The organism is Caldimonas caldifontis (assembly GCF_002930615.1).
In the GTDB taxonomy this organism is placed as follows: Bacteria; Pseudomonadota; Gammaproteobacteria; order Burkholderiales; family Burkholderiaceae_C; genus Caldimonas; species Caldimonas caldifontis.
In genome coordinates this window covers 54,996-168,662 of record NZ_PSNX01000007.1, presented here as the reverse complement: position 1 = coordinate 168,662, position 113,667 = coordinate 54,996, and the positions used below count along the sequence as shown (strand labels likewise).

The following is a 113,667-nucleotide window of genomic DNA, read 5'->3' as shown; positions in this document are numbered from 1 at the left end:
CCGCCATGCGCACCGGCGCCTGCACCACGGACAAGGCGGCTTCGGCCATGGCGCTGCGCACCAGGGCCCAGCCCCCGCCAAACTCCGCCTGTTCGCGGCGCAGGAAGACCACGGCCACGGCCAGCGCGCGCGGCAGCATCAGCAACGTCAAGGTGAGCCCCCACAAGGCGAGCAGGTGGCTGGGCGGCGCCAGGCCCGTGCCGTCCGATTGAGCCGCATGCTGCACCCAGCTGGCCACGCCCAGCCCCAGGAAGGCCAGCCACAGCGGCGCCGACACATAGGCCATGGCGCCGGTGGCCAGCATGGCCCGGTGCACGGGATGCAGTCCCGGCTCGGCGATGAGCTGGAAGTTCTGCAGGTTGCCCTGGCACCAGCGGCGGTCACGCTGCAACTCCTCGATGAGATTGGGAGGGTTCTGCTCGTAGCTCCCACCCAGGTCGGAGACCAGCCAGACGTGGTATCCGGCGCGGCGCATCAAGGCGGCTTCGACGAAGTCGTGGGAGAGGATTTCACCGCTGAGGGCACCGCGCCCGGGGACATCGGCCAGTCCGCAGTGGGCCATGAACGGGGCCACGCGGATGATGGCGTTGTGCCCCCAATAGTGAGATTCGCCGAGTTGCCAGTACTGCATGCCCAGCGTGAACAGGCGACCGGTGACGCGCGAGGCAAACTGCTGGGCACGCGCGTGCAGCGTGGTCTGACCCACGGCCTGCGGCAAGGTCTGGATGATGCCCGCCTGAGGGTGGGCCTCCATCAGGCGCACGAGGTCCGTCAGGCACTGCCCGCTCATCACGCTGTCGGCGTCCAGGACCACCATGTAGCGGTAGTTGCGCCCCCAACGGCGACAGAAATCGGCGACATTGCCGGCCTTGCGATGGCGGCGCAGCTTGCGGCGGCGGTAGTACACCTGCACGGCGATCCCGTCCTCGTCGAGCGAGGCGCGCAGTTGTTCCCAGGCGGCCCGCTCGGCGGCCCAGAGTTCGGGCTTCGAGCTGTCAGACAGGATGTAGAGATCGAAATGGCGCTGCCCGCCAGTGCTGGCCAGCGATTCGCAGGTGGCGCGCAGGCCGGCGAACACGGTCGGGACGTGCTCGTTGCAGATTGGCATGATCAGCGCAGTGCGCGCGTCGTCAGGCAGCGGGCGATGTCGCACGGCATCGGCGGACAGGGCGTAACGGTCGCCTCTCAGATGGACCACGAATCCCATCAGGGCCGTGGCAAAGCCGGCGGACACCCAGGCGAACAGCAGCGCGAAAAGACCGATCTGAGCAGTCCGCAGGGCCTGAAGGCCGACGCTGTCTGCGGCGGGCAGCATGTGCGCCAGCCACACCGTGGCCACAACCGTGAGGGCCGCGATGGTGGCCAGGAAGGCACGGCGTCGCCGGGTGGCCGCCTGCTCCCAGGGGGCCGGGTTGTCGTGCAGCGACGACGGCGTGCCTGACGTCGGCTCGCCACGCAAGGCGTGCGCCAGTCCCGCGCGCAGCCCCACCCAAGGGCGGGCCGGCATGGCGCTGCGGTGCAACGGCGGCGCCATCGCTGCATCGGCCGAACGAGGCGGGCAGGGCGCACCGCGCGAGGCAGATGAAAAGGACGTGTCCAGGGTCGACATGAAAACTCCGTTGGGAGCCCGTCCTGCACGGGCACTGAAAGCAACTACGCAATCGATGTGCCAGATTAATTTTTATGTTTAAAATCAAATAGATAGGTAGATTTTCTGAAGTAAAATGTGAGGAAGCGACCCTGCGCAAGCCGCAAAGGCAGGGGGATTTGTCGCTGAATGGCGACGTGAATTCCTTACGCCTCGGTAAGTGCTTGTCAGGACGCCGGTTTTTCCTGTCGCTCGTCGGCGACAGACCCTTCCTGGCGGAAAAGTTCCGGCGTGAGGCCGTGTTTCTGCAGCAGACGGTAGAACTCGGTGCGATTGCGCTCGGCCAGCCGGGCCGCGTCCGCCACATGGCCATCGGTGAGCTTGAGGAGCCCCACCAGATAGTCCCGCTCGAAGCGCCGGCGCGCTTCGGCATAGCCAAGCACTTCCACGCTGGGCACGCGCAAGGCACGCTGCACCAGGCTCAGGGGAATGAGCGGCGTGGTGGACAGGGCGCAGACCTGTTCCACCACATTCACAAGCTGGCGGACATTGCCCGGCCAGGGGGCGGTGGCCAGGGCCTTGAGGGCATCGGGCGCAAAGCCGTTGATCTGCTTGCCATACTTGCGCGCCAGCCGCTCGACGAAGTGCTGGGCCAGCAGGGGAATGTCCTCCCGGCGCTCGGCCAGCGAGGGCAGGGTGAGCGTCACCACGTTCAGCCGGTAGTACAGATCCTCGCGGAACTGACCCTCCAGCAACGCTGCATCCAGGTCGCGGTGGGTGGCCGAGACGATGCGCACGTCCACCGGCACGCTCTGGCTGGCGCCCACCGGGCGCACGCTGCGCTCCTGCAGCACGCGCAGCAGCTTGACCTGCAAGGCCAGCGGCATGTCGCCAATCTCGTCGAGGAAGAGGGTGCCTCCGTCGGCCGCCTGGAAAAGCCCCCGATGGTGGTTCACCGCTCCGGTGAACGCGCCCTTGACGTGGCCGAAGAGTTCCGACTCCAGCAGGGCCTCCGGGATGGCGCCACAGTTCACCGCCACGAAGGGGCGGCTGGCGCGCGGGCTGGCCTTGTGGAGGGCCTGGGCCAGCAGCTCCTTGCCGGAGCCGCTGGGGCCGCGGATCAACACCGAGGCGTCGGAGGTGGCCACCAGCTTGGCCTCGGCCAGCAGATCGGCCATCGCCGGGGAGCGGCTCACGATGGCGTCCCGCCACGGTTCGCGCGCCGTATGGTCACGCGACGACGGCGCCACGAGAGCCAGGGCCTGGGCGATGCGATCGAGCAGGACCTTGCCATCGAAGGGCTTGGTGAGGTAGGTGAACACCCCCCGCGAGGTGGCGTCCACCGCATCGGGGATGGTGCCGTGGGCGGTGAGCAGGATCACGGGCAGCGCCGGATGTCGCGTGCGGATGGCGTCGAACAGCGCCAGCCCATCCATGCCGGGCAGCTGCACGTCGCTGAGGACGAGATCGGGCCGCTCCACGCTGAGCTGGGCGAGGGCGGCCTCGGCTGTTTCAACGGTCTGCACCTGGTAGCCGGCCGCGATCAGCCGCATGGACAGCAGGCGCAGCAGGTCAGGGTCGTCGTCGACCAGGAGGATGCGGCTCATGGCGTCGGTCGAGGGTCGGAGGCGGCGGGTGCGGCAGGGCTGCCCGGGCGTTGGGTGAGGCTGCGCTCGATGGCCTTGAGGGCCTCGAGCTGCTGCTGGGCTTGTTCGAGGCGTCGCTGGGTGTCGCGCAGCTGCTGTGCCTGGCGCTCCGCGTTTTCCTCGGCGCGGCGCTGTTCGGCATAGCGCGATCTGAGCAGCCTTGCCCAGGGTAACCACTCGGTTGCCTCGGGCGTCGGTGCGCGCAGCAGCGCCTCCAGCAGCCCCAGGGCACGCGCCATGTCGCCGTTGCTGCGCGTGTAGCCCAGCACGGTGGCCAGTTCCATCGTGGCGGCCACGGATGCGCCCGGGTCGCCGATGCGGGCGATTTCCTGCTGCAGCTCTGCGGGGCTCAGCGTGCGCACGCGATCGTGATAGGCGGCAAAGCGCCGGGCCACGGCATCGGTGGACTCGACCACAGGCACGGCCACCGGCACTTCCACGCGCACTGGCATCGGCACCGGACGCACCTCGGTCACCTGTGGCATGGGTGCACAGGCCGCCAGGCCGATGGCGGCCCCGAAGGCCAGCGAGCGATAGAGCCAGTCAGACAGCATGGATGAACTCGATACGGAAATGGGCGCCGGGCGCGTTCGGAAGCACCTCGATGCGACCGCCATGGGCCGCCACATACTCCTGCACGATGGACAGCCCGATGCCTGTCCCCCGAGCGGCGCCAACGGGCTGACGTTCCCCGCGGTAAAAGGGTTCGAAGACACGGGCCTTGTCAGCATCACTGATGCCTGGCCCCTCGTCGAGGATGTCCAGCCAGACGCGGTCACCCTGTGCCTGCAGCGTCACCCGGATGCTAGCGCCCACAGGGCTGTAGCGTATGGCATTGGACAAAAGGTTACGAAATGCGGTGCCGATCTTGTCGCGGTCCACGGCCAAGGCAGGCGCCTGGCCCGACAGGTGGACCGTCACCTGCTTGGCCTGCCACTGTAGGCGCTGCTCGTCGATGCGCTCGCGCAGCAAGGCCAGCAGATCGGTGGGTTCGCGCTGAAGCCGCCGGGCCTCGAAGGCGGCGGCGTTGAAGCGCAGCAGGTCTTCGATCTGCTGCTGCAGCATCAGGGTGTTCTGGCGAAGGATGGCCACGATCTCGCGCTGGTTGTCGGTGAGGGTGCCCGCGACACCGTCTTCGAAGAGGGACACTCCCTCCCGCATGGCCGCCAGTGGCGTCTTCAGCTCGTGCGAGACATGCCGCAGGAAGCGCGCCTTGTCGGCATCGATGTCGGCCAGGCGCAGGCGCAGCCAGTCCAGGCGGCGGCCCACCTCGCGCACGTCGGCCGGGCCCCGGATCTCGATGGGCTCGTCGAGACGGTTCTCCCCCAGCGCCACGATGGCGCGCTCCAGCCGCTTGAGCGGCCGGGCCAGCCACAGGCCGAACACCAGCGCCAGCACCAGCGCGACGACGATGGCAGCCAGCACCTGCCGGCCCAGCTGCGCCCGGCTGGCATCGAGCGCCGCCTGCAGCGCTCGGTTGTGATCCTCGTTCGCAGCGCGGACCTGAGCCGTCAGCGTCGCATGAAGGTCCACCAACCGGCCGAAGGACTCGCTCACCCCGCGCTCGCGCAACCCCACGGTCTCGCGTGGCCCCTGCAAGAGCAGGTGGATCTGATCGACCGACTCCTGCCAGGCCGACTGTTGTGCGGGGGTGGCATGCTCCTGGAGCTGCCCGAGCAGGGTCCGGGCATCGGCCGCGGCCTGCTCGAAACGCTCCCGCAGGGCCGGGTCGTCGAGCACCAGGTACTGGCGGGCGGAGCGCTCCATCGTGGCGAGCAATTCGCCCAGGCCCTGGGCCTGGGCGCTGAGCACCACGGCGCGTTGCGCTCCTTCGCGCGAACGGTTGACCAGATCCTCCAGCGTGTAGAGCCCGCGCAGCAACACGGCCGCCAGCAAGGCAGCAATCAGCAGGAAGGCCACCAGCAGCAACTGGCGGAAGGAGATGCGGGTGAGACTCAGCATGGACAGCCGGCCACTATAGCGGCCGCCTTGACGCCTTGCCGAAAACGCACCTACACTGCCGCTCGCTCCGGGGTGCACTGCGTGCTGAGATGGCGGTTGACGCCAAACCCGATGAACTTGATCCGGTTAATACCGGCGGAAGAAGAGCTGAATCTGTCCCTTGCAGCCGGCCCCTTGGGGTCAGCCCGCGCCCAGGGGCACTTTCCGGAGCATCCATGAACCGGAAAGGAGCCCGCATGAACGCCCCCGACAAGTTTTCCCAGCAGCTGGCTCAGGCCCGCGAGCCGTTTCCTGCATCCACCAAGGTCTGGGAAGCCGGTAGGCTGCACCCGAGCGTGCGTGTGCCGATGCGGGAGGTGAGCCTGACCAATGGCGAGACCGTCACGCTTTACGACACCTCCGGCCCCTACACCGATCCGCAGGCCACGATCGACGTGCGCCGCGGCCTTCACCCCCTGCGGGCGCCCTGGATCGACATGCGCGCCGACACGGCCATGTACAGCGGCCGCGCACCCCAGGCGCAAGACGACGGCCTGAGCCATGAGGCCCAAGATCGCCTTGAGGCCCTGCGCGCCCAGGCGGCGGGCTTGCAGCGCCGTCCGCGCCGTGCGTTGGCGGGCGGCAATGTCACGCAGATGCACTACGCCCGCCGCGGCATCGTCACGCCCGAGATGGAGTTTGTCGCGATCCGCGAGAACGGGCGGCGCGCATGGATGCGTGAACACCTGGCCGATGCCGGGCGAGAGGCCCGCCTGCGCGGCCAGCCGCTGGGCGCTCAGCTGCCCGAGGTCATCACCCCCGAGTTCGTGCGCGACGAAGTGGCCCGTGGTCGCGCCATCATCCCGGCCAACATCAACCATCCCGAGCTCGAGCCCATGGCCATCGGGCGCAACTTCCTCGTCAAGGTCAACGCCAACATCGGCAACTCGGCCGTGACCTCCAGCATCGAGGAAGAGGTGGAGAAGCTGGTGTGGGCCATCCGCTGGGGTGCCGACACCGTGATGGATCTGTCCACCGGTCGCAACATCCACACCACACGTGACTGGATCCTGCGCAATTCGCCCGTGCCCATCGGCACCGTGCCCATCTACCAGGCGCTGGAGAAGGTGGGCGGCGTGGCCGAGGACCTCACCTGGGCCATCTTCCGCGACACCCTCATCGAGCAGGCCGAGCAAGGGGTGGACTACTTCACCATCCACGGCGGGGTGCGGCTGGCCTACATCCCGCTCACAGCGCAGCGGCGCACCGGCATCGTGTCGCGCGGCGGCTCCATCCTGGCCAAGTGGTGCATGGCCCATCACCGCGAGAACTTCCTCTACACGCACTTCGAAGAGATCTGCGAGATCATGAAGGCCTACGACGTGAGCTTCTCGCTGGGCGACGGCTTGCGGCCGGGCTCGCTGGCCGATGCCAACGACGAGGCCCAGTTCGCCGAGCTGCGCACGCTCGGTGAGCTGACGCAGATCGCCTGGCGCCACGACGTCCAGACCATGATCGAAGGGCCAGGCCATGTGCCGATGCACATGATCCAGGCCAACATGGAAGAGCAGCTCAAACACTGCCACGAGGCACCGTTCTACACCCTCGGGCCGCTCACCATCGACGTGGCTCCTGGCTACGATCACATCGCCTCGGCCATTGGCGCGGCCATGATCGGCTGGTTCGGCACGGCCATGCTGTGCTACGTCACGCCCAAGGAGCACCTGGGCCTGCCCGACCGCGACGATGTGAAGCAGGGCCTGGTCGCCTACAAGATCGCAGCCCATGCCGCCGACATCGCGAAGGGACACCCCGGCGCGAGGGCGCGCGACGACGCGCTGTCGAAGGCGCGCTTCGAGTTCCGCTGGACCGACCAGTTCAACCTGGGCCTGGACCCGGACACCGCGCGCGAGTTCCACGACGAGACCCTGCCCAAGGACAGTGCCAAGGTGGCGCACTTCTGCTCGATGTGCGGCCCCAAGTTCTGCTCGATGAAGATCACCCAGGAGGTGCGGGAGTTCGCCGCGAAGCAGGGCCTGGGGGAAGACCAGGCCCTGGCCGAAGGGTTGGCGGCGAAGTCCGCGGAGTTCCGCCAGGGCGGTGGCGAGTTCTACGTTCCGCTGCATCCGAAGGCCTGATCCATGGCTGCGATGTCCATCGGCATTGCCGGTGCCGGCCTGCTGGGGCGGTTGCTGGCGTGGCAGTTGTCGGGCGCCGGGCATAGGGTCACCGTCTTCGACCCTGCTGCAGGGCCGCTGGAGCGTGGCGCAGCCGCCTGGACGGCGGCCGGGATGCTGAGCCCGCTGGCAGAGCTCGAATGCGCCAGCACCGACCTCGCCCGGCTGGGCCTGCGCTCGCTGGTGCTGTGGCCCCGCCTCCTGACCGGCTTGCCCCAGCCGGTGGACCTGCGCTGCGAAGGCAGCCTCTTGCTGGCCCACGGTGCAGACCTCGGTTCGGCGAAGCGCCTGATCGATCTGCTGACGGCCAAGGCGCCCGAGGGTCACCGGCCGGAGCCCCTGACCATGCTGCAACTGCAGTCGCTGGAGCCTGGCGTGCAGGGGCCGGCTCATGCCTGGCTGTTGCGTGGCGAAGGGCAGATCCACACCGTGCAGGCTTTGCAGGCACTGGCCGCCGGTGCCACCGCCCGCGGCACCCGGTGGCGCTGGGGACAGGCCGTGGAAGAGATCCTGCCCGGTCGCATTGACGGCGAGCGCTTCGACTGGGTCTTCGACGTGCGCGGCCTCGGTGCGCGCCCGACGCTGCCCCTGCGCGGGGTGCGCGGTGAGATCTTCTGGCTGCACGCCCCCGGTGTGACGCTGCACCGACCGCTGCGCCTGCTGCACCCGCGCTGGCGGGTCTATCTGGTGCCGCGCCCCGGTGATCTGATCGTGGTGGGCGCCAGCGAGATCGAGTCCGAGGATCGCTCGCCGGTGTCCGTGCGCAGCACCCTGGCCCTGTTGTCGAGCGCCCACAGCGTGATGCCCGGGCTGGCCGAAGCACGCATCGTGCACAGCGAGGCCAACCTGCGTCCCGCACTGCCGGACAACCTGCCGCAGTTGCACACGCAACCCGGTCTCACGCGCATCAACGGACTGTTCCGCCATGGCTGGCTGCTGGCGCCTGCGCTGGCGGAGCAGGCCCTCGCGGCGCTCGATCTGTCGCGCATCGCACTGAGCCCCCCATGAACCCACAAGCCACTGCCTGCCGCGTCCTCGTGAACGGCGAGGCCTACGACGTCGAACCCGGCACCACGCTCGAGGGGCTGCTGGATCGCCTCGGCTTTGCGCCGCCATCCGTGGCCACGGCCATCGACGGTCAGTTCGTACCCCGGCAGCAACGGGCGAGCCGTGTGCTGCAGGAGGGGGACCGCATCACCTGTTTCCAACCCATCGTCGGAGGCTAGATGCACGCAGACGACTTCCTCCTCGGCGGCGTGCCCCTGCGCAGCCGCTTCCTGCTCGGCACGGCCGGCTATCCCTCGCCCCAGGTGCTGCGCGAGGCCATCGCGGCCTCGGGCGCCGAGGTGGTGACGCTGGGCCTGAAGCGTCAGCTCGCCACTGGCGCCGGCGACAACGGCTTCATCGACATCGTGCGCGAAAGCGGCGCACGCCTGCTGCCCAACACCGCCGGCTGCCGCAGTGCCCGTGAGGCCATCACCCTCGCGCACATGGCGCGCGAGCTGCTGGAGACGCACTGGATCAAGCTGGAGGTGGTGGGCGACGAGCACACGCTCCAGCCTGACCCCTTCGAACTGGTGAGCGCTGCGGCACAACTCGTGAAGGACGGCTTCGAGGTCTTTCCCTATTGCACTGATGACCTCGTGAGCTGCCAGCGGCTGCTCGACGTGGGGTGCCGCATCCTGATGCCCTGGGGGGCCCCCATCGGGTCGGGGCAGGGCTTGCTCAACCCCTGGGCCCTGCGCACCCTGAGAGCCCGGCTGCCCGACGCCACGCTCATCGTCGATGCCGGCATCGGCGCACCGTCGCATGCCGCCCTGGCCATGGAGCTGGGCTTCGACGCGGTGCTGCTGAACTCGGCCGTTGCACACGCCACCGACCCCGTGGGCATGGCCACCGCTTTCCGCCATGCCATCGAAGCAGGGCGCTGGGGCTGGCGCAGCGGCCTGATCGCGCCACAGGACATGGCCGTGGCGTCCACCCCCGTGGCCGGCCGGCCCTTCGATCTGTGAAGCCGCCCATCGTCTGGAGCATCGCCGGCTCCGATTCGGGCGGCGGCGCCGGCCTGCAGGCCGACCTGAAAGCCTTCGACGCCTTCGATGTGCATGGCTGCACGGCCGTGGCGGCCGTCACCGCCCAGCATTCGCGGGCCGTTCAGCGCATCGACGTGATGGAGCCCGAGGTGCTGGAGGCCCAGCTGGCGGCACTGGCCGATGACCTGCCGCCGCAGGTCCTCAAGCTCGGCGTGCTGGGCAGTGTCGAGAACGTGCATTGTGTCGCGCGCTGGATCGACCGCCTGCGCGCGCGCGGCCCCGTCGCCGTGGTCCTCGACCCGGTGCGCGGCGCCACCACGGGGGCCCGCTTTGCCAACGAGGCCGTGCGGGCGGCGTTTCTGGCAGAGCTGCTCCCGCGCGCGACGCTGGCCACGCCCAACCGTGTCGAAGCGGCCTGGCTGCTGGGGCAAGACGCCCTCACCGAAGACGAGATGCCGTCGGCCGCCCGGGCCTTGCGGGCCTTGGGCGTCCAGGCCATTGCCATCACGGGCGGCGATGCCGGCGGTGCGTTCGCGCGCGACTGGATCGCCACGCCACAGGCCGAAGGCTGGCTCGACGCTCCACGCCTGACAGTGCCACATCACCATGGCAGCGGCTGCGTCTTCGCCAGCTCGGCCGCTGCAGCCCTGGCTTGGGGCCACTGCGAAGCCGATGCCCTGGTGCTGGCCAAGATGGCCACCACGCAGGCGCTGCGCTGCGGCTATCCGGCAGGGCAGGGGGCTGGGCCCGTGCGGCCCACCCGCGGCTTCGCTTCCCGCTTCGAGAACCTCCCTCGCCTGCGTGAGCCTGGCTGGCCCCTTGACGGTGCAGGGCAGGGGGGGTTCCCCCCGCTTGCCCAGCCGTTCCTCGGACTCTATGCCATCGTCGACACGGCCGACGCCGTTGTGCGCGTCCTCGAGGGCGGCGCCCGGGCGGTGCAGCTGCGCATCAAGCAGGCGGCGTCCCACACCCTGGAGCACGAGGTGCAGCGCAGCGTGCGTGCGGCTGCGTCGGTGGGCGCCCAGCTTTTCATCAACGACCACTGGGCCCTGGCGCTCGCCCACGGCGCCTACGGCGTGCATCTGGGCCAGGAAGACCTCCTTCGGCTCACGCCGGACGACTGGGCCGCCATGCGCCGCGCCGGCCTGCACCTGGGGCTGAGCACCCACAGCCACTGGGAGGTCTGCCGCGCCCTGGCTCTGGAGCCCAGCTACATCGCCTGCGGTCCCATCCATGCCACGGCCACGAAGGACATGCCCTGGATCCCGCAGGGCGAGGACAACCTCGCGTACTGGTGCCAGTTGCTGGACCGGCCCGTGGTGGCGATCGCAGGCATGGATGCCCCCCGGGCGCGTGAAGCGGCCCGCTGCGGTGCGTCCGGGGTGGCTGTGCTGCGCGGGATCACCCAGTCTGCCGATCTGCCGGCGGCCGTCCGGGGCCTGCAAGCAGCCATCCACGAGGGCGCCTGGGCAGCTCGCCGACCCGCGCCTGCCCGGGCCCGACCCACCCTGCCCGGACCCGTACCCCTCAGCCTCGGCGATACACTGCCGGGCCACGCTGCACCTGACGCCCTCGCGCCATGACCAACACCACCGCCTCGCCCCAGCCCGTCCATCTCGTGCGCCCCAGCCGGCCTGCTGAACCACGCGCCGTGCGCTGGCCCCGTGAGGCCGTGCAGTCCCTGTTCGAGCAACCCTTCAACGATCTGCTCTTTCAGGCCCAGCAGGTGCACCGTCAGCACTTCGATGCCAACGAGGTGCAGCGCTCGACCCTGCTGTCGATCAAGACCGGCGGCTGCCCCGAAGACTGCAGCTACTGTCCGCAGTCGGTGCACTATGACACCGGCGTCGAGGCCGGCAAGCTCCTCGATGCTGACGAGGTGCGCCGTGCCGCGCAGGCCGCGAAAGAGCAGGGCGCCAGCCGCTTCTGCATGGGGGCTGCGTGGCGTGCGCCGAAGGACCGCGACATCGAGAAGGTCGCCGAGCTGGTGCGCACGGTGAAGGACCTGGGCCTGGAGGCCTGCTGCACCCTGGGCATGCTCACCGACACCCAGGCCCGCACACTCAAGGACGCCGGCCTGGACTACTACAACCACAACCTCGACACCGCCCCGGAAGCCTACGGCCGCATCATCAGCACGCGCGACTACCAGGACCGCCTCGACACCCTGGAGCATGTGCGCTCGGCCGGCCTGCACGTGTGCAGTGGTGGCATCGTGGGCATGGGCGAAACGCGCGAAGAGCGCGCCGGGCTGATCGCCCAGCTCGCCAACATGGAGCCCTATCCCGAATCGGTGCCGATCAACCACCTGGTGCAGGTGGAGGGCACGCCGCTGCACGGACTGGACCCGCTCGACCCGCTCGAGTTCGTGCGCACCATCGCCGTGGCACGCATCACCATGCCCACCGCCCGGGTGCGCCTGTCGGCCGGCCGCCAGCAGATGAGCGAGGCCGTGCAGGCCCTGTGCTTCCTGGCCGGGGCCAATTCCATCTTCTATGGCGACAAGCTGCTCACCACCGGCAACCCGGACTGGGAGCGTGATCAGCGCCTCTTTGCCAAGCTGGGACTGCGCAGCACCTGACGCCAACTGGACAGCGCCTCCTGCGCGCTCATGCCATCATCTCGGCATGAAACCCGTTGTCCAGGAACTTGTCGAGCTGCTGCAGGTGGAGCAGCTCGAGCACAACCTCTTTCGTGGCGTGAGCGGCGACATCGGCAGCCCACGCGTCTTCGGCGGCCAGGTGCTGGGGCAGGCCCTGATGGCGGCCGCCCGCACGGTCGATCCGGCCCGCCGCGTGCATTCCCTGCATGCCTACTTCCTACGCCCCGGCGACAAGAACGCCCGCATCGTCTATGACGTCGATCGCATTCGCGACGGTGGCAGCTTCACCACGCGGCGCGTGGTCGCCATCCAGCACGGCCAGCCCATCTTCAATTTCGCCGCCTCCTTCCATGTGAAGGAGGAGGGCGCCTCCCACGCCAGCGCCATGCCTGCGGTGCCCGGCCCGGACGGCCTGGCCAGCGAGTGGGAGCTGCGCCAGGCCTGGCTGCACAAGGTCCCGGAAGCGCTGCGCGGCGTGCTGCATGCCGAGACAGCCATCGAGATCCGCCCAGTACAGCCGCTGGACGCCTTCAACCCACCACCTGCGGCCCCGAGCAACGATGCCTGGTTTCGCTCGGCCGACCAACTGCCCGACGACCCGCTGCTGCACCAGGCCATGCTTGCGTATTCGTCGGATTTCGGGCTGCTGCGCCCGGCGCTGATGCCGCACGGCCTGAGTTTCTACAAAGGTAACGTGCAGGTGGTCAGCCTGGACCACGCGATGTGGTTCCACGACGACTTCCGCATGGACGACTGGCTGCTCTACGCCACCGAGTCTCCCTGGGCGGGCGGGGCGCGGGGCTTCAGCCGCGGGCAGATCTACACCCAGCGTGGCCGTCTGATCGCCTCCGTGGCCCAGGAAGGACTCATGCGGCCTGTAAGGTCATCGGGCAGGAAGCAGTAAGGCCTTTTCCTGCGCGGCCATACTGGCGCCGACACTTCGGAGAGTTCGAGATGACGACATCCCTCACCCGCCGTGCCGTCCGTCGTGCTGTTGTGGCATTCCCGCTGGTGTTTCTGCTGTCCGCGGCTCAAGCCATGCTGCGTCCTGGCGACAAAGCCCCCCTGTTCACAACCGAGGCCGCCCTGGGGGGCCAGACTTTCCAGTTCCATCTCGCCCAGGCCCTCCAGCAGGGTCCCGTGGTGCTGTACTTCTACCCCAAGGCCTTTACCTCGGGGTGTACCTACGAGGCCAATCTGTTTGCGGAGGCCAGCGAGCGCTTTGCGGCGGTGGGTGCGACCGTGATCGGGGTCTCGAATGACGACATCGACACCCTCAAGCGCTTTTCCGTGGAGGCCTGCCGCAACAAGTTCGCCGTGGGCGCTGACAAGGACGCGCGCATCATCCGCGCCTACAAGGCACAGATCGCCTCGCGCCCCGACATGGCCGATCGCATTTCCTATGTGATCGGCACCGACGGCAGCATCGTCCATGTCCACCGGGGCGCCAACCCGGAAGGGCACGTGACCAGTACTCTGAAGGTGGTAGAAGGTCTGAGAGGCGTGAGTGTCCGGTGAGGGATCAGTGAAGTGTTCGCTGCCTGATCAATTATTTGACATAATATACATTATCGCCACTTAAGACGAGGTGGCCGAATGCTCTCCATCGATCACCCGCGGACTCAAGCCCCTTGGGGCAACTTCAGCCCGGCACGCGTGCCGTGCGCATCTGGCGCGCTGGAAGCCGGGCTCGCCTGAGCCGAGGTCGCCATGGGCGTGGCCTGGAAATCGATCCAGATCGCAAAGCCGCGACCGTCCAGGCCCTCATCCATGCCAATCATGGCGCCGTGAAGTTGCGCGATGCGCGCCACCAGTGAGAGGCCGATGCCGCTGCCTCGCCCGCCTGTGCCTGGCACACGGTAGAAGCGATCAAAGATGCGGTGACGCTCGTGTTCGGGGACACCTGGTCCGTTGTCTGCCACGCGCAGACGCACGCGACGGTCTCCAGGGCTCAACTCGATGGACTTGCATGAGACTTCGCAGCGGCCGCCTTCGGGCGTGTAGCGCAGGGCGTTGTCGATCAGGTTGCGCACCAGCACCCCCAGCGCATCCACCTGGCCGTGCACGCTGCACGGTTCCAGATCGAGGCCGATGCGCTGGCGCCGGCTGCAGGCCACCGCTTCGAAGTCGTGCGTGACCAGCGCCACGGTCTCGAACAGCTCCACGGTATCGTCGGGCTTGAGATGGGAGGCATCGAGCCGCGCCAGGTCGAGCAGTTGCTCAGACAGACGCGCACTACGCTTCACGCCGGCAGTCAGGCGCTGGAGCGCCGCTTGTCGGTCTTCGGGCTGCTGCGCCGTGGCGGCCAGTTCGGCATGGGCCAGCAGACCGGCCAAGGGGGTACGCAGTTCATGGGCTGCGTCGGCAATGAAGCGTTTTTCCGCCTGCACTGTGGTGTCGAGCTGGCCCAGCAAGCCGTTGAAGGACTCCACCAAGGGGCGCACTTCCGACGGCAGGCTGCCCACCGGCAGGGGCTGGAGGTCCAACGGCTGGCGTCGGCGCAAAGCCTCGCGCAGGGCACCGACCGGCCGGAACGACCAGTGCACCACGCCCCAGATGGCGCCCTTGAGCAGGATGAGCACCAGCACGGCCGAGATCAGGCTGATCTGCGTCCAGGCATGTACGTCGGCCAGCAGCACCCGCTTGGGTTTGCCCACTTGCACCTGCAGCTGGCCGGTGGCATCGGATATGGCATAGACCCGCCAGCGTTCACCGTTGATCACGGTTTCGGCAAAACCATCGCTGAAGTCGGGCTTGAGGGCCTCGGTCGGGGCGTCCGGTGACGCCATCACCACCCTCTCCCGCCGATCCCAGGCCTGAAAGCTGATCTTGTCTCCGCCATAGTCGGCGCCTGCGGGCAAGCTGAAACGAGGGCTGTCGGCCAGCTCACCCAGTTGCGCTGGCATCGACAGCAGCACCTGGGTGCCGATGTTGCTCAGCATCTTGTCGAGCACGCCGGTCTGCTGGCGGCCGAACTGATAGACAAAGCAGCCCACCCACGTCAGCCAGAAGAGTCCCAACAGCGAGAACAGCACCACCAGCAGGCGGACCTTCAGTGAGCGCGCCCGCGGACATTCCTGGGCCTGCAGGGGCTCGCATGGGCGGGCAAGGCTCATGCCATGGTCTCCTGGGCAATGCGGTAGCCGAAGCCATGCACGGTGGTGATCAGCTGGTCTCCGAGCTTGCGGCGCAGCTGGTGCACATAGACGGCAATGGTGTTGCTCTCGATGCTGCTGGAGCCACCGTAGACGGCATCCTGCAACTGGTCGCGGGTGACGGTGCGCCCACGCCGCTCCATCAGGGCCAGCAAGGTCCTGTACTCGTGCACACTGAGCGCCACGCGCTTTCCGCCGCGCTCCACGCACTGTCGCGAAGGGTCGATCACGATGTCGCCGTGCGTCAGCACTGGGGCCACCCTGCCCTGCGCGCGCCTCAGCACGGCACGCAGACGGGCTTCGAGCTCATCGAGCTGGAAAGGCTTGACCAGATAGTCGTCGGCCCCGGCGTCCAGGCCCTGAATGCGGTCGCTGAGCTGGTCACGGGCGGTAGCGATGATGACCGGCGTGGGGTCGTAGCGCGTGCGCAGGAAGTGCAGCACCGACAAGCCCGAGCCCTGAGGCAGCCCCAGGTCGAGCAACACGGCCTGGTAGCCGTGGTCGGTCAACGCCAGGCGCGCGCCGGCGGCATCCCGCACGCAATCCACCTGCCAGCCGCCGCGCTGCAGGTGCTGCTGCAGGGCCGCCGCCAGCATCTCGTCATCTTCCACCACCAGCAGTTGCATGCTTGTCCCTCGATGGCGCCACCCACGGGCGCCCGATCGCCACTGTGCGCCCAAGCGATTAAAGAGTTCTTAAAGCAGCCGCCCCACCATGACCGCGGTGGACTTGATGGAGACCCGCATGCTTGCACGCACTGCCTTGATCCCCCTGCCCCACCCTGCGGCGCCGCAGACCACCGCGGCACATGCCAACATTGTGCCGCCGGGCTGGCCTGACGAGGCCACCGCGGCCATGCCCGGTCTCTTCCTTCGCCACTGTCTGTCCTTGCGGGAGGACCGCGTCCGGCAGGTGGAGGCGCGGGGGGATGCCGAAAGCCTGCTGTGGGAAGCTCCCCGCAGACAGGTGGTGCAACGCCACTATCGGCACCCCCTGCCTGGCGGCGGGCCGGAGTCGTCGGGCGCGACCGACCTGCATGCCCTGCTGGATGCCGATGGCTGGCCCGTGGCGTGGTGGCAGCGCTTCGTGCTGGGTCCGGCCTCCTGGCCGGCCTGGGCCTTGCCTTATGCGATCGAGCATCAGTCGATGTATGCCATCGAGGCCGACCCTGGGACTTCCGCCCCGAAAACGGCCTTTTCCCGTCCGCAGGCGCCGCATCTGAAGCAGCACGCCTTCTACATCGAGAGCTTCATGGATGAACTCGCCCACGCCACAGGCCGCGATCCCCTGGCCTACCGCCTGGGCCTGCTGGAGGCTATGCCGGTGCATACCCGGCTTCTGCAACATGCTGCGCAGCGCATCGGGTGGGGGCGGTCCTGTGTGCCTGGCCGAGGCCTCGGTCTCGCACTTGCCGGTGCCGGCGGGGTGGCGGTCCAGGTGATGGATGTGTCTGCCGGTGGGGCGCATGGCCTGTGCATCCATCGCGTGGTGGTGGCCGTGACGTGTGCGCCCAGCGAAGACCGCGTGACGGCGCAGGCGATGGTGGCTGCGTCGGTCCGGGCCAGCCTGAAGGTGGCGCTGGAAGGGCTGCGGCCCGGTCCTTCCGCCTGGCATCCGGATCGGGATCCGCCGGAGATCGTCGTGGACTGTTTCGAGCAAGAGGATGTCGTCACGCCAGCGCCCGAGCGGGCTGCCGCGGCCACCCTGCCTGCCTTGTGCAACGCGCTGTTCCTTTGCACGGGCCAGCGCGTGCGCGAGTGGCCGGTGTCTGCCGGCCGTTGAGCCCGCGCGGCTCAGCGCTGCGGGGCCAGGGGCAGGAAGAGCAAGGCAGACACGCGAGAGCGCGGCCGCGGCGCCGTCGTTGGCGCGACAGTCTTTGCCGCGGGCGCTGAAGAGGATGGTGCAGCGCTCCGGCTGTGTCTTGGGGTGGGCGCGGGGCTCGCCTGACGGGTTGGCCGTTCAGCGTCGGCTTGCGATGGGGTGCCGGGCAGTGCACGCCAATGTTGTGTAGACCACATGGAACACCTCGCTTCGGTTGGAACGATGCGAGGCATTCTGGAAAGACGCGTTTAAGAACTTCTTAGCCGCAACCCCACAGGGGCTGCGGCTTTCGACCAGTGGTCGAGTTCAGGGAGCGAAAACGAAGTCGGCGGTCTGGTCGGCCGACGACAGATCCACCTCGGCCTGCTGGCTGTCCTGGCCCGGAACGCGAGCCTGGATGGTGTAGCGTGCCGCCGTCCCGGCATCCGGCGTGAAGGTGTAGGACGTGGCTGCTGGATCGTAGGCTGTGAAGGCCGCGGCCGCCACGGGCAGGCTGAACAGGTAGACCCCCGTGTCAGCATCCACCGGTCGCGCCGTCCACTCGATGGTCTGCCCATTGACCGTCTGGAGGGCGCGCACCATCGCATCGGGCACGTCGGACGAACCGCCGGTGCTCACCACGCCGGAGACCGAGCGCGTGTCGCTGTCGGTCAGCGCGATGGGAGTGGACGACGTGTTGATCGTGGTGCGGCCCACGTCCGACACCGGCACGCCCGTCATCACCAGCGTCACGCGCCCTTGGGCGGTGATGACGAGGTCGTAGTTGCCGGCCGGCACGGGCGACAGCAGGAAGCGCCCCTGCGCGTCAGTCACCGTCGCGCGGGCCACCAGGCCATCCTGCTGGAGCGACACGGCAGCACCGGAGGGAGGCAAGGCCGTCAGGTGGCCCAGCACCGACAGCGCCCCGTTGTCCACGCGCGGGATGGCGGTGAGCACCGGCTTGAGCAAGTAACGACCGGAGTTCCCGGCTCGCACCACCGACTTGCAGGCGTCGAAGTCGAGCACCACATCCGCCATTTCCCCTTCTTCGACGACCAGGTTGACGGGGATTTTCAGGCCGGTCTGCTGCGCGCTCGGTGTCTGCAGGGGCACTTCGTTCTGGCCCGTGGGGACGAGCGAATTGGCCATCGGCTCTTGCGGCGAATTGGCGGCAAGCACCAGACGCAACTGGGTGTAGGTGCCGACCGGCAGGGTCGTGGTGCCGAGTTCTTCCAGCACCCCGTTGGTCAGTGTGAGCAGGTCCACACGACGCGGCGGGTCGAGCACGAGGCTCTGCCAGCCGCTGTCGGTGTCCGTGGCCTCGCTGCTGCGGTGCACGTCCACACGCACCACCGTCACGTTGACCTCGTCATAGCCGCAAGCGGGCGCATCGGTCAGCGCCACGCGCAGGCTGCCTTGGCCCGATACTGACGGGCTACCTCCCCCACCGCCACATGCGGCCACCAGGGTGGTGAGGGCCAGCATGGCACTCGCCATGCGCAAACGCGTCCAGAACCTGTTCATGACGTCATCCACTCCGACAAGGCTTCAATGAATGGGAGGTTATCCCATCCAAAGGGATGGGAGCGACCCGGCGACGTCACAATCGTTTCCGGCCGTAACGAGCCCCCCCTCCTTCGCGTCCCCGCTGAAAGCCTCCCATGCAACTCAAATGGCTCGAAGACCTGCTGGCACTGGCAGAGGCCGGTACCCTGGCCAAAGCGGCCCAGCAACGGCACGTCACCCACCCAGCCTTTGGACGGCGCATCCGTGCCCTCGAGGCCTGGGCAGGCACGCCCTTGATCGACCGCGCTGCCACCACCTTGCGCTTCACACCCGAGGGCCAGGCCATGCTGGAAGCTGCCCGGGAGGCGCTCGCCGCCCTGGCGACCGCACGCCGGCGGCCTGTCGGTGACACAGAAGACCTCCCGCTTCGCATTGCCACGGGACGCACCCTTGCCCGCACCCTGTTCGCCACGTGGTACGCACGCATGGCGCCCTTGATCGGATCGCGCCCGGTGCAGGTCTCGACCCGGGTGGTGCAGGAAACGACCAGCCTCCTTGAGAACGGCGCCGCCGACTTCATGCTCACCTACTTCCATCCCGTGCTCGCTTTGCGGCTGGACCCGCGCCGCTTCACCCACCTGCGCCTCGCCGACGAAGCTTTGTGGCCCGTGAGCGCACCCGACGACCAAGGGCGTGCGCTGCACGCGCTGTCGCGCCGCCGCCCGTCTCCCTGGCTGCCGTACACCACCAGCCTGGCGCTGGGGCGGCTCCTGGAAGACCACCTGCACAGCCAGCTCAAGCCGCCTCGGCTTCGCATCGCCATCGAGTGCGACTCGGCCGACGCCGCCCACGAGTTTGCGCTGCGCGGTTTCGGCATCGCCTGGCTGCCCCGCTCGATGGTGGCGGCCGACTGCCGTGCCGGCCGGCTACACAAGCTGGGGGACCGCAGTGACGAGATCCGTCTGGAAGTGCGCCTGTACCGCCCACGCCGAAGGCTGCCTGCCTGGGTGGAGGCACTCTGGGAAGCCAGTGCCGACATGACTTCCGAGTGAAGGTGCAGTGTGCTGAATCGGCACCACAATGTGCCGGATCGGCACATCCGAGAAGTGGCCGGAACCGATCATTGACGTCATCCACCCACCAGAAGGAGACGCCCCATGCAACTCACCCGCCGCGCCTTCCAGGCCCTGGCTGCCACGGCTGTGCTGCTTTCCGCCCCCGCCTGGGCCCAGTCGGGCCCCTACCCCAGCCGCCCGATCACGATGCTGATCGGCTATCCACCGGGCGGCAGCACCGACCTGACCGGACGCACCGTGGCCGACGAGCTGGCCCGCATCCTCAAGACCACGGTCGTGGTCGAGAACCTTGGGGGTGCCGGTGGGGCTCTGGCGGCGCAGAAGCTCATCGCCGCGCCGGCAGATGGCTACACGCTGATGGTGGGAGCCAACAATGAACTGATCATCAACCAGCACATCAACCGGCAGATCAAGTACGACGGGCTGAAGGACTTCACGCCCATCGGCCTGGTGGCCTCCCAGCCCCTGGTGCTGGTGGCCTCGCCGAAGGCCGGGGTGAAGACCACCGCCGAGTTCGTCGAGAAGGTCAGGCGTCAGCCTGGCCAGTTCAGCTACGGCAGCTCGGGCGTGGGCACCTCCCTGCATCTCGCTGGTGAACTGGTGAAGGAACGCGCCGGACTGGACCTGGTCCACGTGCCCTACCGTGGCGTGGCCCCGCTCACGACCGACCTGCTGGGCAACACCATTGAGTATGGCGTTTATGTGCTCTCGTCGGGGCTGCCGCATATCCGCGCCGGCAAGGTGACGGCCCTCGGCACCACGGAGGCGAAGCGCTCGGCCCTCACCCCCGACATCCCCGCGCTGTCCGAACACCCGGCCATGAAGGACATCGACGTGAGCACCTGGTTCATGCTCGTCGGCCCGCCGGGTCTGCCCCAGCCAGTCGTTCAGACCCTGCGGGCAGCCCTGGACGAGGCTCTGAAAGCGCCAGCGCTGCGCCAGAAGCTCGAGGCATCCGGATCCACCGTGGTGAACGCCCAGCCGGACCTGCGCGCCTTCATGACCGCAGAATCCGCGAAGTTCAAGCGCATGGCCGAAGTGGCCAAGATCGAGCCCTGATGCCCATGACCGAGTTCCTGCTGCCCGCTCCCGACCTGTCCCGCTGGCGCGCCGGCAACACCGGCACCGAAGGCGTCTGGCGCTTCGAGGGGGCGCAACCGGGCCCCAAGGTGGCCGTCGCGGCCCTCATCCACGGCAACGAGCTGTGCGGTGCCTGGGCGGTGGCCGGCCTGCTGGAGCAGTTGGCCCACGGTCTGCGCGTGCGCCGTGGCCAGCTGACACTGCTGCTTTGCAACCTGGCCGCCTTCGACCGCTTCGACCCGGGCGCGCCCGATGCCTCGCGCTTCGTCGAGGAAGACCTCAATCGGCAGTGGAGCCTTGATCGCATGGCCTCGGCCAGCAGCCTGGAGCGGCGCCGCGCCGCCCAGTTGCGGCCCTGGCTGGAAGACGCCGACCTTCTGCTCGACCTGCATTCCATGCACGAGCCGGGCAGCCCGCTGCTGCTCACCGGCACCCTGCCGCGGCACGTCGCCTTTGCGCGCCGGCTCGGCCTGGGCGGCCATGTGGTGATCGACGCCGGACATGCGGAGGGCACCCGCCTGCGAGACTTCGGTGCCTTCGGTGAGCCGCAGGGCTCGGCCCAGTCGCTGCTGATCGAATGCGGCTACCACGGTGACCCGTACAGCCGCCATGTGGCCGAAGATGCGGTCTACCGCCTGATGCAGTGCGCGGGCTGTGTCGATGAAACGGCCCTGCCGCCGCAGTGGCGCCTGGACACCGAACCTGCACGCTGGTCCCTGACGGTGACCGACGCCGTGGTGGCGCGCAGCCTCGATTTCCAGTTCGCGCAGCCCTGGCGCAACCTCGAGGTGCTGCCTCACCAGGGCACGCTCATCGGCACCAATGCCGGCGAGCCGGTCCTCAGTCCCTATGACGATTGCGCGCTGGTGATGCCCTCGCTGCGCCAGTTGCGCCCGGGCGTGACGGTGGTGCGTCTGGCGAGGCGTACAGCGCTGCAGGACTGAGCTCAGGCCGGCAGCCGCCAGTCCATCTGGTCAAGGGCTGCCAGGAAATCACTCACCCGGTTCGTTTCCAGGTGATCGATGCCTCCGGCGCCTGCCCGGCCGCCACCGCCAAAACGTCGGCACAGTGCATCGGCACTGCCGGCGCAGTCCCGAGGTGCACGCAGGCTGACCAGAAACCCGCCTTGCGGGCGCGCCTTGAGGACGGCTTGCGCTCGCGCCGGATCGCGCAGCACCAATTCGTTGGCCAGCACCCCCACCACGCGTCGGCTCCAGGGCGTGTCGGGCAGTTCCCGCACCACGGCCTGTGCACTCTCCCATCGCAGCGGGGCCCGCAGGCCTTGTTCGAGGTCCGCGCAGCGACGCTCGTCGAGCTGCGCAAACACCGGGTCGCGTGCCCAGGCCTGCAACGGGTCGGCATGTCTGAGCATGTGCTCGAAGAGTTCGCCTGGTGGCAGGTGCACATCTTCCACGGTATCGCCGTAAGCGTTGTAGTTGATGGCTTCGCCCAGACGCTGCAGCACGGCCCGCTGGGGGGCGTCCCAACCTCCGGCCGCGGCCAGCCCCTCGGCCACGGCGCCAAGGTTGTCGCCGTAAGTGCCCACCAGAGCCCAGGCGCGATGCCGACCTTGCAGGAAGCGATCCATCAGCAGGCTGGTGCACAGATGGGGGTCGCCGTCGAGGTGGGCTTGCAGACTCGGATGCACAGGCACCTCGCCTGGATGATGGTGGTCGAAATAGCGCACGCGCGCGCCTTGCGCCAGCAGACGCCGCAGCGCCGGACCGTTGCGTTGCATGGAAAGGTCGCACACGAGCACGTCGTCTCCCGGGCCGGCCTCCACCCGATCCAGCAGTTCGATGTCACGTTTCAGCCCGGTGACCAGTTCGGCAGCCGCCGGGTGGGCCAGTCGCCACTGCACCACGGCACACAAGCCGTCGGCGTCACCATTGCAGACGTCAATCTGGCGACTCATGGGGGTTTCCTTCAACGCTTTTCAGGGCTTCCAGCACTTCCGAGTCGGGCACCTGGTGGAAGTCATGGTAGTGGGCTCCCACCCCGCGGAACCATGCCGGCTGCATCAGGCAGACGATGCGGTCGGCCTCGTCCGCCAGCAAGGCCAGGCTCTCGGGCGGAGCCACCGGCACGGCCAGCACCACCGCCTGAGGCTGTGCCTGCCTCAGGGCTCGCAACGCTGCGCGCATCGTGGTGCCAGTGGCAATGCCGTCGTCCACCACGATCACGGTGCGGCCCGTCAAATGCGGCAGCGGCTTGCCTTGGCGGTAGTGAGCGCGCCGCCTTTCGATCTCCCGGACCGCTTCTCGCTGCTGCGCATCAAGGTAGGCAGCGTCCGCGCCCGTTTGCCGGCAACCTGCCTCATCCACCACCGTCTGGGGCGGATTCCCCTCCACCACCGCCGCAACGGCCAGTTCGGCTTGGTGAGGCGCCCCGATCTTGCGCACCAGCAGGAGATCCAGCGGCGCCTTGAGGCGCCGCGCAATCGGCGCCGCCACAGGCACTCCACCGCGCGGCAACGCCAGGACCACGGGCTGCCTCAGGTGCCAGCCTTCCAGCACCTCGGCGAGTTGCTCCCCCGCTTGATGCCGATCCAGGAAGATGTCATGCATGGCAGGTTTGGGGTTCGACACGGCCTTCACCTTTGATAGGTGGAGGATAGTCACCTTCCACCGCTTTGGTGCAGGACGTCGATCGTCACGTCGGGATGGTGCGAGCGTCGAGCGATCTCAAATGCCTCATCCCCCATCGGGCGCAAGGTTTGATGTCGCTCAATGCCACTTGCGCCCCGAAGCGCAGACTTTTCATTGCCCGGGGGGCCTGCCGCCGCGGGTGTGCGTTTCCAGTTCAGCGATGGAGATCAGTCATGAATCCTGCAAGAGTTCCCGACATTTTCAGCGCCGTTGACCCAGGAGAGGACTTCTTCCGCAGCTTCCTCAAGCCCTGGCGCCAGGAAAACTGGCCAGCCACCCCGCAGATCAGGATCGATGTCCATGAAGACGACCAGGGATACACGGTCAAGGCGGAGATCCCTGGCGTGCGCAAGGAAGACATCGATGTGCGCATCGAGGGCAACCAGGTCCAGATCGGAGCGGAAGTGAAACAGAACCAGGAAAACCGCGAAAAGGCTCGCGTTCTACGGACCGAGCGCTACTATGGATACGTCAGCCGAGCCTTTTCGCTGGCCCATGACATCGACCGCAATGCCGCCTCCGCGCGCTACCAGGACGGTGTCCTGGAGCTGAATCTGCCGAAGGCTGCCCAAAGCACCACCAGTCGCAAGCTGGCTGTCGAGTAAGGGGGCGAGTCCTGCAAAGCCTCATGACAACGCGGCGATGACCTCCGGCGGAGCCTGGACGAGCTCGATCAGTACGCCCTCCCCGCCCAGCGGGAACTCGTCGTTGCCCTTGGGGTGGACGAAGCAGATGTCGTGACCGGCGGCACCCTTGCGGATGCCGCCGGGGGCGAAGCGCAGCCCCTTGGCGCTGAGCCAGGCCACAGCCTGGGGCAGGTCATCCACCCACAGGCCCACATGGTTCAGCGGCGTGGCATGTACCGCGGGCTTCTTGTCGGGGTCCAGCGGCTGCATGAGATCCACCTCGACTGCGGTGGCACCGCGCCCGAGTTCGCAGATGTCTTCGTCGACGTTCTCCCGTTCGGAGACGAAGCTGCTCTTGACCTGCAGCCCCAGCAGATCGACCCAGAGCGCTCGCAGGCGCTGCTTGTCGGGCCCGCCGATGGCGATCTGCTGGATACCCAGCACCTTGAAGGGTTTGCTGTTCATGCTCATTCGAACCTCAGGATGGGCTGATCCACCGCCAGGCTGTCACCGGGGGCGGCCAGCACCTCGGCCACCACGCAGTCCTGCGCGGCGGTGAGGATGTTCTCCATCTTCATCGCCTCGATGACCGCCAGGCGCTCGCCGGCCTGCACGGTCTGTCCCACCTGGGCCAGCACCTGCGTGAGCAGGCCCGGCATGGGCGAAAGCAGGAACTTGCTGGTGTCGGGCGGCGCCTTGTAGGGCATCAGCTTGAAGAGCTCGGCTCCACGTGGCGACAGCACCTGCGCGTCGATGCGCACGCCGTTGTGCATCACCTGCAGCCACACGCCGTGGCGTTCGATCTGAGCGGTGAAAGGCTGCCCGTTGCAGCGACCGCTGGCCCTCACCCCGCCGAAACGCCAATCTTTGTCGATCTCGTAGGCGTGGTCGCCGACGTTCACCACCAGGGCGCCCCCCTCCTGGCCGGCCACCCGGACCGGGTGGTGGACATGCCGGCCTTGCTCGCCCTTGACGACCACCACGTGGTCGATGGCCACGCGCACCTCCCGCCCCGACATCTGGCCGCTGATGCCCAGCGCCCGGTCGCGGTACTTGCGGTGGGCGGCGGCCGCCAGCGCGACCGGAAAGAGCGGATCGTCGTGGGCCACATCCGAGGCGGAGAAGCCCTTGGGGTAGTGCTGGGCGATGAACCCGGTGTTGAAGCGACCTGCCTGGAAGTCCGGATGGGCCAGCAGCGCCGCCTGGAAAGGGATGTTGCTGGAGATGCCGCGGATCACGAAGGCGTTGAGGGCCTCGCGCATCCTGGCGATGGCATCTGCCCGGTCAATCCCGTGCACGATGAGCTTGGCGATCATCGAGTCGTAGTACATCGGGATCTCGCCGCCCTCGTAGACCCCGGTGTCGACCCGCACGCCGCCGCCCTCCGGCACGGGTTGCGCCGCCTGCATCGTGGTGTCGGGCGGCAGATAGCGCACCAAGCGTCCGGTCGAGGGCAGGAAGTTGCGGAACGGGTCCTCGGCGTTGATGCGGCACTCCATGGCCCAGCCGTGGCGGCGGATGTCGCCCTGGCCAAAGGGCAGCTGTTCACCCGCGGCCACGCGGATCATCAGCTCCACCAGGTCGAGTCCGGTGATGCACTCGGTGACCGGGTGCTCCACCTGCAGGCGGGTGTTCATCTCCAGGAAGTAGAAGCTCTGGTCCTTGCCGACCACGAACTCCACCGTGCCCGCGCTCTGGTACTTCACGGCCTTGGCCAAGGCCACGGCCTGCTCACCCATGGCCTTGCGGGTGGCCTCGCTGATGAAGGGGCTGGGGGCCTCCTCGATCACCTTCTGGTGGCGGCGCTGGATGGAGCACTCGCGCTCCCACAGGTAGACGACGTTGCCATGACCGTCGCCCAGCACCTGGATCTCGATGTGGCGCGGCTCCTCGACGAACTTCTCGATGAAGACCCGGTCGTCGCCGAAGCTGTTGCGCGCCTCGTTGCGACACGAGGCGAAGCCCTCATGGGCCTCCTTGTCGTTGAAGGCCACACGCAGACCCTTGCCGCCACCGCCGGCGCTGGCCTTGATCATCACGGGATAGCCAATCTCGCGCGCGATCTCCACCGCCCGCTCGGGCGACTCGATCGCGTCGTTCCAGCCCGGGATGGTGTTGACGCCAGCCTCCTGCGCCAGCTTCTTCGAGGCGATCTTGTCACCCATGGCTGCGATGGAATAGTGCTTCGGGCCGATGAAGACCAGGCCCTCCTCTTCCACGCGGCGGGCGAAGTCCTCGTTCTCGGACAGGAAACCGTAGCCCGGATGGATGGCCTGGGCCCCGGTACTCTTGGCCGCCGCAATGATCTTGTCGGCCACCAGGTAGGACTCACGGCTGGGCGCCGGCCCCAGCAGCACGGCCTCGTCGGCCAGTTCCACATGCAAGGCGTCCTTGTCGGCCTCGGAGTACACGGCCACCGTCTGGATGCCGAGCTTCCTGGCGGTCTTGATGACGCGGCAGGCGATCTCACCGCGGTTGGCAATCAGAATCTTCTTGAACATCTTGAGGCTCCCGGGCGGTCAGAGGGGGATGTTCCCGTGCTTGCGCCAGGGGTTGTCGAGCTTCTTGTCCTTGAGCATGGCCAGGCTGCGGCAGATGCGCTTGCGGGTTTCGTGGGGCTGGATCACGTCGTCGATGTAGCCCCGAGCCCCGGCCACGAAGGGGTTGGCGAAGCGCGCCTTGTACTCGGCTTCGCGCGCGGCGAGCTTGGCCGGGTCGGACTTGTCTTCGCGGAAGATGATCTCCACCGCCCCCTTGGCGCCCATCACCGCGATCTCGGCGTTCGGCCAGGCGAGGTTCACGTCACCGCGCAGGTGCTTGGAGGCCATCACGTCGTAGGCGCCACCATAGGCCTTGCGGGTGATGATGGTGATCTTGGGCACCGTGGCCTCGGCATAGGCGTAGAGCAGCTTGGCACCGTGCTTGATGATGCCGCCGTACTCCTGGCTGGTACCGGGCATGAAGCCGGGCACGTCGACGAACGTGACCACCGGGATGTTGAAGGCATCGCAGAAGCGCACGAAACGCGCGGCCTTGATGGAGCTCTTGATGTCCAGGCAGCCCGCCAGCACCAGGGGTTGGTTGGCGACAAAGCCCACACTCTGCCCATCCATGCGGCCGAAGCCGATCACGATGTTCTGCGCATAGTCGGGCTGCAACTCGAAGAAGTCGCCATCGTCCACCACCTTCAGGATGGCTTCCTTGATGTCATAGGGTTTGTTGGGGTTCTCGGGCACCAGGGTGTCGAGCGAGTGGTCCAGCCGATGGGCCGGGTCGCCGCTGGGGCGCACGGGCGCCTTCTCGCGGTTGTTCAGCGGGATGTAGTTGAAGAAGCGCCGCAGCATCTGCAGCGCCTCGACATCGTTCTCGAAGGCCAGGTCGGCGACACCACTGCGCGTGGTGTGCGTGGTGGCACCGCCCAGCTGCTCGGCGGTCACTTCCTCGTGCGTGACGGTCTTCACCACCTCGGGGCCCGTCACGAACATGTAGGAGGAGTCCTTGACCATGAAGATGAAGTCGGTCATGGCCGGGCTGTAGACCGCCCCACCCGCGCACGGCCCCATGATCAGGCTGATCTGCGGGACCACGCCCGAGGCCAGCACGTTCTTCTGGAACACGTCGGCGTAGCCGCCCAGCGAGGCCACGCCCTCCTGGATGCGCGCGCCGCCCGAGTCATTCAGGCCGATCACCGGCGCCCCCACCTTCATCGCCTGGTCCATCACCTTGCAGATCTTCTCGGCATGCGCCTCCGACAGCGCGCCGCCAAAGACGGTGAAGTCCTGGCTGAACACGAACACCAGGCGGCCGTTGATGGTGCCGTAGCCGGTGACCACGCCGTCGCCAGGAATCTTGGTGTCGGCCATGCCGAAGTCGGCGCAGCGGTGCTCGACGAACATGTCCCATTCCTCGAAGCTGCCGTCATCCAGCAGCAGCTCCAGGCGCTCGCGGGCCGTCAGCTTGCCCTTGGCATGCTGGGCGTCGATGCGCTTTTGTCCACCACCCAGGCGGGCGGCGGCGCGCTTCTTTTCCAGTTCTTCGAGGATGTGTTGCATGAGGACTCCATCTATGGGGGTCAATGGGATACGGGGGGCTCGGGAGAAAAAAGCGTCAGCAGCTGGCGGGCTGCCGTCGAGGCCGGCAAGGTGCCCGCCTCGACCTCGCGCGTGATACGGCCGAGTTGGGCGGCCACAGCGGGGTGCTGCGTGAAACGGTGGCGCAGCCCCGCGTGCAGGCTGTCCCACATCCAGGCCAGGGCCTGGCGGCGGCGGCGGGCCTGGAGGCGGCCGTTGGCTGTCTGCAGCTCGCGGAAGCTTGAGACGGCCTGCCAGAAGCGGTCGAGCCCCTCGGCCTTCAGCGCGCTGAACTGCAGCACCTGGGGGTGCCACACCTTGTCGTCGTGGTGGGCGTGGTCCGGACTGCCGTGCTGGCTCAGCAGGCGCAGCGATGAGGTGATCTGCGCCTGGGCCCGCGTGGCCGCAGCGGGGTCGATGTCGGCCTTGTTGATCACCACCAGATCGGCCAGCTCCATCACACCTTTCTTGATGGCCTGCAGGTCGTCACCGGCGTTGGGCAGTTGCAGCAGCACGTAGAGGTCGGTCATGCCGGCCACGGCGGTTTCGCTCTGGCCCACGCCCACGGTTTCGACGATCACGATGTCGTAGCCCGCTGCCTCGCACACCAGCATGGCTTCGCGCGTCTTTTCGGCCACGCCGCCCAGGGTGCCGCTGGACGGGCTGGGCCGGATGTAGGCCTGCGGGTGCACCGACAGCTGCTCCATGCGCGTCTTGTCGCCCAGGATGGAGCCGCCGGACACGCTGGACGAAGGGTCCACTGCCAGCACCGCCACGCGGTGCCCTTGAGCGATCAGGAACAGGCCCAGGGCCTCGATGAAGGTGCTCTTGCCCACGCCCGGCACCCCGGAGACGCCGAGCCGGAAGCTGCGCCCGCTGTGCGGCAGCAGATGCGTGAGCAGGGCATCGGCGCGCTGGCGGTGGTCGCTGCGGGTGGATTCGAGCAGCGTGATGGTCTTGGCGATCGCCCGACGCTGTGCGGCGCCGGGCTCCCCCAGCACCTGCTGCAGCAAGGCTTCATCGGCCGCGGGCAAAGCGGGCTGAAGCGGCTCGGACGGGCCACGCTGGTTCACAGCGCTCAGGCCCGCTTCAGTTGGGCGCGGATGTGCTCGAGCACGTCCTTGGCCGAGGCTGGAATCGGCGTTCCCGGGCCATAGATGCCCTTCACGCCCGCCTCGTAGAGGAACTCGTAATCCTGGCGCGGCACCACACCGCCCACGAAGACGATGATGTCGTCCGCGCCCTGCGCGCGCAGCGCCTCGATGATGGCCGGCACCAGCGTTTTGTGCCCGGCGGCCAGCGTGGAGATGCCCACCGCGTGCACGTCATTCTCGATGGCCTGTCGGGCGCATTCCTCCGGGGTCTGGAAGAGCGGTCCCATGTCCACGTCGAAGCCCAGGTCGGCGTAGGCCGTGGCCACCACCTTGGCGCCGCGGTCGTGGCCGTCCTGGCCCAGCTTGGCGATCATCACACGCGGGCGGCGGCCGGCCTCTTGGGCAAAAGCGGCAATCTCGGTCTTCAGTTGTTCCCAGCCTTCGGCCGAGTCGTAGGCAGCGGCATACACCCCAGTCACCTTCTGTGTGTCGGCGCGGTGGCGCCCCCAGACCTTCTCCAGCGCATCGCTGACCTCGCCCACCGTGGCCCGCACGCGCATCGCCTGAATGGACAGATCCAGCAGGTTGCCCTGGCCCGTTTCAGCGCAGCGCGTCAATGCCTCCAGCGCCGCCTGCACCGCCTGCGCATCGCGCGTGGCGCGGATGCGCTGCAGCCGTTCGATCTGCTGCTGGCGCACCTTGACGTTGTCCACTTCGAGGATGTCGACCGGGTCCTCCTTGGCCAGCTTGTACTTGTTGACACCAACGATCACGTCCTTGCCCGAATCGATGCGCGCCTGTTTCTCGGCCGCGCTGGCCTCGATCTTGAGCTTGGCCCAGCCGGAATCCACAGCCTTGGTCATTCCACCCATGGCTTCGACCTCCTCGATGATGGACCAGGCCTTGTCGGCCATCTCCTGCGTGAGCTTTTCCATCATGTAGGAGCCCGCCCAGGGGTCGATCACATTGCAGATGTGGGTCTCTTCCTGAATGATGAGCTGGGTGTTGCGCGCGATGCGGGCTGAGAACTCGGTGGGCAGCGCAATGGCTTCGTCGAAACTGTTCGTGTGCAGGCTCTGTGTGCCGCCGAACACCGCAGCCAGGGCCTCGATGGTGGTGCGCACGATGTTGTTGTAGGGGTCCTGCTCGGTGAGCGACCAGCCCGAGGTCTGGCAATGGGTGCGCAGCATCAGGCTCTTGGGGTTCTTGGCACCGAAGCCCGTCATGATGCGATGCCACAGCAAACGGGCGGCCCGCATCTTGGCGATCTCGAGATAGAAGTTCATCCCGATCGCCCAGAAGAAGCTCAGCCGCCCGGCGAACTCGTCCACATCCAGGCCTTTGGCCAGCGCGGTCTTCACGTACTCCTTGCCGTCGGCCAGCGTGAAGGCCAGTTCCAGCGCCTGGTTGGCACCGGCCTCCTGCATGTGGTAGCCCGAGATGCTGATCGAGTTGAACTTCGGCATCTTCCTAGCCGTGTACTCGATGATGTCGCCAATCACCCGCATGCTCGGCTCGGGCGGGTAAATGTAGGTGTTGCGGACCATGAACTCCTTGAGGATGTCGTTCTGGATGGTCCCGCTGAGATGGTCCTGCGCCACGCCCTGCTCTTCGGCCGCGATCACGTAGCCCGCCAGCACCGGCAGCACGGCCCCGTTCATGGTCATGGACACGCTCACCTTGTCCAGCGGAATCCCGTCGAACAGGATCTTCATGTCCTCGACCGAGTCGATGGCCACCCCCGCCTTGCCCACGTCGCCGGTCACACGCGGATGGTCGCTGTCGTAGCCGCGATGCGTGGCCAGGTCAAAAGCGACCGACACCCCCTGCCCGCCCGCGGCGAGGGCCTTCCGGTAAAAGGCGTTGGACTCCTCGGCCGTGGAGAAGCCGGCGTACTGGCGGATCGTCCAGGGGCGCGAGGCGTACATCGTGGCCTGGGGCCCGCGCACAAAGGGGGGAAACCCCGGCAGCGTGTTGGTGTGCGGCAGGCCAGCCAGGTCTTCGGCGGTGTAGAGCGGCTTGACCGTGAGCCCCTCGGGCGTCACCCAGTTCAGCGCATCGAGCTGACCACCCGGTGCGGCCTTGGCAGCAGCCTTCTTCCAGGCGTCGATGTCGGCGGGCGGGTAAGCGTTTGGTTCAGCCATGGGGGACTCTCATGTCGAGGTGTCAGCGGGGCGGCACGGCCCGCACGGTGCAGCATAAGCCGGCGCCGCGCGGCGATCCATGTCTGGAATGGATCGCCGCTTGCGTTTGCATCATAATTCAAAATTGAATTATAGACACAAAGCCATCGTTTAGGCGACACTACGCATCATGAACGCGCCCCCTTCCCTGCAGGATCGCCCGCTCTACGAACAAGTGGCTGAGCTCCTGCGCGAGCGCATCCTGGCCCACACCCTGCCTCCCGGGAGTTGGATCGACGAACAGGCACTGGTGCGGGATTACGGCATCAGCCGGACCCCGTTGCGCGAAGCCTTGAAGGTGCTTGCCTCTGAGGGTCTGGTGACGATACGGCCACGGCGCGGCGCCTATGTGACCGAGGTCTCCGAGCGGGACACGCGCGAGGTCTATCACCTGCTGATGCTGCTGGAAAGCGATGCCGCCGCGGAGGTGGCGGTCAAGGCTTCACCTCAGGAAATGGCCGAACTGGAAGCCTTGCATGCGCGCCTGGAGGCAGCCGCCCAGGACCGAGAAGCCTTTTTCGCCCTGAACGAAGCCTTCCACATGCGCCTGCTGGAACTGGCGGACAACCGCTGGCGCGTGCAGATCGTGGCCGATCTGCGCAAGGTGATGAAACTCAATCGGCACAACTCGCTGCTCAGCGAAGGCCGACTGGCGCAGTCGCTGCAGGAGCACCGCGAGGTGCTGGCCGCCTTGCGCCGGCGTGATGCAGACGCAGCCCGGGCGCTGACCCAGGCGCATTTCCGCCAGGGGCTGCAAGCGGCCCGGGCGGTGGGCACCCGCGCAGCGGGCACTGCGGCGGCTCAGACGGCGCCGGAGTCGTCCTCGACTGCCGGTTCGCCGTCGATCGCATCGTCGTAGGCAGCCAGGTCCTGGCTCACGCGGCCCAGCAGCGGCTTGTCCAGCGGGCGGCAGACGCGGCTGTGCAGGCGCTTGAGGCGATCCGACCGTTCCATGGCGTCGATGACGGACTGCGGATCCATCATCAGGGCGAAGGGATGGGCGGCGGTGTGCAGGCTGGCCATGGTGCGGCTCCTTGTGCGTTGAACCATGGGTGCACTGTAGGCAGGCCACGGTCATGTCGACAGTGGACGCCTGGCCAAAGCGTTTGTCAGCGTGATTCCGACACGCTGTCGGGCCTTGCTGCTCGCATGGACGCCAGACGCTCGATTTCCGTGGCCAAGTTCACACGCTCCACCGACCGGGCGAAGTCGGCGGCCGTCAGACCGTCGCGATTGCGCAACCCCGGGTGGGCGCCGGCCTTCAGCAGGATCCAGGCCCCCGCCTCGCTGCCGTGGCGCGCCGCCATCATCAGGGGGGTGTTGCCGTTGGGCGCAAGGGCGTCCAGCGGTGCTCCGTGTCCGATCAGCATGTCCACCAGCCGGGGCTCGCTGCCCGAGGCGGCGTAGTGCAAGGGTGTCCAGCCCGGGCGGTTCAGCTGCGCGCCGCGCACCAGCAACTCGCGGCTGAGCGCCACCTGTCCGCGCAGGGCCGCCAGCATCAGTGGGGTTTCGCCGGCGGCGTTGGGCTCGTCGAACCGAAACTCCGGGTGCCTCACCAGCGCCAGCGCAGCCGCATAGGCCTCGTAGTGGAAGGCCAGACTCAGGGGGCTTCGGCCTTCGGGATCGACGGTGTTCGGATCGAACCCGCGGGCGAAGAGGCTCTCCAGCGCCCTGGGATTGTCGCTTCGAATGGCGCGGAAGAAGTCGTTGTACGAACTCGCCTGAGCAAGAGAAATACAAAATACAACAATGAGATAGAATGATTTTCTAATGTAATTTCTCATTGTTCCGGGTCTCCGTTCAGCCCGACGTCGGCATCTTGAACAGCTGCTCCGCATTGCGCGTGGTGGCCTGGGCCACCTCCTCGATGCTGCAGCCCTTCAGGCGAGCGAGTTCGGCCGCCACATGGGGCACATAGGAGGGGTTGTTGAGTTTTCCGCGGTGAGGCACAGGCGCCAGGTAAGGGCTGTCGGTCTCGATCAGGCATCGCTCCAGCGGCACCTCTGCCGCCACGGCCTTCAACTCGGTGGCGTTCTTGAACGTCAGGATGCCCGAGAAGGAGATGTAGAAGCCTCGCGCCAGCGCGGCCCGGGCCACTTCGCGGCTCTCCGTGAAGCAATGGAAGACACCACCGACGGCCTCGCCCCCCTCTTCGTCGATCAACCTCAGGGTGTCTTCAGAAGCAGCGCGTGTGTGGATCACGAGCGGCTTGCCCGTTGCCCGGGCGGCCCGGATGTGCACGCGGAAGCGTTCGCGCTGCCACTCCATGTCAGCGACGCTGCGCTCACCCAGGCGGTAGTAGTCAAGACCCGTCTCGCCAATGGCCAGCACCTTGGGCTGTGCCGCCAGGGCCACGAGGTCGTCCACGGTGGGCTCGCGCACGCCTTCGTTGTCGGGGTGCACGCCGGCGGTGGCCCAGAAGTTGGCGTGTTCACGGGCCAGCGCATGCACGTCCTCGAACTCTTCCAGCGTGGTGCAGATGCACAGGGCCCGGTCGACCTGGGCCTCGGCCATGGCGGTGCGAATGGCCGGCAACTGCTCACGCAGCTCCGGGAAACTCAGATGGCAATGGGAATCGATGAACATCGCGAGGCGCAGCGCGGCAGGAACTCAAACCGCAAGTGTGCCGCAGGCGCCCGGCCTGTGTGCCCTAGAGGGTCTGCGTGGGCTTGGCCGACTGGATGGAGGTGCCGAGCACTTCTTCGATCTTGACCTTGAGCAGCCGCGACTTCTCGTCATTGGGGAACCGCACTCCGACACCCTGGGTGCGCCCGCCCGATGCATTGGCGGGGGTGATCCAGGCGACCTTGCCGGCCACCGGGTAGCGCTGGGGATCGTCGGGCAGGGACAGCAGCAGGTAGATGTCTTCGCCCAGCTTGTACTCGCGCGTCGTGGGCACGAAGAGCCCGCCGTCGGCAAAGACCGAGATGTAAGCCGCGTACAGCGCCCCCTTCTCCCGGAACACCAGCTGGATCACGCTGGGCCGCGCGGCCGTACCGCCCACGGCAGCGGGGTTCAGGATGTTGGGTGGGCGGCTGTTGACGTCACTCATTCGGCGGAGTGTAAGGCGCGGCTCGCGCCACTCACAAGGGATTCGGCGGTCAGGGCCGCCTGCCAGGGATGCTCGGCGTGACGTGCGACACGCTGCAGATCCAGGCGCCAGGCCAGCAATGGCGCGAGCTGCGGGCGCAGGCCCTTCCATGCGGCCCGCGGAAAATAGCGTGGCGCGCCACCCACAGCCAGACGCAGACCGTCCTCACAGCACTTGCCGAGTGCATCCACCACCCGGGACACCGACCACCCAGCGACGGCCCCCGCCTGCCCTTCCGCGAGAGCCGCAGGGAGCGCCTGCCAGGCCTTGGCGGTCAGGCCTTGACGATGCAGTTGCAGCGCCGCGAGCGGCGCCCCCCCCGCGGCATCAAGCAGCACCTCGGCGTCATCGATCCCCTGGCTTTCCAGCCAGGCGAGGCTTTCGGCGCGGGCCGGGGTCGGCAACTGCACCAGCTGGCAACGGCTTCGAATGGTCGGAAGCAGCTGGTCTAGCGCACCGGTGCACAGCACGAAACGCGCAAGCCCCGGGGGCTCCTCCAGGGTCTTGAGCAGGGTGTTGGCCGACACGGCGTTCATGCGCTCGGCAGGATGGATCAGCACGACCTTGGCCCGGGCCCGCGACGAGGTCTGCTGTGCAAACTCGACGGCCGCACGCAAGGCCTCGACCTTCACGTCCTTGCTCGGTTTGGCCTTGCCGGACTTTCCACCGCCCTCGGCCGTTTCGCCCCACCCCAGTTCCTCGGCAAGGGCTTCAGGCACCAGCACCTGGAGGTCGGGGTGGGTGTGCGCCGCGACAAGGGCGCAACTGGCACAGTGGCCACAGGCACGTCCATCAGAGGCTGGCGATTCGCACAGCCAGGACCTTGCCAGGGCCAGGCCCAGCTCGAACTGGCCGGCGTTGGCCGGCCCGGCCAACAGCAAGGCATGCCCGCGCTGGGCGGCCAGGGTCTGGCGCCACAGCGTGTCCAGCCACGGGAGCAGGCTCACAAGCCACGCGCGGCCAAAGCCGCCTCGACCTGCCGCCAGACGTCTTCGCGCGGCCCTTCCGCCCGGATCACGGCAAAGCGTTCCGGGTGGGCTTGCGCGCGCGCGCGGTAGCCATCGGCCACCTGCTCGAAGAAGCGTTGCGGTTGCTGCTCGAAACGGTCCGGCACGCGCGCACCGGCCAGCCTCTGCGCGGCCACGGCGGCCGGAAGATCAAACCACAGCGTCAGGTCGGGCTGCCGGCCCTGTTGCACCCAGGCCTCCAGCTGGGCCAGCACCGCAGTGTCGAACCCGCGTCCCGCCCCCTGGTAGGCAAAGGTGGCATCGGTGAAGCGGTCGCAGACCACCATGGCACCCCGTGCGAGTGCCGGTTCGATCACCTCACGCAGGTGATCACGGCGCGCCGCAAAAATCAGCAAGGCTTCGGTGAGCGCATCCATCGGACGGTGCAGCACCAGCTCGCGCAGAGACTCGGCCAAGGGCGTGCCGCCGGGCTCGCGGGTGTGCACCACCTCATGCCCCTGATCGCGCAGCCGTTCCACCAGGGCCGTCACGTGCGTCGTCTTGCCTGCGCCATCGATGCCCTCGATGGTGATGAAACGGCAGGTCGGTCCCGGGGCCATGGTCATTTGCCGCCGCGCTGGTAGCGGTTCACCGCCCGGTTGTGGTCGGCGAGGTTCTCGCTGAACACGCTGGTTCCATCACCGCGCGCCACGAAATACAGGGCCCTGGTGGTCTCGGGGTTCACTGCCGCCAGCAAGGAGCGCTTGCCCGGCATCGCGATCGGCGTGGGGGGCAGGCCGGCACGCGTGTAGGTGTTGTAAGGCGTGTCGGTTTCCAGGTCGCGCCGACGCAGGTTGCCGTCGAAGGCCTCGCCCAGGCCGTAGATCACCGTCGGGTCGGTCTGCAATCGCATGCCGATGCGCAGCCGGTTGGCAAAGACGCCGGCCACCAAGCCCCGATCGGATTCCAGCCCGGTTTCCTTCTCCACGATCGAAGCCAGGATCAGGGCCTCGTCTGGGCTGCGCAAGGGTACGCCTGCAGCGCGTTGTTCCCATGCAGTGGCCAGGCGTCGGTCCATTGCATGAAGCGCGCGGCGCAAGACGGCCAGGTCACTGCTGCCCTTGCTGTAGGCATAGGTGTCGGGGAAGAAACGGCCCTCAGGATGCACGCCAGGCCGTCCCAGCGCTTCCATGATCTGGTCATCGCTCATGGCTGCGGTGTCGGGCCGCAGCCCCTGGGCCTTGGCCAGCTCGGCACGGAACTGGCGAAAGGTCCAGCCTTCGATCAGCCGCACCGTCACCAAGGTCTCGTCGCCCAGCACCATCTTTTCGAGCAGATCCCGAGGGGTGGTGCCCGCGGTGATTTCATAGTTGCCCGCCCGGATGCGCCGGGCCTCACCCGACCAGCGGAACCATTCATAGAGCCAGCGCGGCGAGGTCTGAACCCCCGCGGCGATCCAGGCCTCGGCGATCGTGCGAGGCGTCATGCCCGGCTCCACCGACAGCTCCACGGCCGGGGCTGCCAGTCGCAGTGGCTGATGCAGCCACCACGCCACGGCGCCGGCCGCCCCCAGGGCAGCGAGCAGGCCAAGCAGGAACAGGCGTCGCAGGAATTTCATCGTCACAAGGCCCCGCAGGGCAAACCCCCGCACGGCGGGGCGGACTTGGGGCGCTGATGATAATAGACGCATGAGCAGCCTCGCCCCCGACACCTCTCTCCCGGCCCTTGCGTCGACCCTGCAAGGCGCTGCTTCCCTGCCCCACCTCGGTGTGATCGCCGTCGTGGGGGAAGATGCCGCCAGCTTCCTGCATGGCCAGCTCACCCAGGACATCAGCGGCCTGCCACTGGGCGAAGCCCGGCTGGCCGGCTACTGTTCGCCCAAAGGGCGGTTGCTGGCGAGCTTCCTGGTCTGGCGTGAGTCGCCGGACCGTTTGCTGCTGCTGTGCAGTGCCGACCTGCTGGCCGCGACCCTGAAGCGCCTGTCCATGTTCGTGCTGCGCGCCAAGGCGCGGCTGAGCGACGCCAGCGCCGAACTGGCCGTGATGGGTCTGGTGGGCGCCGCCGGCCTGCCTGCTGAAGCACCGCGCCGTGCCGGGGCCTGCACCAGCCACGAGGGTGGCACGCTGATCCGCCTGGACGACGTGGGTGGCCAGCCGCGTCACCTGTGGGTCGGCGCCGCCACCCAGGCAGCGTGCGTGGCGAGCCGGTGGCCCGCCCTCGACCTGGCCGGCTGGTTGTGGCTGGAAGTGCAAAGCGGCGTGCCGCGCATCGTGGCTGCCACGGCCGACCAGTTCGTGCCCCAGATGGTGAACCTGGAGAGCGTGGGCGGCGTCAACTTCAAGAAGGGCTGCTACCCCGGCCAGGAGGTGGTGGCTCGCAGCCAGTTCCGGGGTACGCTCAAGCGACGGGCCTTCGTGGTGCATGGTCCTGCTGAGCTGGTTGCCGGGCAGGAGCTCTTCCACAGCGAGGATGCGGTGCAACCCTGCGGCATGGTGGTGCTGGCGGCCCCGGATCCACGGGGCGGCTGGGCGGGAGTGGCAGAACTCAAGCTGTCGGCCACCGAGAGCGGTACCGTTCACGCCGGCACCGCCGATGGCCCCGTGCTGCAATGGGCACCGCCGCCCTACCCCCTGCTGACAGACATCTGAACGCCTGCGCCGTGACATCTGCCACGCCCGGCTCCTCGGCTGACCCAGCCGGCACGGGGGGCGCGCGCACCCTTTTCATCTACTATCGGGTGGCTTCGAGCCAGGCCGCCGCCGCGCGCCCGGCCGTCGAAGCGTTGCAGGATCGCCTGCGCGAGGCACTGCCGGGGCTGCAGACCCAGCTGTTGCGGCGCCCCGAAGAGAAGGACGGGCAGCAGACCTGGATGGAGATCTACAGCCACCCTCAGGGCGTGAGTCCGCAGGCCCAGGACCGTATCGAAGCCGCGGCGCGCGAACTCCAGGCCCTGTGCCCGGGGCCTCGCCATGTGGAGGTGTTTGTTGCATGTGCCTCGTAGGCCTGGCCATCGACGCGAGCCGTCGTTTCCCCTTTGTGGTGGCCGCCAACCGTGACGAGTACTTCGACCGGCCGGCGTCCCGACTGGGCTGGTGGAATCCGGGCCACGGTGGGCCGGAGATCCTGGCCGGGCGGGATCTCAAGGCCGGCGGCACCTGGATGGGGCTCACGGCCGAGGGGCGCTTTGCCCTCGTCACCAATGTACGCAACCCCCAGGACATGGATCCGACGGCCCCTTCGCGGGGAGAGATCGTGCCCCTGTGGTTGCGCGGCGACCTGTCGATGGATCGGTTCTGGATGCAGGTGGGCCTGTCAGGCTATAACGGGTTCAACCTGATCGCTGCCGATCTGGCCGAAGGTGACTGCTTCTGGGGCTCGAACCGCGCGCGTTTTCCGCAGCGCCTCGAAAAGGGGGTGTACGGCCTGTCCAACGCTCTGCTGGACACCCCTTGGCCCAAGGTGGAGCGGCTCAAGCAACGCTTGCGCGCCGCAGTCCGTGAGAGCGATGCCACAGAAGTGCTGGCTGACGCCCTGTTTGCAGCACTGGCCGACCGCACCGTGGTGCCCGACGAGTTCCTGCCCAGCACCGGCGTGCCACTGGACTGGGAGCGCTGGCTGTCGCCGGCCTTCATCAGAACGCCCGACGCCCGATACGGCACGCGCACCTCGACCGTGCTGATCACCGAGCGTGTCGGGCGGCGCCTCGTCACCCACGTGATCGAGCGCAGCTTCAGCAACGCACGTGGCCCGGGCGTGGCGTTGCTCAGGCGCTCGACGCTCAAGGCCTGGCCGCCCAGGGGGCGCGCTCGGTCGGCGGCTTCCACGCCCTCCCCGCAGGTCAGCGGTCGCGCCAGCGGCCACACCACGGGCCAGCAGGCGCTGGAAGCCGGCTGAAGCATGGCGGGCCCTACAGGGCCTTCACCATTTCCACGTGGGGGATGCCCACCTCGTCGAATTCGGGTCCACGCGGCGTGAAGCCCGAACGCGCATAGAAGGCCGAGGCCGACGTCTGCGCATGCAGCACCGCCTCTCGGTAACCCCGCTCCCGCGCCGCCTGCATCAGTCCGTCAAGTACCGCCCGCCCCACACCGCTGCCGCGCATGGTGCGCAGCGCGGCCATGCGGCCGATCTTGGCCACACCGGGCACATGCTCCAGCAGGCGGCCCGTGGCCAGAGGCATGCCAAAGCGGTTGTAGGCCACGGCGTGCAGGCTGATCGCATCGGCCTCGTCCCATTCCATCTCGGCCGGGATGCGCTGCTCATCCACGAAGACCGTCTGGCGGATGGCGTGGGCGTCGCGGCCCAGTTCATCCCAGCTCCCCACCTTCACCTGCACCATCGGCAGGCCCTCCTCGTAGGCCAGCAGCACCTCGCGCAGCGGCTGGGGCACGGGCACCGACGTCTGCGTCTGCGGATCGGCATGGACATAGACCAGCTCGCCGCTGATGAGGTGCTCATCCTGCCGGAAGATGGCCAACGTGAAGAGGATGGAGGAGTTGCCCACCCGGGTGCAGCGGATGCCGACCTCCAGCAGGTCGTCGTAGCGGGCCGAGGCGTGGTATTCCACCGTGGCCTTCTTCACATAGAGATCGCCACCGAACTGCTCCACCGCCTCCGGGTACGGCAGGGCGAGCGCCCGCCAGTAGTCGGCGATGGCGGTGTCGAAATACATCAGGTAGTGCCCGTTGAAGACGATCTTCTGGGCATCGATCTCCGCCCACCGCACCCGCAAGCGATGGAGGAAGCGGAAGTCACTGCGTTTCATGGTCGGTCCCGAATGCGGCGCGCAGCCGTGCAGCGATGGCAGCGTGGGCCTGTCCGGCCTCGGGCAGGGCACGCCCCATCTTGATGAAATCATGTGTCACGCCCCGATAGACCTCCAGGTCCACCGGCACGTGGGACATGCGCAGCCGGTCGGCATAGGCCACGCCTTCGTCCACCAGCGGGTCCGCCTCGGCCAGCCCCACCCAGGCCGGCGCCACACCTTCGAGGTCATCCGCCAGCAGGGGGGCAAAGCGCCAGTCGCTGCGGTCCGCATGGTCAATGTAGTGATTGAAGAACCAGTCGATGGCCGGCTGCTCCAGGATGTAGCCATGCGCAAAGCGGCGGTGTGAGTCGGTGTCCTGATACGCCGTGGTCCCTGGGGTGATGAGCACCTGCAAGGCCAGGTCGAGGCCGGCATCGCGCGCCAGCAGCGCGCACACAGCCGCAAGCGTTCCGCCGGCACTGTCACCACCCACGGCCAGGCGCTGGCCGTCCAGCCCCCAGGCCGGTGCCTGGTGTCGCAGGTCCTGCAGCGCGGCCCAGGCGTCATCCACGGCTGTGGGGAAGCGGTGTTCGGGCGCAAGCCGGTACTCGACGGAAACCACCGCGGCCCCGCTGAGCTTCGCCATCTGGCGGCACAGGCTGTCATGGGTCTCGATGCCGCCGATGGTGAAGCCGCCGCCGTGAAGATAGAGCATCACCGGCAGGGCTTCGTTGGACGGCGCGTACAGGCGCGCCGGCAGCCGGGCGCCGCCCTGGCCGGCGAGGTGGCGATCTTCCACCCGGGCCAGCGGGGCACGTGGCAGGTCGAGGATCTCGGCCGCCGCCCGATAAGCCTCGCGGGCCTGGGCCACGTCAAGCTGGTGGAAGGGGGTGAAACTGGCCCGACGGATGCGATCGATCACGTCGCGCATGCGCGGGGTGAGCAGGTGGGGCTCTGCAGGTGGGGTCACGGGATCGATGGCAGATGACGCACAGGTGTCATGGTGCACCCGGATGGCTCCGGGACAATCCGGCAAGGATACTGATTCTTTTCCCAGTTCGCTGCGTCGGGGACGGCGTGGCCCTCGAACCATGGCCCTGATCAATTACGTCACCCAGATCCAGTTCGATTTTGGCGCGGTGCGCCTGTTGCCCGGTGAATGCGAGCGCATCGGCATCCGCCGTCCGCTGGTGGTCACCGACGCCGGCGTGAAGGCGGCCGGCGTGCTGCAACGGGCCCTGGACGCCTTGAAGGACGTTCCCGTCGCGGTGTTCGACCAGACCCCGTCCAACCCCACCGAGGCCGCCGTGCGTGCCGCGCAGGCCCTCTACCAGGCCCAGGGCTGCGACGGCCTGATCGCCGTCGGCGGCGGCTCCAGCATCGACCTGGCCAAGGGCGTGGCCATCGCCGCCACACACGACGGCCCGCTCAAGCACTACGCCACCATCGAGGGTGGCAGCCCGCGCATCACGGAGCGCACCGCGCCGTTGATCGCCGTGCCCACCACTGCCGGCACCGGCAGCGAGGTGGCGCGTGGCGCCATCGTCATCGTCGAAGATGGCCGCAAGCTGGGCTTTCATTCCTGGCATCTGGTGCCCCGCGCGGCGATCTGCGACCCCGAGCTGACCCTGGGCCTGCCGCCCATACTCACGGCCGCCACGGGCATGGACGCCATCGCTCATTGCATGGAGACCTTCATGGCACCGGCCTTCAATCCACCGGCCGACGGGATTGCGCTGGACGGGCTGACGCGGGGCTGGGCTCACATCGAACGGGCCACGCGTGATGGCAGCGACCGCGAGGCGCGGCGACAGATGATGAGTGCCTCGATGCAAGGCGCGCTGGCCTTCCAGAAGGGCCTGGGTTGCGTGCATTCGCTCAGCCACAGCCTGGGCGGCGTCAACCCGAAGCTGCACCATGGCACGCTCAACGCCGTCTTCCTGCCGGCCGTGGTCAACTTCAACGCCCGGGCCGAGTCGGTGCGCAACGAGGCGCGGCTGGAGCGCATGGCCCACGCCATGGGTCTGCGTTCACCGGGTGATATTGCCGAGGCCATCCGCGACATGAATGCTCGCCTGGGCCTGCCCAGCGGGCTGGCGGCGATGGGTGTCACCCAGGAACTGCATGACCGCGTGATTCGCGGGGCCCTGGCCGATCATTGCCACAAGACCAACCCGCGCGAAGCCAGTGCGCAGGACTACCAAGCCATGCTCGATGCCTCGATGTGAGACTCCCGTACCGGCCGATCACACCACTCGCGTGATCATCACCTGGTCGATGCGATAGCTGTCAACGTCCATCACCTCGAAGCGCCAGCCGCCCCAGGTGACCGCGTCGGTGCGCTTGGGAATGCGTCGCAGCATGACCATCAGGAAGCCGGCCAGCGTGTCGTACTGGCCCTGGTGGGGCAACTCGTCGATATCGAGCGCACGCAGCAGGTCGGGGATGGGGGTGACCCCGTCAGCCAACCAGGAACCATCTTCCCGCCGCACGATCTGCTCCTCGTCATGGTGCCCGACGAGGCTGCCCATGACCGTGCTCATCACGTCGTTGAGCGTGATCACTCCCACCACCAGACTGTATTCGTTCACGATGACTGCGAAGTCCTCGTGAGCCTGCCGGAACTGCGCCAGCATCTCCGACAAGGTGATCCGATCGGGCACGATCAGCACCTTCTTCAACAGACTCTGCCCGGCTTCCCCGCGCAGCGAAATGGGCTCGTTGCCCAGCACCTTCAGAAAAAGGTCGGTTGCGTCCACATACCCGACCACCTGATCGATGTGGCCGTCGCACACGAGGTAGGTGGAGTGCGGCTGATCGGCCACCCGGGTGCGGATGAGTGCGTCGTCGTCGTCCAGCAGGAAATAGACAATGCGCTCGCGCGTCGTCATCGCGCTTTCCACGGTACGGGTGTCGAGTTCGAAGACGTTCTCGATCACCTGCTGCTCGGGCGCGGCCAGCAGACCTGCCGCAGCCCCGGCGGCCGTCATTGCCAGCAGATCGTCATGGGTGATGCGATTGTCACGGGCGGCTGGCAATCCGAACAAGCGGATCAGCCCACTGGCCAGTGAGTCGAACACCCAGACCAGCGGCTTGAGCAATCGCACGCACCAGCGCATCGGCCCCACCACACGCATCGCTGCCAGTTCGGGTTCGCTCATGCCCAGACGCTTCGGAAAAAGGTCGGCAAAGACCACGAACAGGCCGGTGACCACCAGGAAGGACAGCGCGAACCCCACCGTGGAGGCCGTGGCCGGGTCCACCACCCAGGACAGGGCCGCCGCAATGTAGGGCGTGAGCGCCCCCTCCCCCACGATCCCGCCCAGAATGGCCACGGCGTTGAGGCCAATCTGCACCACGGTGAAATAGCTGCCCGGGTGGTCCTGCACGGCCATGACCTGGGCGGCGCGGGCATCCCCCTCGTCGGCCATCTGGCTCAGGCGCAGCCGCCGGGAGGCGGCCAGGGAAATCTCGGCGATGGAGAAGAAGGCGCTGACGCCAATCAGCAGCGCGATGACGATCAGGCTCGCGGTCAGGCCCATCGAGTGTCCTCACGTTTCACGATGTGGTGTAGTGTACGGGCGCTCGCCGCGCCACGCGTGTGAAAGGCTATAGCGGGCGCAACGCCGCAGCCGGCGCACCGTCGGCCAGCCATCCGGCCCACTCGTCCGCCAGGCGTTCGCTCTCGTCCACGGCGGCTTGCCAAGCCCTGGCGCGTGCTGCGGTATCGGTGCCATAGCGCTTGAAGTCGGTGCGGTCGGGCAGCTTGCCGTCGGGCAGCGAGGCCACCCAGGACGGGTCGGGCGCCAGCACCAGCACATTGTCCAATGCCGGGGTCGCGCGGTGGCGATGACGCAGCGGCTTGTCCAGCCAGCCCGGCACGATGGCCTGCTGGAAATGCGGATAGAGCACCAGCCCCTCGCCCATGCTGGGGTAGTTCCAGTGCAGGTGATAGTCGGTGATGCCGCCATCCCAGTAAGCGCCCGGCGGGGCCCCGGCGATGTCATGCACGGCCTGCAGCACGAAGGGGATGGAACACGAGGCCAGCAGGGCCGACTCGAAGTTCGTTGCGTCGAGCATCACCCGGCGATGGCGCAGGTCGCTCAGGTCGATGGGCAGCGGCTCGCCGGGGGCGGAGAAGAGCACCCGTTCCAGCCACAGGCTCAGGCCCTGGCGCGACACGGCATTGCTGAGTGCCGCGCCGAGATAGCCCAGGGGCGTGCGCACCCGGCCTTCGCGGCCCAGGACGTGGCGGCCGCGAGACACCACGATGTGCAGTCGGTAGCGCGGATGCCGCACCAGGCCGTCGATGCGTCCGGCGAAGAAGCCGGCCAGCTCCTGGGCAAACACGCGGCTGACTTCCTGGGCGGTGGGATAGGTCTTGCCGGGCGGCACGTCATAGCTCTGGTGGATGTAGTCGTGCGCCAGCGTGGCGAATTTGGCCACGCTGTCATCGAGCATGCCGGTGGCCATGCGCCACGCGCCGATCGAGGCTCCCAGCAGGTGCACGGGCTGGCTGGACTTCGGCAGCCATTGGCCGAAGATGTGGCGATCGAGGTGGTTCAGGATGAGTCCCTTGGGCCCCCCCGCCGCACCGGCGACCACCCGCACCGCGTTCGGCTCCAGGCCGTGCGACTCGATGTGGCGCCGGGCGGCGGGCCCGGCGTACAGGCGCAGTGCTTTCATGGATCATCCAGGCAAAAAAAAGGAAGGGCGCGATCGACGCGCCCTGTTGCAGTGAGCAGGCCGATTATCGCCGGTACGCCTCGATGACACCACAGGCCAGACGCGCGCCGGAATTGCCCGTGGGCTGGGTCTTGTAGTCATCCGGGTCGGCATGCACGATCAATCCCCGCCCGACGATGTCGGCCGGGCCGCTGCCGATGCTCAGCCCCGACACGGTGAAGCGCACGTCGACCCGGCCGCTTCCATCACTGCGAAGATTGGGCAGATCACCCGCGTGCCGCGCGCCCGTCTGGGGGCCGTGGGGTTGGCCGGTCGGGTTGAAGTGCCCGCCCGCACTCGTGCCATCGGCGGCAGAACAATCGCCCTTTTCGTGGATGTGGAAGCCGTGCTCGGCGTTGGGCTTGAGCCCTTGCATCCGCGCATGGACCCACACCTGATCACCCTGTTGGTGGAACATCACCCGGCCCTGGACCGTGTTGCCAGCCGTGGGCTGCACGGCTGCCACCGCTGTCGGTCCGGCCATCATCTGTCGGTGACTCATCCCGCCGTAGTCCTGGCCGTGATGGCGCGGCCCGGCACAGCCGGTCAGCCAGACGGCCGCTGCCACGGATGCAAGCATGGCGGCCCGGTGCGAGTTGAGCAACATCATGGTCTCCTTGTGGTGAGGACAATCCTTACAAGATAGACCCGCAACCGCCGGCTTGCCAGCCCAGGCGGCCGGGCAGAGTCGCCCGGCTTGCCCTGGATCAACGCTTGGTCTGCAGCTTGGCAAAGGCGGCTGCCATGGCCGACTGGGCCGGGGTGGCTGCGGGGCGCCCGCCGCCCTGCCGCTCCTGTCGGGCGGGTGCGCGGAAGCTGTTGTCACCGCGTTCGGCGCGTCCGCCCGTCGGGGCATCCAGCTTCATGGTCAGCGAGATGCGCTTGCGGGCCAGATCGACCTCCAGCACCTTGACCTTGACGATGTCACCAGTCTTGACCACTTCGCGGGCGTCGTTGACGAACTTGTTCGACAACTGGCTCACATGCACCAGACCGTCCTGGTGCACCCCCAGGTCCACGAACGCGCCGAACTGGGCGACGTTGCTGACGGTTCCCTCCAGCACCATCCCGGGCTGAAGGTCCTTGAGGTCTTCCACCCCCTCATTGAAGCGTGCCACCTTGAAATCAGGGCGCGGGTCACGTCCCGGCTTTTCGAGCTCCGCAAGGATGTCCCGGACCGTGATCGCCCCGAACTTCTCGTCGGCAAAGGCCTCGGGCTTGAGCGTCCTGAGCACATCGGAGCGACCCATCAGCTCGGTGATGGGCTTGCCGGTGGCGGCCAGCATCTTCTGCACCACCGGGTAGGTTTCTGGGTGCACGCCGGACAGGTCCAGCGGGTTGTCGCCGTCGCGGATGCGCAGGAAGCCCGCCGCCTGCTCGAAGGTCTTGGCCCCCAGCCCGGCCACCTCCAGCAGCTGCTGGCGGTTGCGGAAGGCGCCGTGTGCGTCACGCCAGCGCACGATGCTGCTGGCCACGGCAACGCTCAACCCCGACACCCGTGAGAGCAGCGGCGCGGATGCGGTGTTCAGGTCCACGCCCACTGAGTTCACGCAGTCCTCCACCACGGCGTTCAGGCTGCGTGCCAGTTCACTCTGGTTCACATCGTGCTGGTACTGCCCGACCCCGATGCTCTTGGGTTCGATCTTCACCAGCTCGGCCAGTGGGTCCTGAACACGCCTGGCGATCGACACCGCACCACGCAGGCTCACGTCCAGATCGGGCAACTCCTTGCTGGCGTACTCCGAAGCCGAGTAGACCGAAGCCCCCGCTTCGCTCACCACCACCTTGTCGATCTGGGTGCCGGGCGCCATCTGCTGGATGCGCTTGATGAGGTCCCCAGCCAGCTTGTCGGTTTCCCGGCTGGCCGTGCCGTTGCCGATGGCGATCAGGTTGACCCCATGGGTGGCGCACAAACGGCCCAGCGCATGGATGGCCCCTTCCCAATCGTTGCGGGGTTCATGCGGGTACACCGTGGCAGTATCCAGGACCTTGCCGGTGTCGCTGACCACCGCCACCTTCACGCCCGTGCGGATGCCCGGATCCAGCCCCATCACCACGCGCTTGCCGGCAGGTGCAGCCAGCAACAGGTCTCTCAGGTTCTCGGCAAAGACCTTGATGGCCACCTTTTCCGCCTCTTCGCGCAGGCGCGAGAACAGATCGCGCTCCAGGCTGAGGCTGAGCTTGACTTTCCAGGTCCAGGCGATGGTCTTGCGGATCAGATCGTCGCTGGGCCGCTTGGCGTGGCTCCAGCCCAGGTGGCGCGCGATGCGCCCTTCCGCCAGGGTGGGTTGCCCGGGCACCACCTCCTCGTCAAGCACCAGCTTGGCATCGAGGATTTCCTGCGTGCGCCCGCGGAAGACGGCCAGCGCACGGTGCGAAGGCACGGTGCGGATGGGCTCGTCATAGTCGAAGTAGTCGCGGAACTTGGCGACATCGGGATGGTTCTCGTCCTTGCCGGCCATCAGGCGTGACTGGAAGAGACCCTCCTCCCACAGCCATTCGCGCAACTTGCCCACCAGCGCGGCGTCCTCGGCCCAGCGCTCGGACAGCAGGTCTCGCACGCCATCGAGCACCGCATGGGCATCGGCAAAGCCTGCCTCGGCGTTGACGAAGGCCGCCGCCTCGGCCAGCGGCTCCAGCGAGGGATCACCGAACAGTCGGTCGGCCAGCGGCTCCAGACCGGCCTCGCGAGCGATCATGCCCTTGGTGCGACGCCTGGGCTTGTAGGGCAGGTAAAGGTCCTCCAGTTCCTGCTTTGTGGGCGCGGCCTCGATGGCGGCCTGCAGTTCCGGCGTGAGCTTGCCCTGCTCGGCAATGCTCTTGAGCACGGCAGCACGACGCTCTTCCAGTTCGCGCAGGTAGGCCAGGCGCACCTCGAGTTCACGAAGCTGGGCGTCGTCGAGGCCCTCGGTGGCCTCCTTGCGGTAACGGGCGATGAAGGGAACCGTGGCCCCGCCGTCGAGCAGTTCGACGGCCGCGCGGACCTGGGACGGCCGCACCTTCAGTTCGGCGGCAATCTGTTGGAGGATCTTGTCCAAGGCAGTACTGGCTGTCAAAAGGAAAACCCAGCAGTTTGCCATAGGCGTACCGGACGAAATGGAACGGCCCGCCGAAGCGGGCCGCGGGGGAACTCACCGTGCCGGGTTCAGGTGGACTGGGTCGCGGCAGAGGTGCCCGCGTCTTCCTCGGCGCGCTCCCGCGCCGTGCGCTTGACGACACCCCAGATGCTCCAGACCAGCAAGCCGACACCGCAGGCCAAGAGCGTGGCGCTGATGGGACGCTCGACGAACACCATCGGATCTCCCCGGGACAGCAGCAAGGCGCGGCGCAGGTACTCCTCCATCATGGGCCCCAGGATGAAGCCCAGCAGCAATGGCGCCGCTTCGAACCGCAGCACGCTCATCGCGTAGCCGATGGCGCCGATGATCGCCACCAGGACGATGTCGAAGGTGTTGTTGTTGACGCTGTACACCCCCAGGCTGATGAATACCAGGATGGCGGGATACAACACACGGTAGGGAATGCGCAGGATGCTGACCCACACCCCGATCAGCGGGATGTTGAGGATGAGCAGCATGATGTTGCCGATGATGAAACTGACGATCAGCCCCCAGTACAGCACCGGCTGTTCCGAGATCATCAGCGGCCCCGGCTGGATGCCGTGGATGATCAGCGCCCCCAGCATCAGGGCCATCACCGCATCACCGGGGATCCCCAGCGAGAGCGTAGGCACGAAGGCGGTCTGCACGGCCGCATTGTTGGCTGACTCGGGGGCCGTCACCCCCTCGATGGCGCCCTTGCCGAAGCGGTCCGGATCCTTGGCCACCTTCTTCTCCATTGCATAGGACATGAAGGACGCAATGGAGGAACCTGTGCCCGGCAGAGCACCGAAGAAGCTGCCCACGCCGGACCCACGCAGCATGGGCGCGATCGAGCGCTTCCAGTCTTCCTTGGTGGGCATCATCGAACGCATCGTGATGCGCTCGGCCTTGCCTTCGCGACGGATGTTGTTGATGCTGGCAATGACCTCGGAGACACCGAACACCCCCATGGCCAGCGCCACGAGGTTGATGCCATCCATCAGCTCGGGAATGTCGAAATCGAAACGCGGCACGCCCGAATTCACGTCGGTGCCCACCATGCCCAGCAGAAGGCCCAGCACCACCATCGAGACGCCCTTGGCAGGCGAGCCGGAGGCCAAGGTGGAGGCCGCGATCAGGCCCAGCAGCATCATGGAGAAGTATTCGGCCGGACCGAACTTGAGACCCAGCTCTGAGATGGAAGGCGTGAACAGTGCCAGGATCACAAGCCCGATGAAGGCGCCCACGAAGGAGGCGATCGTGGTCATGAAGAGTGCCACCCCGGCCCGCCCCTGCTTGGCCATGGGGTAGCCGTCCAGGCAGGCAACGGCCGCCGACGGTGTCCCGGGGAGGTTCAGCAGGATGGAGGCCGTGGAGCCCCCATAGCAGGCGCCGTAGTAGACGCCGGCCAGCATGATGATGGCCGCCCCCGGCGGGATGTGATAGGTGATGGGCAGCAGCAGCGAAATGGTGGCCAGCGCGCCGATGCCGGGCAAGACGCCGACCAGGGTGCCCAGCAGCACCCCGATGAAACAGTAGAGCAGCGTGACCGGCGCCACCGCCGCGTCAAAGCCTGCCGCCAGGTTGGCAAAGATGTCCATGGTGTCGTCTCCGTCGGGTTCAGGCGTTCCACCACCACAGCGGCAGAACCATGCTCAGGCCCACACTGAACACGAGCACCGTGAGGATGGTGACACCCGCGCTGACGAGGACACGCCCGATCCAGGTGATGTCACGGTCGGCCAGGCTGGCCACGAAGGAGGCGATGAACGTGGCGGCCACCAGGCCGAGGCTGCGCAGCGTGAAGGCGAACAGCAGCAAGGCGGCCATCACGAACAGAAAGTTGCCGAGCTGCACCTTCACCGGCGGCCCCTTGCGGAACAGGGCCGGCAAGGCCACCAGCACGCCCAGCACGGCCAGCACCCAGCCGAGTACCGTGGGGAAATACCCCGGGCCCATGCGCGCCGCCGTCCCGAAGCCATAGCGTTGGGAGTACAGCGCGAAGAACAGCCCGACTGCGGTCAGCAACACGCCGCCGATCAGATCCTGCAGATCTTTGTGTTTCATACCGTTTCCGTTGCGAAGCGGAGGGTGACAACACAACGCACTCTGTTGTTATGGGATCTGAACGTTGTCCGAGTCCTTGATTACAGCCGGCAAAAGTACATTTGAACCTACGTAGAACTTCTTACACAGCCCTCAACCCATGGCCTCCCGCAGTGCAGCACGGAGTTTGTCGCCGATCTCCGGGCGCGCTTCGAAGGGATCGCTGGGATTGCGTCCGAGCATGATGTCCTCGAGGCGTTTTTGCACCATGCCCAGGGCTTGGGGGTGGCTGTAGATGTAGAACTGCCGCTCACGAACGGCAGCAAGGACCTTCGCTGCGACTTCGGCAGCCGTGACTTTGCCCGATGTCACCGCCTTTTCGCTCATCGCGCGCGCGATGAGCTGGCTGGGCGTGGGCGGGTCCTGGCGGGCCTCGGGTGGGCGGTTGCGGTCGGACTGATGGATGCCGGTCGGCACGAAATAGGGGCACAGCACCGAGGCAGTGACCTGTTCGGTCACGAGGCGCAGGTCCTGGTAAAGCGTTTCCGACAGACTCACCACGGCATGCTTGGTGACGTTGTAGACACCCATGTTGGGCGCGTTGAGCAGCCCCGCCATCGAGGCCGTGTTGATGATGTGCCCCTCATAGTCCGCGTCCGTGCGCGCCGCCTCCAGCATCATGGGGGTGAAGACACGCACGCCATGCGCCACACCCATGAGGTTCACGCCCACCACCCAGTCCCAGTCCTGAACACTGTGCTCCCAGATCAGCCCGCCCGCGCCCACACCGGCGTTGTTGAACACGACGTGGGGTGTGCCGAAGCGTTCGAATGTGGCCGCCGCCAGCGCCTCCACCTGGTCGGCCTTGGACACATCGACCCGGTGCGCGAGCACCTGAGCGCCCAGCGCCTGCACCTCGGAAGCGGCCAGTTCCAGGGCATCGGGCTGCACGTCGGCCATCACGACATTCATGCCTTCACGCGCGGCCAGGCGGGCCAGTTCCAGTCCGAAGCCCGACGCGGCGCCGGTCAGCACCGCCGTCTTGCCCTTGAGTTCTTTCATGGGGTCTCCTCGCTTGTGTCGTTGAGGTCCGGCTCACACCGGTGCTGCGCGCTGCAGCAGTCGATCAAAATCAGTGCGGGGGCTCAAGCCGCCATAGGTCAGCGCGGGTGCCATGCCCAGGCGTGAGGCCACAAAGGCCTCGAAGACAAAGTCCGGGGCATGGCGGCGCAACAAGGCGGCCTGCATGGCCAATGCCACATCCTGCGCCAGCCTGCGCCCATCGTGTTCATCCGCGACCGATTGCAGCCGCCCGAGGACGGTGGCGCGCGCCGCGTCGCATGTTGGATTCACGCTGGCCAGGGGTTCCAGTTCCTCGGCAAGCGCATCCACCAGGTCCGGGCCGGCCCGCTGCAGCACGCGCAGCAGGTCGAGCGCCATGATGTTGCCGGCCCCTTCCCAGATGGAGTTGACCGGCATCTCGCGGTAGATGCGCGCCATCACGCCCTCCCCGCCCTCCTCCACGTAGCCGTTGCCGCCCAGACACTCCATGGCCTCCTGGGCAAATCCGCTGCCTCGCTTGCAGATCCAGAACTTGGCCACTGGCGTGAGGACACGCCGCATCATTGCTTCGTAGGAATCGTCCTGCCTGTCGAAAGCCCGTGCCAGTCGCAGGCTGAGAGCCGTGGCCGCCTCGCTCTCGAGCGCAAGATCCGAAAGCACGTTGCGCATGAGCGCGTGCTGCACCAGTGGCCGCCCGAAGGCCTGCCGCTGCCGGGCATGGTGCAGCGCGAGCGACAGGGCCTGGCGCATCAGCCCGCTCGTGCCGAGCGCGCAGTCCAGCCGGGTGCGGGTGCCCATCTCGAGAATCTGGGGCACGCCGCGCCCCTCCTCGCCCACGAGCCAGGCCAGCGCGCCGTTGAACTCCACCTCGGAACTGGCGTTGGCCTTGTTGCCCAGCTTGTCCTTCAGGCGCTGGATCTGCAGGGCGTTGCGGCTGCCGTCGGGCAGCACGCGCGGCAGGAAAAAGCAACTCAATCCGCCTTCGGCCTGGGCCAGCACCAGGAAGGCGTCACACATGGGCGCCGAGAAGAACCACTTGTGCCCCACCAACCGGTAGCTGCGGCCCCACGGAGTATCGCCTTCGAAGCGGGCCTGGGTGGTGTTGGCGCGCACGTCCGAGCCCCCCTGCTTTTCGGTCATGCCCATGCCCATGGTCACGCCGGCCTTGTCCGCCAGCGGGGCGAGCCTGGGGTCGTAGGTGGTGCTGGTCAGCTTGGGGAACCAGTCCGACAGCAAGGCCGCGTTGGCGGCAAGCGCCGGTGCGGCGGCATAGGTCATCGAGATCGGGCACAGCACCGAAGGCTCGAGCTCGGTGAAAAGCATGAAGCCCGCCGCCCGCTCCACATGGCCCCCTGGCCCCTGGGCCCAGGGCCGCGCATGCAGTCCGTGCTCGATGGCTGCCGCCATCAGCGCGTGGTAGCTGGGGTGGAACTCGACCTCGTCGATACGCCGCCCCAGGCGGTCATGGGTGCGCAGCTGGGGGGTGTGCACGTTGGCCAGGCGCGCGTGCTGCTGCATCGCCGCCGAGCCCGTGAGTGCGCCCAGGCGATGCAGCCGCTGCTGGGCGTCAGCCAGTGCGTGCGGCGGCAGGTGGGCGATCAGCCCCTCGCGCAGCGGCCGGTTGCCTTCGAAGAGGTTCACGTCGGCCAGCGGCATGCTCTGGTTGAACACCTCATGGGTGGTGGTCACGGCGTCCATCGCACTTCCCCGAAACGATGGTGGGTGGCTCAGATGAGCTTCACCAGCTGTTTGCCGAAGTTGCGCCCCTTGAGCAGGCCGATGAAAGCCTCGGGCGCGCTGGCCAGGCCCTGTGCGACGCTCTCACGGTACTTCAGGCGACCGGTTGCCACCAGCGTGCCGAGTTCCTTCAGCGCCTCAGGCCAGACCTCCATGTGTTCGCTCACGATGAATCCTTCCACGCGCAGGCGTGAGGTGAGGATCATCTGCGGGTGGCGCAGCGGGATGGGCTCGCCGTTGTAGCCGGCGATCATGCCGCACACTGCGATGCGGCCGAAGGCATTCATCTGCAGCAAGACGGCGTCCAGCACCATGCCGCCCACATTCTCGAAATGGCCATCGATGCCCTGCGGGGCAGCCTCCCGCAAGGCGGCCTGCAGGGAATCGAGCGTGGCGTGCTGGCGGTAGTCGATGCAGGCGTCGAAACCCAGCTCCTCCACCACATAGCGGCACTTGTCGGGCCCGCCGGCAAAACCCACGACGCGGCAGCCGCGACTCTTGGCCAGCTGGCCCACGGCACTGCCGACCGCACCACTGGCAGCGCTCACGGAGATGGTGCCGCCTGCCCTGGGCTCGCAGATCTTCATCAGGCCGTACCACGCCGTCACCCCGGGCATGCCCACGGCCCCCAGGTAGGCCGACAGCGGGATGTGGGTGGTGTCCACCTTGCGCAAAAGGCCCGGCTGCGCGGCGTTGACCACGGCGTACTCCTGCCAGCCCCCCATGCCCACCACCTTGTCACCCACGGCGTATTGCGGGTGGCGAGAAGCGATCACCTCGCCCACGGTACCACCGATCATCACCTCGTTGAGCGGCTGGGGCTGGGCGTAGCTCTTGCCCTCGCTCATGCGTCCACGCATGTAAGGATCGAGTGAGAGGAAATGGTGCCGCACCAGCACCTGACCGTCGGCCAGTTGCTCAGGAGGGGCCAGCGGGGACTCGACGAGGCGGAAATTGTCCGCGCTGGGCTCGCCCTGGGGGCGAGAAGCCAGCACGATCTGACGGTTGATGCTCATGGAAACTCCGGAATCGGTGTCAATCAGACCCATCGCCATCGAGGCGCTGCTGCAGAGGCTTGGCCTCGCGCGCACTCACAGGCAGGGCCCGCACGTACTTGAAGGTGCCGGTGGCGTGAGCCGCCAGCGTGCCATCTTCACGATAGACGCTGCCCTCGCAAAAGGCCAGCGTGGCGGTACGGTGCAGCAGCTTGCCCAGGGCCTTCAGGCGGCCTTCCCCTGGGCGCATGAAGCTGGTCTTCATCTCGATCGTGACCACGCCCGGGCCGTAGTTGGCGGCCGGGTCGTTCACGCTGCGCGCTGCATGGGCCATGACCACGTCGAGCAGGGTCATCACCGCGCCACCATGTGCGACATGGAAGGAGTTGCAGTGCTCGTCGCGCAGGGCAAAGCCGATCTCAGCCTCGCCGCCTGCCATGCGCACGAGTTCGAAGCCCAGAGCCTCGACGAAAGGAATGCGAACGGGAAAGGGCTTCGTCACGCGCTCAGCCCCCCGTCAATGCCGTCACGCCGCCGTCCACCGCCAGGATCTGGCCGGTGATGTGCTTGCCAGCCCGGGTGGCAAACAGGAGGGCCGCACCCTTGAGGTCCTCGTCGTCGCCCAGACGCTGCAAGGGAGCATGCGCCGCGAGCGTGTCCACGCCCACGGCCTCGAGCGTGCCGCGGGTCATCTTGCTCGGGAAGAAGCCCGGGGCGATCGCGTTCACCGTGATGCCATGGCGCCCCCATTCACAGGCCAGCGCGCGGGTGAAGTTGATCACGGCACCCTTGCTGGTGTTGTAGGCGATGGTGCTCATCATGGTGGGCAGGTGTCCGCCCAGGCCGGCGATCGACGCGATGTTGATGATGCGGCCCTGCTTGCGAGGGATCATGCAGCGCTTGCCGATCGCCTGGGTGAGGAGGAAGACGCCGCGGATGTTGAGGTTCATCACCTTGTCCCAGGCCTCGACCGGGTGGTCCTCGGCCGGTGCGCCCCAGGTGGCACCGGCATTGTTGACCAGCACGTCCACGGGGCCGAGCCGTTGGAGGGTTTCATCCACCAGACGCTGGATGTCCGCCTCCTTGGCGCCGTCGGCCGCGATCCATCGGGCATCGATCCCGCGGTCCTGCAGGTGAGCCACGGCCTCCTCGAGTTCAGGGGCCTTGCGGGCGCTGAGCATGACCTTGGCGCCGGCTTCGCCGAGCGCCTCGGCGATCTGCAGGCCGAGGCCGCGGGATCCGCCGGTGATGAGGGCCGTGCGGCCGGTGAGGTCGAACAGGGAAGGAAGGCTCATGAGGGCTTGCTCTGTCGAGAAAGAATCAAAGGGCGCCTGGCGCCGTGGGGGCAAAGGAGAGGTCCTGGGCCAGGTCGACGTCGGCGAGACCCGGGGCCAGCGTGGGATAGTCGAGCACCATGCGGTGCGAGCGCATCGCACCCAGCTGGGCGCCGACGGCCTTGTGATGCGGGTGGTTCTGGTAGGCGTCAAGAGCCGCCTTGTCGGCAAAGGCCGAGACCAGCACCACGTCCATCGACGCTTCGAGGCGGGGTGAACGGATGCCCACCTCCCACTCGAGGATGCCGGGCACGACGGACTTGCAGGAGTCCAGCAACTCCTTGAACTTGGGCGCGTCGGCGGGGTCGTGCAGCTGCCACATCACGATGTGTCGGATCATCGGTCTTGCTCCTGGGTTGGATCCTTCATCCGGGCGCGCACGGCAATCAGCGCGACGCCGATCATCGTGCACACCGCGCCCCCCAGCATAAACCCAAGCCCCATGGGAGCGGACTGCCCCCTCACGAACCAGCCCAGCACAGCTGCCAACAATCCCGCATAGATGAGCACCCAGCTGGCGGCCTCGACGCGGGCTGCGCGCATCAGAGGGCCTCGGGGGCCAGATCCAGGCAGGTGCGGTCGCGCGATTCCACCACGGCCAACCACGCGGCGATGCGCGGCATTTCGTAGCGATGGAAATAGCGCGCAGCTGCCAGCTTGCCGGCCACGAAGGATGGGGCGAGCCGGTCACGGGCGGCCAACGCAACGCGCGCCACGTCCAGCCAGACCCATCCCAGCACCACATGGCCGAAAGCTTGCAGGTAGGGTGTTGCATTGGCCAGGGCCTCGGCCGGCTGGCCATTCGCCCAGGCGGCGCGGGTGGCGCGGCCAACGTGGTCGAGGGCACGGCTCAGGGCCTGGGCGTGTTCGGCGAGTTCCGCATGGGCCGCGGCCGCCGCGATGCTGGCTTGCATCCGGGCCGCCAGCAACTGCAGGCCCCGGCCCTCCTCCATCAGCACCTTGCGGCCCAGGAGGTCCATGCCCTGGATGCCATGGGCTCCTTCGTGGATCATGTTCAGGCGGTTGTCGCGCCAGTACTGCTCCACCGGGAAGTCGCGCGTGTAGCCATAGCCGCCAAGCACCTGGATGGCCAGGCTGTTGGCCTCCAGGCACCATTCGCTCGGCCAGCTCTTGGCGATGGGGGTGAGTACCTCCAGCAGCAGGCGCGCCTCCTCGGCGGCCACGGGATCGCCGGTCTGCTGCTCGTCCACCAGGCGCGCGCAGTACAGTTCCAAAGCCAGGGCCCCCTCACAGTAAGACTTCTGTGCCAGCAGCATCCGCTTGACATCGGCATGCTCGATGATGGGCACCGGCGGCGAGGACGGGTCCTTGCCCGCCGGGCCCACCGGCCGGCCCTGGGTGCGCTGACGCGCATACTCCAGCGACGCCTGGTAGCCGGCGTAACCCAGCATCGTGGCACCCAGGCCCACGCCGATGCGGGCCTCGTTCATCATGTGGAACATGCAGGCCAGCCCCCGCCCGGGCTCCCCCACGAGGTAGCCGATCGCACCGGCACTGCCGCGCACCGGGAAGCGCCCTTCACCGAAGTTCAGCAGGGTGTTGGTCGTGCCCCGGTAGCCGCACTTGTGGTTCAGGCCGGCCAGCGCCACGTCGTTGCGCTCGCCGGTGAGATTGCCGTCGGCGTCGACGAGTCGCTTGGGCACGATGAAGAGCGAGATGCCCTTGACGCCGGGAATGAGCTTGCCGTCCGGCCCAGGGATCTTGGCCAGGACCAGGTGGACGATGTTCTCGGTGATCTCGTGCTCGCCGCCCGAGATCCACATCTTGTTGCCCTTGAGGCGGTAGCGCGGCCCCAGCGGATCGTTCTCGAACCCCTCCCCGTCCGGCACGGCCCGCGTGACGATGTCCGAGAGACTGGATCCTGCCTGGGGTTCGCTCAGGCACATGGTGCCGAACCAGCGGCCGGCAAACTCGTTACGCGCGAAAACCTCCTTCTGTCGGGGCGACCCATGCACCATCAGCAAGCTGGCGTTGCCGCTGGTGAGCATGGCGTAGGCACCCATGGACACGCTGGACATGGAGAAGAAGCAGTTGGCCGCCATCTCCACGACACAAGGCAGTTGCATCCCACCCACGTCGTAGTCCTGCGCAGCAGCCAGCATCCCCGACTCGACGTAGGCCCTCGTGGCGTCGTGCGTGGCCTGGGGCAAGTGCACACGTTCTCCCTCGAAGTGCGGCTCCTCGATATCTGACAGCCGGTTGTAGGGGGCAAACTTCTCGCGGGCGATGCGTTCACAGGTGTCGAGCACCGAGTCGAAGGTCTCGCGGCTGTGATCCGCAAAGCGCGGCCGGCTGGCCAGTGCGGCCACATCGATCCAGTCGTGCAGCAGGAAATCGAGCGTGGCTCGCATGGTCATGGGCGCTTCACCTTCCCTTCAATTCAGAGCACTTCGAACACGCCGGCAGCACCCATGCCACCGCCGATGCACATCGTCACGCACACCCGCTTGGCGCCCCGGCGCTTGCCCTCGATGAGCGCATGGCCGGTCAGGCGCTGGCCGCTCACACCGTAGGGGTGACCGACCGCGATCGCGCCGCCGTTCACGTTCAGGCGATCCATCGGGATGCCCAGGGTGTCAGCACAGTACAGCACCTGCACGGCAAAGGCTTCATTGAGCTCCCACAGGTCGATGTCGGCCACCGTCAGGCCCAGGCGCTTGAGCACCTTGGGCACGGCAAACACCGGGCCGATGCCCATTTCGTCGGGCTCGCAACCGGCCACGGCGAAACCGAGGAAGCGGCCCAGCGGCTTGAGCCCGCGCTGCTCGGCCAGCTTCTCGTTCATCACCACGCAGGCGCCTGCGCCGTCCGAGAACTGGCTCGCATTGCCTGCCGCGATCACCCCGCCTGGCAGCGCCGGGCGGATACCGGCCACGGCCTCGTAGGTGGTGCCGGGGCGCAGACCCTCGTCGGCGGTCACGGTGACCTCCTTGGTGCGCAGACCCATGACCGGGTCGGCCACGCCTGCCGTGACCGTGATGGGCACCATCTCGTCGTTGAACTTACCGGCTTCCTGCGCGGCGCAGGCCTTCTGCTGGCTGGCGGCGCCGTATTCGTCCATGCGTTCACGCGAGATCTTGTAGCGCTTGGCGACCTGCTCGGCGGTCTGCAGCATGCTCCAGTAGATCTCGGGCTTGTGCTGCATCAGCCAGGCTTCGCGGATCATGTGCGTGTTGGCTTCGTTCTGCACGCAGGAGATGCTCTCCACCCCGCCGGCCACGTACACATCGCCTTCGCCGGCGATGATGCGCTGGGCCGCTGTGGCGATGGTCTGCAGGCCGCTGGAGCAGAAGCGGTTGATGGTCATGCCGCTGGTGGTGATGGGCAGACCGGCGCGCAGCGCAATCTGTCGGGCGATGTTGCTGCCGGTGGCCCCCTCGGGCGTGGCGCAGCCCATGATGACGTCATCGACTTCGGCCGGGTCGATGCCGGCGCGCTCGACGGCAGCCTTCACGGCGTGGCCGCCCAAGGTCGCACCGTGGGTCATGTTGAAGGCGCCCTTCCAGCTCTTGGCCAGCGGTGTACGGGCGGTGGAGACGATCACTGCATCAGTCATGTCGATTCCTCGGAATATGGGTGTCGGTGCGAAAGCGCCCTCAATTGAAGCTCTTGCCCTCGGCGGCAAGGCGGGCGAGCAACGGCGCCGGCTGCCAGAACTGGGCATCGTCGTTAGGGTTCTTGGCGAAACGCTTCATCGCCTGCACCACGTTGAACAGACCCTGCGAGTCGGCATAGCACATCGGACCGCCGCGGAAGAGCGGAAAGCCATAGCCGGTGAGGTAGACCATGTCGATGTCGGAGGCGCGCAACGCAATGCCTTCCTCCAGGATCTTGGCCCCTTCGTTCACGAGGGCGTACACCAGGCGGCCGACAATCTCGTCGTCACTGATCTTGCGGGGCTGAATCCCCATGTCGGCACGGTGCTTCTCGATCATCTCGTTGACCACCGGCGATGGGATGGCATCGCGCTTGCCTGGCTTGTAGTCGTACCAGCCGGCCCCTGTCTTCTGGCCGAAGCGACCCATCTCGCACAGCAAGTCAGCAGTCTTGCTGTAGCGCATCTCGGGCTTCTCGACGTAGCGGCGCTTGCGGATGTACCAACCCACGTCGTTACCGGCCAGATCCCCCATGCGGAAGGGCCCCATCGCAAAGCCGAAGCGCTCGATGGCCTTGTCCACCTGCTCGGGCGTGCATCCCTCTTCCAGCAGGAAGCCGGCCTGGCGGCTGTACTGTTCGATCATGCGGTTGCCGATGAATCCGTCGCACACGCCAGACACCACGGCCGTCTTCTTGATCTTCTTGGCCAGTTGCATCACCGTGGCGAGCACGTCCTTGCCGGTCTTCTCACCCCGGATCACTTCCAGCAGCTTCATCACATTGGCCGGACTGAAGAAGTGCATGCCGATCACGTCCTGCGGACGCTTGGTGAAGGCAGCGATCTTGTTCACATCCAGAGTCGATGTATTCGTCGCCAGAATCGCTCCGGGCTTCATGACCGCGTCGAGCTGCTTGAACACCTGCTCCTTCACGCTGATGTCCTCGAACACCGCTTCGATGACCAGGTCGGCATCACCGATGGCGCTGTAGTCGAGCGTGGTGGACAGCAGCGCCATGCGCTGCTCGAACTTGTCCTGCTTGAGCTTGCCCTTCTTGACCTGGGCTTCGTAGTTCTTGCGCATCACACCCACACCCCGGTCGAGTGCCTCTTGCTTCATCTCGAGGATGACCACCGGGATGCCGGCGTTCAGGAAGTTCATGCTGATGCCGCCCCCCATCGTGCCGGCACCGATGACGGCCACCTTGTTGATGGCGCGCACCGGCGTGTCCTCCGGCACATCGGGAATCTTGCTGGCGGCCCGCTCGGCGAAGAAGGCATGCCGCAGTGCGGCGCATTCCGGTGTGAGCATCAGGTTGATGAACTGCTCGCGCTCGAAGGCCAGGCCGTCGTCGAAGCGTCTGGTGGTGGCAGCTTCAACGCAGTCCACGCACTTGGCCGGTGCCGGGAAGTTGCGCGCCATGGCCTTGACCGTGTTGCGGGCAAACTGGAAATAGCCCGCCCCCTGTTCATGCTCGGCCTTCAGGTCGCGCACACGTGGCAGCGGGCGCTGCCCTGCGACCTCGCGAGCGAAGGCCAGCGCACCGGCCAGCAGGTCACCCTCGATGATGCGGTCGAAGAGCTTCTGGCCCGGGATCCCGGCCAGCACCTCACTCTTGACCGGATCACCGCTCACGATCATGTTCAGCGCGTTCTCGACCCCGATCACGCGGGGCAGGCGCTGGGTGCCGCCAGCGCCGGGCACGAGACCGATCTTCACTTCCGGCAACGCCACCTGCGTGCCAGGCGCCGCCACCCGGTAGTGGCAGCCCAGGGCCAGTTCCAGCCCACCGCCCATGCACACGCTGTGGATGGCGGCCACGACCGGCTTGCTGGTGTTCTCGGCCATCTTGATGACGCTCAGCAGGTTCGGTTCCTGTGTCGCCTTCGGCGAACCGAACTCGCGGATGTCGGCACCCCCACTGAAGGCCTTGCCGGCGCCAGTGATGACCACCGCCTTGACGGCAGGGTCATTCTCAGCGCGTTCGAGGCCATCAGTGATGCCCTTGCGGGTGTCGTAGCCCAGCCCGTTGACCGGGGGGTTGTTCAGGGTGATCACGGCAACGTCGCCGTGGAGCTCGTAGCTGGCACTCATCGGTAGGCCCCTATGCAGTGGAAGACTGACAAATAGAACGATCGTTCGAGTTTAAGAAACAACAACGCCGGCGCTTTGTCGCCGGCGTGACAGAACGGAGCAAATGTGCCCTCGCGGCGCCGTGGCCGGGCAAGCTACACCTCCAGCCACTCCTTGCGAATATAGGCGTTCGTGCGAAGGTCGTCAGGTGTGCCCTCGAAGACGATGCGGCCATGGCCCATCACGTAGCAGCGCGTGGAGATCTGCAAGGCGATGGTGAGCTTCTGCTCGACCAGCAGCACACTCACACCGCGCCGCTTGAGCTCGTTGAGATACTCGGCCACCTGCTCGACGATCTTGGGGGCCAGCCCTTCGGTGGGTTCGTCGATCATGATGAGATCCGGGTCCCCCATCAGGGTGCGGCACAGCGTGAGCATCTGCTGCTCGCCGCCCGAGAGCACGCCCGCCTCGGTGTGCTGGCGTTCCTTCAGCCGGGGAAACAGCTGGTACATGTCGTCGAAGCTCCACCGGCCCGACTGCCCCTGCTTCTTCTGGCCCAGCATCAGGTTCTGGTGCACCGTGAGCTTGGGGAAGATGTCGCGGTTCTCGGGCACATAGCCGATGCCACGGTGAGCGATGTCAAAGGCGTGGTGGCCCAGGATCTCTTCGCCCTTCCATTTCACGGAGCCCTGACCATCCACCAGGCCCATCACGGTCTTGACGGTGGTGGAACGCCCGGACCCGTTGCGTCCCAGCAGGCTCACGATCTCGCCCGGTTTGACGTCCATGTGAACGCCATGCAGCACGTGGCTCTTGCCGTAGAAGGCGTGCAGGTTCTCGATGTGCAGCATGGCTTCAGGCTCCCGCAGTGGCGGCGGCGGCCTGCTGCTCGGCCAGCACCGATCCCAGATAGGCTTCCTGCACGCGCTGGTTCGCACGCACGGCTTCGGGCTCGTCGTAGGCAATGACTTCGCCATAGACGAGCACGGCAATCTTGTCGGCCAGCCCGAACACCACCCCCATGTCGTGTTCCACCGTGAGCAGCGTCTTGCCTTCGGTGACTTCCCGGATGAGCTGGATGAACCGCTTGGTCTCGGACTTGCTCATCCCTGCCGTCGGTTCGTCCAGCAGGATGACGTTGCTCCCGCCGGCGATCGTCAGCCCGATCTCCAGGGCACGCTGCTCCGCATAGGTGAGGTTCATCACCTGCGTGTCGCGCTTGCGGTCGAGCTTGAGCATCTCCAGCACTTCGTCGGCGCGGTCGTTGGCATCGTCCAGGTCGGCCAGAAACTTCCAGAAAGCGTACTTGTAGCCCATCGACCAGAGCACGGCGCACCGAACGTTCTCGAACACCGTCAGCCGGTGAAAGAGGTTGGACACCTGGAAACTGCGGGCCAAACCCCGGCGATTCACCTCATAGGGTTTGAGCCCGTCGATACGCTCCCCATTGAGCAGGATCTCGCCGCTCGTGGGCGCAAAGCGCCCGCTGATCAGGTTGAACAGCGTCGACTTGCCGGCGCCGTTCGGCCCGATGATGGCCACACGTTCGCCGGCGTTCACCTGCAGGCTGGCGCCGCGGATGATCTCGGTCTTGCCAAAGCTCTTGCGGACGTCCTTGAGTTCGACTGCGAAGCTCATAGGGCCTCCCGGCGACGGATTTCCAACTCGATTTCCTCCTGGATCCGACTCCATTCCCGCACGAACGCTCGCCGCGAGACCTCGAAGAGTGCCGCTCCGGTGATGAGAACGAAGACGGCGCCAAACCAGCTGTCCAGGCTGTGGGCGTTCAGTGTGGCCCCCATGAACTTCAGCTCGGGGCCCAGCGCAACGTTGAGCTGCATGTGATAGACCATCTCGATCATGGCCGCCGCGCCGACAACGGCCACGGCGCCGGTCCCGCCCAAGGCCAGGTAGGAGGTCCACAGTCTTCGCAACTTCCCGAACGCCGCCACGCGCAGGTTCATCATGATCAGGCTCGCGATGCCGCCCGGGGCATACATCACCATGAAGAGGAAGATCAGGCCCAGGTAAAGCAGCCAGGCAGCGGTCATCTCGGACAGCAGCACGAAAGCCACCACCATGAGGATGGCGCCGATGATGGGACCAAAGAAGAAGGTCGCCCCTCCCAGGAAGACAAAGAGCAGGTAAGCGCCCGAGCGGGCTGCACCGACCACTTCAGCGGTGACGATCTCGAAGTTCAGCGCCCCCAGCCCTCCGGCGATGCCGGCGAAGAATCCCGAGGCGCAGAAGGACAGATAGCGCACCATCTGCGTGTTGTAACCGACGAACTCCACCCGCTCCGGGTTGTCTCGCACGGCATTGAGCATGCGTCCGAGCGGCGTGCGCGTGAAGGCGTACATCGCTGCCGTGCAGATGAAGGTGTAGACCGCAATCAGGTAGTACAGCTGCACCTGCGGGCCGAAGGTGATGCCGAAGGGGCGGGCTCCCGTGACACGATCACCGGTGATACCGCCCTCGCCTCCGAAGAACTCCGGGAACATGAGGGACATCGACCAGACCAGTTCACCGATACCCAGCGTGATCATCGCGAACGGCGTGCCAGCCTTCTTGGTGGTGACCCAGCCCAGCAGCACGGCGAAGAAGAGTCCTGAGATCCCGCCGATCAGAGGCAGCAGACTCACCGGGAAGCCCTGCAGCGTGCCACCGCTGATCATGTTGAGGGTGTGGATGGTGAGGAAGGACCCCAGGCCGGAGTACACCGCGTGCCCGAAGCTGAGCATCCCCCCCTGCCCGAGCAGCATGTTGTAGGCCAGACAGGCAATGATGGCGATGCCCATCTGGGAGAGCATGGTCATCGACAGGCCGCTGGTAAAAATCATCGGACTGACGAGCAGCACGAGGGCATACAGCGTCCAGATGATCCAGCGTCCGACGTTGTAGGGCTTGAAATGGTAGGCCGGCCGAGCGGCGCCCATGGCAGGCTGCGGCGGGGCCTTGGCGTTGATGGAATGCGCTTGCATGGATCAGCCCTCCCGGGTACCGAGGAGGCCCTTGGGGCGGAAGATGAGAATCAGCACGAGGAAGAGGTAAGGCAGGATGGGCGCCACCTGGGACACCGTGAGCTTGAGCATCGGATAGCCGAAGGTCTCCGGTGTGATGGCCCAGCCGAACTTGGCAAAGAAGTTGATGAACGAGTAATCGATCGCCACCGCGAAGGTCTGGATCACGCCGATCAGGATCGAGGCCAGGAACGCCCCGGCCAGCGACCCCATGCCGCCGACCACCACCACCACGAAGATGATGGCGCCCACCGTGAAGGCCATGCCGGGTTCGGTGACGAAGGCGTTGCCGCCGATCACCCCGGCCAGGCCGGCCAGCGCGGCACCGCCGCCGAAGACCAGCATGAACACACGGGGCACGTTATGACCCAGCGCCTCCACCATCTCGGGGTGTGTAAGTGCCGCCTGGATGACCAGGCCGACACGGGTGCGGGTGAGCATCAGCCAGATGGAGGCCAGCATGAGCAGGGCGACCAGCATCATGAAGCCGCGGTACTTCGGGAACTGCGTGCAGACGATGCGCACCCCCTCCTCGGCCGAGCGGCACATTTCCTGGGGGGCCAGGCCCCAGACGAAATCCAGCGCGCCGGCGGTGGAGCCCACGATCGTGAACAGCGGCCCCTGCAGCGCCTCGGGCACGCGGTAGTCCACCGCGGAGCGCCCCCAGATGAGCTGCACCAGTTCCAGGATCACATAGCTCAGACCAAAGGTGATGAGAAGCTCCGGCACGTGACCGAACTTGTGGACCCGGCGAAGACAGTACTTCTCGAACAGGGCGCCGGCAAGCCCGACCAGCAGAGGCGCCACGACGAGAGCCGGCCAGTAGCCCACCACCTGCATCGTCGTGTAGGCGATGTAGGCGCCCAGCATGTAAAAGCTCGCATGGGCAAAGTTGAGCACACCCATCATGCTGAAGATCAGCGTCAGGCCCGAGCTGAGCATGAACAGCAGGAGCCCGTAGCTCAGGCCGTTCAGCATCGAGATCGTGAAGAACTGGAGGTCCATCGACGGTCAGCGCCGCAAGGCGCGCAGGTCAGAGAAGCGGGTCAAAGAAAAGGGCCCGACAGGAAGATGCCATCGGGCCCGGGGAAGTGCGAGACTGCCCTGGTGGAGGTTCAGGGACGCTTCATCTGGCAGGACGTCGGCGTGCTCGACACGTACGGTTCATAGTACTTCACAGGCACGAAGGTGTAGCCGGTGTTCTCCGGGCTGTAAGTGTTCTTCGCATCCGTCTTCTGCCAGCGGGCGATGTAAAGGCCCTGCTGCAGCTGATGGTCGGTGCGGCGCATCTCCACGTCGCCATTGAAGCTCTTGAACTTCAGGCCGCTCATGGCCGCGGCCACCTTCACGGGGTCGGTGGACTTGGCCTGCGCCATGGCGTTGCTCAGCAGCGCAAACGCGTGATAGGTGGCGCCGGTGTACCAGTCGTCGTTGAAGCGCTTGCGGAACTCGTCCTGGATCTTGGCGACCTCGCCACCCATGTTGTAGTGGTTGTAGGACACCTGATAGACACGGCCTTCGCCGGCGGCGCCCATGGCCGTGGGCGTGCCGCTCACGCCGCCGTAGTACACGTAGAACTTGGCATTCAGGCCGGCGTCGTTGGCCGCCTTGATCAGCAGCGTCAGGTCCGAGCCCCAGTTGCCGGTGATGACCGTGTCAGCCCCCGAGGCCTTGATCTTGGCAATGTAAGGCGCAAAGTCGCGCACCTGGGCCAGCGGGTGGAGATCTTCGCCCACGATCTTGATGTCGGGACGCTTGCGCGCCAGGTTCTCCTTCGCGTACTTGGCCACCTGATGGCCGTGGGCATAGTTCTGGTTGATGAGATAGACATTCTTGATGTCGGACTGATCCTTCATGAAGGTGGTCAGTGCTTCCATCTTCATCGAGGTGTCCGCATCCAGACGGAAATGCCAGTAGCTGCACTTGCTGTTGGTGAGGTCCGGGTCGACCGCGGCATAGTTGAGGAAGACGACTTCCTTGCCGGGGTTGCGCTCGTTGTGCTTGGTGACGGCATCCGACAGCGCGAGCGCGGCGCCGGATCCGTTGCCCTGGACGATGTAGCGCACCCCCTGGTCGATGGCCGACTTGAGGGCGTTCAGGCTTTCCTGGGGACTGAGCTTGTTGTCGATGCCGATGACTTCGAACTTCACGCCGGCCGGGTTGTTGCGGCTGAAGTACTCGGCCATGAACTGGAAGCTCTTGAGCTGGTTCTGGCCGACCGTGGCCATCAGGCCCGTCAGCGGGTCGATCCAGGCCACTTTGACGGTCTCGCCCTTCTGGGCGAAAGCAGCACCGCAGCACAGCGCGGCCGCGGCAAGAATCGAGAGTTTCATGTGGGTGCGGCGAGTGAACATCGAGTGTCTCCTTGAGCTGTTGGCGGCGGGTGTGGAGAGGCTACAGAACTTCGTTTGCGGCTCGTACAGGGAATGCCCGTAGCGGGTGTCTCGCTGGCGACAGGCAAGCCCGACAGCCCCTCATTCAGGTCGGCAATACGTGCGCAGCGAACTGCTCGCGCAGCTTGAGCTTCTGTATCTTGCCGGTCGCGGTATGGGGGATCTCGTCGACGAAGACGACATCGTCCGGGATCTGCCATTTGGCGATCTTGCCCTCGTAGAACGCGAGCATCTCTTCGCGCGTGAGGGACTGACCCGGCTTGCGCACGACGATCAGCAGAGGCCGCTCGTCCCATTTCGGGTGCTTGCAGGCGATGGCCGCAGCTTCATGGACGGCCGGGTGGGCCATGGCGATGTTTTCGAGGTCGATGGAGCTGATCCATTCGCCCCCTGACTTGATCACGTCCTTCGACCGATCGGTGATCTGCATGAAGCCGTCGGGGTCAATGGTGGCGACGTCACCCGTGGGGAACCAGCCGTCCTGTAACGGCGATTCGTCGCGACGGAAGTAGCTCTGGATCACCCACGGACCACGCACGACCAGGTTACCCGACGCCTGACCGTCCCATGGCAGAGGCCGCCCGTCGTCCCCGGTGATCTGCATGTCGATGCCGTAGATCACCTTGCCTTGCTTTTCGAGGATGCGCCGCTGCGCCTCGGGCGGCAGGTCGAGATGCTTGGCCTTGAGCTTGGACAAAGTGCCCAGTGGCGACAGTTCCGTCATGCCCCAGGCATGGATGACCTGAACCCCGAAGTCGTCCTCGAGCGTGCGGATCATGGCCGGTGGGCAAGCCGAGCCGCCGATCACCGTGCGCTTGAAGGTGCTGAACTTCAGGTTGTTCTGCTTGGCGTAGGTGATGAGACCCAGCCAGACCGTGGGCACGCCCGCGCTGAAAGTCACCTTCTCCGATTCGAACAGTTCGTAGAGCGACTTGCCATCCAGGTGCGGTCCCGGCAGGACCAGCTTGGCCCCGACCAGCGCACCGGAATAGGGCAGCCCCCAGGCGTTGACGTGGAACATCGGCACCACCGGCAGGATCACGTCCTGGGCCGAGCTGCCCATCGCATCGGGCAAGGCCGAGGCATAGGCATGCAGCACGGTCGAGCGATGGCTGTAGACGGCCCCCTTGGGATGGCCCGTGGTCCCCGACGTGTAGCAGATGCTGGAGGCCGTGTTCTCGTCAAACTCCGGCCAGGTGTAGTTCCCGTCCTCGGCTTCCACCAGTTCCTCGTAGCACAGCAGGCCGGGGATGCCGGTCTGTGCCGGCATGTGGGCCCGATCAGTCATCAGCACGAAATGCTTCACGCTGGACAGACCCGGGGCAAGCTTCTCGACCAGCGGAAGAAAGCTCAGGTCGAAGCACAACACGCGGTCTTCCGCGTCATTGATGATCCAGGCGATCTGCTCGGGGAACAGGCGCGGGTTGATGGTGTGGCACACCAGCTCCGAGCCGGAGGTGCCGTAGTAGATCTCGAAGTGCCGGTAGCCGTTCCAGGCCAGCGTACCCACCCGGTCGCCCGGCTGACAACCCAGCCGGGCCAGCGCCTGGGCCAGCTTGCGAGCACGCAGTTCCGCATCCCGGTAGGTGTAGCGGTGAACATCGCCTTCCACCCGCTTGGACACGATCTCGGTGTCCGCACAATGGCGTGCAGCGTGCTTCAGCAGCGACGAGATCATCAGGGGCATTTGCATCATCTGGCCCATCAGGCGCGACATCGGGAACTCCTTCCGTGGATGTGACCGAAACTGGAACGGTCGTTCGTTTTCGATGATAGAAACCATGCTGCAGCGCAGCGCCTGCGGTTTTCCCTGAGGAACGTTCGCGATGCCGACGCCATCGGCCCATGGCCCTGGGCCCCTCCCCTCTTTCGCTCGGTGGCTACACTGACCTGATGAACGCTCCTTTCGAGAGGGCTTTCCCCACCGGTTTGCAGTGGATCAACCGCTATGCCGACCTTGGCGACGCCTTTCACACACGGCTGAGGGCCCAGGCTCTGCCTGAGCCGCGCTGGGTCGCCACCAGCCCTGCCGCGGCCGACTGGCTGGGGTGGCCCAGGGACTGGTGGACATCGACCGCAACCGATGCCCTGTCGGTGTTCAGCGGGAATGCCGTGTGGCCGGGGATGGACCCGCTGGCCACTGTTTACGGTGGTCATCAGTTCGGGGTGTGGGCCGGCCAGCTTGGCGATGGGCGAGCCCTGCTGCTGGGCGAGGTGCGCACCCCGCACGGAGGCGTCGAGATCCAGCTCAAGGGCAGCGGGCGAACGCCCTACTCCCGCATGGGCGACGGACGCGCCGTGCTGCGATCGTCCATCCGTGAATTCCTGTGCTCGGAGGCCATGCACGCCCTGGGCATTCCCTCCAGCCGGGCCCTGTGTCTCGTCGCCTCACCCCAGCCAGTCCTTCGCGAAACCGTCGAGACGGCCGCCGTCGTGACCCGCCTGGCGCCCAGCTTCGTGCGATTCGGGCATTTCGAGCACTTCTGCCACCACGGGCAGCCCGAGGCCCTGCGCCGTCTGGCCGACTTCGTCATCGACCACCACCTGCCGGCCTGCCGCGACCACGCCCAGCCCTATGCAGCCCTGCTGGACACCGTGGTGCGTCGCACGGCCGAGATGGTGGCCCACTGGCAGGCGGTAGGCTTTTGCCATGGGGTGATGAACACCGACAACATGTCCATCCTGGGCCTCACGATCGACTACGGCCCCTTCGGTTTCCTGGATGCCTTCGACCCTGGCCACATCTGCAACCATTCCGACACCCAGGGTCGCTACGCCTACCATCGCCAGCCCCAGGTCGCCCTGTGGAACCTGCACGCCCTGGCCCAGGCCCTGATGCCCTTGATCGAGGACACGGACCTGGCCCTGGCCGCGCTGGAGACCTTCCGCAGCGCCTACCCGGACGCCCTGATGCGCCTCATGCGTGCCAAGCTGGGTTTGCGTACGCGCGAGGACGGCGACGCTGAACTGGCCGACGCCTGGCTGGCGCTGCTGGCGCGCGACCGGGTCGACCACACCCTCGCCTGGCGACGCCTGAGCCAGCTATCGGCCGACCCAGCCCAGGACGCCGGCCCGGTGCGCGACCTCTTCATCGACCGCCAGGCCTTCGACGCCTGGGCGCAGCGCTACCGCGAGCGCCTGGCGCGGGAATCGAGCGTGGATGTCGAACGCCGCACCGCGATGGACCGGGCCAACCCGAAGTACATTCTGCGCAATCACCTGGCGGAAATCGCCATCCGGCAAGCCCAGGCCGGAGACGACAGCGAGGTGCAGCGCCTGCTGCGCGTGCTCGAGCGCCCCTACGACGAGCAGCCCGAGCATGAGGCCTACGCCGCCCTGCCCCCCGACTGGGCGCACAGCATCGAGGTGTCCTGTTCATCATGAGCGACTACGAGATCCAGAAATCCGACGACGAGTGGCGCCGTCAGCTCGACCCCATGGCCTACCGCGTCACGCGTCAGGCCGCCACCGAGGCCCCCTTCACCGGGCGCTTCTGGCGGCACGACGCCGACGGAATCTACCGCTGCATCTGCTGCAACGCGGCCCTCTTCGACTCCTCCACGAAGTTCGATGCCGGCTGCGGATGGCCAAGCTACACCCAGGCCATCGAGGACGGCCGCATCGAGCGGGTGATGGACTACAGCCACGGCATGGTGCGCGTCGAGGTGCGGTGCAGCCGTTGCGGTGCCCACCTCGGGCACGTCTTTGACGACGGGCCCGAGCCCACCGGGGAGCGCTACTGCATCAACTCCGCAGCCCTGGATTTCGAACCTCGTCAAGGATGAGGTCGCCTACCCCAAGGCTGCTCCTCGATGAAGCTCCTCTTCGATTTCCTGCCGCTCATTCTGTTCTTCACCAGCTTCAAGCTGGCCGAATCCCGGCCCGAGCTGGCCGCCGGGCTGGCCACGGCCTGGTTTGGCCCGCTGGCCTCGCGTGGGGCGGTCGATGTCGATGCGGCCCCCGTGCTGCTGGCCACCGCCGTGGTCATGGCGGCCACGGCGCTCCAGATCGGGTGGCTCCTCGCCCGCGGGCGGCGTGTGGACACCATGCTCTGGGTGAGCCTGGCGCTCGTGCTCCTGCTCGGCGGCGCCACGCTGTGGTTCCACAGCGAGACTTTCATCAAGTGGAAGCCCAGCGTGCTCTACTGGATCATGGGCGCCAGCCTGTGGGCCAGCCACACGCTGTTTCGCCACAACCTGCTGCACGCCCTGCTGGGCGGGCAGATCGAACTCCCCACCGCCATCTGGCAGCGCCTCAACTTTGCCTGGATCGCCTTCTTCGGGCTGATGGGCCTGCTCAACATCTATGTGGCCTACAGCTATCCCACCGCCGTGTGGGTGAACTTCAAGGTCTTTGGCTCACTGGCACTGATGCTGGTGTTCCTGATCGCCCAGGCGCTCTACCTGAGCCGATATCTCAAGAACGAGGAGCCCTCCTGACATGCCCGTGAGCGCCCAGCAGATCGAAACCCGTTTGCGGGAGGTTCTGGACCCGGTCGTCCTGGCCGTCCAGGATGACAGCCACCTCCACGCCGGCCATGCCGGCGCTCGTGAAGGCCGGCATTTCAGTGTCCATGTGGTGAGCCAGCGCTTTCACGGTTTGTCACGTCTGGCCCGGCACCGGCTCGTGTATGATGCCCTCGCCCCGTTGATTCCTCAGGGCATCCACGCGCTGGCGCTGCGCACGCAGGCCCCCGACGAGACCTGAGATTCCCCGGACCGCGGTGGGATCATCCTCACCGCCGGCATGCAGCGGCCCCCGGCCGCGCTTTTCTTTCAACCACGAGGTTTCCTGCATGAAGAAGTCTGTTTTCGCCATCGGTGCGTTGAGCCTGGCCCTGGGTGCCACGCTGCTGCCGGCCACGGCGATGGCCCAGAACGTGGCCATCGTCAACGGCAAGGCCGTGCCGAAGGCGCGCGTGGATGCGCTGCTGGAGCAGGTCCAGCGTCAGGCCCAAAGCACCGGCCGCCAGCTGCCCCCGGACATCGAGCGACTGGCCCGTGACCAGATCGTCCTCAACGAGATCTTCACCCAGGAAGCCGAGCGCCGCGGTCTGGCCGGCACCCCCGAGTACCGCCGCCAGATGGAACTCGTGCGCCAGAACGTGCTGATCCAGTCCCTGTTCCAGGATTTCGAGAAGAAAAATCCCGTCACCGACGCCGAAATCCAGGCCGAGTACGACAAGTTCAAGGCCCAGGCCGGCAGCGAGAAGGAATACCGCGCCCGCCACATCCTGGTCGAGAAGGAAGACGAAGCCAAGCGCCTGATCGCCCAGATCAAGGGCGGCGCCAGCTTCGAGGACCTGGCCAAGAAGAACTCCAAGGACCCGGGCTCGGCCGCCAATGGCGGTGACCTCGACTGGGCCGAAGCCGGCAGCTACGTGCCCGAGTTCTCCCAGGCCATGGTCAAGCTGAACAAGGGCCAGGTCACCGACGCGCCGGTCAAGTCGCAGTTCGGTTTCCATGTGATCAAGCTGGAAGACGTGCGCGAAGCGCAGTTCCCGCCGCTGGAGGACGTCAAGCCCCAGATCCAGCAACGCCTGCAGCAGCAGAAGATGATCGACTTCCGCGAAGGCCTGCGCAAGGCGGCCCGCACGGACTACAAGTTCGAGCAGTGAGACGCCGCCTGCCGGCCTGATCAAGCGCCCCGCGGGGCGCTTTTTTCATGGCGTCATCGCAGCCACCAGGCCATGGCAGCCAGCGCCCCGATGAAGATCGGCTGGTGCAGCATGTAGAAGCTCAGGCTCCAGCGCCCCAATACCGCCAGAGGCGCCAAGGCGTGTGGCACGTCGCCAGCGAGCCAGCCCGGCCGCCGAGCCAGCATCCATTGCCCCGCCGCCAGGCCCCACCACATCACGCCCAGCCACGGCAGAAGGGGCACGTAGTCTTCAGTCACGGGCTTGCGGGTGATGAGGCCCACCCAGTTGGTCCAACGGGTGTCGAAGAAGGGATGCTGGACGAAGTGCGGCAACACGATGGCCAGCAGGCCCAGTGGCCACAGCCAGCGCCCCCAGCCCGCGCTCAGCCGGGTCACGATGAGCATCACGGCGATGCCATGCAGCACGCCGAAATAGATGAAGCTGCGGGGGAACATCAGGTAAGAGCCGGCGCTGACCAGAAGCGCGCAACCGGCGACCTGGCCCCAGCGGCGCCAGAAGCGGGGCCAGCCCTGCCCTTGCTGCCAGGCCACCGCCTGACCGAGCCCTGCACAGAAGAGGAAGAGCGACACGATGGCCGTGCGCTGGGTGGTCCAGAACGGGTCCGTGTAGAAGTTCTGGCGGATGAACCCGAAGTGGTTCAGGTCGTAGCAGAAATGGTAGGCCGCCATCCAGACGATGGCGACCGCCCGCAGCACATCGAGCCGGTCGAACCTCAGCCGATCCATCGGCGCGCGTTGCGGAACATGCGCATCCAGGGGCTGAAGGCCGCGGCGTCGCCGGAGGTCCAGCTCATCTGGATGTTGCGGAACACGCGTTCAGGGTGCGGCATCAGCGCAGTGAAGCGGCCGTCGGCGGTGGTCACCGCGGTCAGGCCGCCGGGGCTGCCATTGGGGTTGGCCGGGTAGGCTTCGGTGGGGCGGCCCTGGCTGTCCACGAAGCGCATGGCGGCATGCACAGCCTTGGCGTCCCCACGCTGCGAGAAGTCGGCATAGCCTTCCCCATGGGCCACGGCGATGGGCAGCAGGCTGCCGGCCATGCCGGTGAAGAAGACCGAGGGGCTGTCCAGCACCTCGACCTGGCTCAGGCGAGCCTCGAACTGCTCGCTGCGGTTGCGCGTGAAGCGCGGCCAGGCGGCCGTGCCCGGGATGATGGGCGAGAGCGCCGCCATCATCTGGCAGCCGTTGCACACGCCCAGCGCAAAGCTGTCGGATCGGTTGAAGAAGGCCGCGAACTGTTCGGCCAGCTGAGGGTTGAACAGCACCGAGCGCGCCCAGCCCTCGCCGGCCCCCAGGGTGTCCCCGTAGCTGAAGCCACCGCAGGCCACCAGGCCCTGGAACTGCTCGAGCCTCGCGCGGCCGGCCTGCAGGTCGCTCATGTGCACGTCGTAGGTGTCGAAGCCCGCCTGGTCCATGGCGTAGCTCATCTCGACGTGGGAGTTGACCCCCTGTTCCCGCAGGATCGCCACCTTCGGACGCGCCAGGTTCAGGAAGGGCGCGGCCACGTCCTCCGCCGGATCGAAGCTCGGCTTCACCTGCAGCCCGGCATCGGCGGGGTCGCCGGCCGCGTCATGCTCGGCCTGCGCGCAGGCCGGGTTGTCGCGCAGCATCGCGATGCGCCAGCTCACCTCGTCCCAGGCCTGGTGCAGATCGCGCAGCGAGGCGGAAAAGACCGACTTCGCGTCGCGCCAGACCTCCACCGTGCCGCGGTCGTTGGGCTTGCCGATCACATGGCTGTGGCGCGACAGGCCATGGCGGCGCAGCACGGCGATGGCGTCGTCGCGCCGGGCCGTGGGCACCTGCAGCACCACACCGAGTTCCTCGTTGAAAAGCGCTCGCAGCGTGAGCTCGTTGCGGCGCTCGCTCACCTGCTGCGCCCAGTTCTTGGAGTCGCCGTACTCGGCCCGGCTGTCGCCGATGCCATCGCTTTCGGTCACCAGCAGATCCACGTTCAGGCTCACACCGCGGCGGCCGGCAAAGGCCATCTCGCACACCGACGCCCACAGGCCGCCGTCACTGCGGTCGTGGTAGGCCAGCACCAGCCCTTGCGCCCGAAGTTCGTTCACCGCGTCCACCAGCGACTTCAACAGGGCCGGGTCGTCCAGGTCGGGCACCTCACCGCCAAAGGCACCCTGGGCCTGCGCCAGGATGGAGCCGCCCAGGCGGTGCCGGCCTTGTCCGAGGTCCACCAGGATCAGCGTGGTGTCGCCCTCGCGCAGTTCGGGGGTGAGGGTGCCCCGCACATCGTCGAGCGTGACGAAGGCCGAAACGATCAGTGAGACCGGAGCGGTCACCTGCTTGTCCATGCCATCGTCGCGCCAGCGCGTGCGCATGGACAACGAATCCTTGCCCACGGGCACGCTGATGCCCAGTGCCGGGCACAACTCCATGCCCACGGCTTTCACCGTGTCGTACAGCGCGGCGTCCTCACCCGGCTCGCCGCAGGCGGCCATCCAGTTGCAGGAAAGCTTCACGCGCGTGAGCTCGATCGGGGCCGCCAGCAGGTTGGTGAGGGCCTCGGCCACGGCCATGCGGCCCGAGGCCGGGGCATCGATCGAGGCCAGCGGCGTGCGTTCGCCCATGCTCATGGCTTCGCCGCGAAAACCGCTGTAGTCGGCCAGGGTGACGGCGCAATCGGCCACCGGCACCTGCCAGGGCCCCACCATCTGATCACGATGGCTCAAGCCCCCCACCGTGCGGTCGCCGATGGTGATCAGGAATCGCTTGCTGGCCACGGTGGGGTGACGCAGCACGTCGAAGGCCACCCGCTGCAGCGTCACACCGGTGAGGTCCAGCGGGGGCGCCTGTCGGGCAACGCGGCGCACGTCGCGGTGCATCTTGGGTGGCTTGCCCAGCAGCACGTCCATGGGCATGTCGATCGCCCGCTCGCCGCCAGGACCGTCTTCCAGCACCAGGGCCTGGTCGCTGGAGGCCACGCCCACGACCGCGAAGGGGCAGCGTTCGCGTTCGCACATGGCCTCGAAAAGCGGCAGACTCTGCGGCGCCACCGCCAGGACGTAGCGCTCCTGGCTCTCGTTGCACCAGATTTCCTTGGGTGCCAGACCGCTTTCCTCCAAGGGCACCTTGCGCAGGTCGAAGGTGGCACCCATGCCGGCGCCATCCACCAGCTCCGGGAAGGCATTGGAGATGCCCCCGGCGCCCACGTCATGGATGGCCAGAATGGGATTGGCCTCACCCAGGCCGAAACAATGGTTGATGACCTCCTGGGCACGGCGCTGGATCTCGGGGTTGCCGCGTTGCACGGAGTCGAAATCGAGCTCGGCCGCGTTCACTCCGGCCGCCATCGAACTGGCCGCCCCGCCGCCCATGCCGATGCGCATGCCCGGCCCGCCGAGCTGGATCAGCAGCGTTCCCGCACCGAAGGGCAGCTTGTGTGTCTGGCCATCGCGGATGCGACCCAGCCCGCCGGCGATCATGATGGGCTTGTGGTAGCCGCGGCGCAGGCCGTCCACGTCCTGCTCGTACACACGGAAGTAGCCCCCCAGGTTGGGCCGGCCGAATTCGTTGTTGAAAGCTGCCCCGCCCAGCGGGCCTTCAATCATGATCTGCAAGGCGCTGGCAATGTGGGTCGGCTTGCCGTAGGGCGCGCGCTCCCAGGGCTCGCTGGTGCCCGGCAAGTGCAGGTTGGACACCGAAAAGCCCGTCAGGCCTGCCTTGGGCTGGGCGCCGCGGCCGGTGGCGCCCTCGTCGCGGATCTCGCCGCCTGCGCCGGTGGAGGCCCCAGGGAAAGGCGAAATGGCCGTTGGATGATTGTGGGTTTCCACCTTCATCAGCACATGGGCCACCTCGTAATGGGCGGCGTAGCGCGGCGCATGGGTGTAACCCTCGGGACGCCAGGCGCGCACCGGGCCGCCTTCCATCACCGCAGCGTTGTCGGCATAGGCCACCACGGTGTGCTGAGGCGCAAGCTGATGGGTGTTGCGGATCATCGCGAACATCGAGCGCTCCTGGGGCTGCCCGTCGATCGTGAAGTTCGCGTTGAAGATCTTGTGGCGGCAGTGCTCACTGTTGGCCTGGGCGAACATCATCAGCTCGACGTCGCTCGGGTTGCGCTTCAAGCCCTGGAAGGCCGCGACGAGATAGTCGATCTCGTCATCGGACAAGGCCAGGCCGAAATCCCGGTTGGCGGCTTCCAGCGCGGCTCGGCCTTGGCCGAGCACGTCCACGTGTTCCATGGGTTTGCCCGGCTGTTCGTCAAACAGATGGGCACAGGCCTCGCGCTCGAAGGCGACGCTTTCGGTCATGCGGTCGTGCAGCTCGGCCGCCAGGGCCTGCAGGGTGGCGGTATCCAGCGGTTTGGGGCTGCGCAGCAGGCCGCCCTTGAGCTCCAGGCGGTACTCGGTGACACGCTCCACGCGCCTGAGGCCCTCCAGTCCGCAGTTGTGGGCGATGTCGGTGGCCTTGGAGGCCCAGGGAGACACCGTTCCCAGGCGCGGAAGCACCACCACCAGCGGGCCTTCGGTCGGGCCGGCATAGGGGTCGCCGTAGTTCAGCAGGGCCGCCAGTTTGTCCTGGGCATCCCGGGCCAAGGGGCCTTGCACCCAGACCCAGTGCACATGACGGGCACTCACCCCCACCACTTGCGGCGCATGGGCCTGGAGACGCGGCAGCAAGGCCTGGGCGCGGAAGGCGGACAGGGCATTGCCGCCCTCGAAGTGCAGGAGGTGTTTGGCGGAGGCAGTCACGTGGGGGAACTCGTGCAGGTGGAGCGGCCCGCCCGGCACCGCCAGCGGCGATTCCGGACGGAAAGCAGGGATTTTACCGGCGCGCCCCCGGCTGCGACGGGCCTGAGATAATCCGCACATGAGCATCACGATCAAGACGCCCGAAGACATCGAAGGCATGCGGGTGGCCGGACGACTGGCCTCTGAAGTGCTGGACTTTCTCACGCCGCACGTCAAGCCTGGCGTCACGACGGCCCACCTGGACAAGATTGCACTGGACTACATCGAGAACGTCCAGGGTGCCACCTCGGCCACCGTGGGTTACCAGCCACCGGGCTACCCGCCCTTCCCTTCGTCAATCTGCACCTCGATCAACCACCAGGTCTGTCACGGCATTCCCAACGACCGGCCGCTGAAGAACGGGGACATCGTGAACATCGACGTCACCGTCATCAAGGACGGCTGGCACGGCGATACCAGCCGCATGTTCATCGTGGGAGAAGGGTCGATCGCCGCCAGGCGCCTGTGCCAGATCACCTACGAGGCCATGTGGCGCGGCATCGCCAAGGTGAAGCCTGGCGCCCGGCTGGGCGACATCGGCCATGCGATCCAGACTTTCGTCGAGAACGCGGGCTATTCGGTGGTGCGCGAGTTCTGCGGCCACGGCATCGGCCGTAAGTTCCACGAAGAGCCCCAGGTGCTGCACTATGGACGCCCGGGGACGCTGGACGAGCTGGTGCCGGGCATGGTGTTCACCATCGAGCCCATGGTGAATGCCGGCCGACGCGAGATCAAGGAAATGCCCGACGGCTGGACCATCGTGACGCGCGACCGTTCGCTGTCGGCGCAGTGGGAGCACACCGTGGCCGTCACCGACACCGGCTACGAGATCCTCACGCTGTCGGCAGGCTACCCGCCCCTGCCCGAGTTCGCCCGAGCCGCCACCTGACCGGAGCCCCAGCATGGCCGTTGCGAGCACCGCGCCTGGGGCGCCCGGGGTCCTGGACAGCCCGGCCAGCGTGGCTGATCTGCGCACGCGGTTTCGCCAGGGCAAACAGGCACTGCTGGAGACCTTCCGCACGGGCCGACCCACCACCGCTGCGGCCACCCGCCTGGTCAGGGACCTGTGCCGCCACGTGGACCAGACCCTCCAGGGGCTGTGGACCCATGCCTATCTGCCCCAGGGGGCCGCGCTGGTCGCTGTGGGTGGTTACGGTCGCGGCGAGCTTTACCCCTACTCCGACGTGGACGTGCTGGTGCTCCTGCCGGACGACCCCGCCGGTGCAGCCCACGACCACGCCGCATGGAAATCCAGCATCGAGGGTTTCATCACTGCCTGCTGGGACATCGGCCTGGAGATCGGCTCCAGCGTGCGCAGCGTCCAGGAGTGCCTGGATGAATCTGCCCGCGACGTGACCGTGCAGACTGCTCTGCTGGAATCGCGCCTGCTGTGCGGGTCGCGCAGCCTCTTCCAGCAGTTCCGCAAGGCCTTCGATGCTCAGATGGACGCGCGCGCCTTCCTGCGCGCCAAGACGCTGGAGATGCGCCAGCGCCACCAGAAGTTCGAAGAGACCCCCTACTCGCTCGAGCCCAACTGCAAGGAAAGCCCGGGCGGACTGCGCGATTTGCAGGTGGTGATGTGGGTGGCCCGCGCCGCCGGCCTGGGCAAGACCTGGGCGGCGCTGGCGTCCAGCGGGCTGATGACGCCCTTCGAGCTGAAGCAGGTGCAGCGCAATGAGGCCCTGCTGCGACTGATCCGCGCCCGGCTGCACGTGGTGGCCGGGCGGCGCGAGGACCGGCTGGTGTTCGACCTGCAGACCGCCGTGGCCGAAAGCTTCGGCTACCAGGCCACCAAGGCCCGACGGGCTTCCGAAGCCCTGATGCACCGCTACTACTGGGCCGCCAAGGCGGTCGCGCAGCTGAACCTCATCCTGATGCTCAACGTCGAGGAGCGCATCCAGGGCTCGCACGACGCGCCCATGCGCCCCATCGACGAGCAATTCCTCGACCGCGGCGGCATGCTCGAGGTGGCCAGCGACGACCTCTACGAGCGCGACCGCCACGCCATCCTGCGCACCTTCCTGGTCTACCAGCAGTCGCCAGGCATCAAGGGCCTGTCGGCGCGCACGCTACGCGCTTTGTACAACGCGCGCGAGCTGATGGATGCCGAGTTCCGCCGCGACCCGGTCAACCGCGCGACCTTCCTGCAGATCCTGCAGCAGCCGCTGGGGCAGACCCATGTGCTGCGGCTGATGAACCAGACCTCGGTGCTGGGTCGCTACCTGTGGGTATTCCGGCGCATCGTCGGACGCATGCAGCACGACCTGTTCCATGTGTACACCGTGGACCAGCACATCCTGATGGTGTTGCGCAACGTGCGGCGCTTCTTCATCCCCGAACACGCGCACGAGTACCCGTTCTGCTCGCAGCTGGCCTCGCAGTTCGACCGGCCCTACGTGCTCTATGTGGCCGCCCTCTTTCACGACGTGGCCAAAGGGCGGGGCGGCGATCACTCCGACCTGGGCGCCGTCGAGGCTCGGCGGTTCTGCCGGGACCATGACATCCCCAAGGAGGACGCGCGGCTCATCGAATTTCTGGTGCAGCACCACCTGACGATGTCGCGCGTGGCACAAAAGGAAGACCTGAGCGATCCGGACGTCATCACCAGCTTTGCACAACTGGTGCAGACCGAGCGCCAGCTCACCGCGCTGTACCTGCTCACGGTGGCCGACATCCGCGGCACCAGCCCCAAGGTGTGGAACGCCTGGAAGGGCAAGCTGCTCGAAGACCTCTACCGCCTGACGCTGCGCACCCTGGGCGGTGCCCGGCCCAACCTGGCCACCGAGATCGAGGCCCGCAAGCAGGAAGCCTTGCAGATGCTGGCGCTGTATTCCATGCTGCCCGGCGTGCAGGAGCCGCTGTGGCAGACGCTGGAGCTGAGCTACTTCGCCCGCCATGAAGCCGCGGACATCGCCTGGCATGCCCGCTCGCTATGGCGTCACGTGGATGCAGGCTACCCCGTGGTGAAGGCCCGGCTGTCGGCCGCCGGCGAGGGTCTGCAAGTGGTGGTGTATGCCCCGGACCAGGACGACCTGTTCGCCCGCATCTGCGGCTACTTCGACACCGCGGGCTTCAACATCCTGGACGCGCGCATCCACACCACGCGAACCGGCTATGCGCTGGACACCTTCCAGGTGATTGCGCCCAACCTCGATCTGCACCACCGCGACCTGATCTCGCTGGTGGAGAACCAGCTCCATCAGGCTTTGACGCGCGGCGGGCCGCTGCCTGAACCCAGCCGGGGCCGTCTGTCGCGGCGGGTGAAGTCCTTCCCGGTGCAACCCCGCGTGCTGCTGCGCCCGGATGAGCGCGCCCAGCGCTGGCTGCTCACCGTGTCGGCCAGCGACCGCTCGGGCCTGCTTTACTCCATCGCCCGGGTGCTGGCCAAGTACCGCATCAACCTGCAGCTGGCCAAGGTGAGCACTCTCGGAGAACGGGTGGAAGACACCTTCCTCATCGACGGACCGGCGCTGCAGCAGTCCAAAGTGCAACTGTCCATGGAATCCGATCTGCTCGATGCGCTGGCTGGCTGACTTGAAATCCCGATTGCCCGAATGGATGCTGGAATGGCTGGACGTGATCGTCCCGGCCACCCAGGTTCTGATCATCCTGGTGCTTGCCTACCTGCTGCGTGCTGCCTTGCGGCTGGTGGTCAAGCGCATCTGCCGGCACTACCAGCTGCCCGCCGAAGTCCACATGGGCGCGCGGCGCATCCTGGGCTTCCTGGTCTACGCAGCGGCCTTGCTCCTCATCCTTGAACGCCTGGGCGTTTCGGGCAGCGTGCTCTGGTCGGCCTTCACCGGCTTCGCCGCCGTGGCGGCCGTGGCCTTCTTCGCCGCCTGGAGCGTGCTGTCCAACATCTTCTGCACCATCCTCATCTTCACCACCCGCCTCTTTCGCCTGCACGATCACATCGAGGTGCTGGAAAGCGGCGACAAGCCCGGCCTGAAGGGCATGGTGGTGGACATCAACGCGGTTTACACCACACTGCAGGAAGACGGTGGCACCACGCTGCAGGTGCCCAACAGCATGTTCTTCCAGCGCGTGGTGCGCCGCGGCCACCCCATCGGCAGCCTCGACGGCTGAGACGGCTTCAGGCGGCTTTGCGCCCGGGGCGGCGCTGCCCGGCCTCCACCGCCGCCAGGGCCCGCCCAAACGCCTGAACGGCTTCGTCGATCTGGCCCGCGCTCACCGTCAGGGGGGGCGCAAAGCGCACCACGGTGTCGTGGGTGTCCTTGCTGAGCACACCCTCGTGCAGGAGAGCCTCGCAGACGGTGCGAGCATGGGCGAAGGCCGGGTCGATCTCCACCCCCACCAGCAGGCCACGTCCGCGCACCTGCTGCAGCGCCGGGTGGCGCAGAGCCCGCAAGCCGCTCATCAGACGCTCCCCAAGGTGCAGGGCGCGCTCGCACAAGCCCTCGCGCTCGAGCAGCTCCAGCGCCGCCAGCCCCACTGCAGCACCGAGCGGGTTGCCGCCGAAGGTGCTCCCGTGGTCGCCGGGGCGGAACACCCCCATCACCTCCTCCCGGGCGCAGAAGGCCGACACCGGCAACAGACCTCCGCCCAGGGCCTTGCCCAGGGTCAGGCCGTCGGGCACCACACCTTCGTGCTGGCAGGCGAGCACGCGCCCGGTGCGCCCCAGCCCGGTCTGCACCTCGTCGCAGATCAGCAGCACGTTGTGGCGGGTGCACAGCTCACGGGCCGCACGCAGGTAGCCGGGCGGCGGTACGACGATCCCAGCCTCGCCCTGGATGGGTTCCACCAGAAAGGCCACGGTCTCGGGCGTGAGGGCCCTTTCGAGCGCCGCGATGTCGCCATAGGGGACCGACACGAAACCCGGCGCGAAGGGGCCGAAGCCATCACGGTACTGGGCTTCACTGGAGAAACCCACGATGGTGGTGGTGCGGCCCGCGAAGTTGCCTTCGGCCACGACGATGCGCGCCTGCCCCTCGGGCACGCCCTTGATCTTGTAGCCCCACTTGCGTGCGGCCTTGAGGGCCGTTTCCACGGCTTCGGCCCCGGTGTTCATCGGCAGCGCCCGCTCCATGCCGGTGTCGCGGCACAGGCGCGCCAGGAAAGGCCCGAGGCGATCCGTGTGGAAAGCCCGCGAGGTGACGGCCAGGCGGCCCGCCTGCTCGGTCAGGACCTGCACCAGGGTCGGGTGGCTGTGGCCGAAACTCACAGCCGAATAGGCCGACATCATGTCCAGATAACGACGGCCCTGATCGTCCCACAGGAACACACCTTCACCGCGCACCAGGGTGACAGGCAGCGGGTGGTAGTTGCGCGCGCCGTGGCGCTGCTCCAGATCGCGTGCGGAGGAGGTCGGTGAGGCGGTGGGGACCATGGCAACTCCAGAGTCGGGGGTTGGACCTCTTCACTCTAGGTCGATCCACACGAAAGAGGATTTCCACTTGTTGTGCCAATCAAGATCATTACGCAATAATGTTTCATGAACAGCCGAAGTGCATCCCCATCAATGCCTCTTTCTCTCGATGTCATCGATCGTCGCCTGCTGGACGTGCTCCAGGCCGAAGGCCGCATCAGCAACGTGGACCTGGCCGAGCGGGTGCATCTGTCGGCCCCGCAATGCCTGCGCCGGGTGCGCGCGCTGGAGGAGCGTGGTGTCATCCGCGGCTATGCTGCGCAGGTGGACCGCGAGGCGCTCGGCCAGGCCGTGATGGCCTTCGTGGGCCTGAGCATCGACCGCGAGCAGTTCACCCGCGTGCGCGAGCTGGAGAAGGTCTTCCAGGACTTCCCCGAGGTGATCGAGTGCCACTCGGTCTCGGGCGACCACGACTACCTGCTCAAGGTGGTGGCGCCTGATCTCAGGACGCTGTCGCAGTTCCTCACCGACCGACTGATGCAGGTGCCAGGCGTGGACAACGTGCGCTCGACCATCTGCCTGGAAGAAATCAAGCCGCCTTCGGCAATCCCGGTGAGCTGAGCGTCTTCAGTCGTCCGCGCCAGCGTCCAGGCCGGGGAAGAGAACCGAGGTGAAACCGAAGCGCGTGAAGTCGCGCACCCGCATCGGGTAGAGCTTGCCGATCAGGTGGTCGCATTCATGCTGCACCACCCGGGCGTGGAACCCTTCGGCTTCGCGCTCGATGCGCTGGCCCTGCACGTCGAAGCCGCTGTAGCGGATGTGTGCGAAACGCGGCACCACGCCGCGCAGGCCGGGCACCGAGAGGCAGCCTTCCCAGCCTTCTTCTTCCTCGTCACCCAGTGGCTCGATCTGCGGGTTGACCAGCACCGTCTCTGGCACGGACGGTGCCTCGGGGTAACGCTCGTTGCGGGCAAAGCCGAAGATCACCACGGCCAGGTCCACCCCGATCTGGGGGGCCGCCAACCCGGCGCCGTTGGCCGCACGCATGGTGTCGAAGAGGTCTCGCACCAGGGCATGCAGGGCGGGCGTGTCGAACTCGCGCACGGGCCTGGCCACGCGCAGCAGACGAGGGTCCCCCATCTTCAGGATCTCGCGCACCGCCATCTCACACCTCTCCTTGCGCCAGCAGCGCCTTCAGGCCGGCCTCGTCCAGCACCGGCACGCCCAGTTCCTCGGCTTTGGCCAGCTTGCTGCCGGCCTCGGCGCCCGCCACCACGTAGTGGGTCTTCTTGCTCACCGACCCCGCCACCTTGCCACCCGCCGCCTCGATCATCTCCTTGGCCTCGTCGCGGCTGAGCGTGGGCAGCGTGCCGGTCAGCACCAGGGTCTTGCCCAGCAGCGGCCGCGGCGCATCGCTGGCCGTGCCCTCGCCTTCGGGCCAGTGCACACCCGCGGCACGCAGCTGCTCGACCACCTCACGGTTGTGGGGCTGGTCGAAGAAGGTGCGAATGCTCTGCGCCACCACCGGGCCGACGTCGTTGACCTCCAGCAATTCCTCCACCCGGGCATCCATGATGCGGTCGAGGCTGCCGAAATGGCGCGCCAGGTCCTTGGCCGTGGCCTCACCCACGTGGCGGATGCCCAGGCCGAAGAGAAAACGCGGGAGGGTGGTCTGCTTGGATTTCTCCAGCGCTTCCACCAGGTTCTGGGCACTCTTGTCAGCCATGCGGTCCAGAGCGGCGAGCTTGGCCACGCCCAGCTTGTAAAGATCGGGCAGCGTGCGGATCAGGCCCCCGTCCACGAGCTGCTCCACCAGCTTATCGCCCAGACCCTCGATGTCCATGGCGCGGCGCTGGGCAAAATGCAACAGCGCCTGTTTGCGCTGAGCCGCGCAATACAGGCCGCCGCTGCAGCGCCAGTCCGCTTCGCCGTCCTCACGGGTGATGGCGCTGCCGCACACGGGGCAAGCCCCTCGAAGGCGCTGGTACAGGTCGAAAGGCTCGCCGGCGTCGGCGGGGCGGCGGTCGGCCACCACGGCCACCACCTCGGGAATGACGTCGCCGGCGCGGCGCACGATCACCGTGTCGCCGATGCGCACGTCCTTGCGGCGGGTCTCGTCCTCGTTGTGCAGCGTGGCGTTGGTCACCGTCACGCCGCCCACGAAGACCGGCGCAAGCTTGGCCACCGGCGTGAGCTTGCCGGTGCGGCCCACCTGAATGTCGATGTCGAGCACCTTGGTCATCTGCTCCTGTGCCGGGTACTTGTGCGCAACCGCCCAGCGCGGCTCACGCGTCACGAAGCCCAGCTGCTTCTGCAGGTCGAGCCGGTTGACCTTGTAAACCACGCCGTCGATGTCGAAGGGCAGCTGGTCGCGCCGCTCGCCGATGCGCCGGTGGAAGTCGATCAGACCCTCAGCCCCCAGCACCACCGCCCGCTCATGGCTGACGGGCAGGCCGAAAGCCTCGAGCGCGTCGAGTACACCTGCCTGCGTGGGGGGCTGATCCGGCCAGCCCACCACCTCGCCCCAGCCGTAGGCGAAGAAGCTCAAGGGGCGTTTCGCCGCGATGCCCGGGTCGAGCTGGCGCACGGCGCCGGCCGCGGCATTGCGCGGGTTCACGAAGGTCTTGTCGCCGAGTTCGCGCTGGCGCTCGTTGAGGCGGTCGAAGGCATCGCGGCGCATGTAGACCTCGCCGCGCACTTCCAGCACCTCGGGCGCGGCGCCGTTCAGTCGCAGCGGGATCTGGTTGATGGTGCGGATGTTCTGGGTCACGTCCTCACCCACCTCACCATCGCCACGGGTGGCCGCCTGCACCAGCACACCGCGCTCGTAGCGCAGGTTGATGGCCAGGCCGTCGAACTTCAGCTCGGCCTGGTATTCAATGGGAGGGTCAGCCTCGGTGAGCCTGAGTTCGCGCCGCACGCGGGCGTCGAAGTTCGCTGCGCCCGTCGGCTCGGTGTCGGTTTCCGTACGGATGGACAGCATGGGCACCGCATGCCGCACCGGCTGAAAGCCGTCGAGCACCTTGCCCAGCACGCGCTGGGTAGGAGAATCCGGCGTCAGCAGTTCCGGGTGGGTGGCCTCCAGGGCCTGCAGCTCCTGGAAGAGCCGGTCATATTCCGCGTCCGGGATCTCGGGGTCGTCCAGCACGTAGTAGCGGTGCGCATGGTGGTGCAGCTGCGCGCGCAACCACGCAGCGCGAGAAGCTGGATCCTGGGCTTGGGACGGTGCGTCGAACAGAGATGGCTGGCTCATGGAGCGGCATTGTCGTGCAGGCCGCACACCCTTGCCACGGTCGCGCTAAGCTCAACACGTCTCCTTCTGAAAGCCTGTCATGTCCGACCGTTTCGACTTCGACCTTCTCACCCTGGGTGCCGGCTCGGGGGGGGTGGCGGCCTCACGCCGGGCCGCGGCACACGGTGCCAAGGTGGGCATCGTGGAAGCCTCCCGGGTGGGCGGCACCTGTGTGATCCGTGGCTGCGTGCCCAAGAAGCTGCTCATGTACGCAGGCCAGTACGGCGACGCGCTGCGAGAAGCCGTTGAGTACGGCTGGGTGTTGCCCGAGGGCGACCTGCCCCGTTTCGACATGGGCCGCTGGGCCCAGCGCAAGGCCGCCGAGATCGACCGCCTGGAAGGTGTGTATCGCCAGTTGCTCGCCAACTCCGGGGTGACGCTCTTCGAAGGCCGGGCCCGTGTGCTGGGCCCGCACACCGTCCAGGTGGGAGATCGGACATTGCGGGCGCGACATCTGCTGATTGCCACCGGCGCAGCACCCGTGCGTGACAGCGTCGAAGGCATCGCCGCCTGCCCGACCTCGGACGACCTGCTCGACCTGAAGGCCCTGCCTGCGGATGCCACTGTGCTTGGCGCCGGCTACATCGCGCTCGAGTTCGCCAGCATGCTGGCCCGCCTGGGCGTGGCGGTGCGACTGGTTTACCGGGCGGATCTGCCCTTGCGCGGCTTCGACGACGACGTACGCCGCCGCCTGGCCGCAGCCCTGGACCAGACCGGTATCGAGCTGGTGTCGGGCCAGGGAGTGAAGGCCGTGCGTGGAGGGCCGGGCCGTTGGGAGGTGGTGCTGGCCGACGGCCGCCGCCTACAAGCCAGCTTCGTGCTCAACGCGACGGGGCGGCGCCCCAACACCGCGGGCCTGGGGTTGGACACCCTCGGGATCGCGCTGGGCGACAACGCTGCCGTGCCAGTGAACGAGCAGCTTCAGACCGTGGCCGAAGGTGTCCACGCCATCGGCGACGTGACCGATCGGCTCAACCTGACGCCGGTGGCCATTGCCCAGGGTCGGGCCCTGGCCGATGCACTGTTCGGCCCCGCGCACCGCATGCCTGACCTGCGTCAGGTTGCGACCGCCGTGTTCACCTTGCCACCGGTGGGCACGATCGGCCTCACCGAAGACGAGATGCAGCAGCGCCGCGAGCCTTACCGGGTCTTCGAGGCCGATTTCCGTCCGATGCGCCAGGCCTTCTTCGGCGGCACCGAACGCTGCTACATGAAGCTGCTGGTCGATGACACCACCGACCGGGTGATGGGCCTGCACATGCTGGGTGCCGATGCGCCGGAGATCGTGCAGAGCCTGGCCGTGGCGCTGACGTGCGGGGCCACCAAGGCGCAGTTCGACCAGACGCTGGCGGTGCATCCCACCGCCGCCGAGGAGTTCGTGCTGATGCGCGAACCCGCGCGCGTGGTGCGATCCTTCAGCTGAACAGGCGTCGCGCCGCCGCCGAGCCTGCCGGCAGGCCTCGGGCTTCCAGCGTCGCGTAGAGCTGCTCCAGCTCGCGGCCGATGGCCTCGAAACCCTGCTGGCTGAGCGGCTGGCCGGCATCGTCCACCACCGCGGCATCCATGCCCAGGGCCAGAGCCTGCGCGCTGGCCTGCCAGGCCTGGAACGGCGCATCGCCGGGGGCCGTCTGTGGCACATCGAAGGCCAGACTCACGTCGCGCACAGCCGCCAGGTTGGGGTCGTCGGCGAAGGCGGCCTGGGGGTCGAACTGCAGCGTGAGCATGGCTGGCGCCCCCTCCTGGCTGCCGGGCAGCACCAGTCGGCCCGGCACAGCGCCCGAGACGAAGCCGTGGCGTGCCGCGTGCTGCTGGATGTAGGCCACCGACCAGGCGGCCCCGCGCGCCACCAGGCGGCAGGCCAGCTGGGCGTCGTGCTGGCTGGCGAACTGGTCGAGTTCCCGGGCGCGGGAGACCACGTCGAGCATGTCGGGGAAATCGGCCGTGGCGCCGATGGCATCGGCGAAGGCCTGGACCTTCTGCACGAACTCGGAGTATTCGATCTCGTTCAGCGCACCGGTGCGGTTGGCCAGTTGCACCCCCGCCTGGAACTCGCGGTAGGTCTGGCCGGCGTGGGGCGCCTCCCATTCCCCACTGGCGTCGTTCAGGCCCTCGATGAAAAAGGGCTTGCTGCCGGCCCGCCGGGTGGCCGGCAGGTGAGCCATCACGCTCTCGCCCGTGTAGCGCAACTCCACGCTCAGCGGCACGAGGGCATCGATCAGGGAGTCGAGCCGGGGCCCGGCGCTGCGGCGCGGCGCAGGCACCATCGAGGGTTCCATCGGGTCGGGGGCCGGCGCTTCGAAGTCGTCCAGGCGCAGCACCGGCTCCTCAAAGCGCGCCGGCACAGGTTCGGCCGACCGCGGCGCGGCACGGCGCACGCCCGAGCGCCTCGCCTGCCAGGCCCCATGGGCCACCACGGCGATGATGACCATCGCCCCCAGGACCAGCAAGGCGAGCTGCAGGCTGCCCATGGTCGTCAGGCCGCCTCGGCCATGCCCACGGCCGCTTCCATGTCCACGGCCACGATGCGCGAGACGCCCTGCTCCTGCATGGTCACGCCGATCAGCTGCTCGGCCATCTCCATCGCGATCTTGTTGTGCGAGATGAAGAGGAACTGCGTCTCCTTGGACATGGCGGTCACGAGCTTGGCATAGCGTTCGGTGTTGGCATCATCCAGCGGTGCATCCACCTCGTCCAGCAGGCAGAATGGCGCCGGGTTGAGCTGGAAGATCGCGAACACCAGGGCGATGGCGGTGAGCGCCTTCTCGCCGCCCGACAGCAGATGAATGGTGCTGTTCTTCTTGCCCGGCGGCTGGGCCATCACCTGCACGCCGGCATCCAGGATCTCGTCGCCCGTCATCACCAGCCTGGCATTGCCACCGCCGAACAGGCTGGGGAACATCTTGCCGAAGTGCTCGTTGACGAAGTCGAAGGTCTTCTTCAGCAACTCGCGGGTTTCCAGGTCGATCTTGTGGATCGCGTCTTCCAGCGTGTTGATGGCATCCGTGAGGTCGGCGTTCTGGGCGTCGAGGAAGGTCTTGCGTTCGCGCGCGGCCGTGAGCTCGTCCAGCGCCGCCAGGTTGACCGCCCCCAGGGCGTTGATCTCGCGATTGATGCGGTCGATCTCGCTTTGCAAGCCATGCAGCTTGACGCCGCCCTCCTCGATCGAGCGTGCCAGCGCCTCCAGGTCCACCTCGGCCTGGGTGAGCTGCTCCAGGAACTGGGCGCCGCCCAGCGAGGCCGCCTGCTCTTCGAGCTGCAGCTTGGTGATGCGCTCACGCAGCGGGTCCAGGCTGCGCTCGAACTCCAGGCGCTGTTCGTCGGCCCGGCGCAGGCGCATCGACAGATCGTCGTATTCGCTGCGCTTGGCCGCCAGGGCCACCTCACGCTCCAGCTTGAGCGCCAGCGCTTCCTGCAGGCCGGCCTGGGCGGCCGCGTCATTGAAGCTGTCGAGTTCGGCCTGCAGCTGCTCGGCGGAGCGCTCATTGGCCTGGATCTGCTGCAGCGCGGTTTCGATGGCACGCTGCAGCTCACCGCGCCGAGATGCCAGCGCGCGGGCCGAGAACTGCGACTCCTGGGCTTCGCGCTCAAGCGAACGCAACTGCTCACGCGCCTGGTTGAGTCGGCGCTCGGCCTCGATCACACCCTCTTCGAGTTCGGCATGGCGCTCCTGCTCGTTCGCCAGGGCCATGTCGAGCTCTTCGAAGCGGGCCTCGCCGGTGGCACGGCGCTCGGCCAGGTCTTCGAGCTGGGCGTCGATCTCGGCCAGCTCAGCCTCGATCTGGCCGCGTCGGGTGCTCGTCTGCTCGGCCTGCTGGCTCAGGCGCAGCCATTCCACCTGGAGCTGGTGGGCCCGCGCCTGCGATTCGGCCGCCTCGCGGCGGGCCGTGGCCAAGCGTTGCGAGGCATCGGTGTAGGCCGCCTCGGCACGCACCAGGGCCGAGCGTGACTCGTCGGCGATGAGCGCCTGGGCACGCACCTGGCGCTCCAGATTCGCGATCTCCTGGGCGCGGGCCAGCATGCCCGCCTGCTCGGAGTCGGGCGCATAGAAGGCCACCGCAAACTGCGACACCGCGTGGCCCTCGCGGGTCATGATGACTTCGCCGTGGGTGAGCTTGTCGCGCTGGGCCAGGGCCTCGTCCAGCGAGGCCGCGGTGTAGACGCCCTCCAGCCAGTCGTTCAGCAAGGCCTTGAGCCCGGCATCGTTCAGGCGCAGCAGGTCGGACAGGCGCGGCAGCGTGTGGTGGGTGTTGCTGATGGCCGCCGACGGCAGCGTGTAGAAGGCCAGCTTGGCGGGCGGTGCGTCGCTCGCGAACGCACGCACCGTTTCGACCCGGCCCACCTCCAGCGCGTTCAGGCGCTCGCGCAGTGCAGATTCCAGCGCGGTTTCCCAGCCAGCCTCGATGTGGACCCGGGTCCACAGGCCCTGCAGGCCGTCCAGCCCGTGCTTGGCCAGCCAGGGCTTGAGCTTGCCCTCGGTCTGCACCTTCTCCTGCAGCGCACGCAGGGCCTCCAGGCGGGCGCTCAGGTCGGCCTGGCGCGCCGACTCGCTGTTCACCTGCTCCTGTCGGGTGCGGCGCTCCTCGTCCAGACGCGGCACCAGTTCGGTCAGCTCGTGCAGGCGCTCGTCGGCCACCGCCTGGTCCTGCGCAGCCTGCTCATGCTGGCGTTGCAGTTCGGCCAGCCGCGCCTCGTCCGGCGCGGCCAGACCCTTGGCCTCGCTCGCCAGGCGCTCGCGCCGCCCGTTGAGCTGGCGGCTTTGTTCATCGAGGTTGCGCGACTCGGCCGCCAGCAGCTGGATCTGCTGCTGCACGCCGGCCACCGAAGTGCGCTGTTCATTGGCGCGGTTGGCCGCCGCGCGCACCGCGTCCTCGAAGCCCGGCAGATTGGCCGACTGCTCCTCGGCCTGGGCCGCCAGGATCTCGGCCTGCTCCTCGGCCATCGCGATCTGCTCGGCAATGGTCTCCAGTTCGCTCTCGGCCTGGGCGCGGCGCTCAGCCCATTGGTCGCTCTGCGCCTTCAGTTCCACGAGGCGCTGCTCGACCCGCTGGCGGCCTTCGACCACGTAGCGGATGCGCTCTTCGAGGCGGCTCACCTCGAGGCTGGCCTCGGCCAGCGAGCCCTGGGCCGCATGCAGTTCGTCGCTGGCGGCATAGTGAGCCTGTCGGATGGTTTCAAGCTCGGCCTCGACGTGGCGCAGCTCGGCCAGCCGGCCCTCCAGCGCGTTCGTGGCCTCCAGCACCTCGCGGTGCACCCGCTCCTGCTCGCTGGAGGCGTCGCGGTGCTTCAGGAACCACAGCTGGTGCAGCTTGAGCGTGCCCTGCTCCTGCAGCCCCCGGTAGCGCGAGGCCACCTCGGCCTGCTGCTCCAGGCGCTCGAGGTTGTTGCCCAGTTCGCGCAGGATGTCCTCCACGCGCGTGAGGTTCTCGCGCGTGTCCTTCAGGCGGTTCTCGGTCTCGCGGCGGCGCTCCTTGTATTTGGACACGCCCGCGGCTTCCTCGAGGAACATGCGCAGTTCCTCGGGGCGCGACTCGATGATGCGGCTGATGGTGCCCTGGCCGATGATCGCGTAGGCGCGCGGGCCCAGGCCGGTGCCCAGGAACACGTCCTGCACGTCACGCCGGCGCACCGGCTGGCCGTTGATGAAGTAGCTGGAGGTGCCATCGCGCGTGAGCACACGCCGCACGGCGATCTCGGTGAACTGGTTCCACTGGCCGCCGGCGCGGGCGTCCTCGTTGCTGAAGATCAGCTCGACGCTGGCGCGGCTGGCCGGCTTGCGGTTGCCCGAGCCGTTGAAGATCACATCCTGCATGGACTCGCCACGCAGTTCGGAGGCCTTGGACTCCCCCAGCACCCAGCGCACCGCGTCCATGATGTTGGACTTGCCGCAGCCATTGGGGCCGACCACGCCCACGAGCTGCCCGGGCAGCTGGAAATGCGTGGGCTCGGCGAAGGACTTGAAGCCAGACAGCTTGATCGAATTCAGGCGCATGGGCTGGACGGCGTCACGGCCTTGGGTGCCATCCGAGGGCACCCGAAGCTAAGTGATTGATTTGTTTTGAAAAACAGGCGTTTCCACCGGCTTTCGAGGAGCGCGGATGATACCATCCGCCCCTCGCCGCTCCTGCCTGCGGCAACCCCCTGTTTCCACTGTCGCTCACACCATGGCCAAACGCTCCGCCTCCACCCCGGCACCCCAGCAGCGCGAGATGCCGCCCAACCCGCCCTCGGCCCCCTCCAAGGAACTGCACGTCTTCCCCAACCCGAGCCCGAAGCGCGACTACGTCATCCAGTTCCAGATCCCCGAGTTCACCTGCCACTGCCCGCTCACCGGTCAACCCGACTTCGCGCACTTCACCATCGACTGCATCGCCGACAAGCTGTGCATCGAACTCAAGAGCCTGAAGATGTACATGTGGAGCTACCGCAACGAGGGTGCCTTCCACGAAAAGGTGACCAACGACATCCTCGACGACATCGTCAAGGCCATCGATCCGCGTTTCCTGCGCATCACGGCCAAGTGGTACGTGCGCGGCGGCATCTACACCAACGTGGTGGTCGAGCACCGCAAGAAGGGCTGGAAGCCCCAGCCCCGCATCGAGTTGCCACAGCACCCGGCCGAGAACGGCCTGCTGGGCTGAGCACCCGCTCAGGCTGGCGCCGGCTGCCACCGCGCCAGGCGGGGATGCATCACGCGAAACCACAGCGGCGGCACCATGGCCAGGTAGATGCAGCTCGCGTAGCCACCCGGCAGTTGCGGCCCCGGCAGAGGCTCCAGGCTGGCATAGGGCTTCCAGGCGTGCATGTGGTGGTCGGAGTGCCGCTGCAGGTTGGCCAGCAGGCAGTTGCTGACCCAATGGTCGGCATTCCAGGCATGCGCCACGCCAAACCGCTCCGGTCGCCCGTCCACCTCCTGCCGCCGCAGGCCGTAGTGCTCGATGTAGTTCACGGTTTCCAGCAGCCACACCGCATGGGCGGCCTGCACGAGCCAGAAGAGCAGTCCCTGCCAGCCGGCCGCCATGGCCGCCCCGACCAGCAGGCTGCCCTGCGCCACCATGGCCCACACCAGCGGGCTGCGCATCCAGCCCTGCCGATGCTGCGCAAGGCGCCGCGCTTCCAGCGCCCACGCGCTGCGCCAGCTGCCGGCCAGGGTGCGCGGCAGGAAGCGCCAGAGCGATTCCCCGGCCCGCGCACTCGCCGGGTCGGCCCACGTCGCCGCCCGCACGTGGTGGCCGCGGTAGTGCTCGACCATGAAGTGCGCATAGCCCACGCTGACCATCAGCCCCCAGGCCAGGGCACGGTCCAGGCGCGAGCGCGCATGCCCCAGCTCGTGCGCAAAGGTGATGCCCTGCGACCCCGTGGTCATGCCCACGGCCAGGCCGAGGGCGACCACCGCCGCCGCACTGGACTGCTCTCGGGCCACCAGCAGCCCCAGCACCAGCAGGCCCGCCTGCCACAGCACGTGCAGGCGCAGGCAGGCCGAGAACCACGGATGCGGCTCACGCGCCGGTGGGGAGTGGCGCCAAGCCGGCACCGCCCACTCCAGCACCGCAACGAGGCCGAGCACCGCCAGCGCCACCGCCCAGGCGGCCCAGGGCGAGTGCAGCGCCGCCGCGCCGATGCCCCAGGGCATGGCCCAGGCCAAGGCAAAGCGCAGATCCCGCCCTTGCAGTGTGTCCATGCATTCACTATCGGAGTGCCGATGCGTGGCGTCAAGCAGGGATAATCAGCGCCCATGAACCCCTTGCTCGCCCGTCTGCAGCCCTACCCCTTCGAGCGGCTGCGCGCCCTGACCCAGGACATCACGCCCAACCCCGCCCTGCGCCCCATCAGCCTGGGCATCGGGGAGCCCAAGCACCCCACGCCGCCCTTCATCCGCCAGGTGCTGGCCGATTCCCTCGACGGCCTGGCCAGCTACCCCGCCACCGTGGGCCAGCCCGCCTTGCGCGAGGCCATGGCCGGCTGGGTGCAGCGGCGCTACGGCGTCACACTGGACCCAGCCACCCAGGTGCTGCCGGTCAACGGCTCGCGCGAGGCGCTCTTTGCCTTCGCCCAGACCGTCATCGACCCCACACGCCACCGCGAGGCAGGCGGCCCCATCGTGGTCTGTCCCAATCCCTTCTATCAGATCTACGAGGGTGCGGCCCTGCTGGCCGGCGCCAGCACGGCCTTTGCCAACAGCGACCCGGCGCGCAACTTCGCATGCGACTGGTCGGCGATCTCCGACGACACCTGGGCACGCACCCAGCTCGTCTACGTGTGCTCGCCCGGCAACCCCACCGGCGCCGTGATGCCGTTGGAGGAGTGGGCGCGCCTGTTCGAGCTGAGCGACCGTCACGGCTTCGTGATCGCCTCCGACGAGTGCTATTCCGAGATCTATTTCCGCGATGAAGCGCCCCTGGGCGGCCTGGAAGCGGCGCGCAAGCTCGGTCGCGACGACCTGCGCAACCTCGTGGCCTTCACCAGCCTGTCCAAGCGCTCGAACGTGCCCGGGCTGCGCTCGGGCTTCGTGGCCGGCGATGCCCGGCTGCTCAAGGCGTTCTCCCTCTACCGCACCTACCATGGCAGCGCCATGAGCCCGGTGGTGCAGCAGGCCAGCATCGCGGCCTGGAACGATGAAGCCCATGTGGTCGCCAACCGCGAGCACTACCGCGCCAAGTTCGCCCGCGTCACGCCCCTGCTGGCCGAGGTCCTGGACGTGGCCCTGCCCGACGCCAGCTTCTATTTGTGGGCCAAAGTGCCCGAAACGCTGGGCCAAAGCGACACCGAGTTCGCCCGAGGGCTGCTCGCTCAATACAATGTGACGGTCCTGCCCGGCAGTTACCTGGCGCGCGAGGCCCATGGCCTGAACCCGGGTGCCGGCCGCATCCGCATGGCGCTGGTGGCTGAAGTCGACGAATGCGTCGAAGCCGCCGAGCGCATCGTTGCCTATGTCCGTTCCCTCTGACCTTCAACCTACCGACTCCATGAGCCAAGCCCTCGAAGCCGTCATCAACCAGGCCTGGGACGACCGCGCCGCCCTGTCGCCCTCCGCTGCCGCCCCCGAGGTGCGCGAAGCCGTCGAAGCGGTGATTGCCGACCTGAACAAGGGCCGCCTGCGCGTGGCCGAAAAGATCGATGGCGCCTGGACCACGCACCAGTGGGTCAAGAAGGCGGTGCTGCTGAGCTTCCGCCTGCACGACAACCAGCCCATGCGCGCGGGTGACCTGGGCTTCTTCGACAAGGTACAGACCAAGTTCGCCCACTTGAGCGAAGACGAGATGCGTGCCACCGGTGTGCGGGTGGTGCCCCCGGCCGTCGCCCGCCGCGGCAGCTTCATCGCCAGGAACGTGGTGCTGATGCCCTCCTACGTCAACATCGGCGCCTATGTGGACGAAGGCACCATGGTCGACACCTGGGCCACCGTGGGCTCGTGCGCCCAGATCGGCAAGAACGTGCACCTCTCCGGTGGTGTGGGCATCGGCGGCGTGCTCGAACCCCTGCAAGCCAACCCGACCATCATCGAGGACAACTGCTTCATCGGCGCCCGCTCCGAAGTGGTCGAAGGCGTGATCGTGGAAGAGAACTCCGTGCTGGGCATGGGCGTGTACCTGGGCCAGAGCACGCCCATCTTCAACCGCGAGACGGGCGAGATCACCTACGGCCGCGTGCCGGCCGGTTCGGTGGTGGTGAGCGGCAACCTGCCCAAGACCACCGCCGCCGGGCAGCCCTACAGCCTGTATGCTGCGGTGATCGTCAAGCGCGTGGACGCCCAGACCCGCTCCAAGACCAGCATCAACGAACTGCTGCGCGCCTGAGGCGCATCCGGCAGGCCCGACACACCCACAACGAGGAGGATGGCGATGAGCGGTGGCAACATGGAGCGCGTGCTGCGCCTGATGGCCGACAAACAGGCGTCGGACGTCTATCTGTCGGCCAACACCCCCATCCTCATCAAGATCCATGGGCAGATCCTGCAGGTCAGCGACCAGCCGCTGACCCCCCAGCAGCCTCGCCAGCTGCTCACCGAGGTGCTCACGCCCACCCAGATGGAAGAGCTCGACGAAACCGGCGAACTCAACATGGGCGTGGTGCTGCCGGGTGTGGCGAGCTTCCGCCTGAGCGCCTTCAAGCAGCGGGGCTCGGTGGCTGCCGTGTTCCGCTGCATCCCCAGCACCATCCCCTCGCTGGAATCGCTCAATGTCCCGGACATCCTCACCAGCCTGATCCTGGAAAAGCGCGGGCTCATCTTGCTGGTGGGTGCCACCGGCACCGGCAAGAGCACCACGCTGGCTGCCATGCTCGAGCACCGCAACCAGCAGGTGGCCGGCCACATCCTCACCATCGAGGATCCGATCGAGTTTTTGTTCAGCAACAAGAAGTCGGTGGTCAACCAGCGCGAGGTGGGCCGCGACACGCAGTCATTGCAGATCGGTCTGAAGAACGCGCTGCGCCAGGCCCCCGATTGCATCCTCATCGGTGAGATCCGCGACCGCGAGACCATGACGGCGGCGCTGTCCTATGCCTTGTCGGGCCACCTGGTGCTGTCGACGATGCACGCGAACAACAGCTACCACGCACTCAGCCGCATCATGTCCTTCTACACGCCCGAGGCACGGCCAGCTCTGCTGTCCGACCTGGGCTCGGGCCTGAAGGCCATCGTGTCTCAGCGCCTGATGCGTGCAGTCACCGGTGGGCGCATTCCAGCGGTCGAAGTCCTGCTGAACACCAAACTCGTGGCCGAGCTCATCGAGAAGGGTGATCTCAACGGCGTGAAGGAGGCGATGGAGAAGTCCATGGCCGAGGGCTCCCAGACCTTCGAGGCCGACATCGCCCGCCTCATCAATGAAGGTCGTGTCACGCGTGAGGAAGGCCTTGCCTACGCCGACTCGCCCACCAACCTGATGTGGCGCCTGCAGAACGACATGTCGGGCCAGAGCAAGCTCGCTCCGAAGAAGGAAGAGGTGGAAGACGGCCCCTCCTTCACCGAGATCACGCTGGACGTGCGCAACGACGACCGCCCGAGCGGCTATGGCACCACCGGCTTCGGTGTGCTGCGCTGACGGAACCATGACCGACACCCTGCGCCTCACCGAAGCTCTGATCGCCCGCCCCTCCGTCACGCCGTCGGACGCCGGCTGCCAGGCCCTGATCACCGAACGCCTGGCGCCTCTGGGCTTTGCCTGCGAGACGCTGGTCTTCGGCCCCTCCGACGTCCGCGTCACCAACCTGTGGGCCAAACGCGAAGGACGCGCCGGCACCGCAGGCAAGCTGCTGGTGTTCGCCGGACACACCGACGTGGTGCCCACCGGCCCCCTGGAACGCTGGCTGAGCGACCCCTTCACCCCCACCCATCGCGACGGGCTGCTGCATGGTCGGGGCGCCGCCGACATGAAGAGCTCCATCGCCGCGATGGTGGTGGCGGTGCAGGAGTTCGTGGCCGCCCACCCGGACCATCGCGGCTCCATCGCCTTCCTGATCACCAGCGACGAAGAAGGCCCGGCCCTCGATGGCACCGTCAAGGTCTGCGAATGGCTCAAGGCCCGCGGCGAGCGGCTGGACTACTGCATCGTCGGCGAGCCCACCTCGGTCGAGCAACTGGGCGACATGATCAAGAACGGCCGGCGCGGCTCCCTGTCGGGCCGGCTCACGGTCAAGGGCATCCAGGGCCACATCGCCTACCCCCACCTGGCGCGCAACCCGGTGCACCAGGCGGCGCCGGCCCTGGCGGAACTCGCCGCCATCGAGTGGGACCGCGGCAACGCCTACTTCCCGCCCACGAGCTGGCAGATCTCCAACCTGCATGCGGGCACGGGCGCCACCAACGTGATTCCCGGCGAGCTGGTGATCGACTTCAACTTCCGCTATTCCACCGAAGCCACACCCGACGGCCTGAAAGCCCGGGTGCACGAGGTGCTCGACCGCCACGGCCTGGACTACGACCTCGCGTGGACGCTGGGCGGCCTGCCCTTCCTGACCGAACCGGGCGACCTGAGCGAGGCCGTGGTGTCGGCCATCCGCACCGAGACCGGCCTCACGCCCGAGCTGTCCACCACGGGCGGCACCTCGGACGGCCGTTTCATCGCCCAGATCTGCCCGCAGGTGATCGAGTTCGGCCCACGAAACGCCACCATCCACAAGATCAACGAAGGCGTGGAAGTGGCCCATCTCGAGCCCCTGAAGAATATCTACCGCAAGACCCTGGAAGCATTGATCGCATGACCGTTCTCGAGATGATCGAGCGCATGGCCGCCCGCCTCGACGAGGCGGGCGTTTCGTTTGGGCATGGCACCACCAACGCCCGCGACGAAGCCGCCTGGCTCACCCTGTGGGCTCTGGGCCTGCCCCTGGACGACCTCGACGGCGTTGCGGCGCGCGAACTCGACCGCGCCGACCAGGCCCGCGTCAATGCCCTGATCGACGAGCGCATCACCACCCGCATGCCCGCGGCCTACCTCACCCAGGAGGCCTGGCTTCAAGGCGTGCGCTTCCACGTGGACGAGCGCGCCATCGTGCCGCGCTCCTTCATCGCCGAACTGCTGGCCGACGGCAGCATCGACCCCTGGCTGGGCGAACACACCCGCACCGTGCTCGACCTGTGCACCGGCAACGGCAGCCTCGCGGTGCTCGCGGCCATGGCCTATCCGGACGTGCAGGTGGAGGCCGCCGACCTGAGCGAAGACGCCCTGGCGGTGGCCCGCATCAACGTCGACCGACATGGCCTGACCGAGCGTATTCGTCTCGTGCACAGCGACCTCTTCGAGGCCCTGCCCGGCCGCTACGACCTGATCCTGTGCAACCCGCCCTACGTGAACACGCTGTCGATGGCGGCGCTCCCGGCCGAATACCAGGCCGAGCCCGACATGGCCCTGGCCGGCGGCGAGGACGGCATGGACCTCGTGCGCCGCATCCTGAGCGAGGCTCCCGCCCACATGAACGACCATGGCGTGCTCGTGCTGGAGATCGGCAACGAGCGTGAGCATTTCGAGGCGGCCTTCCCCTTCCTCGAAGCGGTCTGGCTCGACACCAGCGCCGGGCCCGACATGGTGGCCCTGCTCACACACGAGACCCTGGCCGCCCAGACCCTGCCCCGATGATCCAGCTCAAGAACCTCACCCTGCGGCGCGGCACGAAGGTCGTGCTCGAAGGGGCCTCCCTCACCCTCAACCCCGGCGAGAAGGTCGGCCTGGTGGGCCGCAACGGTGCCGGCAAGTCCTCCCTCTTTGCGCTGCTCACCGGCAAGCTGCAAGCGGACACCGGCGATGTGGAGGTGCCCGCTCACTGGCAGGTGGCCGAGGTGGCCCAGGACATGCCCGACACGGATGAGGGCGCCACCGACTTCGTGCTGGCCGGCGACCGCGTGCTGATGGCCGCACACGCCGCGCTGGCCGAGGCCGAGGCCGCCGACGACGGCATGGCCATCGCCGAGGCCCACCACCAGATCGATCAGGCCGGCGGCTTTGATGCGCGCGCCCGCGCCCAGGCCCTGCTGCTGGGCCTGGGTTTCGTCACCAGCCAGCTCGATGCCCCGGTGAACAGCTTCTCCGGCGGTTGGCGCATGCGCCTGCAACTGGCGCGCGCGCTGATGTGCCCCGCCGACCTGATGCTGCTGGACGAGCCCACCAACCACCTGGACCTCGACGCGCTGGTCTGGCTGGAGGCCTGGCTGCAACGCTTCGAAGGCACCCTGCTCATCATCAGCCACGACCGCGAATTCCTCGATGCAGTCACACGCGTGACCGTGCACCTGGAAGACGCCCGCCTGACCCGCTATGGGGGCAACTACACCCGTTTCGAGGAGATGCGCGCCGAGCGCATGAGCCAGCAGCAGGCCGCCTTCGAGCGCCAGCAGGAGCGCATCGCCCAGCTCGCGCGCTTCATCGAACGCTTCAAGGCCAAGGCCAGCAAGGCCCGCCAGGCGCAAAGCCGCGTCAAGGCCCTGGCCCGCATGGAAAAGCTCGCGCCCGTGCTCACCGCGGCCGACTTCCACTTTGAGTTCCGCGAGCCGGCCAATCTGCCCAACCCCATGCTGGTGCTCGACGGCGCGGGCGTGGGCTACCGCAACCCCGAGGGCGATACGCTCATCCTGCACGACGTGAACCGCTCCGTGCTGGCCGGCCAGCGCATCGGCATCCTCGGCGCCAACGGCCAGGGCAAATCGACGCTGGTCAAGACCATCGCGCGCACCCTGCCGCTGCTGTCCGGCCACATCACCGAAGGCAAGGGTCTGGCGATCGGTTACTTTGCCCAGCAGGAGCTGGACGTCCTGCACCTCGCCGACCACCCGCTGCAGCACATGATCCGGCTCGCGCGTGACGTCGGTCCCCAGGCCCGCGAGCAGGAGCTGCGCGACTTCCTCGGCCAGTTCCGCTTCGTGGGCGACATGGTGATGCAGCCCGTGGGCAGCATGAGCGGCGGCGAGAAGGCCCGGCTGGTGCTGGCCATGCTGGTGTGGCAGCGCCCCAACCTGCTGCTGTTGGACGAGCCCACCAACCACCTCGATCTCACCACCCGCGAAGCGCTCAGCATGGCCCTCAACGAGTTCGAGGGCACGGTGATGCTGGTCAGCCACGACCGCGCCCTGCTGCGCGAGGTCTGTGACGAGTTCTGGCTGGTGGCCCAAGGGGGTGTGGCCCCCTTCGACGGCGACCTGGACGACTACCAGCGCTGGCTGCTGGATCAGAGCCGCGAACGGGCCCAGGCGCAGAAGGTGGCGGCCAACCCCGTGCCTGTCGTGACGCCCGCCCCCGTGGCCAAGCCGGCACGCCCGGACCGGCGCGACCCCGAACGCCAGCAGCGCCTGGACCAAGCCCGGCCACTGAAGAAAGAACTCGCTGCGCTCGACACTCAGCTGGCGGCGCTGAACCAGGAAAAGCTTGCCTTGGAAACCGCGCTGGCCAGTGGCGAAGGCTCGCCGGACCTCTGGGCCCAGCAAGGCCGGCGGCTCAAGGACATCGCAGAACAGCTCGAGCAACTGGAATCCCGGTGGCTCGAAGTCAGCGAAACCCTGGAGCAATTGGCGTCCTGACCTGCGGCGAGCCTTGCCCGGCAAGATTTGCTGAACAAACTATCTTGCACACAATTTAATTGTGCATTATAGTTCTCCTCATGATTCGCTCCACCCCTCCTGCCAACGACACTCAGGCCCTGCTGCAGCTCGACAACCAGCTGTGCTTTGCCTTGTATGCCACGTCGCTGGCCATGACCAAGCTCTACAAGCCCCTGCTGGACCGGCTGGGACTGACGTATCCCCAGTACCTGGTGATGCTGGTGCTGTGGGAGCATGGTGAGCAAACCGTGGGCGAACTGGGCGAGCGGCTGTTCCTCGATTCCGGCACCCTCACCCCTTTGCTCAAGCGATTGCAGGCTGCGGGTCTGGTCGAGCGCCAACGCGACGCGCGTGACGAGCGCCGCGTGAGGGTGCAGCTCACGCCCCAAGGCCGGGCCCTGCGTGAGGCGGCGGCCCAGGTTCCGCTGGAGGTGGCCTGCGCCACCCAATGCGACCTGAGCGAGATCGCCGACCTGCGCCAGCGCCTGCATGGCTTGCGCCAGCGCCTGAGCCTGCACCCCGCCCCTTCCCCGGTGGCGCCCTCCACCCGGCGCGCAGCCTGACCCTGACCACCCGCCAACCACTCCTGAAAGGCAGACCATGTCCCTCGAAAAAGTGCTCTACCAGGCCCAGGCCACCTCCACCGGTGGTCGCGACGGCCGTTCCGTGTCGTCCGACGGTGTGCTCAACCTGCAGCTCAGCACGCCCAAGGAACTGGGCGGTGCCGGCGGCCCCGGCACCAACCCCGAGCAGCTGTTTGCCTCCGGCTACTCGGCCTGCTTCATCGGCGCCATGAAGTTCGTCGCGGCCCAGCAGAAGATCGCCCTGCCGGCCGACACTTCGATCACCGCCAAAGTAGGGATCGGCCCCATCCCGCAAGGCTTCGGCATCGAGGTCGATCTGGCCGTGTCGATCCCCGGCATGGACCGCGCCCAGGCCGAGGCCCTGGTGCATGCGGCCCACCAGGTCTGCCCCTACTCCAACGCCACGCGCAACAACATCGACGTTCGCCTGAGCGTGGTCTGAGCGGCGGGCTCAGGCCTGCATCAGTTCCAGCATCATCGCCACGCGGGCCTTGGCCGGGGTGAAGGCCCCGGCCGAAGCCCAGCCCCGCGGATGCTCGCCGAGCACCGGCCCCATGCCGCAGCGGCTCGCACGCCACACCGTCACGCCCTGCGCCTGCGCCTCGGCCAAGGCGGCTTCCAGGGCCACATGGATGGTGCCGTTGCCGGTACCGGCCACCACCAGGCCCTTCACGCCAGCGTCCACCAGGGCCCGCACCGCATCAGCACGGGCCCCGGCTCCGCTGGTGAGGATCTCCACCCAGGGCCACAGGGCGGGGTCCATGGCCAGGACGCGGTCCAGGCCCATCGCCGTCCCATGCGGCCACGCCCTCAGCAGGCGCAGCCGCCCTTCCTCAACCAGCGCCACGGGCCCAGCATCGCCTGAATCGAAGGCATCCACCCGGTAGGTGTGGGCCTTGCGCACGTCGGCCGCCCCGTGCACCCGGCCCGACAGCACGGCCACCACGCCCCGCGCCTGCGGCCAGGCCGCCACCATCACCGCATCGGCCAGGTTCTGCGGCCCATCGGCTGAGAGTGCCGTGGCCGGACGCATCGCCGCCGTCAGCACCACCGGCTTGGCCGGCGCCAGCACCGCCTGCAGGAACCAGGCGGTTTCCTCCAGGGTGTCGGTGCCATGGGTGACGACCACACCGGCCACGTCGGGCCGCGCGAGGGCCGTCTGCACGGCCCGGGCCAGATCGCGCCACACCTCGAAGCCCATGTCCTTGCTGTCCACCTGGGCCAGCTGGACCAGCTCCAATGCCCGCTCGCCCAGGGGCGGGACGGCCGCCACCAGCTGGGCCACGCCGATCTGGGCCGCCGTATAGCCGGTGTGGTCAGCCGCGCTGGCCGCCGTGCCGGCGATCGTGCCACCGGTCCCAATGACCACCACCCGTTGCACCTTGTTTTGCATTTTTTTCAAAGCTGGATAAAAATACAGTCACTGGATGCGCAGACAGTATTCCCTGGCCAACGCATCGCCCACTCACCGGATCCACAGCCCATGGACATGTTCGAGACCCCCAAGCTCACGGCGCGCCAGCAGCAGATCCTGGAACTCATACAAAGCGCCATCGAACGCACCGGCGCGCCCCCCACCCGGGCCGAGATCGCTGCCGAGCTTGGTTTCCGCTCGGCCAATGCCGCCGAGGAACATCTCCAGGCCCTGGCCCGCAAGGGGGTGATCGAGCTGGTGGGAGGCACCTCGCGTGGCATCCGGTTGAAGTCTGACACATTGCGCACGCTGGCCGAGTCACGCATCAAGCAGTTCAGCCTGCCCTTGCCCGGCCTGGCCCAGCTGGCCCTGCCGCTGGTGGGCCGCGTGGCAGCCGGCAGCCCCATCCTGGCGCAGGAGCACGTGGACCAGACCTATCACGTCGAAGCCAGCATGTTCCAGCGCAAGCCCGACTTCCTGCTCAAGGTGCGCGGCATGAGCATGCGCGACGCCGGCATCCTCGATGGCGACTTGCTCGCCGTGCAGGCCACACGCGAGGCCAAGAGCGGGCAGATCGTCGTGGCCCGCCTGGGTGACGAGGTCACCGTCAAGCGCCTGCGGCGCCAGCGCGGCCACATCGAACTGGTGGCCGAGAACCCCGACTACCCCACCCTCGTCGTCGAGCCGGGCCAGGACTTCGAGCTCGAAGGCATTGCCGTGGGCCTCATCCGCAACACCATGCTGATGTAACCCGTCGTTTTCCGGTCGGTTGCAGGTGGTAGGCGCAGGTGCGGAAGGAGCCCTTTCCGCACAGGCCCTGCAGCCCGGCCCGCGCTGCCTCCGGCAGCGCCCCTGTCCCAATCCTGCCGAATGTCATGTGGTTTGTTGATCTTCGGAGATGGACATGAACGACGCTTCTTTCCCCACGTCCTGGTGGCAGCGCATGTTGTCGCAGCCCAGCCCCGCCACCCCACGCTGTCTGCCCACCGGCCATGCCCGTCTGGATGCCGCCTTGCCCGATGGAGGCTGGCGGGCCGGGCAAGTGGTGGAAGTCTGCAGCCCCCAGGCGGGCGACGCAGAGTGGCGGCTGCTGGGCGAGGCCGTCCGGCGTGGCGTGAGCCAGGGTCAGGCCCTCGCCTTGGTCCAGCCGCCACGCAGCCTGCCTCAGGACCCTTGGCTGTCATCGTTGGATGAGCACCTCACCTGCTGCTGGCCCGGCCCCGACCCCCAGGCCGTCGTCGAGGCCGGCATCCAGTGGCTCCAGGCCCACCCCGGCGGCCTGCTGCTGCTGTGGGCTCAGGAGATGACAGCCCCTGCCTGGCGCGCCCTCACGCGGGCCACCCGGCGCCATGCCGGCCATGTGATGCTGGTGCGTCCGGCCGTGACGCGCTGGGACGACAGCCCGGCCGATGTCCGCCTGGGCCTGCTGCCCGGCCGGGGCCGGCACTGGGATGTGCGCGTGCAGACGCCGGCCAGCGCGGCCGCCGTGCTGGTGCGGGTGTCGCTGCAGGACGAGGCGGCTGCGCGGGCGCCGGCCACGCTGGCCACGCCCTCCGGCCTGAAGGTCGTGGTCGATCCGGCCGATCGGCGCCGCACGGCCCTGTGCGGCACCCTGGCCCAGGTGTGCGACGAGCTCGATCGCCTGGCCCGGCGGGAAGCACAGGGCTGGCCCCTGGCTGCCTGAATCGGCCCGAGCGCCCGCCCCGGGTTCAGGCCGGGTCGGGCACGGTGGCTGCGGCCACGAGCCGCTGGGTGTAGGGGTGTTGCGGGGCATCCAGCACCTCGTGCATCTCGCCCGCCTCCACCACCTCGCCGTCCTTCATCACGATGACGCGATGGGCCATGGCGCGGATCACGTCCACATCGTGGGTGATCAGCAGGTAGGCCAGGCCGTGCTCGCGCTGCAGGCGCTGCAGCAGGCCCAGCACCTGCTTCTGGATGGTCACATCGAGCGCGCTGGTGGGTTCGTCCAGCACCAGCAGCTGCGGGCGCACGACCAGGGCGCGCGCGATCGCCAGGCGCTGGCGTTGCCCGCCCGAAAACTCATGGGGATAGCGCGCCAGCAGGCCCGGGAACTGGGCCTCGGTCAGGCCCACATCCGCCAGCACCTCGCGCACGCGCGCCCGGCGCGCCGACAGGTCCAGGCGCGGCTCGTGCACCAGCATGCCCTCGCCCACCAGCTCTTCCACCGTCATGCGCGGCGACAGGGACGAGAACGGGTCCTGGAAGACCACCTGCGCCACGCGCCGCAAGGGAAGATCCGCCCGCTGCGAGCCCTGCCAGGCCTTGCCATCCAGCTGCAAGCGGCCTCGGCTGGGCAGCAACCCCAGCACGGCCAGCGCCAGGGTGGACTTGCCCGAGCCCGATTCGCCGATCACGCCCAGGGTCTGACGGGGTGCGAGGGCGAGGTCCGCTCCCTTCACAGCCACGAACTCGCCCTTGCGGAACCAGCCCCGCAAGCCCGGCAGAGGGATCGGATAGACCACCTGGAGGCCCTCGGTGCGCAGCAGGCCTCCCTCGGCCGGCAGCGACGGATCGGCGTCCACCACGTTGCGCTCGGGGCGGCTGTCGATGAGCTTGCGGGTGTAGGGGTGCTGAGGGTTCCCGAACACCGTCGCCACCGGGCCTTCCTCGACGAGGTGGCCGTTTTCCATCACGGCCACGCGGTCGGCAAAGCGACGCACGAGGTTGAGGTCGTGGGTGATCATCAGCACGGCCATGCCGCGCTGTCGCTGCAGCTCGTCCAGCAGCTCGAGGATCTGGCCACGCAAGGTCACGTCGAGCGCCGTGGTGGGCTCGTCGGCCAGCAGCAGGCGTGGCTCGCCCGCCAGCGCCATCGCGATCATCGCGCGCTGCCGCTGCCCGCCCGAGAGCTGGTGGGGGTAGGCGCGTGCGCGACGCTCGGGCTCGGGGATGCCGGTGTCGGCCAGCAACTGCACCGCACGCGCCCAGGCCTGGGCGGGGCTCAGGCCCTTCTTGAGCTGCAGCACTTCGACGATCTGGTTGCCCACGGTGTAGAGCGGGTTGAGCGCGGTCATCGGCTCCTGGAAGATCACGGCCACGTCCTCGCCGCGGATGCCGCGCAGCTCCCGTTCGCTCAGGGCCATCAGGTCGCGCCGGGTGCCGCCCGGTCCGTGCAGCCAGGCCTGCCCTTCCACCTGGGCCGAGGGCAGCAGGCGCAGCAGGCTCAGTGCCGTGACCGTCTTGCCCGAGCCGGACTCGCCCACGAGCGCCAGCTTTTCACCGGGCTTCAGGTGCAGGTCCACACCGTGGACCACCTCCTTGCCGCCAAAACTCACGCGCAGGCCGCGCGCATCCAGAAGCCGCTCGCTCATGCCTTGGCCTCCTTCGCCGGCACGCTCACCGGACGTTTGGCTTGCGGCTCCGGGGGGTCGGGGGTGCGCGGGTCGAGCGCATTGCGCAGGGCGTCACCCATGAACGTCAGCAGCAGCAGGGTCAGCACCAGCACCCCGAAGGTGGACAGCGAGATCCACCACGCATCGATGTTGGCCTTGCCCTGGCTGAGCAACTGGCCCAGCGACGGCGTGTCGGGCGGCACACCGAGACCCAGGAAGTCGAGCGAGGTCAGTGCCAGGATGGCTGCACTCATGCGGAAAGGCAGGAAGGTCACCACCGGCGTCAGGCTGTTGGGCAGGATGTGGCGCCAGATGATCTGGGCGTTGCTCACGCCCAGCGCGCGGGCCGAGCGCACATAGTCCATCTGCCGGTTGCGCAGGAATTCGGCGCGCACGTAGTCCGACAGTCCCATCCAGCCGAACAGGCTGAGCAGCACCAGCAGCAGCCCGAGGCTGGGTGCAAACATGGCACTGAAGATGATCAGCAGGTAGAGCTCGGGCATGGCAGCCCAGATCTCGATGAGGCGCTGCATCGTCAGGTCGATGCGCCCACCGAAGAAGCCTTGCACCGCCCCGGCCACCACGCCCAGCACCACACCGATGGCGGTGAGTGCCAGCGCGAACAGCACGCTCACGCGAAAGCCATAGATCAGCTGGGCCAGCATGTCGCGGCCGCGGTCGTCGGTGCCGAACCAGTTGTCACGCGACGGGCCTGAAGGATTGGGCTCCTTGGCAAAGTAGTTGATGGTGCGCGAACCGTAGGGGTTCAGCGGATACACCGCCCAGTTGTCGCCTTGGGTCAGTTGCTCGCGGATGAAGGGGTCGAGGTAGTCGGTGGGCGTCTCGAAGTCGCCGCCGAACACCGTCTCGGGATAGTCATGGATCAGCGGCACATAGAGCTGGCCCTCATAGCGCACCAGCAGGGGCTTGTCGTTCGACAGCACCTCGGCAAAGAGGCTCAGCACCACCAGGGTGCAGAAGATCACCAGGCTCCAGTACCCGAGCCGGTTGCGGCGGAAGCGCCGCCAGGCCCGCCGCGACGGGCTGTTCGAGGCCGCGATGGCGTGCAGGGATTCAGTCGAATTTGACACGCGGGTCCACCCAGACATAGCACAGGTCGCTGATGAGCTTGGTCACCAGCCCGATCAGCGTGAACAGGTACAGCGTGCCCAGCACGACGGGGTAGTCGCGCCGGATCACGCTCTCGTAGCTCAGGAGGCCCAGGCCATCGAGCGAGAACAGGGTCTCGATCAGCAGTGCGCCCGTGAAAAAGGCGCCCACGAAGGCCGCAGGAAAGCCGGTGACGATGGGGATCAGCGCATTGCGGAAGACATGCTTCCACAGCACCTGGCGATCGCCCAGGCCCTTGGCGCGCGCGGTCAGCACGTATTGCTTGCGGATCTCCTCCAGGAAGGCATTCTTGGTGAGCATCGTGGTCACCGCAAAGCTGCCCAGCACCATCGCCGTGACCGGCAGGGTGATGTGCCAGAGGTAGTCCACGATGCGTGCGCCCCAGCTCAGTTCCTCCCAGTTGCCCGAGGTGAGCCCGCGCAGCGGGAACCACTGCAACTGCCCACCGAAGATCACCAGCAGCGCCACGCCCAGCACGAAGCCGGGAATGGCGTAGCCCACCAGCACGAGCAGCGTGGTGACCAGGTCGAATCGCGTGCCGGCGCGCACGGCCTTGGCCACACCCAGCGGCACGGCCACGCCGTAGCTGATGAGGAAGGTCCACATGCCCAGGCTGATGGACACCGGCAGCTTTTCGACGATGAGAGCCCAGACATCCTTGTTCTGGAAGAAGCTCTGGCCCAGGTCGAAGCGGGCGAACTGACCCAGCATCTGCAGGAAGCGCTCATGGGCCGGCTTGTCGAAGCCGTAGAGCGCCTTGATCTCTTCCAGACGCTTGGGATCCACCCCCTGCCCGCCACGGTAGGCAAAGGCACCCGCATCGCCGCCGCCGGCCTGCCCCGCCCGGGCTTCGGCCAGGTACTGTTCCACCGGCCCGCCGGGCACGAACTGCACCACGATGAAGGTGATGAGCAGCACCCCCAGCAGCGTGGGAATCATGAGCAGCAGGCGCTTGAGGATGTAGGACCACATGGCTTACTTCGCCCACCAGGTGTCGATGGCCCAGGCTTCGCCCTGGACATAAGGGGGCAGCACTTCGGGACGGGCCAGACGCCACTGGTTGTAGGCGATGCGATGCGTTCCGGCTGTCCACTGCGGGATCAGGTAGTGGTTGTGCGCGATGACGCGATCCAGTGCCCGGCAGGCCGGCAGCAGTTCCGCCTCGGTGCGCGCCGCGCTCATGCGCGCGATCAGCGCATCGACGGCCGGGTGGCTGACACCGGCGTAGTTGCCCGAGTCGGGCGTCTTGGCCGCGGCACTGCCAAACAGATCGGCGTACTCGCTGCCGGGGTTGTGGGTTCCCTGGAAGGCGATGGTCATGATGTCGAAATCGAACTCCCGCAGCCGCTGCTGAAACAGTGCAAAGTCAACGGCGCGGTACTGCAGCCGAATGCCCAGCTTCTCGAGGTTGCGGATCCATGGCAGCACGACGCGAGCACCACCCTCATTGCTGTCGAGGTACTCCAGCACCATGGCCTCGCCCTGGGGGTTGCGCAGCACGCCGTCCTGCACCGTCCATCCAGCCTCGGCCAGCAAGGCCTTGGCGCGGCGCAGGTTGTCGCGCAAGGAATGTTCTCCATCGGTACGCGGCGGCTGGTACATGGGCCCGAACACGCTGTCCGGCAAGCGGCTGCGCCAGGGCGCGAGCAGCGCCCGTTCCTCATCCGAGGGCAAGCCTTCGGCCTGGCAGGCAGTGTTGCCGAACAGGCCTGTCACGCGCTGGTAGCTGTTGTAGAACAGCTGGCGGTTCATCCATTCGAAGTCGAAGGCCAGCCCCAAAGCCTCGCGGACGCGCGGGTCCTTGAGACGCTCACGGCGGGTGTTGAGCACGAAGCTCTGGAAACCCGACGGCAGACGATGCTTGAACTCAGCCTTGACCAGTTCCCCGGAATCGAAGCGCCGGCCCGTGACGCGCCGGGCCCAGTCACCCGCCGAGAAGAAGCGCATCATGTCGAACTCACCGGCCTTCAGGGCTTCCAGGCGCGCGGTGTTGTCCTTGTAGATCTTCACCGTGATGCGGTCGAAGTTCGCCGTGCCGCGGCGCACGTTCAGGTCGCGCGCCCAATAGTCCGGGTCGCGAACATAGGTGATGTCGCGCCCGAAGCGCACCGGCCCGATCTTGTAGGGCCCGCTCCCGATCGGGATGTCCATCACCACCTGATCGAAGGACTTGCCCTGCCCCCATTCATGGCTGAACACCGGCAAGCCGCCCACCGTCAAGGGCAGTTCCCGGTTGGGCAGGCGAAAGCGATAGCGCACGGTGCGCTCGTCGATCACGTCCAGCCCGGCCACGTCGGCCAGCAGCGTCTTGTAGGCCGGCGAGGTGTGCGGGCCCATCAGGATGTCGTAGCTGTGCTTGACATCCTTGGCGAGCACGGGCGATCCGTTGTGGAAGCGGGCCTCGCGGCGCAGGCGGAAGGTGGCACTCAAGCCGTCCGGGGCCACGTCCACACTTTCAGCCAGGAGGCCATAGCCGCTGGCCGTCTCGTCCAGCGAGCCGATCAGCAACGACTCGAACATCAGGGCCGAGAGATAGGCCGGCGCAGTGCCCCTCAGTGTGAACGGGTTGTACTTGTCGAAGGTGGAGGTGCGCAGGTTGCTCACCAGGCGCAACTCACCGCCCTTCGGTGCCTGCGGGTTGACGTAGTCGAAATGGGCGAAGCCCTCAGGGTATTTCAGATTGCCCCACAGGGCATAGCCATGTGCCGCCCAGGCGGGAAGCCCCATGCAGCACAGCAGGATGCAGAGCAGGCGTCTCATGCGTCTCATGCGGCGCATTCTGCAGGAAGCATGCCGGCTTTCTCCACGCGGGAAGCCCCCGAGGAACTCACCAGGCGATCAGGGCATCACGTCCCTGCACCACCAGTTGCACCCTGGCCCCCACCGGCAACGTGACCTTCGTGGCCACATGGCCGAAAGGCAGCCCCGTGAGCACCGGCGTGCGCGTGAGGCTTCGCACATGGGCCACCACGGTCTTGAGCGTGTAGCCCCGGTCCAGCGGTGATGGCTTGAAATCGGTGAAATGCCCGAGCACGATGGCCTTCTGCGCATCCAGCACCCCGGCCTGGTGCAGCTGCAGCAGGTCGCGCTCGATGCGATAAGGGTGCTCGTTCACGTCCTCCAGGAACAGCACGCCCCCCTTCACCCTGGGCCAATGGGGCGTGCCCAGCAAGGCGTTGACCATGCACAGGTTGCCACCCCACAGCCGGCCCTTCACGTCCAGGCCGTCGAAACCGGCTTCGGTGCGGAAGCCCACGGCCTCGAGTTCGCCGCCCATGGCCTCCAGGAAGCAGGCCTCGGTCACCTCATCGACGGCCTCGGCACCGAAGTCGAAGCAGCCCATGGGGCCTGCATAGGTCACGCCCTTCACGCCGTGGGCCAGCAGGGCCAGCTGCAAGGTGGTGAAGTCGCTGTGGCCCACCCAGCGCGTGCCGCGCTCGATGCTGCGGGCCAGGCGCTTGTAGTCGATGCGGTCCAGCAGACGGGTCAGGCCATAGCCTCCGCGCAGTGCCATCGCGATGTCGCAGCCGCTGGACGCCACGCGGTGCAAGGCCTCCAGACGGGTGTCGTCATCGCCGGCGAAGCGTTGGTGTCGTGCCAGTGCCGAGTCATCGAGAGCCACCTCGAAGCCATGCGCTTGCAGCCGCCGCGCCGCCTTGCGCGCCACGGCCGGCTGGGCCACGACGCCGGCGGGCGCAAACAGCACGAGGGACTTGGGCACAGGCGCGGCGTGGGCGTGGTCGTGAAACTTCAACGGGGGGGCTCCAGATCGGTGAATTCGCTGACCTCTCCGGTGGGAATCGGATCGATCGATTCCTCATTGTCGCCGTTCACACCCTCCCCCGCCGCATCAGGGGCGCTCCCCGCGCGCCGCTGGCGGTAGGCCGCCCGCCGTTCAGCGAAGAAGTCGCGCAGCACCTGGCCGCAGGCCTCGGCCAGGACGCCCCCCACCACCTCGGTGTGGTGGTTCAGCTGGGCTTGCGCGAACAGGTCGATCACCGAGCCGGCCGCCCCCGTCTTGGGATCGGTCGCCCCGAACACCACCCGCTTGAAGCGGGCGTGCATCAGGGCCATGGCGCACATCGCACAGGGTTCGAGGGTGACGTAGAGCTCGCACTCGGGCAGGCGGTAGTTGCCCAGCAGCTGGGCCGCATGGCGCAGGGCCACGATCTCGGCATGGGCCGTGGGGTCGTGCTCGGTGATGGGGCGGTTGTAGCCCGTGGCGATCACCTTGCCTTCGCGCATCACCACAGCCCCCACCGGCACCTCGCCCACCAGCCAGGCGTTGTGCGCCTGGTCCAGCGCGATGCGCATGGCGTGCTCGTCCTGGCGCTTCTGTTCGTCGTTCATTCGCCGCTCATTCGTCGATCTTGCGGGGCGGTTGCTGCAGGGCCTCGTTCAGACTCTGGCGGAACTGGTCGAGCTGCTGCTGGGGCGAGCCGCGCAAAGGGGGCGGTGTCTGAGCCGGGGACTCGGCCGCGGGCGGCGGCACCGACGGTACCGTCACGGCCGAGAGCTGCTTCTTGACCAGCAGGGCCACCACGGCAAGGACGGCCAGCAAGGCCGCCAGGCTGAAGAGCGTGCGCATGAGGAAACGGGTTCGAGCCTTCGAGAAACCCCGTTTCTAGCACGCCACCCGCCCGTGCACCGCACCACCCGTCTTGCGAGGGCCGCCGCTCGCACGACCCCAGAGCCCTTACCCCTGGCGGACGAGATTCATCACCTGCGTGGCGTCCAGGGTGCGCGCCCGTTCCTGCATCTGCGGCAGGTAGCGCGACTGCAGCCCCTGCGCTTCGCGCGTCATGCCGGCATAGGCGTCCTTGAGCATCTGGGCCGACAGCACCCGGCCGCCCGCGTAGTAGCGCTTGGCCACGTGGCCCAGGGCGTAGGTGGCGGCGAAGCTCATGCCCGAGCTGACGGCCTGCTTGCCCAGCCCGCGCAGCAGCCCTCCACCCACCGACCCCAGCAGGCCGCCGATCAGCTTGCGCCCGGCCTGCTCGAGGTACTGCGAGGTCAGGCCCACCCCGGCGGTGGCGAGGAAGTCCTTGATGTGCCCGCGGTCCAGCTCGTAGCCGTAGGCCTTGCCGATGCGGTACACGAGCTTCATCTGCAGCGGGATGATGGCGAGGGTCGAGATCGATTCCGGCAGCAGCTCCAGGGCGCCGTTGAGGATGGCAGCGTTCAGGATGGCCGAATCGAGTTCCGCCTCGTTCACGGGCGCCCGGGTGGTGGTGGGGGCCGCGGCGGGCGAAGGTGCTGGCGCTGGCGCTGCCGGGACAGAGGCCGGTGCCTGTGCGGTCATCGGCACGGTCGCCAGGGCTTCGGCCTGCTGCGAGATCGTGGCGGCCACGCCCGCCTCCATCCCGAGGGCCCGGGCCAGGTCGGCCAGGAAGGCCTGCTCGGCGGGGGACTGCGCCCCATCGGCGTCGCACACGCCCACGGCCATCTCGTAGGCCAGCTGGCGCGACTCGGCGCTGGACAGCGCCGGCGCGGCCGAGGCCACCGTCACGCGCTTCATCAGCACGTCCTGCACCAGCGTGGGCACATGGATGCCGTCATCGCCGGCCAGGCCTTCGGCAATGCGCCGGATCTCGGCACGCTCACGTTCGTGCTTCTGTCCATCGGCAAACGCCGCCAGAAGGCTGATCGTCACGATGGCCCGGGTATCGTCTGTTGTCATGCGGTTCTCCTTGCGCTCCCTTGGTGCCACCCTCGACCCGGCCGGTTCCCTGCCGCAGGGGGCATCCTGTGTACAACCGTATCCTATCGGGGTCAGGGCCGGGCCAGCCCATCCAGGAAGAGTTCCAGCGCCTTCTCGGCATAGGCCATCGTCGCCGCGTGCTGGGCGCCCGGCTCGCGCAGCATGCCGATCCCCAGCAGCGTCGCCAAGCCATGCACCATGGCCCAGCAGGCATGCGACAACTCGCCGGGCTCCCCCGGGCGGAACGCCCCCTGCGCCTGGCCAGCCGCGACGAGCTGGCGCAGCTCATCGAACAGCCGCGCGCCCGCCCCCACCAAGGCCTCGCTGGCCTGAGGCTGGGCGATGGCACTGAACATGTGGCCCAGCAGTTGCGGCGACGCCATCCCGAAGCCCACATAGGCCAGGCCGCTGGCCTTCAAGCGGCTGCGGGCATCGGGCGGCGCGGCATGCACGGCGGCGCGACTGGCGGCCAGCAGTTCGTCGAAACCCTGCTCGGCGACCGCATCCAGCAGCGCCCGCTTGTCAGCGAAATGCCGATACGCCGCGGTGTGCGACACGCCCACCGCCTTCGCCATCTCGCGCATCGAGAGCCCATCCAGGCGGGCGTGCTCCATCTGCTCTCGGGCATAAGCCAGAAGAACGGCCCTCAGATCGCCGTGGTGGTAAGCCGTGTTCATGGAGTTCGCGCCTGGTATGTTGACAATGGAAACATCAGATGGAACAATGTTTCCATTGTAAACATAAGGTGAGCTTTCATGAGCTTTCTTTTCCTGATCGTCTCGGCCACCGGGCTGGCCTGGGTGGCGTCGCGCCTGCTCAACCACCCTCTGGACTTGCGGGGCGCCATGCGCTGGGGCATGGGGCTGGGCTTCCTCTTCACCGGGGTTGATCACTTCGTGAGCGCGCAAACCCGCTACGTGCCCATGATGCCCGACGCCCTGGCCGACCACGCCTTGGCGTGGGTGTATCTCACCGGCGCGGCCGAGCTGCTGGGCGGTCTGGCCCTGCTGGTGCCGGTGACGGTGTTCAAGCGCCTGGGCCTGCCCAATCTTCAAAGGCAGGCCGGCATCTGGCTGGCGGTGATGCTCGTGTGCGTCGTGGCCGCCAACATCAACGTAGCCCTGAAAGGCCAGACCGTCCAAGGCCTGGACTTCGGCGCCTGGTACTTCTGGATCCGCCCGCTGTTCCAGCCCGTCTTCATCGCCTGGGCGCTCTACTGCGTGGGCGTGTGGCCACGCCCTGCCGGTCAGCCGCTTCTGGTGGACCCCCGCCACATGCGCAGCTGAGCCGCGCCGAGGCTCCAGACCGCTACAGCCAGCCTCGTGGGCGTGGTGACTGACCGCTTG

102 protein-coding genes, 1 pseudogene and 1 riboswitch (1 of these 104 cut by a window edge) are annotated in these 113,667 nt (G+C 67.4%); of the genes and pseudogenes, 40 read left to right on the top strand and 63 right to left on the bottom strand.

The annotated features are described in order from the left end of the window. From mdoH to C1704_RS09405, 4 genes are all read right to left on the bottom strand, one after another. Window positions 1–1,609: the 5' portion of a glucans biosynthesis glucosyltransferase MdoH gene (mdoH, locus tag C1704_RS09420; protein WP_104302459.1), read on the bottom strand. The gene continues 356 nt to the left of window position 1, outside the view; the window shows 1,609 of its 1,965 coding nt (coding positions 1–1,609); it begins with the start codon at window positions 1,607–1,609; its stop codon lies beyond the left edge, outside the window. Window positions 1,610–1,815: 206 nt separating this feature from the next. Continuing rightward, window positions 1,816–3,195 carry a sigma 54-interacting transcriptional regulator gene (locus C1704_RS09415; RefSeq protein WP_104302458.1) on the bottom strand — a complete coding sequence of 460 codons (1,380 nt, stop codon included), beginning with the start codon at window positions 3,193–3,195 and terminating at the stop codon, window positions 1,816–1,818. Next, on the bottom strand, window positions 3,192–3,788 hold the full coding sequence (locus C1704_RS09410; RefSeq protein ID WP_104302457.1) for a hypothetical protein: 597 nt from the start codon (window positions 3,786–3,788) through the stop codon (window positions 3,192–3,194). Before C1704_RS09410 ends, C1704_RS09415 begins: the two co-directional genes overlap by 4 nt. Then, a complete protein-coding gene (locus C1704_RS09405; RefSeq protein ID WP_104302456.1) occupies window positions 3,778–5,196 on the bottom strand; it encodes a sensor histidine kinase in 1,419 nt (472 codons plus the stop codon). Before C1704_RS09405 ends, C1704_RS09410 begins: the two co-directional genes overlap by 11 nt. Window positions 5,197–5,254: 58 nt before the next feature. Continuing rightward, window positions 5,255–5,357: riboswitch (TPP riboswitch) on the top strand. 75 nt (window positions 5,358–5,432) lie between these two features. Here C1704_RS09405 and thiC point away from each other — a divergent pair. Genes thiC through C1704_RS09365 form a run of 8 tightly spaced genes read left to right on the top strand, consistent with a single transcriptional unit; the run spans window position 5,433 to window position 13,505 of the window. Beyond that, window positions 5,433–7,313 (top strand): phosphomethylpyrimidine synthase ThiC, encoded by a 1,881-nt coding sequence (gene thiC / locus C1704_RS09400; RefSeq protein ID WP_104302455.1) that lies wholly within the window; start codon window positions 5,433–5,435, stop codon window positions 7,311–7,313. Between the two features lie 12 nt (window positions 7,314–7,325). Beyond that, window positions 7,326–8,360 carry an FAD-dependent oxidoreductase gene (locus C1704_RS09395; protein WP_104302494.1) on the top strand — a complete coding sequence of 345 codons (1,035 nt, stop codon included), beginning with the start codon at window positions 7,326–7,328 and terminating at the stop codon, window positions 8,358–8,360. After that, the gene (thiS, locus tag C1704_RS09390) at window positions 8,357–8,578 is read left to right on the top strand and encodes a sulfur carrier protein ThiS (protein WP_104302454.1); all 222 of its coding nucleotides are present in this window, start codon (window positions 8,357–8,359) and stop codon (window positions 8,576–8,578) included. The genes C1704_RS09395 and thiS overlap by 4 nt, the downstream gene beginning before the upstream one ends. Further along, the gene (locus C1704_RS09385) at window positions 8,579–9,364 is read left to right on the top strand and encodes a thiazole synthase (RefSeq protein WP_104302453.1); all 786 of its coding nucleotides are present in this window, start codon (window positions 8,579–8,581) and stop codon (window positions 9,362–9,364) included. Next, window positions 9,361–10,968, top strand: a complete 1,608-nt coding sequence (thiD, locus tag C1704_RS17775) for a bifunctional hydroxymethylpyrimidine kinase/phosphomethylpyrimidine kinase (protein WP_170064663.1) — start codon at window positions 9,361–9,363, stop codon at window positions 10,966–10,968. The genes C1704_RS09385 and thiD overlap by 4 nt, the downstream gene beginning before the upstream one ends. Further along, window positions 10,965–11,966 carry a biotin synthase BioB gene (gene bioB / locus C1704_RS09375; RefSeq protein WP_104302451.1) on the top strand — a complete coding sequence of 334 codons (1,002 nt, stop codon included), beginning with the start codon at window positions 10,965–10,967 and terminating at the stop codon, window positions 11,964–11,966. Before thiD ends, bioB begins: the two co-directional genes overlap by 4 nt. A gap of 46 nt (window positions 11,967–12,012) precedes the next feature. Next, entirely contained in the window at window positions 12,013–12,891 is an 879-nt protein-coding gene (locus tag C1704_RS09370) for an acyl-CoA thioesterase (RefSeq protein ID WP_104302450.1), read from the top strand. 50 nt (window positions 12,892–12,941) lie between these two features. Then, window positions 12,942–13,505: a peroxiredoxin gene (locus tag C1704_RS09365; protein ID WP_104302449.1), complete on the top strand. Its 564-nt coding sequence runs from the start codon at window positions 12,942–12,944 to the stop codon at window positions 13,503–13,505. Window positions 13,506–13,609: 104 nt separating this feature from the next. Here C1704_RS09365 and C1704_RS09360 read toward each other — a convergent pair whose 3' ends face one another. Continuing rightward, complete coding sequence (locus tag C1704_RS09360; RefSeq protein WP_104302448.1) at window positions 13,610–15,103, bottom strand: ATP-binding protein; 1,494 nt, start codon at window positions 15,101–15,103, stop codon at window positions 13,610–13,612. After that, entirely contained in the window at window positions 15,100–15,768 is a 669-nt protein-coding gene (locus C1704_RS09355) for a response regulator transcription factor (RefSeq protein ID WP_104302447.1), read from the bottom strand. Before C1704_RS09355 ends, C1704_RS09360 begins: the two co-directional genes overlap by 4 nt. Window positions 15,769–15,886: 118 nt before the next feature. On the opposite strand from C1704_RS09355, the gene C1704_RS09350 reads away from it, so the two are divergent. Then, entirely contained in the window at window positions 15,887–16,924 is a 1,038-nt protein-coding gene (locus C1704_RS09350) for a hypothetical protein (protein ID WP_146076065.1), read from the top strand. 345 nt (window positions 16,925–17,269) lie between these two features. Here the strand turns inward: C1704_RS09350 and C1704_RS09345 are convergent, their stop codons facing one another. Further along, window positions 17,270–18,466 carry a DUF4382 domain-containing protein gene (locus C1704_RS09345; RefSeq protein WP_104302445.1) on the bottom strand — a complete coding sequence of 399 codons (1,197 nt, stop codon included), beginning with the start codon at window positions 18,464–18,466 and terminating at the stop codon, window positions 17,270–17,272. A gap of 137 nt (window positions 18,467–18,603) precedes the next feature. On the opposite strand from C1704_RS09345, the gene C1704_RS09340 reads away from it, so the two are divergent. The 3 genes from C1704_RS09340 (at window position 18,604) to C1704_RS09330 (ending at window position 21,548) form a co-directional block, all read left to right on the top strand. Further along, entirely contained in the window at window positions 18,604–19,500 is an 897-nt protein-coding gene (locus tag C1704_RS09340) for a LysR substrate-binding domain-containing protein (protein WP_104302444.1), read from the top strand. Window positions 19,501–19,605: 105 nt separating this feature from the next. Then, window positions 19,606–20,583 (top strand): Bug family tripartite tricarboxylate transporter substrate binding protein, encoded by a 978-nt coding sequence (locus C1704_RS09335; RefSeq protein ID WP_104302443.1) that lies wholly within the window; start codon window positions 19,606–19,608, stop codon window positions 20,581–20,583. After that, the gene (locus C1704_RS09330) at window positions 20,583–21,548 is read left to right on the top strand and encodes a M14 family metallopeptidase (protein WP_104302442.1); all 966 of its coding nucleotides are present in this window, start codon (window positions 20,583–20,585) and stop codon (window positions 21,546–21,548) included. Before C1704_RS09335 ends, C1704_RS09330 begins: the two co-directional genes overlap by 1 nt. 2 nt (window positions 21,549–21,550) lie before the next feature. On the opposite strand, the gene C1704_RS09325 is transcribed toward C1704_RS09330, so the two are convergent. After that, entirely contained in the window at window positions 21,551–22,519 is a 969-nt protein-coding gene (locus tag C1704_RS09325; protein WP_104302441.1) for a hypothetical protein, read from the bottom strand. Continuing rightward, a complete protein-coding gene (locus tag C1704_RS09320) occupies window positions 22,503–23,171 on the bottom strand; it encodes a phosphoribosyltransferase (RefSeq protein ID WP_104302493.1) in 669 nt (222 codons plus the stop codon). Before C1704_RS09320 ends, C1704_RS09325 begins: the two co-directional genes overlap by 17 nt. 254 nt (window positions 23,172–23,425) lie before the next feature. On the opposite strand from C1704_RS09320, the gene C1704_RS09315 reads away from it, so the two are divergent. Then, complete coding sequence (locus C1704_RS09315) at window positions 23,426–23,857, top strand: Hsp20/alpha crystallin family protein (protein ID WP_104302440.1); 432 nt, start codon at window positions 23,426–23,428, stop codon at window positions 23,855–23,857. 21 nt (window positions 23,858–23,878) lie between these two features. Here the strand turns inward: C1704_RS09315 and C1704_RS09310 are convergent, their stop codons facing one another. Genes C1704_RS09310 through scpA form a run of 5 tightly spaced genes read right to left on the bottom strand, consistent with a single transcriptional unit; the run spans window position 23,879 to window position 31,186 of the window. Then, a complete protein-coding gene (locus tag C1704_RS09310) occupies window positions 23,879–24,349 on the bottom strand; it encodes a VOC family protein (protein WP_211286909.1) in 471 nt (156 codons plus the stop codon). Continuing rightward, window positions 24,346–26,379: an acetyl-CoA carboxylase biotin carboxylase subunit gene (gene accC, locus C1704_RS09305; protein ID WP_104302438.1), complete on the bottom strand. Its 2,034-nt coding sequence runs from the start codon at window positions 26,377–26,379 to the stop codon at window positions 24,346–24,348. Before accC ends, C1704_RS09310 begins: the two co-directional genes overlap by 4 nt. A gap of 18 nt (window positions 26,380–26,397) precedes the next feature. Next, on the bottom strand, window positions 26,398–27,930 hold the full coding sequence (locus tag C1704_RS09300) for an acyl-CoA carboxylase subunit beta (protein WP_104302437.1): 1,533 nt from the start codon (window positions 27,928–27,930) through the stop codon (window positions 26,398–26,400). A gap of 20 nt (window positions 27,931–27,950) precedes the next feature. After that, entirely contained in the window at window positions 27,951–28,982 is a 1,032-nt protein-coding gene (meaB, locus tag C1704_RS09295) for a methylmalonyl Co-A mutase-associated GTPase MeaB (RefSeq protein WP_245876438.1), read from the bottom strand. 44 nt (window positions 28,983–29,026) lie between these two features. Next, on the bottom strand, window positions 29,027–31,186 hold the full coding sequence (gene scpA / locus C1704_RS09290; protein ID WP_104302435.1) for a methylmalonyl-CoA mutase: 2,160 nt from the start codon (window positions 31,184–31,186) through the stop codon (window positions 29,027–29,029). A gap of 169 nt (window positions 31,187–31,355) precedes the next feature. Here scpA and C1704_RS09285 point away from each other — a divergent pair, with 169 nt between their 5' ends. Further along, window positions 31,356–32,084 (top strand): GntR family transcriptional regulator, encoded by a 729-nt coding sequence (locus tag C1704_RS09285; RefSeq protein ID WP_104302434.1) that lies wholly within the window; start codon window positions 31,356–31,358, stop codon window positions 32,082–32,084. Here the strand turns inward: C1704_RS09285 and C1704_RS09280 are convergent. The 7 genes from C1704_RS09280 to mltG all read right to left on the bottom strand — a co-directional run bounded on the left by C1704_RS09280 (window position 32,027) and on the right by mltG (window position 36,881). Next, the gene (locus C1704_RS09280; protein WP_104302433.1) at window positions 32,027–32,248 is read right to left on the bottom strand and encodes a hypothetical protein; all 222 of its coding nucleotides are present in this window, start codon (window positions 32,246–32,248) and stop codon (window positions 32,027–32,029) included. The two genes, C1704_RS09285 and C1704_RS09280, sit on opposite strands and share 58 nt — an antisense overlap. Before the next feature lie 86 nt (window positions 32,249–32,334). Continuing rightward, window positions 32,335–33,009, bottom strand: a complete 675-nt coding sequence (locus C1704_RS09275) for an ankyrin repeat domain-containing protein (protein WP_170064662.1) — start codon at window positions 33,007–33,009, stop codon at window positions 32,335–32,337. 16 nt (window positions 33,010–33,025) lie between these two features. Then, the gene (locus C1704_RS09270) at window positions 33,026–33,811 is read right to left on the bottom strand and encodes a TatD family hydrolase (RefSeq protein WP_104302431.1); all 786 of its coding nucleotides are present in this window, start codon (window positions 33,809–33,811) and stop codon (window positions 33,026–33,028) included. Between the two features lie 64 nt (window positions 33,812–33,875). Then, window positions 33,876–34,277 (bottom strand): PilZ domain-containing protein, encoded by a 402-nt coding sequence (locus tag C1704_RS09265; RefSeq protein WP_104302430.1) that lies wholly within the window; start codon window positions 34,275–34,277, stop codon window positions 33,876–33,878. Next, complete coding sequence (gene holB, locus C1704_RS09260; protein ID WP_104302429.1) at window positions 34,274–35,263, bottom strand: DNA polymerase III subunit delta'; 990 nt, start codon at window positions 35,261–35,263, stop codon at window positions 34,274–34,276. Before holB ends, C1704_RS09265 begins: the two co-directional genes overlap by 4 nt. Next, complete coding sequence (tmk, locus tag C1704_RS09255; protein ID WP_245876433.1) at window positions 35,260–35,883, bottom strand: dTMP kinase; 624 nt, start codon at window positions 35,881–35,883, stop codon at window positions 35,260–35,262. The genes holB and tmk overlap by 4 nt, the downstream gene beginning before the upstream one ends. A 2-nt stretch (window positions 35,884–35,885) precedes the next feature. Then, window positions 35,886–36,881: an endolytic transglycosylase MltG gene (gene mltG, locus C1704_RS09250; RefSeq protein WP_104302427.1), complete on the bottom strand. Its 996-nt coding sequence runs from the start codon at window positions 36,879–36,881 to the stop codon at window positions 35,886–35,888. A 70-nt stretch (window positions 36,882–36,951) separates the two neighbouring features. On the opposite strand from mltG, the gene ygfZ reads away from it, so the two are divergent. Genes ygfZ through C1704_RS09235 form a run of 3 tightly spaced genes read left to right on the top strand, consistent with a single transcriptional unit; the run spans window position 36,952 to window position 39,157 of the window. Further along, window positions 36,952–37,911, top strand: a complete 960-nt coding sequence (ygfZ, locus tag C1704_RS09245) for a CAF17-like 4Fe-4S cluster assembly/insertion protein YgfZ (RefSeq protein WP_104302426.1) — start codon at window positions 36,952–36,954, stop codon at window positions 37,909–37,911. A gap of 11 nt (window positions 37,912–37,922) precedes the next feature. After that, window positions 37,923–38,264 (top strand): DUF4936 family protein, encoded by a 342-nt coding sequence (locus C1704_RS09240; RefSeq protein ID WP_245876432.1) that lies wholly within the window; start codon window positions 37,923–37,925, stop codon window positions 38,262–38,264. Further along, entirely contained in the window at window positions 38,252–39,157 is a 906-nt protein-coding gene (locus tag C1704_RS09235) for an NRDE family protein (protein WP_104302424.1), read from the top strand. The genes C1704_RS09240 and C1704_RS09235 overlap by 13 nt, the downstream gene beginning before the upstream one ends. A gap of 13 nt (window positions 39,158–39,170) precedes the next feature. Here C1704_RS09235 and C1704_RS09230 read toward each other — a convergent pair whose 3' ends face one another. Then, the gene (locus tag C1704_RS09230) at window positions 39,171–40,028 is read right to left on the bottom strand and encodes a YbgC/FadM family acyl-CoA thioesterase (protein WP_104302423.1); all 858 of its coding nucleotides are present in this window, start codon (window positions 40,026–40,028) and stop codon (window positions 39,171–39,173) included. Further along, complete coding sequence (locus C1704_RS09225) at window positions 40,015–40,941, bottom strand: alpha/beta hydrolase (protein ID WP_104302492.1); 927 nt, start codon at window positions 40,939–40,941, stop codon at window positions 40,015–40,017. The genes C1704_RS09230 and C1704_RS09225 overlap by 14 nt, the downstream gene beginning before the upstream one ends. Window positions 40,942–41,101: 160 nt before the next feature. On the opposite strand from C1704_RS09225, the gene C1704_RS09220 reads away from it, so the two are divergent. Continuing rightward, complete coding sequence (locus tag C1704_RS09220; protein ID WP_104302422.1) at window positions 41,102–42,238, top strand: iron-containing alcohol dehydrogenase; 1,137 nt, start codon at window positions 41,102–41,104, stop codon at window positions 42,236–42,238. 18 nt (window positions 42,239–42,256) lie between these two features. Here the strand turns inward: C1704_RS09220 and paeA are convergent, their stop codons facing one another. From paeA to C1704_RS09110, 22 genes and pseudogenes are all read right to left on the bottom strand, one after another. Continuing rightward, entirely contained in the window at window positions 42,257–43,552 is a 1,296-nt protein-coding gene (gene paeA, locus C1704_RS09215; RefSeq protein ID WP_104302421.1) for a polyamine export protein PaeA, read from the bottom strand. A 67-nt stretch (window positions 43,553–43,619) separates the two neighbouring features. Continuing rightward, window positions 43,620–44,696 (bottom strand): patatin-like phospholipase family protein, encoded by a 1,077-nt coding sequence (locus tag C1704_RS09210; RefSeq protein ID WP_104302420.1) that lies wholly within the window; start codon window positions 44,694–44,696, stop codon window positions 43,620–43,622. 64 nt (window positions 44,697–44,760) lie between these two features. After that, window positions 44,761–45,345 (bottom strand): superoxide dismutase family protein, encoded by a 585-nt coding sequence (locus C1704_RS09205; RefSeq protein ID WP_419186791.1) that lies wholly within the window; start codon window positions 45,343–45,345, stop codon window positions 44,761–44,763. Window positions 45,346–45,442: 97 nt separating this feature from the next. After that, window positions 45,443–47,773 (bottom strand): Tex family protein, encoded by a 2,331-nt coding sequence (locus tag C1704_RS09200; RefSeq protein ID WP_272867981.1) that lies wholly within the window; start codon window positions 47,771–47,773, stop codon window positions 45,443–45,445. Window positions 47,774–47,880: 107 nt separating this feature from the next. Then, window positions 47,881–49,416 (bottom strand): tripartite tricarboxylate transporter permease, encoded by a 1,536-nt coding sequence (locus tag C1704_RS09195; RefSeq protein WP_104302418.1) that lies wholly within the window; start codon window positions 49,414–49,416, stop codon window positions 47,881–47,883. Between the two features lie 19 nt (window positions 49,417–49,435). Beyond that, the gene (locus C1704_RS09190) at window positions 49,436–49,882 is read right to left on the bottom strand and encodes a tripartite tricarboxylate transporter TctB family protein (protein ID WP_104302417.1); all 447 of its coding nucleotides are present in this window, start codon (window positions 49,880–49,882) and stop codon (window positions 49,436–49,438) included. 132 nt (window positions 49,883–50,014) lie between these two features. Beyond that, window positions 50,015–50,923, bottom strand: coding sequence for an SDR family oxidoreductase (locus C1704_RS09185; RefSeq protein WP_104302416.1), 909 nt, complete (start codon window positions 50,921–50,923; stop codon window positions 50,015–50,017). Between the two features lie 33 nt (window positions 50,924–50,956). After that, window positions 50,957–52,612 carry an isovaleryl-CoA dehydrogenase gene (locus C1704_RS09180; RefSeq protein WP_104302490.1) on the bottom strand — a complete coding sequence of 552 codons (1,656 nt, stop codon included), beginning with the start codon at window positions 52,610–52,612 and terminating at the stop codon, window positions 50,957–50,959. A 38-nt stretch (window positions 52,613–52,650) separates the two neighbouring features. Beyond that, entirely contained in the window at window positions 52,651–53,676 is a 1,026-nt protein-coding gene (locus tag C1704_RS09175; RefSeq protein ID WP_104302415.1) for an NADP-dependent oxidoreductase, read from the bottom strand. A 19-nt stretch (window positions 53,677–53,695) separates the two neighbouring features. Then, entirely contained in the window at window positions 53,696–54,157 is a 462-nt protein-coding gene (locus C1704_RS09170) for a PaaI family thioesterase (RefSeq protein ID WP_146076064.1), read from the bottom strand. A gap of 4 nt (window positions 54,158–54,161) precedes the next feature. Continuing rightward, entirely contained in the window at window positions 54,162–54,950 is a 789-nt protein-coding gene (locus tag C1704_RS09165; RefSeq protein WP_104302414.1) for an SDR family oxidoreductase, read from the bottom strand. A gap of 106 nt (window positions 54,951–55,056) precedes the next feature. Continuing rightward, window positions 55,057–55,329 (bottom strand): annotated as a pseudogene (locus C1704_RS09160) (Dabb family protein); the annotation flags it as partial. Continuing rightward, window positions 55,326–55,532 carry a hypothetical protein gene (locus C1704_RS09155; protein WP_104302412.1) on the bottom strand — a complete coding sequence of 69 codons (207 nt, stop codon included), beginning with the start codon at window positions 55,530–55,532 and terminating at the stop codon, window positions 55,326–55,328. The pseudogene C1704_RS09160 and the gene C1704_RS09155, both read right to left, overlap by 4 nt. Beyond that, the gene (locus tag C1704_RS09150) at window positions 55,532–57,367 is read right to left on the bottom strand and encodes an acyl-CoA dehydrogenase (protein ID WP_104302411.1); all 1,836 of its coding nucleotides are present in this window, start codon (window positions 57,365–57,367) and stop codon (window positions 55,532–55,534) included. Before C1704_RS09150 ends, C1704_RS09155 begins: the two co-directional genes overlap by 1 nt. A 23-nt stretch (window positions 57,368–57,390) precedes the next feature. Further along, window positions 57,391–58,566 carry an acetyl-CoA C-acyltransferase gene (locus tag C1704_RS09145; protein WP_104302410.1) on the bottom strand — a complete coding sequence of 392 codons (1,176 nt, stop codon included), beginning with the start codon at window positions 58,564–58,566 and terminating at the stop codon, window positions 57,391–57,393. A gap of 40 nt (window positions 58,567–58,606) precedes the next feature. Next, entirely contained in the window at window positions 58,607–60,700 is a 2,094-nt protein-coding gene (locus C1704_RS09140; protein WP_104302409.1) for a 3-hydroxyacyl-CoA dehydrogenase NAD-binding domain-containing protein, read from the bottom strand. A 134-nt stretch (window positions 60,701–60,834) separates the two neighbouring features. Continuing rightward, complete coding sequence (locus C1704_RS09135) at window positions 60,835–61,530, bottom strand: ABC transporter ATP-binding protein (protein WP_104302408.1); 696 nt, start codon at window positions 61,528–61,530, stop codon at window positions 60,835–60,837. A 4-nt stretch (window positions 61,531–61,534) separates the two neighbouring features. Beyond that, window positions 61,535–62,317 (bottom strand): ABC transporter ATP-binding protein, encoded by a 783-nt coding sequence (locus C1704_RS09130; protein WP_104302407.1) that lies wholly within the window; start codon window positions 62,315–62,317, stop codon window positions 61,535–61,537. Continuing rightward, window positions 62,314–63,615 (bottom strand): branched-chain amino acid ABC transporter permease, encoded by a 1,302-nt coding sequence (locus tag C1704_RS09125; protein WP_104302488.1) that lies wholly within the window; start codon window positions 63,613–63,615, stop codon window positions 62,314–62,316. The genes C1704_RS09130 and C1704_RS09125 overlap by 4 nt, the downstream gene beginning before the upstream one ends. Before the next feature lie 48 nt (window positions 63,616–63,663). Next, on the bottom strand, window positions 63,664–64,704 hold the full coding sequence (locus tag C1704_RS09120; protein ID WP_104302406.1) for a branched-chain amino acid ABC transporter permease: 1,041 nt from the start codon (window positions 64,702–64,704) through the stop codon (window positions 63,664–63,666). Between the two features lie 110 nt (window positions 64,705–64,814). Next, on the bottom strand, window positions 64,815–66,032 hold the full coding sequence (locus C1704_RS09115) for a branched-chain amino acid ABC transporter substrate-binding protein (RefSeq protein WP_104302487.1): 1,218 nt from the start codon (window positions 66,030–66,032) through the stop codon (window positions 64,815–64,817). Window positions 66,033–66,177: 145 nt separating this feature from the next. Next, complete coding sequence (locus tag C1704_RS09110) at window positions 66,178–67,809, bottom strand: 3-(methylthio)propionyl-CoA ligase (RefSeq protein ID WP_104302405.1); 1,632 nt, start codon at window positions 67,807–67,809, stop codon at window positions 66,178–66,180. A 176-nt stretch (window positions 67,810–67,985) separates the two neighbouring features. On the opposite strand from C1704_RS09110, the gene C1704_RS09105 reads away from it, so the two are divergent. The 5 genes from C1704_RS09105 (at window position 67,986) to C1704_RS09085 (ending at window position 71,709) form a co-directional block, all read left to right on the top strand. After that, a complete protein-coding gene (locus tag C1704_RS09105; RefSeq protein WP_104302486.1) occupies window positions 67,986–69,476 on the top strand; it encodes a protein adenylyltransferase SelO in 1,491 nt (496 codons plus the stop codon). Further along, window positions 69,473–69,877, top strand: a complete 405-nt coding sequence (msrB, locus tag C1704_RS09100) for a peptide-methionine (R)-S-oxide reductase MsrB (RefSeq protein ID WP_104302404.1) — start codon at window positions 69,473–69,475, stop codon at window positions 69,875–69,877. Before C1704_RS09105 ends, msrB begins: the two co-directional genes overlap by 4 nt. Window positions 69,878–69,904: 27 nt before the next feature. Beyond that, window positions 69,905–70,531 carry a septation protein A gene (locus C1704_RS09095; RefSeq protein WP_104302403.1) on the top strand — a complete coding sequence of 209 codons (627 nt, stop codon included), beginning with the start codon at window positions 69,905–69,907 and terminating at the stop codon, window positions 70,529–70,531. Window position 70,532: 1 nt separating this feature from the next. After that, on the top strand, window positions 70,533–70,799 hold the full coding sequence (locus C1704_RS09090; RefSeq protein WP_104302402.1) for a BolA family protein: 267 nt from the start codon (window positions 70,533–70,535) through the stop codon (window positions 70,797–70,799). Window positions 70,800–70,887: 88 nt separating this feature from the next. Then, window positions 70,888–71,709: a peptidylprolyl isomerase gene (locus tag C1704_RS09085; RefSeq protein WP_104302401.1), complete on the top strand. Its 822-nt coding sequence runs from the start codon at window positions 70,888–70,890 to the stop codon at window positions 71,707–71,709. Window positions 71,710–71,762: 53 nt separating this feature from the next. Here C1704_RS09085 and C1704_RS09080 read toward each other — a convergent pair whose 3' ends face one another. Together C1704_RS09080 and purL are read right to left on the bottom strand one after the other, a co-directional pair. Beyond that, the gene (locus tag C1704_RS09080; protein WP_104302400.1) at window positions 71,763–72,476 is read right to left on the bottom strand and encodes an acetyltransferase domain-containing protein; all 714 of its coding nucleotides are present in this window, start codon (window positions 72,474–72,476) and stop codon (window positions 71,763–71,765) included. Beyond that, window positions 72,464–76,453 carry a phosphoribosylformylglycinamidine synthase gene (purL, locus tag C1704_RS09075; protein WP_104302485.1) on the bottom strand — a complete coding sequence of 1,330 codons (3,990 nt, stop codon included), beginning with the start codon at window positions 76,451–76,453 and terminating at the stop codon, window positions 72,464–72,466. Before purL ends, C1704_RS09080 begins: the two co-directional genes overlap by 13 nt. 118 nt (window positions 76,454–76,571) lie before the next feature. Here purL and map point away from each other — a divergent pair, with 118 nt between their 5' ends. From map to C1704_RS09060, 3 genes are read left to right on the top strand one after another with little or no spacing between them, the layout of a single operon-like run. Next, window positions 76,572–77,381, top strand: a complete 810-nt coding sequence (map, locus tag C1704_RS09070) for a type I methionyl aminopeptidase (RefSeq protein WP_104302399.1) — start codon at window positions 76,572–76,574, stop codon at window positions 77,379–77,381. A 13-nt stretch (window positions 77,382–77,394) separates the two neighbouring features. Then, complete coding sequence (locus C1704_RS09065; RefSeq protein WP_104302398.1) at window positions 77,395–80,025, top strand: [protein-PII] uridylyltransferase; 2,631 nt, start codon at window positions 77,395–77,397, stop codon at window positions 80,023–80,025. Further along, window positions 80,009–80,578 carry a mechanosensitive ion channel family protein gene (locus tag C1704_RS09060; RefSeq protein ID WP_104302397.1) on the top strand — a complete coding sequence of 190 codons (570 nt, stop codon included), beginning with the start codon at window positions 80,009–80,011 and terminating at the stop codon, window positions 80,576–80,578. The genes C1704_RS09065 and C1704_RS09060 overlap by 17 nt, the downstream gene beginning before the upstream one ends. 7 nt (window positions 80,579–80,585) lie before the next feature. Here C1704_RS09060 and rocD read toward each other — a convergent pair whose 3' ends face one another. Beyond that, the gene (gene rocD, locus C1704_RS09055; protein WP_104302396.1) at window positions 80,586–81,839 is read right to left on the bottom strand and encodes an ornithine--oxo-acid transaminase; all 1,254 of its coding nucleotides are present in this window, start codon (window positions 81,837–81,839) and stop codon (window positions 80,586–80,588) included. A gap of 132 nt (window positions 81,840–81,971) precedes the next feature. On the opposite strand from rocD, the gene C1704_RS09050 reads away from it, so the two are divergent. After that, window positions 81,972–82,439 (top strand): Lrp/AsnC family transcriptional regulator, encoded by a 468-nt coding sequence (locus C1704_RS09050; protein WP_104302395.1) that lies wholly within the window; start codon window positions 81,972–81,974, stop codon window positions 82,437–82,439. Window positions 82,440–82,445: 6 nt separating this feature from the next. Here the strand turns inward: C1704_RS09050 and def are convergent, their stop codons facing one another. Then, window positions 82,446–82,982 (bottom strand): peptide deformylase, encoded by a 537-nt coding sequence (gene def / locus C1704_RS09045; RefSeq protein ID WP_104302394.1) that lies wholly within the window; start codon window positions 82,980–82,982, stop codon window positions 82,446–82,448. A gap of 1 nt (window position 82,983) precedes the next feature. Then, on the bottom strand, window positions 82,984–85,071 hold the full coding sequence (gene ligA, locus C1704_RS09040; RefSeq protein WP_104302393.1) for an NAD-dependent DNA ligase LigA: 2,088 nt from the start codon (window positions 85,069–85,071) through the stop codon (window positions 82,984–82,986). Between the two features lie 79 nt (window positions 85,072–85,150). On the opposite strand from ligA, the gene gorA reads away from it, so the two are divergent. Beyond that, complete coding sequence (gene gorA, locus C1704_RS09035; RefSeq protein WP_104302392.1) at window positions 85,151–86,533, top strand: glutathione-disulfide reductase; 1,383 nt, start codon at window positions 85,151–85,153, stop codon at window positions 86,531–86,533. Here gorA and C1704_RS09030 read toward each other — a convergent pair. Next, window positions 86,526–87,578 (bottom strand): cell division protein ZipA C-terminal FtsZ-binding domain-containing protein, encoded by a 1,053-nt coding sequence (locus C1704_RS09030; protein ID WP_104302391.1) that lies wholly within the window; start codon window positions 87,576–87,578, stop codon window positions 86,526–86,528. The two genes, gorA and C1704_RS09030, sit on opposite strands and share 8 nt — an antisense overlap. A gap of 5 nt (window positions 87,579–87,583) precedes the next feature. Continuing rightward, window positions 87,584–91,099: a chromosome segregation protein SMC gene (gene smc / locus C1704_RS09025; RefSeq protein WP_104302390.1), complete on the bottom strand. Its 3,516-nt coding sequence runs from the start codon at window positions 91,097–91,099 to the stop codon at window positions 87,584–87,586. 217 nt (window positions 91,100–91,316) lie between these two features. Between smc and queF the strand changes: the two genes are divergently transcribed. Then, window positions 91,317–91,748 carry a preQ(1) synthase gene (gene queF, locus C1704_RS09020; protein WP_104302484.1) on the top strand — a complete coding sequence of 144 codons (432 nt, stop codon included), beginning with the start codon at window positions 91,317–91,319 and terminating at the stop codon, window positions 91,746–91,748. A gap of 8 nt (window positions 91,749–91,756) precedes the next feature. On the opposite strand, the gene C1704_RS09015 is transcribed toward queF, so the two are convergent. Beyond that, window positions 91,757–92,788, bottom strand: coding sequence for an alkane 1-monooxygenase (locus C1704_RS09015; RefSeq protein WP_170064661.1), 1,032 nt, complete (start codon window positions 92,786–92,788; stop codon window positions 91,757–91,759). A 54-nt stretch (window positions 92,789–92,842) separates the two neighbouring features. On the opposite strand from C1704_RS09015, the gene dapC reads away from it, so the two are divergent. The 8 genes from dapC (at window position 92,843) to C1704_RS08970 (ending at window position 101,161) form a co-directional block, all read left to right on the top strand. After that, a complete protein-coding gene (dapC, locus tag C1704_RS09005) occupies window positions 92,843–94,054 on the top strand; it encodes a succinyldiaminopimelate transaminase (RefSeq protein WP_104302387.1) in 1,212 nt (403 codons plus the stop codon). A gap of 19 nt (window positions 94,055–94,073) precedes the next feature. After that, on the top strand, window positions 94,074–94,904 hold the full coding sequence (dapD, locus tag C1704_RS09000) for a 2,3,4,5-tetrahydropyridine-2,6-dicarboxylate N-succinyltransferase (protein ID WP_104302386.1): 831 nt from the start codon (window positions 94,074–94,076) through the stop codon (window positions 94,902–94,904). Window positions 94,905–94,949: 45 nt separating this feature from the next. Then, a complete protein-coding gene (locus tag C1704_RS08995) occupies window positions 94,950–96,149 on the top strand; it encodes a PilT/PilU family type 4a pilus ATPase (protein ID WP_104302385.1) in 1,200 nt (399 codons plus the stop codon). A 7-nt stretch (window positions 96,150–96,156) separates the two neighbouring features. Further along, on the top strand, window positions 96,157–97,308 hold the full coding sequence (dapE, locus tag C1704_RS08990) for a succinyl-diaminopimelate desuccinylase (protein WP_104302384.1): 1,152 nt from the start codon (window positions 96,157–96,159) through the stop codon (window positions 97,306–97,308). Then, on the top strand, window positions 97,305–98,183 hold the full coding sequence (gene prmB / locus C1704_RS08985; RefSeq protein ID WP_104302383.1) for a 50S ribosomal protein L3 N(5)-glutamine methyltransferase: 879 nt from the start codon (window positions 97,305–97,307) through the stop codon (window positions 98,181–98,183). Before dapE ends, prmB begins: the two co-directional genes overlap by 4 nt. After that, complete coding sequence (locus tag C1704_RS08980) at window positions 98,180–100,114, top strand: ABC-F family ATP-binding cassette domain-containing protein (RefSeq protein ID WP_104302382.1); 1,935 nt, start codon at window positions 98,180–98,182, stop codon at window positions 100,112–100,114. Before prmB ends, C1704_RS08980 begins: the two co-directional genes overlap by 4 nt. Window positions 100,115–100,194: 80 nt before the next feature. Continuing rightward, window positions 100,195–100,698, top strand: a complete 504-nt coding sequence (locus C1704_RS08975; protein WP_104302381.1) for a MarR family winged helix-turn-helix transcriptional regulator — start codon at window positions 100,195–100,197, stop codon at window positions 100,696–100,698. Between the two features lie 37 nt (window positions 100,699–100,735). Beyond that, entirely contained in the window at window positions 100,736–101,161 is a 426-nt protein-coding gene (locus C1704_RS08970; protein ID WP_104302380.1) for an organic hydroperoxide resistance protein, read from the top strand. 9 nt (window positions 101,162–101,170) lie between these two features. Here the strand turns inward: C1704_RS08970 and C1704_RS08965 are convergent, their stop codons facing one another. Further along, the gene (locus C1704_RS08965; protein ID WP_211286908.1) at window positions 101,171–102,112 is read right to left on the bottom strand and encodes an asparaginase; all 942 of its coding nucleotides are present in this window, start codon (window positions 102,110–102,112) and stop codon (window positions 101,171–101,173) included. A 96-nt stretch (window positions 102,113–102,208) separates the two neighbouring features. Here C1704_RS08965 and lexA point away from each other — a divergent pair, with 96 nt between their 5' ends. Together lexA and C1704_RS08955 are read left to right on the top strand one after the other, a co-directional pair. Next, window positions 102,209–102,883 carry a transcriptional repressor LexA gene (lexA, locus tag C1704_RS08960; RefSeq protein WP_104302482.1) on the top strand — a complete coding sequence of 225 codons (675 nt, stop codon included), beginning with the start codon at window positions 102,209–102,211 and terminating at the stop codon, window positions 102,881–102,883. 154 nt (window positions 102,884–103,037) lie between these two features. After that, on the top strand, window positions 103,038–103,817 hold the full coding sequence (locus C1704_RS08955) for a hypothetical protein (protein WP_146076063.1): 780 nt from the start codon (window positions 103,038–103,040) through the stop codon (window positions 103,815–103,817). Between the two features lie 25 nt (window positions 103,818–103,842). Here the strand turns inward: C1704_RS08955 and C1704_RS08950 are convergent, their stop codons facing one another. The 9 genes from C1704_RS08950 to C1704_RS17465 form a co-directional block, all read right to left on the bottom strand. Beyond that, entirely contained in the window at window positions 103,843–105,468 is a 1,626-nt protein-coding gene (locus tag C1704_RS08950; RefSeq protein WP_104302378.1) for an ABC transporter ATP-binding protein, read from the bottom strand. Continuing rightward, window positions 105,465–106,598, bottom strand: coding sequence for an ABC transporter permease (locus C1704_RS08945; RefSeq protein WP_170064660.1), 1,134 nt, complete (start codon window positions 106,596–106,598; stop codon window positions 105,465–105,467). Before C1704_RS08945 ends, C1704_RS08950 begins: the two co-directional genes overlap by 4 nt. Then, complete coding sequence (locus C1704_RS08940) at window positions 106,564–107,592, bottom strand: microcin C ABC transporter permease YejB (RefSeq protein WP_104302376.1); 1,029 nt, start codon at window positions 107,590–107,592, stop codon at window positions 106,564–106,566. The genes C1704_RS08945 and C1704_RS08940 overlap by 35 nt, the downstream gene beginning before the upstream one ends. Window positions 107,593–107,595: 3 nt before the next feature. Further along, window positions 107,596–109,380, bottom strand: a complete 1,785-nt coding sequence (locus C1704_RS08935; protein WP_419186790.1) for an extracellular solute-binding protein — start codon at window positions 109,378–109,380, stop codon at window positions 107,596–107,598. Between the two features lie 67 nt (window positions 109,381–109,447). Continuing rightward, window positions 109,448–110,374 (bottom strand): LD-carboxypeptidase, encoded by a 927-nt coding sequence (locus C1704_RS08930; RefSeq protein WP_104302374.1) that lies wholly within the window; start codon window positions 110,372–110,374, stop codon window positions 109,448–109,450. Beyond that, window positions 110,371–110,970 (bottom strand): tRNA adenosine(34) deaminase TadA, encoded by a 600-nt coding sequence (gene tadA, locus C1704_RS08925; protein WP_104302373.1) that lies wholly within the window; start codon window positions 110,968–110,970, stop codon window positions 110,371–110,373. Before tadA ends, C1704_RS08930 begins: the two co-directional genes overlap by 4 nt. Before the next feature lie 7 nt (window positions 110,971–110,977). Further along, a complete protein-coding gene (locus C1704_RS08920; protein ID WP_104302372.1) occupies window positions 110,978–111,208 on the bottom strand; it encodes a hypothetical protein in 231 nt (76 codons plus the stop codon). A gap of 108 nt (window positions 111,209–111,316) precedes the next feature. After that, window positions 111,317–112,300, bottom strand: coding sequence for a YcjF family protein (locus C1704_RS08915; protein ID WP_104302371.1), 984 nt, complete (start codon window positions 112,298–112,300; stop codon window positions 111,317–111,319). A 92-nt stretch (window positions 112,301–112,392) separates the two neighbouring features. After that, window positions 112,393–112,998 (bottom strand): TetR/AcrR family transcriptional regulator, encoded by a 606-nt coding sequence (locus C1704_RS17465; RefSeq protein WP_146076062.1) that lies wholly within the window; start codon window positions 112,996–112,998, stop codon window positions 112,393–112,395. A gap of 78 nt (window positions 112,999–113,076) precedes the next feature. Here C1704_RS17465 and C1704_RS17460 point away from each other — a divergent pair, with 78 nt between their 5' ends. Beyond that, complete coding sequence (locus C1704_RS17460; RefSeq protein ID WP_146076061.1) at window positions 113,077–113,607, top strand: DoxX family protein; 531 nt, start codon at window positions 113,077–113,079, stop codon at window positions 113,605–113,607. Window positions 113,608–113,667 lie beyond the last annotated feature (60 nt).

Coding starts and splice junctions, on each gene's coding strand:
- C1704_RS09115 (WP_104302487.1), bottom strand. CDS start 66,032: ATGAAACTCTCGATTCTTGCCGCGGCCGCGCTGTGCTGCGGTGCTGCT.
- ygfZ (WP_104302426.1), top strand. CDS start 36,952: ATGAGCAGCCTCGCCCCCGACACCTCTCTCCCGGCCCTTGCGTCGACC.
- msrB (WP_104302404.1), top strand. CDS start 69,473: ATGAGCGACTACGAGATCCAGAAATCCGACGACGAGTGGCGCCGTCAG.
- C1704_RS09280 (WP_104302433.1), bottom strand. CDS start 32,248: ATGGCCAGCCTGCACACCGCCGCCCATCCCTTCGCCCTGATGATGGAT.
- C1704_RS09235 (WP_104302424.1), top strand. CDS start 38,252: ATGTGCCTCGTAGGCCTGGCCATCGACGCGAGCCGTCGTTTCCCCTTT.
- C1704_RS08945 (WP_170064660.1), bottom strand. CDS start 106,598: ATGTCTGGGTGGACCCGCGTGTCAAATTCGACTGAATCCCTGCACGCC.
- C1704_RS09205 (WP_419186791.1), bottom strand. CDS start 45,345: ATGATGTTGCTCAACTCGCACCGGGCCGCCATGCTTGCATCCGTGGCA.
- C1704_RS08965 (WP_211286908.1), bottom strand. CDS start 102,112: ATGCAAAACAAGGTGCAACGGGTGGTGGTCATTGGGACCGGTGGCACG.
- C1704_RS09415 (WP_104302458.1), bottom strand. CDS start 3,195: ATGAGCCGCATCCTCCTGGTCGACGACGACCCTGACCTGCTGCGCCTG.
- dapC (WP_104302387.1), top strand. CDS start 92,843: ATGAACCCCTTGCTCGCCCGTCTGCAGCCCTACCCCTTCGAGCGGCTG.
- C1704_RS09080 (WP_104302400.1), bottom strand. CDS start 72,476: ATGGATCGGCTGAGGTTCGACCGGCTCGATGTGCTGCGGGCGGTCGCC.
- C1704_RS09220 (WP_104302422.1), top strand. CDS start 41,102: ATGGCCCTGATCAATTACGTCACCCAGATCCAGTTCGATTTTGGCGCG.
- C1704_RS09210 (WP_104302420.1), bottom strand. CDS start 44,696: ATGAAAGCACTGCGCCTGTACGCCGGGCCCGCCGCCCGGCGCCACATC.
- C1704_RS09140 (WP_104302409.1), bottom strand. CDS start 60,700: ATGAGTGCCAGCTACGAGCTCCACGGCGACGTTGCCGTGATCACCCTG.
- C1704_RS09365 (WP_104302449.1), top strand. CDS start 12,942: ATGACGACATCCCTCACCCGCCGTGCCGTCCGTCGTGCTGTTGTGGCA.
- C1704_RS09185 (WP_104302416.1), bottom strand. CDS start 50,923: ATGAAAGAACTCAAGGGCAAGACGGCGGTGCTGACCGGCGCCGCGTCG.
- C1704_RS09385 (WP_104302453.1), top strand. CDS start 8,579: ATGCACGCAGACGACTTCCTCCTCGGCGGCGTGCCCCTGCGCAGCCGC.
- C1704_RS09300 (WP_104302437.1), bottom strand. CDS start 27,930: ATGCAACACATCCTCGAAGAACTGGAAAAGAAGCGCGCCGCCGCCCGC.
- C1704_RS09105 (WP_104302486.1), top strand. CDS start 67,986: ATGAACGCTCCTTTCGAGAGGGCTTTCCCCACCGGTTTGCAGTGGATC.
- C1704_RS09090 (WP_104302402.1), top strand. CDS start 70,533: ATGCCCGTGAGCGCCCAGCAGATCGAAACCCGTTTGCGGGAGGTTCTG.
- C1704_RS09275 (WP_170064662.1), bottom strand. CDS start 33,009: ATGAGAAATTACATTAGAAAATCATTCTATCTCATTGTTGTATTTTGT.
- C1704_RS09190 (WP_104302417.1), bottom strand. CDS start 49,882: ATGAAACACAAAGATCTGCAGGATCTGATCGGCGGCGTGTTGCTGACC.
- C1704_RS09370 (WP_104302450.1), top strand. CDS start 12,013: ATGAAACCCGTTGTCCAGGAACTTGTCGAGCTGCTGCAGGTGGAGCAG.
- C1704_RS17465 (WP_146076062.1), bottom strand. CDS start 112,998: ATGAACACGGCTTACCACCACGGCGATCTGAGGGCCGTTCTTCTGGCT.
- C1704_RS09285 (WP_104302434.1), top strand. CDS start 31,356: ATGAACGCGCCCCCTTCCCTGCAGGATCGCCCGCTCTACGAACAAGTG.
- mltG (WP_104302427.1), bottom strand. CDS start 36,881: ATGAAATTCCTGCGACGCCTGTTCCTGCTTGGCCTGCTCGCTGCCCTG.
- C1704_RS09150 (WP_104302411.1), bottom strand. CDS start 57,367: ATGACCATGCGAGCCACGCTCGATTTCCTGCTGCACGACTGGATCGAT.
- C1704_RS09095 (WP_104302403.1), top strand. CDS start 69,905: ATGAAGCTCCTCTTCGATTTCCTGCCGCTCATTCTGTTCTTCACCAGC.
- C1704_RS09345 (WP_104302445.1), bottom strand. CDS start 18,466: ATGAACAGGTTCTGGACGCGTTTGCGCATGGCGAGTGCCATGCTGGCC.
- C1704_RS08950 (WP_104302378.1), bottom strand. CDS start 105,468: ATGAGCGAGCGGCTTCTGGATGCGCGCGGCCTGCGCGTGAGTTTTGGC.
- C1704_RS08940 (WP_104302376.1), bottom strand. CDS start 107,592: ATGTGGTCCTACATCCTCAAGCGCCTGCTGCTCATGATTCCCACGCTG.
- C1704_RS09030 (WP_104302391.1), bottom strand. CDS start 87,578: ATGGGCAGCCTGCAGCTCGCCTTGCTGGTCCTGGGGGCGATGGTCATC.
- C1704_RS08970 (WP_104302380.1), top strand. CDS start 100,736: ATGTCCCTCGAAAAAGTGCTCTACCAGGCCCAGGCCACCTCCACCGGT.
- C1704_RS09335 (WP_104302443.1), top strand. CDS start 19,606: ATGCAACTCACCCGCCGCGCCTTCCAGGCCCTGGCTGCCACGGCTGTG.
- C1704_RS09360 (WP_104302448.1), bottom strand. CDS start 15,103: ATGAGCCTTGCCCGCCCATGCGAGCCCCTGCAGGCCCAGGAATGTCCG.
- thiS (WP_104302454.1), top strand. CDS start 8,357: ATGAACCCACAAGCCACTGCCTGCCGCGTCCTCGTGAACGGCGAGGCC.
- smc (WP_104302390.1), bottom strand. CDS start 91,099: ATGCGCCTGAATTCGATCAAGCTGTCTGGCTTCAAGTCCTTCGCCGAG.
- C1704_RS09330 (WP_104302442.1), top strand. CDS start 20,583: ATGCCCATGACCGAGTTCCTGCTGCCCGCTCCCGACCTGTCCCGCTGG.
- C1704_RS09085 (WP_104302401.1), top strand. CDS start 70,888: ATGAAGAAGTCTGTTTTCGCCATCGGTGCGTTGAGCCTGGCCCTGGGT.
- C1704_RS09340 (WP_104302444.1), top strand. CDS start 18,604: ATGCAACTCAAATGGCTCGAAGACCTGCTGGCACTGGCAGAGGCCGGT.
- C1704_RS09325 (WP_104302441.1), bottom strand. CDS start 22,519: ATGAGTCGCCAGATTGACGTCTGCAATGGTGACGCCGACGGCTTGTGT.
- C1704_RS09015 (WP_170064661.1), bottom strand. CDS start 92,788: ATGGACACACTGCAAGGGCGGGATCTGCGCTTTGCCTTGGCCTGGGCC.
- C1704_RS09050 (WP_104302395.1), top strand. CDS start 81,972: ATGCCTCTTTCTCTCGATGTCATCGATCGTCGCCTGCTGGACGTGCTC.
- bioB (WP_104302451.1), top strand. CDS start 10,965: ATGACCAACACCACCGCCTCGCCCCAGCCCGTCCATCTCGTGCGCCCC.
- C1704_RS09195 (WP_104302418.1), bottom strand. CDS start 49,416: ATGGACATCTTTGCCAACCTGGCGGCAGGCTTTGACGCGGCGGTGGCG.
- map (WP_104302399.1), top strand. CDS start 76,572: ATGAGCATCACGATCAAGACGCCCGAAGACATCGAAGGCATGCGGGTG.
- C1704_RS09225 (WP_104302492.1), bottom strand. CDS start 40,941: ATGCGCGACGTGATCGATCGCATCCGTCGGGCCAGTTTCACCCCCTTC.
- lexA (WP_104302482.1), top strand. CDS start 102,209: ATGTTCGAGACCCCCAAGCTCACGGCGCGCCAGCAGCAGATCCTGGAA.
- def (WP_104302394.1), bottom strand. CDS start 82,982: ATGGCGGTGCGCGAGATCCTGAAGATGGGGGACCCTCGTCTGCTGCGC.
- C1704_RS08935 (WP_419186790.1), bottom strand. CDS start 109,380: ATGAGACGCCTGCTCTGCATCCTGCTGTGCTGCATGGGGCTTCCCGCC.
- C1704_RS09120 (WP_104302406.1), bottom strand. CDS start 64,704: ATGGACCTCCAGTTCTTCACGATCTCGATGCTGAACGGCCTGAGCTAC.
- C1704_RS08920 (WP_104302372.1), bottom strand. CDS start 111,208: ATGCGCACGCTCTTCAGCCTGGCGGCCTTGCTGGCCGTCCTTGCCGTG.
- C1704_RS09350 (WP_146076065.1), top strand. CDS start 15,887: ATGCTTGCACGCACTGCCTTGATCCCCCTGCCCCACCCTGCGGCGCCG.
- C1704_RS09315 (WP_104302440.1), top strand. CDS start 23,426: ATGAATCCTGCAAGAGTTCCCGACATTTTCAGCGCCGTTGACCCAGGA.
- C1704_RS09165 (WP_104302414.1), bottom strand. CDS start 54,950: ATGAGCCTTCCTTCCCTGTTCGACCTCACCGGCCGCACGGCCCTCATC.
- C1704_RS08915 (WP_104302371.1), bottom strand. CDS start 112,300: ATGACAACAGACGATACCCGGGCCATCGTGACGATCAGCCTTCTGGCG.
- accC (WP_104302438.1), bottom strand. CDS start 26,379: ATGTTCAAGAAGATTCTGATTGCCAACCGCGGTGAGATCGCCTGCCGC.
- tmk (WP_245876433.1), bottom strand. CDS start 35,883: ATGGCCCCGGGACCGACCTGCCGTTTCATCACCATCGAGGGCATCGAT.
- C1704_RS09175 (WP_104302415.1), bottom strand. CDS start 53,676: ATGAGCATCAACCGTCAGATCGTGCTGGCTTCTCGCCCCCAGGGCGAG.
- paeA (WP_104302421.1), bottom strand. CDS start 43,552: ATGGGCCTGACCGCGAGCCTGATCGTCATCGCGCTGCTGATTGGCGTC.
- C1704_RS09410 (WP_104302457.1), bottom strand. CDS start 3,788: ATGCTGTCTGACTGGCTCTATCGCTCGCTGGCCTTCGGGGCCGCCATC.
- C1704_RS09125 (WP_104302488.1), bottom strand. CDS start 63,615: ATGGGCGCCGCTCGGCCGGCCTACCATTTCAAGCCCTACAACGTCGGA.
- C1704_RS08995 (WP_104302385.1), top strand. CDS start 94,950: ATGAGCGGTGGCAACATGGAGCGCGTGCTGCGCCTGATGGCCGACAAA.
- tadA (WP_104302373.1), bottom strand. CDS start 110,970: ATGAACGACGAACAGAAGCGCCAGGACGAGCACGCCATGCGCATCGCG.
- C1704_RS09145 (WP_104302410.1), bottom strand. CDS start 58,566: ATGACTGATGCAGTGATCGTCTCCACCGCCCGTACACCGCTGGCCAAG.
- C1704_RS09155 (WP_104302412.1), bottom strand. CDS start 55,532: ATGCGCGCAGCCCGCGTCGAGGCCGCCAGCTGGGTGCTCATCTATGCG.
- ligA (WP_104302393.1), bottom strand. CDS start 85,071: ATGAGCCAGCCATCTCTGTTCGACGCACCGTCCCAAGCCCAGGATCCA.
- C1704_RS09265 (WP_104302430.1), bottom strand. CDS start 34,277: ATGAGTGACGTCAACAGCCGCCCACCCAACATCCTGAACCCCGCTGCC.
- C1704_RS08980 (WP_104302382.1), top strand. CDS start 98,180: ATGATCCAGCTCAAGAACCTCACCCTGCGGCGCGGCACGAAGGTCGTG.
- C1704_RS08955 (WP_146076063.1), top strand. CDS start 103,038: ATGAACGACGCTTCTTTCCCCACGTCCTGGTGGCAGCGCATGTTGTCG.
- dapE (WP_104302384.1), top strand. CDS start 96,157: ATGACCGACACCCTGCGCCTCACCGAAGCTCTGATCGCCCGCCCCTCC.
- rocD (WP_104302396.1), bottom strand. CDS start 81,839: ATGGTCCCCACCGCCTCACCGACCTCCTCCGCACGCGATCTGGAGCAG.
- C1704_RS17460 (WP_146076061.1), top strand. CDS start 113,077: ATGAGCTTTCTTTTCCTGATCGTCTCGGCCACCGGGCTGGCCTGGGTG.
- C1704_RS09060 (WP_104302397.1), top strand. CDS start 80,009: ATGCGCTGGCTGGCTGACTTGAAATCCCGATTGCCCGAATGGATGCTG.
- C1704_RS09110 (WP_104302405.1), bottom strand. CDS start 67,809: ATGTCGCGCCTGATGGGCCAGATGATGCAAATGCCCCTGATGATCTCG.
- C1704_RS09230 (WP_104302423.1), bottom strand. CDS start 40,028: ATGAAACGCAGTGACTTCCGCTTCCTCCATCGCTTGCGGGTGCGGTGG.
- dapD (WP_104302386.1), top strand. CDS start 94,074: ATGAGCCAAGCCCTCGAAGCCGTCATCAACCAGGCCTGGGACGACCGC.
- prmB (WP_104302383.1), top strand. CDS start 97,305: ATGACCGTTCTCGAGATGATCGAGCGCATGGCCGCCCGCCTCGACGAG.
- C1704_RS09320 (WP_104302493.1), bottom strand. CDS start 23,171: ATGCATGACATCTTCCTGGATCGGCATCAAGCGGGGGAGCAACTCGCC.
- C1704_RS09065 (WP_104302398.1), top strand. CDS start 77,395: ATGGCCGTTGCGAGCACCGCGCCTGGGGCGCCCGGGGTCCTGGACAGC.
- C1704_RS09310 (WP_211286909.1), bottom strand. CDS start 24,349: ATGAGCATGAACAGCAAACCCTTCAAGGTGCTGGGTATCCAGCAGATC.
- thiC (WP_104302455.1), top strand. CDS start 5,433: ATGAACGCCCCCGACAAGTTTTCCCAGCAGCTGGCTCAGGCCCGCGAG.
- C1704_RS09405 (WP_104302456.1), bottom strand. CDS start 5,196: ATGCTGAGTCTCACCCGCATCTCCTTCCGCCAGTTGCTGCTGGTGGCC.
- C1704_RS09395 (WP_104302494.1), top strand. CDS start 7,326: ATGTCCATCGGCATTGCCGGTGCCGGCCTGCTGGGGCGGTTGCTGGCG.
- C1704_RS08975 (WP_104302381.1), top strand. CDS start 100,195: ATGATTCGCTCCACCCCTCCTGCCAACGACACTCAGGCCCTGCTGCAG.
- C1704_RS09135 (WP_104302408.1), bottom strand. CDS start 61,530: ATGCTGCACATCGAGAACCTGCACGCCTTCTACGGCAAGAGCCACGTG.
- scpA (WP_104302435.1), bottom strand. CDS start 31,186: ATGGCTGAACCAAACGCTTACCCGCCCGCCGACATCGACGCCTGGAAG.
- C1704_RS09130 (WP_104302407.1), bottom strand. CDS start 62,317: ATGAGCTTCGCAGTCGAACTCAAGGACGTCCGCAAGAGCTTTGGCAAG.
- queF (WP_104302484.1), top strand. CDS start 91,317: ATGCCGCCCAACCCGCCCTCGGCCCCCTCCAAGGAACTGCACGTCTTC.
- gorA (WP_104302392.1), top strand. CDS start 85,151: ATGTCCGACCGTTTCGACTTCGACCTTCTCACCCTGGGTGCCGGCTCG.
- C1704_RS09355 (WP_104302447.1), bottom strand. CDS start 15,768: ATGCAACTGCTGGTGGTGGAAGATGACGAGATGCTGGCGGCGGCCCTG.
- C1704_RS09270 (WP_104302431.1), bottom strand. CDS start 33,811: ATGTTCATCGATTCCCATTGCCATCTGAGTTTCCCGGAGCTGCGTGAG.